Annotated in this window: 77 protein-coding genes and 4 pseudogenes; 51 read left to right on the top strand and 30 right to left on the bottom strand. The window is 71.7% G+C overall.

What is annotated here, in order from left to right:
• Positions 1 to 158 precede the first annotated feature (158 nt).
• Positions 159 to 785, top strand: a complete 627-nt coding sequence (locus tag ACIBJF_RS28970) for a TMEM175 family protein (protein ID WP_365328924.1) — start codon at positions 159 to 161, stop codon at positions 783 to 785.
• Here ACIBJF_RS28970 and ACIBJF_RS28965 read toward each other — a convergent pair.
• Together ACIBJF_RS28965 and ACIBJF_RS28960 are read right to left on the bottom strand one after the other, a co-directional pair.
• Positions 733 to 1,353: a 3'-5' exoribonuclease domain-containing protein gene (locus ACIBJF_RS28965; protein ID WP_399178058.1), complete on the bottom strand. Its 621-nt coding sequence runs from the start codon at positions 1,351 to 1,353 to the stop codon at positions 733 to 735. The two genes, ACIBJF_RS28970 and ACIBJF_RS28965, sit on opposite strands and share 53 nt — an antisense overlap.
• Before the next feature lie 80 nt (positions 1,354 to 1,433).
• The gene (locus tag ACIBJF_RS28960) at positions 1,434 to 2,249 is read right to left on the bottom strand and encodes a helix-turn-helix domain-containing protein (RefSeq protein WP_399178057.1); all 816 of its coding nucleotides are present in this window, start codon (positions 2,247 to 2,249) and stop codon (positions 1,434 to 1,436) included.
• Positions 2,250 to 2,345: 96 nt separating this feature from the next.
• Between ACIBJF_RS28960 and ACIBJF_RS28955 the strand changes: the two genes are divergently transcribed.
• On the top strand, positions 2,346 to 3,200 hold the full coding sequence (locus ACIBJF_RS28955) for an NAD(P)H-binding protein (RefSeq protein ID WP_399178055.1): 855 nt from the start codon (positions 2,346 to 2,348) through the stop codon (positions 3,198 to 3,200).
• 13 nt (positions 3,201 to 3,213) lie between these two features.
• On the opposite strand, the gene ACIBJF_RS28950 is transcribed toward ACIBJF_RS28955, so the two are convergent.
• Positions 3,214 to 4,653: an MFS transporter gene (locus tag ACIBJF_RS28950; RefSeq protein WP_399178053.1), complete on the bottom strand. Its 1,440-nt coding sequence runs from the start codon at positions 4,651 to 4,653 to the stop codon at positions 3,214 to 3,216.
• A 92-nt stretch (positions 4,654 to 4,745) separates the two neighbouring features.
• On the opposite strand from ACIBJF_RS28950, the gene ACIBJF_RS28945 reads away from it, so the two are divergent.
• Complete coding sequence (locus ACIBJF_RS28945) at positions 4,746 to 5,147, top strand: winged helix-turn-helix transcriptional regulator (RefSeq protein ID WP_399178051.1); 402 nt, start codon at positions 4,746 to 4,748, stop codon at positions 5,145 to 5,147.
• A gap of 11 nt (positions 5,148 to 5,158) precedes the next feature.
• Here ACIBJF_RS28945 and ACIBJF_RS28940 read toward each other — a convergent pair whose 3' ends face one another.
• The 7 genes from ACIBJF_RS28940 to ACIBJF_RS28910 form a co-directional block, all read right to left on the bottom strand.
• A complete protein-coding gene (locus ACIBJF_RS28940) occupies positions 5,159 to 5,581 on the bottom strand; it encodes an acyl-CoA thioesterase (protein WP_351806356.1) in 423 nt (140 codons plus the stop codon).
• Positions 5,582 to 5,633: 52 nt separating this feature from the next.
• On the bottom strand, positions 5,634 to 6,272 hold the full coding sequence (locus ACIBJF_RS28935; protein ID WP_399178049.1) for a hypothetical protein: 639 nt from the start codon (positions 6,270 to 6,272) through the stop codon (positions 5,634 to 5,636).
• Between the two features lie 119 nt (positions 6,273 to 6,391).
• Positions 6,392 to 6,991 (bottom strand): histidine phosphatase family protein, encoded by a 600-nt coding sequence (locus ACIBJF_RS28930; protein ID WP_399178048.1) that lies wholly within the window; start codon positions 6,989 to 6,991, stop codon positions 6,392 to 6,394.
• Between the two features lie 31 nt (positions 6,992 to 7,022).
• Complete coding sequence (locus tag ACIBJF_RS28925) at positions 7,023 to 8,195, bottom strand: serine hydrolase domain-containing protein (RefSeq protein WP_399178047.1); 1,173 nt, start codon at positions 8,193 to 8,195, stop codon at positions 7,023 to 7,025.
• A gap of 85 nt (positions 8,196 to 8,280) precedes the next feature.
• Positions 8,281 to 9,288, bottom strand: a complete 1,008-nt coding sequence (locus ACIBJF_RS28920; protein WP_399178045.1) for a trypsin-like serine peptidase — start codon at positions 9,286 to 9,288, stop codon at positions 8,281 to 8,283.
• Between the two features lie 75 nt (positions 9,289 to 9,363).
• Positions 9,364 to 9,570 carry a DUF397 domain-containing protein gene (locus ACIBJF_RS28915; protein WP_399178043.1) on the bottom strand — a complete coding sequence of 69 codons (207 nt, stop codon included), beginning with the start codon at positions 9,568 to 9,570 and terminating at the stop codon, positions 9,364 to 9,366.
• A complete protein-coding gene (locus tag ACIBJF_RS28910; RefSeq protein WP_399178067.1) occupies positions 9,567 to 10,394 on the bottom strand; it encodes a helix-turn-helix transcriptional regulator in 828 nt (275 codons plus the stop codon). Before ACIBJF_RS28910 ends, ACIBJF_RS28915 begins: the two co-directional genes overlap by 4 nt.
• Positions 10,395 to 10,552: 158 nt before the next feature.
• Between ACIBJF_RS28910 and ACIBJF_RS28905 the strand changes: the two genes are divergently transcribed.
• Entirely contained in the window at positions 10,553 to 11,029 is a 477-nt protein-coding gene (locus tag ACIBJF_RS28905; RefSeq protein WP_356308647.1) for an ATP-binding protein, read from the top strand.
• Positions 11,030 to 11,032: 3 nt separating this feature from the next.
• Here ACIBJF_RS28905 and ACIBJF_RS28900 read toward each other — a convergent pair whose 3' ends face one another.
• Positions 11,033 to 12,241, bottom strand: coding sequence for a pyridoxal phosphate-dependent aminotransferase (locus ACIBJF_RS28900; protein ID WP_399178042.1), 1,209 nt, complete (start codon positions 12,239 to 12,241; stop codon positions 11,033 to 11,035).
• An 81-nt stretch (positions 12,242 to 12,322) separates the two neighbouring features.
• Between ACIBJF_RS28900 and ACIBJF_RS28895 the strand changes: the two genes are divergently transcribed.
• Positions 12,323 to 12,949, top strand: coding sequence for a winged helix-turn-helix transcriptional regulator (locus tag ACIBJF_RS28895; RefSeq protein ID WP_399178041.1), 627 nt, complete (start codon positions 12,323 to 12,325; stop codon positions 12,947 to 12,949).
• 52 nt (positions 12,950 to 13,001) lie between these two features.
• Here the strand turns inward: ACIBJF_RS28895 and ACIBJF_RS28890 are convergent, their stop codons facing one another.
• From ACIBJF_RS28890 to ACIBJF_RS28880, 3 genes are read right to left on the bottom strand one after another with little or no spacing between them, the layout of a single operon-like run.
• Entirely contained in the window at positions 13,002 to 13,802 is an 801-nt protein-coding gene (locus ACIBJF_RS28890) for a hypothetical protein (RefSeq protein WP_399178039.1), read from the bottom strand.
• Positions 13,802 to 15,064, bottom strand: a complete 1,263-nt coding sequence (locus ACIBJF_RS28885) for a VWA domain-containing protein (protein ID WP_399178037.1) — start codon at positions 15,062 to 15,064, stop codon at positions 13,802 to 13,804. Before ACIBJF_RS28885 ends, ACIBJF_RS28890 begins: the two co-directional genes overlap by 1 nt.
• Before the next feature lie 9 nt (positions 15,065 to 15,073).
• The gene (locus ACIBJF_RS28880) at positions 15,074 to 16,588 is read right to left on the bottom strand and encodes an IucA/IucC family protein (protein ID WP_399178036.1); all 1,515 of its coding nucleotides are present in this window, start codon (positions 16,586 to 16,588) and stop codon (positions 15,074 to 15,076) included.
• An 85-nt stretch (positions 16,589 to 16,673) separates the two neighbouring features.
• Between ACIBJF_RS28880 and ACIBJF_RS28875 the strand changes: the two genes are divergently transcribed.
• Positions 16,674 to 18,188, top strand: a complete 1,515-nt coding sequence (locus ACIBJF_RS28875; protein ID WP_399178034.1) for an IucA/IucC family protein — start codon at positions 16,674 to 16,676, stop codon at positions 18,186 to 18,188.
• A 7-nt stretch (positions 18,189 to 18,195) separates the two neighbouring features.
• Here ACIBJF_RS28875 and ACIBJF_RS28870 read toward each other — a convergent pair whose 3' ends face one another.
• The 4 genes from ACIBJF_RS28870 to ACIBJF_RS28855 all read right to left on the bottom strand — a co-directional run bounded on the left by ACIBJF_RS28870 (position 18,196) and on the right by ACIBJF_RS28855 (position 24,858).
• On the bottom strand, positions 18,196 to 18,948 hold the full coding sequence (locus ACIBJF_RS28870) for a CAP domain-containing protein (RefSeq protein WP_399178032.1): 753 nt from the start codon (positions 18,946 to 18,948) through the stop codon (positions 18,196 to 18,198).
• Between the two features lie 382 nt (positions 18,949 to 19,330).
• Positions 19,331 to 21,154: a hypothetical protein gene (locus ACIBJF_RS28865; protein WP_399178030.1), complete on the bottom strand. Its 1,824-nt coding sequence runs from the start codon at positions 21,152 to 21,154 to the stop codon at positions 19,331 to 19,333.
• Positions 21,155 to 21,247: 93 nt separating this feature from the next.
• Positions 21,248 to 22,816, bottom strand: a complete 1,569-nt coding sequence (locus ACIBJF_RS28860; protein WP_399178028.1) for a DUF1906 domain-containing protein — start codon at positions 22,814 to 22,816, stop codon at positions 21,248 to 21,250.
• Positions 22,817 to 23,121: 305 nt separating this feature from the next.
• Positions 23,122 to 24,858, bottom strand: coding sequence for a family 43 glycosylhydrolase (locus ACIBJF_RS28855; protein ID WP_399178026.1), 1,737 nt, complete (start codon positions 24,856 to 24,858; stop codon positions 23,122 to 23,124).
• Positions 24,859 to 25,429: 571 nt separating this feature from the next.
• Between ACIBJF_RS28855 and ACIBJF_RS28850 the strand changes: the two genes are divergently transcribed.
• Both ACIBJF_RS28850 and ACIBJF_RS28845 read left to right on the top strand, forming a co-directional pair.
• Positions 25,430 to 26,344, top strand: coding sequence for a HipA family kinase (locus tag ACIBJF_RS28850; protein WP_399178024.1), 915 nt, complete (start codon positions 25,430 to 25,432; stop codon positions 26,342 to 26,344).
• Positions 26,345 to 26,354: 10 nt separating this feature from the next.
• Positions 26,355 to 26,630: an Rdx family protein gene (locus tag ACIBJF_RS28845; protein WP_351806325.1), complete on the top strand. Its 276-nt coding sequence runs from the start codon at positions 26,355 to 26,357 to the stop codon at positions 26,628 to 26,630.
• Between the two features lie 3 nt (positions 26,631 to 26,633).
• On the opposite strand, the gene aceB is transcribed toward ACIBJF_RS28845, so the two are convergent.
• Both aceB and ACIBJF_RS28835 read right to left on the bottom strand, forming a co-directional pair.
• On the bottom strand, positions 26,634 to 28,259 hold the full coding sequence (gene aceB / locus ACIBJF_RS28840) for a malate synthase A (RefSeq protein WP_399178022.1): 1,626 nt from the start codon (positions 28,257 to 28,259) through the stop codon (positions 26,634 to 26,636).
• A gap of 184 nt (positions 28,260 to 28,443) precedes the next feature.
• Entirely contained in the window at positions 28,444 to 29,046 is a 603-nt protein-coding gene (locus tag ACIBJF_RS28835) for an NTP transferase domain-containing protein (protein ID WP_399178021.1), read from the bottom strand.
• A gap of 129 nt (positions 29,047 to 29,175) precedes the next feature.
• Here ACIBJF_RS28835 and ACIBJF_RS28830 point away from each other — a divergent pair, with 129 nt between their 5' ends.
• Entirely contained in the window at positions 29,176 to 29,493 is a 318-nt protein-coding gene (locus ACIBJF_RS28830) for a DUF5955 family protein (protein WP_399178020.1), read from the top strand.
• Positions 29,494 to 29,576: 83 nt separating this feature from the next.
• Here the strand turns inward: ACIBJF_RS28830 and ACIBJF_RS28825 are convergent, their stop codons facing one another.
• Positions 29,577 to 30,371: an IclR family transcriptional regulator gene (locus tag ACIBJF_RS28825; protein ID WP_399178018.1), complete on the bottom strand. Its 795-nt coding sequence runs from the start codon at positions 30,369 to 30,371 to the stop codon at positions 29,577 to 29,579.
• Positions 30,372 to 30,642: 271 nt separating this feature from the next.
• Between ACIBJF_RS28825 and allB the strand changes: the two genes are divergently transcribed.
• The 9 genes from allB (at position 30,643) to ACIBJF_RS28780 (ending at position 40,306) form a co-directional block, all read left to right on the top strand.
• Positions 30,643 to 32,022 carry an allantoinase AllB gene (allB, locus tag ACIBJF_RS28820; protein ID WP_399178016.1) on the top strand — a complete coding sequence of 460 codons (1,380 nt, stop codon included), beginning with the start codon at positions 30,643 to 30,645 and terminating at the stop codon, positions 32,020 to 32,022.
• Between the two features lie 5 nt (positions 32,023 to 32,027).
• Positions 32,028 to 33,158, top strand: a complete 1,131-nt coding sequence (gene alc / locus ACIBJF_RS28815; RefSeq protein ID WP_399178015.1) for an allantoicase — start codon at positions 32,028 to 32,030, stop codon at positions 33,156 to 33,158.
• Between the two features lie 147 nt (positions 33,159 to 33,305).
• A complete protein-coding gene (locus tag ACIBJF_RS28810) occupies positions 33,306 to 34,124 on the top strand; it encodes an AIM24 family protein (protein ID WP_351806311.1) in 819 nt (272 codons plus the stop codon).
• 107 nt (positions 34,125 to 34,231) lie between these two features.
• The gene (locus ACIBJF_RS28805) at positions 34,232 to 34,858 is read left to right on the top strand and encodes a dihydrofolate reductase family protein (RefSeq protein ID WP_399178012.1); all 627 of its coding nucleotides are present in this window, start codon (positions 34,232 to 34,234) and stop codon (positions 34,856 to 34,858) included.
• Between the two features lie 89 nt (positions 34,859 to 34,947).
• The gene (locus tag ACIBJF_RS28800) at positions 34,948 to 35,859 is read left to right on the top strand and encodes a DMT family transporter (protein WP_399178010.1); all 912 of its coding nucleotides are present in this window, start codon (positions 34,948 to 34,950) and stop codon (positions 35,857 to 35,859) included.
• An 85-nt stretch (positions 35,860 to 35,944) separates the two neighbouring features.
• Positions 35,945 to 36,340, top strand: coding sequence for a ribonuclease domain-containing protein (locus ACIBJF_RS28795; protein WP_356308602.1), 396 nt, complete (start codon positions 35,945 to 35,947; stop codon positions 36,338 to 36,340).
• Between the two features lie 266 nt (positions 36,341 to 36,606).
• Positions 36,607 to 37,851, top strand: coding sequence for a sensor histidine kinase (locus tag ACIBJF_RS28790; RefSeq protein ID WP_399178066.1), 1,245 nt, complete (start codon positions 36,607 to 36,609; stop codon positions 37,849 to 37,851).
• Positions 37,852 to 38,373: 522 nt separating this feature from the next.
• Positions 38,374 to 39,045, top strand: a complete 672-nt coding sequence (locus tag ACIBJF_RS28785; RefSeq protein WP_356308599.1) for a response regulator transcription factor — start codon at positions 38,374 to 38,376, stop codon at positions 39,043 to 39,045.
• A 79-nt stretch (positions 39,046 to 39,124) separates the two neighbouring features.
• A complete protein-coding gene (locus tag ACIBJF_RS28780) occupies positions 39,125 to 40,306 on the top strand; it encodes a cytochrome P450 (protein ID WP_399178008.1) in 1,182 nt (393 codons plus the stop codon).
• A gap of 65 nt (positions 40,307 to 40,371) precedes the next feature.
• Here ACIBJF_RS28780 and ACIBJF_RS28775 read toward each other — a convergent pair whose 3' ends face one another.
• Positions 40,372 to 41,376, bottom strand: a complete 1,005-nt coding sequence (locus tag ACIBJF_RS28775) for a Gfo/Idh/MocA family oxidoreductase (RefSeq protein WP_399178007.1) — start codon at positions 41,374 to 41,376, stop codon at positions 40,372 to 40,374.
• 129 nt (positions 41,377 to 41,505) lie between these two features.
• Here ACIBJF_RS28775 and ACIBJF_RS28770 point away from each other — a divergent pair, with 129 nt between their 5' ends.
• From ACIBJF_RS28770 to ACIBJF_RS28735, 8 genes are all read left to right on the top strand, one after another.
• Positions 41,506 to 42,243 carry a GntR family transcriptional regulator gene (locus ACIBJF_RS28770; protein WP_399178064.1) on the top strand — a complete coding sequence of 246 codons (738 nt, stop codon included), beginning with the start codon at positions 41,506 to 41,508 and terminating at the stop codon, positions 42,241 to 42,243.
• 184 nt (positions 42,244 to 42,427) lie between these two features.
• Complete coding sequence (locus ACIBJF_RS28765; protein ID WP_399178006.1) at positions 42,428 to 43,432, top strand: sugar ABC transporter substrate-binding protein; 1,005 nt, start codon at positions 42,428 to 42,430, stop codon at positions 43,430 to 43,432.
• Positions 43,429 to 44,484, top strand: a complete 1,056-nt coding sequence (locus ACIBJF_RS28760) for an ABC transporter permease (RefSeq protein WP_399178004.1) — start codon at positions 43,429 to 43,431, stop codon at positions 44,482 to 44,484. The genes ACIBJF_RS28765 and ACIBJF_RS28760 overlap by 4 nt, the downstream gene beginning before the upstream one ends.
• Positions 44,481 to 45,251: an ATP-binding cassette domain-containing protein gene (locus ACIBJF_RS28755; RefSeq protein ID WP_351806296.1), complete on the top strand. Its 771-nt coding sequence runs from the start codon at positions 44,481 to 44,483 to the stop codon at positions 45,249 to 45,251. Before ACIBJF_RS28760 ends, ACIBJF_RS28755 begins: the two co-directional genes overlap by 4 nt.
• Before the next feature lie 106 nt (positions 45,252 to 45,357).
• Positions 45,358 to 46,503, top strand: a complete 1,146-nt coding sequence (locus tag ACIBJF_RS28750) for an ROK family glucokinase (protein ID WP_399178002.1) — start codon at positions 45,358 to 45,360, stop codon at positions 46,501 to 46,503.
• A complete protein-coding gene (locus ACIBJF_RS28745) occupies positions 46,500 to 47,081 on the top strand; it encodes a sugar kinase (protein WP_399178000.1) in 582 nt (193 codons plus the stop codon). Before ACIBJF_RS28750 ends, ACIBJF_RS28745 begins: the two co-directional genes overlap by 4 nt.
• Before the next feature lie 96 nt (positions 47,082 to 47,177).
• Positions 47,178 to 50,018 (top strand): DEAD/DEAH box helicase, encoded by a 2,841-nt coding sequence (locus ACIBJF_RS28740; protein ID WP_399177998.1) that lies wholly within the window; start codon positions 47,178 to 47,180, stop codon positions 50,016 to 50,018.
• A 242-nt stretch (positions 50,019 to 50,260) separates the two neighbouring features.
• Complete coding sequence (locus ACIBJF_RS28735) at positions 50,261 to 52,528, top strand: SWIM zinc finger family protein (RefSeq protein WP_399178062.1); 2,268 nt, start codon at positions 50,261 to 50,263, stop codon at positions 52,526 to 52,528.
• Between the two features lie 79 nt (positions 52,529 to 52,607).
• On the opposite strand, the gene ACIBJF_RS28730 is transcribed toward ACIBJF_RS28735, so the two are convergent.
• On the bottom strand, positions 52,608 to 53,126 hold the full coding sequence (locus ACIBJF_RS28730; RefSeq protein WP_399177996.1) for a transglycosylase SLT domain-containing protein: 519 nt from the start codon (positions 53,124 to 53,126) through the stop codon (positions 52,608 to 52,610).
• A 416-nt stretch (positions 53,127 to 53,542) separates the two neighbouring features.
• Here ACIBJF_RS28730 and ACIBJF_RS28725 point away from each other — a divergent pair, with 416 nt between their 5' ends.
• The 3 genes and pseudogenes from ACIBJF_RS28725 to ACIBJF_RS28715 form a co-directional block, all read left to right on the top strand.
• A complete protein-coding gene (locus ACIBJF_RS28725; protein ID WP_399178061.1) occupies positions 53,543 to 54,181 on the top strand; it encodes a hypothetical protein in 639 nt (212 codons plus the stop codon).
• A gap of 580 nt (positions 54,182 to 54,761) precedes the next feature.
• On the top strand, positions 54,762 to 57,326 hold the full coding sequence (locus ACIBJF_RS28720) for an MFS transporter (RefSeq protein WP_399177994.1): 2,565 nt from the start codon (positions 54,762 to 54,764) through the stop codon (positions 57,324 to 57,326).
• Between the two features lie 119 nt (positions 57,327 to 57,445).
• Positions 57,446 to 57,544: pseudogene (locus tag ACIBJF_RS28715) on the top strand (3-oxoadipate enol-lactone hydrolase); the annotation flags it as partial.
• A 732-nt stretch (positions 57,545 to 58,276) separates the two neighbouring features.
• Here ACIBJF_RS28715 and ACIBJF_RS28710 read toward each other — a convergent pair.
• Positions 58,277 to 58,585, bottom strand: a complete 309-nt coding sequence (locus ACIBJF_RS28710; protein WP_399177992.1) for a hypothetical protein — start codon at positions 58,583 to 58,585, stop codon at positions 58,277 to 58,279.
• 141 nt (positions 58,586 to 58,726) lie between these two features.
• Positions 58,727 to 59,314: a hypothetical protein gene (locus ACIBJF_RS28705; protein WP_399177990.1), complete on the bottom strand. Its 588-nt coding sequence runs from the start codon at positions 59,312 to 59,314 to the stop codon at positions 58,727 to 58,729.
• Between the two features lie 1,065 nt (positions 59,315 to 60,379).
• Here ACIBJF_RS28705 and ACIBJF_RS28700 point away from each other — a divergent pair.
• Together ACIBJF_RS28700 and ACIBJF_RS28695 are read left to right on the top strand one after the other, a co-directional pair.
• Positions 60,380 to 60,862 (top strand): annotated as a pseudogene (locus ACIBJF_RS28700) (hypothetical protein); the annotation flags it as partial.
• A 104-nt stretch (positions 60,863 to 60,966) separates the two neighbouring features.
• A complete protein-coding gene (locus ACIBJF_RS28695; protein WP_399177988.1) occupies positions 60,967 to 61,623 on the top strand; it encodes a vitamin K epoxide reductase family protein in 657 nt (218 codons plus the stop codon).
• 495 nt (positions 61,624 to 62,118) lie between these two features.
• On the opposite strand, the pseudogene ACIBJF_RS28690 reads toward ACIBJF_RS28695, so the two are convergent.
• Positions 62,119 to 62,247: pseudogene (locus ACIBJF_RS28690) on the bottom strand (pyridoxamine 5'-phosphate oxidase family protein); the annotation flags it as partial.
• Positions 62,248 to 62,645: 398 nt separating this feature from the next.
• Between ACIBJF_RS28690 and ACIBJF_RS28685 the strand changes: the two are divergent.
• The 3 genes and pseudogenes from ACIBJF_RS28685 (at position 62,646) to ACIBJF_RS28675 (ending at position 64,028) form a co-directional block, all read left to right on the top strand.
• Positions 62,646 to 63,209: an FAD dependent dehydrogenase gene (locus ACIBJF_RS28685; protein WP_399177986.1), complete on the top strand. Its 564-nt coding sequence runs from the start codon at positions 62,646 to 62,648 to the stop codon at positions 63,207 to 63,209.
• 67 nt (positions 63,210 to 63,276) lie between these two features.
• Positions 63,277 to 63,654: pseudogene (locus ACIBJF_RS28680) on the top strand (SseB family protein); the annotation flags it as partial.
• Between the two features lie 149 nt (positions 63,655 to 63,803).
• A complete protein-coding gene (locus tag ACIBJF_RS28675; RefSeq protein WP_399178068.1) occupies positions 63,804 to 64,028 on the top strand; it encodes a hypothetical protein in 225 nt (74 codons plus the stop codon).
• Positions 64,029 to 64,060: 32 nt separating this feature from the next.
• Here ACIBJF_RS28675 and ACIBJF_RS28670 read toward each other — a convergent pair whose 3' ends face one another.
• Complete coding sequence (locus ACIBJF_RS28670; RefSeq protein WP_399177984.1) at positions 64,061 to 65,011, bottom strand: acyl-ACP desaturase; 951 nt, start codon at positions 65,009 to 65,011, stop codon at positions 64,061 to 64,063.
• A gap of 1,533 nt (positions 65,012 to 66,544) precedes the next feature.
• Between ACIBJF_RS28670 and ACIBJF_RS28665 the strand changes: the two genes are divergently transcribed.
• From ACIBJF_RS28665 to ACIBJF_RS28605, 13 genes are all read left to right on the top strand, one after another.
• The gene (locus tag ACIBJF_RS28665) at positions 66,545 to 66,886 is read left to right on the top strand and encodes an ArsR/SmtB family transcription factor (RefSeq protein ID WP_399177983.1); all 342 of its coding nucleotides are present in this window, start codon (positions 66,545 to 66,547) and stop codon (positions 66,884 to 66,886) included.
• Positions 66,883 to 68,616, top strand: coding sequence for a SulP family inorganic anion transporter (locus ACIBJF_RS28660; protein ID WP_399177981.1), 1,734 nt, complete (start codon positions 66,883 to 66,885; stop codon positions 68,614 to 68,616). Before ACIBJF_RS28665 ends, ACIBJF_RS28660 begins: the two co-directional genes overlap by 4 nt.
• Positions 68,613 to 69,026 (top strand): pyridoxamine 5'-phosphate oxidase family protein, encoded by a 414-nt coding sequence (locus ACIBJF_RS28655; RefSeq protein ID WP_399177979.1) that lies wholly within the window; start codon positions 68,613 to 68,615, stop codon positions 69,024 to 69,026. Before ACIBJF_RS28660 ends, ACIBJF_RS28655 begins: the two co-directional genes overlap by 4 nt.
• On the top strand, positions 69,023 to 69,448 hold the full coding sequence (locus tag ACIBJF_RS28650; protein WP_399177977.1) for an ATP-binding protein: 426 nt from the start codon (positions 69,023 to 69,025) through the stop codon (positions 69,446 to 69,448). Before ACIBJF_RS28655 ends, ACIBJF_RS28650 begins: the two co-directional genes overlap by 4 nt.
• 50 nt (positions 69,449 to 69,498) lie before the next feature.
• A complete protein-coding gene (locus ACIBJF_RS28645) occupies positions 69,499 to 69,894 on the top strand; it encodes an anti-sigma factor antagonist (protein WP_399177975.1) in 396 nt (131 codons plus the stop codon).
• Between the two features lie 49 nt (positions 69,895 to 69,943).
• On the top strand, positions 69,944 to 70,297 hold the full coding sequence (locus ACIBJF_RS28640) for a zinc ribbon domain-containing protein YjdM (RefSeq protein WP_399177973.1): 354 nt from the start codon (positions 69,944 to 69,946) through the stop codon (positions 70,295 to 70,297).
• A 432-nt stretch (positions 70,298 to 70,729) separates the two neighbouring features.
• Positions 70,730 to 71,080: an ArsR/SmtB family transcription factor gene (locus ACIBJF_RS28635; RefSeq protein WP_399177971.1), complete on the top strand. Its 351-nt coding sequence runs from the start codon at positions 70,730 to 70,732 to the stop codon at positions 71,078 to 71,080.
• A gap of 183 nt (positions 71,081 to 71,263) precedes the next feature.
• Positions 71,264 to 71,746, top strand: coding sequence for an NADH-quinone oxidoreductase subunit B family protein (locus ACIBJF_RS28630; RefSeq protein ID WP_399177970.1), 483 nt, complete (start codon positions 71,264 to 71,266; stop codon positions 71,744 to 71,746).
• Entirely contained in the window at positions 71,743 to 73,812 is a 2,070-nt protein-coding gene (locus ACIBJF_RS28625; protein ID WP_399177968.1) for a proton-conducting transporter membrane subunit, read from the top strand. Before ACIBJF_RS28630 ends, ACIBJF_RS28625 begins: the two co-directional genes overlap by 4 nt.
• Positions 73,812 to 74,768, top strand: coding sequence for a respiratory chain complex I subunit 1 family protein (locus ACIBJF_RS28620; RefSeq protein ID WP_399177967.1), 957 nt, complete (start codon positions 73,812 to 73,814; stop codon positions 74,766 to 74,768). Before ACIBJF_RS28625 ends, ACIBJF_RS28620 begins: the two co-directional genes overlap by 1 nt.
• Complete coding sequence (locus ACIBJF_RS28615; protein ID WP_399177965.1) at positions 74,765 to 75,457, top strand: hypothetical protein; 693 nt, start codon at positions 74,765 to 74,767, stop codon at positions 75,455 to 75,457. Before ACIBJF_RS28620 ends, ACIBJF_RS28615 begins: the two co-directional genes overlap by 4 nt.
• Entirely contained in the window at positions 75,457 to 77,094 is a 1,638-nt protein-coding gene (locus ACIBJF_RS28610; protein WP_399177963.1) for a proton-conducting transporter membrane subunit, read from the top strand. The genes ACIBJF_RS28615 and ACIBJF_RS28610 overlap by 1 nt, the downstream gene beginning before the upstream one ends.
• Before the next feature lie 4 nt (positions 77,095 to 77,098).
• Positions 77,099 to 78,580, top strand: a complete 1,482-nt coding sequence (locus ACIBJF_RS28605; RefSeq protein ID WP_399177962.1) for an NADH-quinone oxidoreductase subunit C — start codon at positions 77,099 to 77,101, stop codon at positions 78,578 to 78,580.
• 1,324 nt (positions 78,581 to 79,904) lie between these two features.
• Here the strand turns inward: ACIBJF_RS28605 and ACIBJF_RS28600 are convergent.
• From ACIBJF_RS28600 to ACIBJF_RS28590, 3 genes are read right to left on the bottom strand one after another with little or no spacing between them, the layout of a single operon-like run.
• A complete protein-coding gene (locus ACIBJF_RS28600) occupies positions 79,905 to 80,186 on the bottom strand; it encodes a hypothetical protein (protein ID WP_399177960.1) in 282 nt (93 codons plus the stop codon).
• A complete protein-coding gene (locus tag ACIBJF_RS28595) occupies positions 80,183 to 80,590 on the bottom strand; it encodes a hypothetical protein (RefSeq protein WP_399177958.1) in 408 nt (135 codons plus the stop codon). Before ACIBJF_RS28595 ends, ACIBJF_RS28600 begins: the two co-directional genes overlap by 4 nt.
• Before the next feature lie 30 nt (positions 80,591 to 80,620).
• Entirely contained in the window at positions 80,621 to 81,286 is a 666-nt protein-coding gene (locus ACIBJF_RS28590) for a TetR/AcrR family transcriptional regulator (protein WP_399177956.1), read from the bottom strand.
• A gap of 152 nt (positions 81,287 to 81,438) precedes the next feature.
• Between ACIBJF_RS28590 and ACIBJF_RS28585 the strand changes: the two genes are divergently transcribed.
• From ACIBJF_RS28585 to ACIBJF_RS28570, 4 genes are all read left to right on the top strand, one after another.
• Positions 81,439 to 82,392 (top strand): fumarylacetoacetate hydrolase family protein, encoded by a 954-nt coding sequence (locus ACIBJF_RS28585; protein WP_399177954.1) that lies wholly within the window; start codon positions 81,439 to 81,441, stop codon positions 82,390 to 82,392.
• A gap of 94 nt (positions 82,393 to 82,486) precedes the next feature.
• Positions 82,487 to 84,424, top strand: a complete 1,938-nt coding sequence (locus ACIBJF_RS28580; protein ID WP_399177953.1) for an acyl-CoA synthetase — start codon at positions 82,487 to 82,489, stop codon at positions 84,422 to 84,424.
• Positions 84,421 to 84,771: a DoxX family protein gene (locus ACIBJF_RS28575; RefSeq protein ID WP_399177952.1), complete on the top strand. Its 351-nt coding sequence runs from the start codon at positions 84,421 to 84,423 to the stop codon at positions 84,769 to 84,771. Before ACIBJF_RS28580 ends, ACIBJF_RS28575 begins: the two co-directional genes overlap by 4 nt.
• A 443-nt stretch (positions 84,772 to 85,214) precedes the next feature.
• Positions 85,215 to 86,166: FAD-dependent monooxygenase (locus ACIBJF_RS28570; RefSeq protein WP_399177950.1), on the top strand; the 952-nt coding region annotated here is incomplete at its 3' end.

The following is an 86,166-nucleotide window of genomic DNA, read 5'->3' as shown; positions in this document are numbered from 1 at the left end:
AGGGGCCTTACGTCTGCCCGGAGTTGGGAGTACACCACGAGACTCCCGGAGGCGATCACCCTCAGCGACCGTCGGTTACCGGGAAAGGCTCACTGAACTCCCCAGCGGGGCACGGCGATCGCCGTGCCCCGCACGGGTGTGTGCGGCAGTCTTGGGCCATGAACGAGTCCGGCCGGGTCGAGGCCTTCAGCGACGGCGTGTTCGCCATCGCCATCACCCTGCTCATCCTGGAGATCAAGGTCCCCAAGGCGGGGGAACACGGCGGCCTGTGGCACGCGCTGGGCGCGCAGTGGCCCTCGTACGCCGCCTATGTGGTCAGCTTCCTGGTCATCGGCATCATGTGGGTCAACCATCATCAGGTGTTCAGCTACGTCGCCCGGGTCGACCGCACGCTGATGTTCCTCAACCTTCTGCTGCTGATGGTGGTGGCCGCGGTGCCGTGGCCGACGGCCATGCTCGCGGAGTATCTGCGCGAGGACGCCGCCTCACACGCGGCGGCCGCCGTGTACAGCCTGGTCATGGTCGCCATGGCCCTCGCCTTCCAGGCCCTGTGGTGGCACCTCACCCGCACCGGCCACCTCTTCGACGCGCGCGTGGACACCACGGCGGCCCGGTCGACCCGGGCCCGGTTCGCGCTCGGCTCCCTCGGCTACCCGCTCACGGTGGGCCTGGCCTTCGTCTCGGCCCCGCTCACGCTGGCCGCGCACGGTCTGCTCGCCCTCTACTATGGCTTCAACCAGATCGCGGTACCGACGCGCCCGGACCCGGACCCGGCCACGCCATGAGGTTCGCCAACAGCTCCGCCTGCTCGATCGCGTCGTCCAGGGCGTGGTGGGTGTGCCGGCGCCGGGACAGCAGTTCCCGCGGCATCGTGCCCTTGGCCACCGCCCGCAGCGGCAGCCCGGCCTTGGTGGCGTACAGCGTCTTCATGTCCAGGCAGCCGGAGTGCCCGAAGGGACTCTCGCCGGTGAAACGGATCAGGTACCAGTACAGGAACGTCCAGTCGTACGACGCCGGATACCCGCACATCACCGGCTGCGCGCCCGCGCTCACCTCCCGTACCCAGGCACTGAACTCGGCGAGCGCGACGGCCGGTTCGGCGCCCTGAGCCGTCAACCGGTCCCGGTCCAGGCCGCTCACCGCCAGCGCCTCGGGGACGAACTCGCTGGAAATCGGCCGCAGTTCGCGGTAGAAGGTCCGCTCTTCCGGGTCCGCCGGGGTGAAGCCGTCGGCGTCCTGGGTGCCGGCCACGGCCGCGCCGACGCTCAGCATGGAGTACGGCCCCGGGATCGGCCCGTCGGCCTCGATGTCGACGGAGATGCAGCGGCTGGGCTTGACGCGTCGTGCGGACATGGTCCCGCAGCATGGCAGCCGCGGCCGCCGCCGCGCATCCCGTTTCCGGCGCGCGACGGCATGCGGGCGGCCGCGCGGATTCAGCCGCGCTGTCCCACCTGGCAGGGCGTGACCGCGGGCAGCCGGCCGGTGACGTACGACCTGGGCGGCACCCCCATCAGGGCACGGAAGTCGGACGTCATGTGCGACTGGTCGAAGTAGCCGGTCGCGGCGGCGAGTTCGGACCAGCGGGCGCTCCCGGCCCGGGTGACGACCGTACGGACGCGGTCGATACGGGCGTAGTGCTTGGGGGAGACCCCGACGCCCTCGGCGAACAGGTTCCGCAACTGACGCTCGCTGACGGCCAGTTCCCGGGCGACCTCCCGGACCTGCGCGGGCGCCCGGTCCAGCCGTACGGACAACGCCGCCACGCCCGCCCGCAGCAGTGCTGTACGGTCCGGATCCACGGCGTCGGACAGCAGCCCGGGCAGCACCTCGGTGAGGTGCGGCAGCGCCTCCCGGGGCTCCAGCCGGCGCATCTCGCGCGCCAGCCGCCGCCCCGCCCCGCCCGGCAGTTCCTCCAGCCTCGCGACCCGGCCGACCAGCCCGGCGGCCGGAACACCCAGCAGGGGCCGGGCCGTACCCGGTGCGAGGCGCAGCTCCACACAGGAGATGCGGCTCTTCCCCTCGTGGTAGGAGGCCCGCACCCGCGGCCCGACGGCCAGCACGTCACGCCGCCCGTCCGCCGTCACCCGCAGCACCACCTTGGTCACCGCGTCGGGCAGATGGACGAACGCCTCCTCGGGTGGCTCGGCGAAGGACACGGTCCGCACCCCGGCGAGCCACGGGCGCAGCACCTCGGGCGTGCTGCGGACCTGCCAGGCGGCGGTGTCGGGCGCGGCGGTGGAGTTCGGCACCCCTCCACGGTAAGCGCCCGGCACCGCCGTCCGGGCCGGCCGGTCGTGCCGGAATTTCCAAGAGACCGGCCCCGCCTGCGGACCACCGTGGACCCCATGATTCTGGTGACGGGTGCCACGGGCACCATCGGGAGTGACGTCGTACGACAGCTGGCCGCGCGCGGTGAGAAGGTGCGCGCCCTGACCCGCGACCCGGCGAAGGCGCGGGTCCCCGCCGGGGTGGAAGTGGTGCGCGGGGACTTCCACGAGCCGGCGTCCCTCGGGGCCGCGCTGGAGGGTGTGACGGCCGCCTTCCTGCTGCGTCCGCCCGGCCCCGACGAGGGCCGGGACGCGGCGCTGGTCGCGGCGGCCGGCGCGGCGGGCGTACGACGGCTGGTCAAGCTCTCCGCCATCGGCACCGGCGACCCGGCGGTCGGCCCCTCCGGGCTCTGGCACCTGGACGGCGAGCGTGCCGTGCGCGACAGCGGCGCCGAGTGGACCGTGCTGCGGCCGTCGTCGTTCGCCTCCAACACGCTGAGCTGGGCGGAGCCGCTCCGGGCGGGCGAGCCGGTGCCCAACATGACCGGGGACGGGGCGTCGGGCGTGATCGATCCGCGCGATGTGGCAGAGGTCGCCGTCCGCGCGCTCGTCGACGCCGGGCACGCGGGACGGACGTACACCCTGACCGGGCCCGAGGCCATCACCGTCCCCGGCCAGACCGCCGTGCTCGCCGACGTCCTGGGCCGTCCGGTCCCGGTCCGGAACCTGTCTCCGGACCAGACCCGTGAATTCCTGCGCACCGCCTGGGGCTTCGACGAGGAGCGGGCGGACGGCATCCTGACCGGCGTCGCGTTCGTCCGTGACGGCGGCAACGCGGTGGTCACCGAGGACGTGCCCGAGGTGCTGGGCCGCCCTGCCCGCAGCTTCCGGGAGTGGGCCGAGGACCACAAGGAGGCCTTCGGCGCGGACTGAGGCACGCCCGGTGTCACCGGCCCCGCGGCCGCAGCACCGCTCCCGCCAGGACCAGCGCGGCCACCGCGATCCCGGTCGCCACCCGGAACGCCAGCCGGTAGCCCTCCGCCGTGGCCGGGATCAGCTCCGCGCCCCGGCCGAGCAGACCGCCGGTGCGGCTCGCCGCCAGCGTGCTCAGCACCGCCAGGCCCAGCGAACCGCCCACCACCTGCGTGGTGTTGAACAGCCCGGACGCCAGACCCGCGTCCTCCTCAAGCGCCCCGGCCATGGCGAGCCCGGTCAGCGCCGGCATGGCCGCCGCGAACCCGGCGGAGAGCAGCAGCAGCGGCGGCAGCACGTCCACGGCGTAGGAGGCGCCGATCGGTGCGCGGCTCAGCAGGGCCATACCGGCGACGATCAGCGCCAGGCCGGCCAGCAGCACCCGGTACGCGCCGTACCGGGCGACCGTGCGCGCGGACAGGCCCAGCATCAGCAGACCGATCGCGACCGGCGCCGGAAGGAACGCGGTGCCGGTCGCCAACGCGCCGTAGCCCAGCACCCTCTGCAGATACAGCGCGCCGATGAACTGGAAGCCGTACATCGTGGCGATCATCAGCATCTGCACCGTGTTGGCGCCGGTCAGCAGCCGGGAGCGGAACAGGCGGGGCCGCAGCAGCGGGCGGGCCGCCCGGACCTGGCGCAGGGTGAACGCCGCGAACAGCACGAGCGCGAGGACCGCGAGCAGCGCGGTGCCGGCCGGGGTACGGCCACCGGCGCCGACGATGACGTACACCGTGAGCATCAGCCCGGCCGCGACCAGCGCGGCTCCCGGATAGTCGGCGCCCCTGCCGAGCCCGGCGCCGCGCTCCGGCGCGAGCACCCGCGCCGCCGCCAGCCAGGCGACCACCCCGATGGGGAGGTTGATCAGGAAGATCCAGTGCCAGTCCAGGGCTTGCGTCAGCGCGCCGCCCAGGAAGGTGCCGAGCGCCCCGCCCGCCGCGCCGACCGCGCTGAACGCCGCGATGGCGCGGGCCTGTTCCCGCGGCTCCGGGAAGAGCGCGACCAGCATGCCGAGGACCACCGCCGAGGCCATCGCCCCGCCGGCGCCCTGCAGCGCCCGCGCCGCGATCAGCAGCCCCTGACCCGTGGCCACCCCGGCCAGCACCGAGGCCGCGGTGAAGACGGCCAGTCCGGTGGTGAACATCCGCTTGCGGCCCACCAGGTCGCCGAGTCGGCCCATTAGCAGCAGCAGTCCGCCGAACGCGATCAGATACGCGTTCACGACCCAGGCGAGCCCCGGACCGCTGAAGCCGAGGTCGCTCTGGATGGCGGGCATCGCCACCGTGACGATGTTGCCGTCGAGGATCGTCATCAGCGTGCCGGCGCACAGCACGGCGAGAGACGTCCAGCGGGAGTACGGTCGTGGGGACGTCACCGGCGTCGGTGACGGGCTGTTCTCGATGACGGCAGACATGGCCACCCCGTTCCTCAAGCTCACCTTGGTGCACGACTTGTAACGGGGACCATCGTGAGTGACCATGGAGGCCGGCGTAAGGAGGCAGTCCGATGTCCCGAAGGAACACCGGTGTTACCGTCCAGGCAGTGAACGCGCAGGCCTGCCCGGTCCGCGAAGTTCTTGACAGGGTGGCCGGGAAGTGGAGCGTGCAGATCCTCGTCGCCGCCTCGCACGGGCCCATCCGCTTCACCGAACTGGAGCGCGGCATCGAGGGCATCAGCCGCCGGATGCTCACCCTCACCCTGCGCAATCTGGAACGCGACGGCCTGGTGACCCGCACGGTGCATCCGACCGTGCCGCCCAAGGTGGAGTACGAACTCACGCCGGTCGCTCACGAGTTGAACGACACCCTGCAGCGGCTGACCGACTGGGCCGAGCGGAACCGGATGTACATCGCCGGGGCCCGGGCGGCCTACGACGCCGAGCACCGGCCCGAGCTGCTCGACGCCTAGGCCCGCGAGGCCTACAGGCCGAACAGGGCGAGGTCCGTCGTCAGCTCCTTGAACACCTCCCGCGGGTCGGCGACCAGCTTGCGCTCCTTGAGATCCAGTAGGCCGCCCACCGCGCTGACCTCGGCCGCCAGGGTGCCGTCGGTCTTGCGTATCTCCTGCGCGATCCGGAAGGTCTTGCCGCCGCCCCACTCGAACGCACAGGTCACGTCGACCTCGTCGCCGGCAAGCAGTTCGCGCCGGAAACGGAGCGTCGTCTCCAGCGCCACCGGGCCCACACCCCGGCCCACCAGCCGGGCCTGGCTGATGCCGGCCGCCTGGAGCAGCGACCAGCGGGCGTGCTCCGCGTAGTTGAGGTACACGGACTGGTTGAGGTGTCCCTGGGTGTCGGTCTCGTAGCCGCGGACGGTCACACGGACGGAAAACGGTTCGGCCACTGCTTGCCCTTCTCGCATGCGGATATCCGGTCGGTCGATCTTGGCACGGCGCTCACACCCGGCGCGGCGAGGCCAGCAGATAGCGCTCTCTCGTGCGCGGTTCGGTGTACTCGCCGGGCTGCCAGCCCGCGCGCTCCAGCGTGGCCGCGCAGGCCGCCAGGCTGTCCGTGTCCGCCGCGTACACGGCGACCGCCTCCGGCTGCGGGGTCGCCCGCACCCGGTAGCCGTCGGCGCTCCCGCTCGCCGGACGGTGCCCGGCCGCTTCCAGGGCCAGCGCCGCCGCCCGCACCAGATGCGTGCGCTCCCAGCCGCACGGCCGGTCCACCGCGGCGTCGGGGTTGGTCATCCGGCGCAGCTCCAGCAGCCCCTGCCAGGCGCTGTGCACCTCGCGCAGCCGCGCCGGGGTGTCCGCGGGCGGCTCCTCCTCGCCGCCGACCCGCGCGGCGAACACCCCCGTGCCCGCCGCGGGTTTTGACGGCTCCGCCTCGGACACCGCTTGCCGGGGCTCCGCCTCCCGTATGCGATGCCCCGCCGGGGTCAGGAAGTGCTCGTGCGGCGGCCGCGGGTGCCGGAAGGCCAGCCCCCTCTTCACCAGCGCCGCCAGCTGCGCCTCCGTACCGCGCAGCCGCCCGGTCACCGGATCGGCGGCCTCGATCACCCGCCGCTGCGCGGCGGTCGGCGGTCGGCTCACGGCGCGCTCCTTCCGGTCCCCTGCCCCTCCGGGCCCGCCCGTCGGACGGCCCATTCGCAGAGTACGACCCGGGTCTGACAACGCGGCCGCCGCCCGTGTCCGGGCCCCGAGCCCGGGGCCTACTCCGGTGGCCGGATGTTCCACCCCGCCACCACCGGCCGCTCGTGCTCCGTGCCCAGCCGGCACAGGGTTCCCGTCGCCAGCTGGAACAGGGCCCCGTGCCGGGGCGGGAGGCCGAGGCGGCGGGCGGTGAGGACGCGGAGCAAGTGGCCGTGGGCGATCAGCACGACGACGCCCTCGGTGGCGGCGAGGGCGGCGTCGACCTTGCCCAGCATCCGGTCGGCGCGCTCGCCGACCTGCTCCGGGGTCTCGCCCGGATGCTCCGGCGGCCCCGGCGCGACCCCGTCCGTGAACAGGAACCAGCCCGGCCGGCTGCGCTGGATCTCCGCGGTGGTGACGCCCTCGTACCCGCCGTAGTCCCATTCGTGCAGGTCGGCGTCGACCCGGGCGTCCGGGATGCCGATGAGCTCGGCGGTCTCCCGGGCCCGCTGCAGGGGGCTGACGAACGCGGCCCCGATCCGGTGCGAGCGGATCAGCGGCACCAGCCGCCGCGCCTCCTCCCGCCCGTGCTCGGTGAGGGGTACGTCGGTCCAGCCGGTGTGCCGTCCGGACCGCGACCACTCGGTCTCACCGTGCCGGACGAGAAAGAGGTCACCCACGTCAGCGCCTTCCCGCCTTCCCACTCGCCTGTCAGCACCGTGTCACAGGGCGGCGGCCGCCCGCAGGACGGACTCGGCCAGACGGCCGTTCTCCAGGGCGGCCCCCACCCCGGTGGGGAAGGCGAACCGGCGCCGGGTGTAGGCGTACGCGATGCCGTTCGCCGGGTCGGCGAAGCCCAGCGAGCCGGTCGCGCCGCTGTGCCCGAAGGTGCCCGCGCCGAGGAACGGGTAGAGCGCCGGGGTGTACTCGAAGCCGCGCGCGAAGTGGTTCTCGCTGCCGGTGACCAGGTCCGGCCCGCCCGGGGTGCGCAGCGATCCGGAACAGGGCCGCGGTCGCGGGCGTGAGCAGCGGCGGCCGGCCGTCCACGGTGCTGATGGCGGCCGCGAACATCCCGGCGACCCCGCGTGCGTTGCCCACCCCGCCCGAGGACGCCGGTCCGAGCGCCTTCACCCGGGGGTGATTGCCGAAGGCCACCAGGTCGGTCGGCTCCGGCCCGTGCGCGTTGAAGGCGATGCCCCGGATGCTGTCCGGCGCCGGCACCCGCTCCTTCAGCAGCGCGGCCTCCTCCGGGGTCGGCACCAGCGGCTGCACGTCCACCCAGCGTGGCTCCACCTCGGCCGGCATGCCCAGGTAGTAGTCCAGCCCGTACGGCGCCCGGATCCGCTCCTCGTACAGTTCCTGGATGGAGCGGCCGGTCACCCGGCGCACCACCTCGCCGGTGAGGGCGCCGATGACGAAGGCGTGGTAGCCCCAGGCGGTACCCGGCTCCCACAGCGGCCTGCGCCCCGCCAGCCGGGCCGCGGTGATTCGGTCGTCGGCCAACTCCTCGATGGTGAAGGGTTGTTCGGCGTCGCTGACGAGTCCGGCCTGGTGCTCCAGCAGCTCGCCCAGCGTCAGCCGGTCCTTGCCGTGGACACCGAACTCCGGCCAGTACGCGGCGACTTCACGGTCCAGGTCGAGCACCCCGTCCTGCACCAGCAGGGCGACGACGAGGTGCGCGGCGCCCTTGGCGATGGAGTACAGGGTCGTCAGCGTCTCCCCGTCGATGCCGTCGCCGCCCCACAGGTCCACCACGCGCCGCCCGTGGCGGTACACCACGAGCTGCGCGCCCGGATCGTCCCGCTCCCCGGCGAGCACCGCCGCGAACTCCTCGCGTACGTCCTCGAATCCTTCCGCGACCGTTCCGCGCACGTCGATCGGCATGCGTCGTTCCCCCTGTCCGCTGATGGCCAACGGAGATCCTCAACGGACGGGCGCCGCCGGGCATTCCCCGCTCCCGAACCACCCGTCAGCGCACGCCCGGTGTGCGGCGCGGCGGCGCATCCGAGAGCGGGTCCTGGTTCGCCACCGCGTCGGCGAGGAGGTGTGCGGCGTCGTCGCCGAACGCCGGGGCGTAGCTGATGTAGTCGACGTTCGCGTCGTTGCCGCCGCCGTTGTAGCCGCCGAGGTCGCCGATGACGTGGCCGGTGCGCGCGTCGTCCTTGTAGTCGGTGATCCACGGGCTGCCGGACACGCCGCCGTAGTAGCCGCCGCAGGTCATCGACATCTGCCGGTAGCCGGGGAGTTGCCTGGTGGGCACGGTGCACTTGACGGCGCGGCCGGCGCTGTTGTGGGGGTAGGAGGGGTAGCCGACGACGGTCACGTTCCTGTGCGTGTAGCCGTTCGCGCGGGTGAAGGTCAGTCCGCCGCCGACCGCGTCCTGGAGGCTCCGGCCGCGCTGGTCGGCCGAGACCCGGGCGAACGCGGTGTCCAGGTCCGACGCGCGCTTCTTGGTGGTCGTGGACCCCCTGTCGGGTACGTAGCGGGGGTCGATGAAGATCCGCTGTACGTGGAAGACGCCGTACGGCTGCCGGTCGGGCCCGGCCCCCTTCACGAACTTGGGGACGAAGACGTAGTCGCCCTTCATGTTCAGCGCGCAGTGGGCCGCCGTGAGGACGATGTCGCGCGCCGGGGTGTCGATCACACTGCCGGTGCAGTGCCAGGTGGTGCCGCCGGGCCCGTTTGACCCGAAGAAGGTTCCGATCAGCCGGCTCCCGCCGAACATCGTGCCCTGCGGCCGGCCGGCCGCAGCGACGGGCCGCCCCGGCCCGCCCGGCGCCACCCGCGCCGCGTCCAGCGGCCGGGCGTCCGCCATGCGCTGCGCGGTCCAGAACCGCGCGGCCTGCCGGGCCTCCCGCCCGGCGGCCGGTCCCGGCGGCGAGGGCGCCGCCTGCGCGGCCGGCGCCGCGAGCCCGGCCGCCGCCCCGCACACCATGGCCATGGCCACGGCCGTCCCACGTATTCGGTACGCCGACAACACTGTTCCCCCCTGATCACGCGGGGGTGATCTTCGCACAGACGTCGGCGGAGGGGCCAGGAGATCAGGGTGTTGTCAGTGTCCGGCGGCGTAGGAGACGAAGGAGGCCCATTGCCGTGGGCCGACGGTGAGTTGGGGGCCGTGGTGGTGCTTCGAGTCCCGTATGTGGATGGTGCCGGGGGCGAAGGCGACCTCCACGCACTCCGGGCCGTCATTCGTGCTGTAGCTGCTCTTGAACCACTCCAGCGCGGAACCGTTCTCCGTCGAGGGGTTGGTCATCATGTTTCTCCCAGCACTTTCTCGATGAAGGCCTGCGACTCACGGGGTGCGAGGGCCTGGGCCCGGATGATGCCATAGCGGATCTCGTGGATCTGGACCTCCTTGGGATGGGAGATCAGCCGACTGGTGAGCTGGACCTCGTTGTGCCCCACGGTGTCCCCTTCCTTGAGCCGGAGCAGCTGAAGTGACCCCGCGAGGCCCGCGTGGTCGTCGCGATCGGTGGGCATCACCTGGATCTCCACGTTCCGTCGCCGACCGACCTCCAACAGATGTTCGAGCTGCTTCCGCATCACCATTCTGCCTCCGAGCGGACGGCGCAGGGTCACCTCTTCCTGGACGAAACTGAAGACGGGGGTGGGCTGCCGGTCGAAGATCTCCTGCCGCGCCAGGCGTGCGGCGACAAGCTGCTCAACCTCCTCCTCACTGAAAGGCGGACGCCGCATCCCGTACAACGCCCTGGCGTACTCAGGCGTCTGTAACAGGCCATGAACGACCGAGTTGGCGTAGGCGCACAGCTCGACCGCCTCCGCCTCCAACTTCGCCAGATCCCGCACCTTCTTCGGATACCGGGCCTCCTCCACGTCCTTCTTCAACCCGGCGATCACCCCGTGCGCGTCGAGCACCTGATCCGCCGCGTCGAGGAACTGCCCCTTCGGCGCCCGCCGCCCCCGCTCCACCGAGGACACCTGCTCCTCGCTGTACCCGATGGCCGCCCCCAACTCGGCCTGGGTGAGGCCCTTCCGCTCGCGGTACATCTTGATGACCTTGCCGACGGTCCGCAGGACGGCCGCCGACTCCTCGTCCTCGGCGTGCCCCGTCACATCCACCACCCCGACACCTCCACATGCCGCCCGTGCCCAACTCCTCACCGGCCCGCCGCGTCACGCGTCACCGCCCGGACAACCCCGGACAGCCACCGGACAGTGACGCTGCGTACCGCCGTGATCGCTGTTCAGCGTAGAGACAGGCGACCACGCTGAGTGACATGAACGCCGATATCGCCCACTCGACGGCATCCCACGCCGAGGCGGCGGAACCCGCCGCGGCCGCCCGCCACTTCACCGTCCGGCTCTCGGCCACACCGAGAGGCGCTCGCCTCGCCCGCCGGCTGACGGCCGGGCAACTGGACGCCTGGGGCTGGCCGTACGGCGCGGAGGCCAACGAGACCGCCGTGCTCCTCGTGGCCGAACTCGCCGCGAACGCCGTGCGTCACGGGCGGGTGAGGGGACGTGACTTCCGCCTGAAGCTCAGCCTCTTCCCTGACGGCCCGGCACTCCGCATCGAGGTCACGGATTCCCGCATCGACCGTCACCCGCCCACTCCGGGCACACTCCCGCCGGCCTCTTTCGAGGCGGAGTCCGGCCGGGGGCTCCTGCTCGTCGAGGCCCTGGCCGGTCACTGGGGAACGACGTGCGGGAACCCCTATACGAAGACCGTCTGGTGCGAGGTCGTGATGGGGTGACGACTACTGCCGGTACCCGCCGAGGAACCGCCCGATCCGGCCGATCGCCGCCTCCAGGTCCTCCGCGTGCGGCAGGGTGAGGATGCGGAAGTGGTCGGGGGAGGGCCAGTTGAAGCCGGTGCCCTGGACCACCTGGATCTTCTCGCGAAGGAGCAGGTCGAGGACGAACTTCTCGTCGTCGTGGATCTTGTGCACAGCGGGGTCGATGCGCGGGAACGCGTACAGCGCGCCCTTGGGCTTCACGCAGGACACGCCGGGGATCTCGTTCAGCTTCTCCCAGGCGATGTTGCGCTGCTCGTACAACCGGCCGCCGGGCAGGGTCAGTTCGCGGATCGACTGGCGGCCGCCGAGCGCGGCCTGGATGGCGTACTGGGCGGGCGCGTTGGCGCACAGACGCATGGAGGCCAGCATGGTCAGGCCCTCCAGGTAGTCCTTCGCGTGCTGCTTGGGGCCCGTCACCACCAGCCAGCCGGAGCGGAAGCCCGCCACCCGGTACGTCTTCGACAGGCCGCAGAAGGTGAGGACGACCAGGTCGGGGGCGAGGGCGGCGGCCGAGTGGTGGACCGCGTCGTCGTACAGGATCTGGTCGTAGATCTCGTCCGCGAACACCATCAGGCCGTGCCGGCGGGCGAGGTCGAGGATGCCCTCGACGACCTCCTTCGGATACACCGCGCCCGTCGGGTTGTTGGGGTTGATGATGACCACGGCCTTCGTGCGGTCCGTGATCTTCGACGCCATGTCGACCAGGTCCGGGTTCCAGTCGGCCTGTTCGTCGCACAGGTAGTGCACCGCCTTGCCGCCGGCGAGGGTGGTCGCGGCGGTCCAGAGCGGGAAGTCCGGTGCGGGGACGAGGATTTCGTCGCCGTCCTCGACCAGGGCCTGTACGGCCATGGAGACCAGCTCCGAGACGCCGTTGCCGAGGAACACGTCGTCGACCCCGACCTCCAGTCCCAGGGTCTGGTAGCGCTGGGCGACCGCGCGGCGGGCGGAGAGGATGCCGCGGGAGTCGGTGTAGCCGTGCGCCTGCGGCAGCATCCGGATCATGTCCTGGAGGATCTCCTCCGGCGCCTCGAAGCCGAAGGCGGCGGGGTTGCCGGTGTTCAGGCGCAGCACGCTGTGCCCCGCCTCCTCCAGCGCGTTGGCGTGCTCGATCACCGGGCCGCGGATCTCGTAACAGACCTCGCTGAGCTTGTTCGACTGCCGGAACTCCATGCGCCCCTCCGGAAACTGGTGTTACTTGGTTTTACCAAGTAGGCGCTTGGAAAGTCCAACATCTTGTCTAGACTGCGTCGCATGTCACCACGCCGAAGCTACGACCAGTACTGCTCCGCAGCCCGCGCCCTCGATCTCGTCGGCGACCGCTGGACCCTGCTGATCGTCCGGGAGCTGCTGGCCGGCCCCCGCCGCTACACGGACCTGCACGCGGACCTGCCCGGCGTGAGCACGGACGTACTCGCCTCACGGCTGAAGGACATGGAACGCGACGGCCTCGCCACCCGCCGGAAGCTCCCTCCGCCCGGCGCGGCCTTCGTGTACGAACTCACCGGGCGCGGTCGTGCGTTGCTCCCGGTGCTCCAGGCACTCGGGCGGTGGGGCGAGGCCGAGCTGGGGGAGCGGCGGCCGACCGACGCGGTCCGCGCCCACTGGTTCGCCCTGCCGCTGCTGCGGGCGCTGGAGGGCGAGGGGCTGGTCGAGGTCCGGCTGGAGGAAGGCGACTTCCATGTGCGGGTCGGCGCGGAGGAGGGCCCGGTGTACGGCGACGGACCCGCGCCCGGCGAGGCCGACGCCTGCCTGACGATGGACGCCGCGACCTGCGAGGCCGTGGCCAGGGGCGAGACGGGCCTGGTGGACGCGGTACGGGACGGACGGGTGACGGTGACCGGCGCCGGCATGCTCGCCAAGGCGCTGAAGGAGGCGTAGGAACGGGAAAAGCAGAAGGCCCGCCGGGAGGCGGGCCTTCGAGCGCCTTGGCTCACACGTTCGGCGGCACCCGGGACGGCCGTCCCGAACCCCGCGTCAGCGCATACCCGCCGATCCCGGCGAGAGCCGCGAGCAGGCCCCCGATCGCGGTCCACACCCACCGGTCGGACCACCAGCCGGAGGACCAGCCGTCGTCGGAGCCGAAGCTGGACAGCACCGCGCTCTTCGAACCGTCCCCGTCGGCCTCCGACTTGACGGCGATGCCGGGCACCAGCGGCTTGCCCAGCGAGCCGTCCGCCGCCGCCGCGCCGCCGATGTCCTTGGAGTCGGCACGGACCTCGACGCCGACCGGCTTGCCCAGGTCGGCCGAACCGAGGTCCACGACCGTCAGCCGGATGTAGTACGTGCCCGGCAGCGGGTCGTTGGCCCAGGGCTCCGACCAGCCGCGCACGGTCCGCAGGACACAGGCCAGTTCGACGGAGGACGCGCCCTGCCCGGCGGTACGGCTCGCCGCGCCGTACTGGCAGGCCTGCCGGCGCCGCAGCCCGTCGTACACGTCGATCTGCCAGGTCTGCGCCCCGTGCGTGGCGGGCAGCTTCACCGTCGCCTCGACGGCGGGCCGCTGCCCGGTGTCCGCGGGGAACGACCAGTACAGGTAGTCACCCGTCGAACCGGACGCCGTGGCCCGCTGCCCCTGCTCGATCTCCGTCGCCGTACGGAACGACGTGCCCGCATGGGTGGGTGCCGTGCCGTCGGCGGAGGCACCGGGAGACGGGGAGGAGTCTGCCGCGGCCGGTCCGGCGGCCATCCCGAGTGCCAGCAGCGCTGCACCCAGCACACGTGTGATCCGCATCAGTTCGTCCTCCAGACCGCGACCCGCCAGCGCGACAGCCAGCCCCACAGCAGACCGGCGACGAAGCCGGCCAGCACCAGGGCGCCCAGCAGCCACCAGCCGCGCCCGAGACCGAAGGAGGCCACGTCGTGGTGCCCCGACGGCCCGTCCACCACATCGACCGTCAGCTCCAGCGGCAGACCCGGCGTGGTCTTCACGCCCGTCGCCGCCGAGAAGGAGCTGGTGACCTGAAGGCACACCGTCTCCGCCGTCGCCGTGTCGTCGTCGCTCTCCGGCTTCGGGTAGCGCAGACCCGTCGAGATGACGTCCGTACGGCCGTCACCGGCGGCCTCGCCGCGCACGATCTCCCGTCCGTGCACGGTCACCGCCCGCAGCAGCACCCCGTAGTCCGGGTTCACGGCGCGGTCGTCGGCCACGCTCACCGAGGCGCGCAGCTCCTTGCCCGGGTCGACGTCGACCTTGTACCAGCGCTGCTGCCCGAACTCCTCGCGGTCCGTGTACAGCCCGGACTTCAGCGTCGGCGCCTGCGCGCACTGCGCGGCACCCTCCGTGGCCACCGGCGTCACCACCGGGTCCGCCGCCCGGTCGACCAACTGGCCCACCCGGTCCGACAGTTCCTCCTTGTGCCGCACGTCCGTGTAGGTGCCGCCGGTGGCGTCCGCGATGCAGCTGAGCTGGTCGCGGGTCTTGGCGTCCGGCACCAGGCCGAGCGTGTCGATGGTCAGGCCGATGCCCTTGGCGGCTATCTCGCGGGCCACCTGGCACGGGTCGAGCGGTTGGCAGGTGTCCTCGCCGTCGCTGATCAGGACGATACGGCGGGTGCCGGTACCGCCGTTCAGGTCGTCCGCCGCCTTCAGCAGCGCGGGGCCGATCGGCGTCCAGCCGGTGGGCTGCAGCGTGGCCACCGCCGTCTTCGCGTCGGTCCGGTTCAGCGGGCCGACCGGGTAGAGCTGCGCGGTGTCCTTGCAGCCCTCCTTGCGGTCGTTGCCCCGGTAGTTGGCGCCCAGCGTGCGGATGCCGAGCCGGACCTCCTGCGGGGTCGCGTCCAGCACCTCGTTGAACGCCTGCTTCGCCGCGGCCATCCGCGAGCCGCCGTCGATGTCCCGCGCCCGCATCGAACCGCTGACGTCCAGCACCAGTTCGACCTTGGGAGCGGCCTGTTCCGTCTCATCGGCGACGGCCCCGCCAGGGAACGCGAGCCCGGCCGCCAGGGCGGCGAGCAGAGCACAGACGCCCGCCGCCAGCCGTTGTCTTGTGATCATCGCCGGATCTTATTGATCAGACGGGTCGTGCTCCAAAACGAGGGGGTTGGGCAGGGCGGTCCACTGGTCGCCCGGGGTCCGCGGGGACAGCCGCATCAGGGTCAACGCCTTCGCCGGCACCGGCCCTTCACGCAGGGCGCGCAGGTCGGGAGTGTCCGGCAGGTCCGGTACGGCGGACGCCAGCGCCGTGCCCAGCGCAGGGCCCGAACCGGCCGTACCGGCCAGGGCGCCCGCCACCAGCGAGCCGAACAGCTTGCGGCGCAGGGCCGTTTCGTCGTCGGTGACCAGCCGGCCGGCGAGCGGTGGCGGGGTGATGCCGTGCCGCATCAGGCGGGCCGGGCTGATCCGGATGTCGGCCAGGTCGCGGTAGACCAGCCGCAGCGGGGTGCCGTCCGCCGACAGGATCACCAGCAGGTTCTGGCCGTGCGCCTCCAGGGCCACGCCGAGGTCGAGCAGGCGCAGTCCCACGGTCAGCGCCAGCCGCGCGAACGCGGCCAGCCAGGCGGGGGAGCCGGGCAGGTCGGTCGTGGCGAGCGCGGCCACGGGGACGACCCGCTCGCCCAGACCGGCGTACACCTCGGGCGACTCCCGCAGCAGCGCGGCCAGGTCGGGAGAGTGGGCCGAGACCGCGGCCGGCGTGCGGGTGACGTGCAGCAGTCCCCCGGTGCGGGCCGCCAGCTCCTCGCCGAGGGCGGACAGGGGCGCTGCGGCCTGGACCGAGTAGGGGGAGATGTCCCGCACGGACGACGTCAGCCGGGCGCTGAGCGCGGTCTTCACATGCGGGCCGTCCGGCAGCGCGAGGGTGCGCAGGGAGAGCAGCGGGCGGGCCGGGCGCCAGGGGGTGTACGGCCGCTTCAGCACATGCTCCGCCTGCCACGGGTGCACCGGCAGCAGCAGCCGCTCGCCGTCCCTCAGCTCCCGCGGCCAGTCGCCGGTCACCAGGCACCCGTCCGCGGGCACCGGCACCGTCCCCAGCTCCACCACCGGCCGGTGCTCCGGGCCGTACGCCAGCTGGTCCGCCACCGAGAAACCGGGCCGGGAACGGCAGCCCGGGTGGTACGGATGCCCGTCGGTCACCCGCTGCTCCCACTCCCAGTCCCGGTCCGGCCACTCCTTCGGGTGATCCGCGTCGGCCCGCGACAGCGCCAACGAGGCGACGCTGTCGGCCAGTTCGGCCGCGAACGCGGCGCCGTGCGGCACCCCGAGGGCGGTCATCAGCCCGGCCGGATCCACCTGGCGCTCCCGGTCCAGGCGGACCCCGGTGACGTACGCCCTCGTGGCGTACGGGTCCGCGTGCGGCCCGTACAGCGTCCGGCCGTCGGCGAGCCGCAGCGCCAGGCTGTGCGCACCGTGCACCCGGCCCGTGACCCATGGCAGCGGCTCATGGGCCAGCGCCCGCCACAGCCGGGTCAGCACCGCGGCGCGGGCCCCCGGCAGCTCCGCCGTGAACCGGGGCAGCAGGCCGGGCCGGACAGCGGCCAGCTCCTCGGCGACCTGGGCCTCGGTGGTGGGGGGACGGTGCACGGTCGGCTCCTCGGGTACACGCGGCACGGAGGACGATTGTCGGCGACGACAGACATACTGATCGCGACCACCCCGGACGAAACGAATGGATCGCGTGGACTCCTCTCCCTTCTCCGGAGCACCCCCCACCGGTTCCGTCGGCCCCCTGGCCGACGCCTACGCGGCCGCGCCCCTGCTCAACTGCCTGCTGCGCGAGGTGGCCGAGCCGCTCGGCCACCTTGGTGACCCGCGGGTCCACCGGCTGCCCAGCGGGCGGCTGCTGCGCGTGCGGACCGGCCGGCGCCCCGCCGACCCCGAGGTGCGCGCGGCCGGGGCCTGGCACCGCGTCGGCCACTCCGAGCTGGTCAAACTGGTCGCCGAGGAGCTGCGCCGGCACACAGGGCTGGCGGGCGGCGACCTGCCCGCCGAGATGGTCGACAGCCGGGACGCGGTCGCGGCCCTGCTCACCGCCCGCGCCCGGGCCACGGCGCCCGCGGACCCGTATCTGCGCTCCGAGCAGTCCCTGATCACCGGCCACCCGTACCACCCGGCGCCCAAGGCGCGCGGCGGCGGCCCGGTCGCCTCCTGGCTGCCCTACGCCCCCGAGGCGCACGCCCGCTTCCCGCTGGTGCTGCTCGGCGTCCGCGAGGACCAGGTGGCCGAGGAGGGCGACACCAGCGCCCTGGACGCGCTCGGCCCGGTCCCGCCCGGCTACCGGCTGCTGCCGGCCCACCCCTGGCAGCTGGACCTGATGGGCCGCGAGCTGGCGGAGGCCTTCGCCGACGGGCGCCTGCTGCGCCTTGGCACGACCGCCTTCGACACCTGGCCGACGGCGGCGATCCGCACGGTGTACGAGCCCCGGCGCGACCTGTTCCTGAAGTTCAGCCTGGACGTCCGCATCACCAACGACATCCGCCGCCTGTGGCGCCACGACCTGCGCAAACTGCGCCGCACGGACGCGGCGGTCCAGCACGCCTTCGCGGCGATGGGCCCGCCCGCGGCCTGGCTGAGCGACCGCGGCTACCGTACGGCCGTCTTCGCCTTCGAGGAGCTGGCCGTCCTGGTCCGGGACGGCCTGCGCGGCCATCTGCTGCCGGGTGCCACCCCGCTGCTCGCCGCCGGCCTCGCCGAGGGCTTCGACGGCAGCCCGCTGGCCACGGCGGCCGACCCGTTGGCCTGGTGGGAGGCCTATCTGCGCCAGGTCGTGCCGCCCGCCCTCACGGCCTTCGACGACCACGGGGTCGTCCTGGAGGCCCATCTGCAGAACGCCCTCGTCGCCGTGGACGCGGCCGGCACGCCCGTCCAGGTGCTGTACCGGGACGCCGAGGGAGCCAAGCTGCTGCCGGACGTGACCCGGGCGGCGGGCTGGGAGCGGCTGGTGTACTGCCTGGTCGTCAACCACCTCACCGAGATCGCCGCCGCCCTCGCCGAACACCATGCCGGGCTCGACCCCTGGCCCGCCGCCCGCCGCGAACTCGCCCGGCACGACCTGCCCGAGATCCCCGCCCTGCTCACCTCGCCCACGCTGCCCGGCAAGACCAACCTGCTGCTGCGCTGGACCGGAGCGGACGGCGCGGACGCCCGCTACCTGCCGCTGCCGAACCCGCTGGCGGGCGGCTGACCCGGGCTCACCGGGCGGTGCCGAAGTCCTGGGTCCAGTAGCTGCCCGGCTGGGCGAGACCGACGCCGATCTCCTTGTACGAGCAGTTGAGGATGTTGGCCCGGTGTCCGGGGCTGTTCATCCAGCCCGTCATGACCTGCTCCGGGGTGGCGTACCCGTAGGCGACGTTCTCGCCGTAGGCGCTCCAGGTGTAGCCCGCCCGCGTGATGCGGTCACCGGGGGACGATCCGTCGGATCCGGTGTGCGACATGTTCTGGTGGGCCGCCATGTCGGCGCTGTGGGCCTGCGCCGCCTTCGTCAGCTTCGCGTTGACGGTCAGGGGATGGCACCCCACCTTGGCGCGCTCGGCGTTCACGAGCTGCACCACGCGCGCGGTGGCCCCGGACGCGGTGGCCGTGGGTGTGGGCGTGGGCGTGGGCTTCGCGGTGCTGGGAGCGGTGGTCGTCCGGGGCGTGGGGGCCGTGGTGGGCTTCGCGCTCGCGCTGGTGCTCGGGTGAGCGGTGGGCCGGGGCGTGGGCGACGCGGTGGCCCGCGGGGTGCCGGTGTGGTGGTGGACGTTGCGGTGGTGATGGTGGTGGTGCCGGTGACCGTGGTGCTCCGGCTGCCGGGGTGTGCTCGTCGCGGCGACGCCCGCCCGGTCCTGGTCGCCGTGCGGCCAGTCGGAGCAGGCCAGGGCGACGGACGGCACGCCCACGACTCCCATGGCGACGGTGGCGACGACTATGCGCCGGTAGTGCTGCGTCTTGCGGTGCTTGGCCATTCCCTCAACCTCGCTCGGTGATCGCCGGGCGCTCATTTTCAGGAGGGCTTCACAAGGAGCGCAAAGGCCGCTTCTACTACTGCGGGTCGTAGGGGCCGATGCCTCTTGTCAGGCGACCGCGGAGATGCCGAGTTCGCGTCCGCGACGTTTGCAGATGCCTGGCGTCGCGTCAGGAGAGGTCCGATGGCGGTGTATACGGTCACGCGCCGAGCAGGCGCGGTGCCGTGGCCCGCGGGGCGGTTCCTGGCGGCGGCAAGCCGGACAAATCCCATTTGTCATCGGGGGCGCGCCTACTATGCAGGACGCCTAGTGGCCGAGTCCGCTGTGATGGATGTCACGCTGCCGGGCCTCCGGCGGGGGTGTCCCGCCGGAGGTGCGGTGGTCAGCAGTCGGGGATGACGGTGCCGTTGTTGTCCTTGGCCTCGTCGTTGCCCCAGCGGGTGAGGTAGTAGGCGGAGACGTACTGGCCGGCCGGTCCGGTGTCGGGGTCGGTCTTCAGCCACCAGTGGTTGTAGGTGGTGGCGTTGCCGATCTGGCGGCCCCACTCCTTGCAGTAGACGTAGTTGGTGCCCGCGTTCAGGGTGCCGGTCTGGGTGGTGCTGGTCGGCGAGCCGTAGACCGGTGCGGTGGGGGAGGTGTCGACCCAGTACTTCACGGGAGCCCCGGACGCACCGCCGCTGTAGTAGGCCTCCAGTTCGCCGATGGACGTGAAGGTCTTCGTGCCGCCGGGCACGCCGATGATCCGCACACCGTCGCCGGAGGTCGGCGTGAAGTCGAACTGGTAGGTGTGGTTCTGCCCGGCGGAGGAGTCGTACGGGTACGACGGCGACGTGCGGAGTCCGGCGACGTCCGTCCAGGTGCCGTTGTCGCGGACCTGGACGCGCAGGTTCTGCGCGAACCAGCCGCCGTCGGAGAACATGCTGCCGGTGGTGTAGACGACCCGGTCCGGCGTGTAGCTGCGCGGCCAGGTGTAGCCCCACCAGCTCGCCGTCTTGTTCTCGTCGTTCCAGTCGTCGTCGGACTGGGTGCGGTTGCCGTCGTTGTAGAACTGGACGTTGCCGTAGTGCGTGGCGCGCTCGATGCCCACCGTGTCGGGCTCACGGGCGAGGTTGCGGGCCGGGTCCGCGGTGTTGGACGGGGTGGACGGCACCCGCGGTTCGAGATGCATCTGGCGCAGCGAGAAGGTGTAGGCCCAGTTGTCGTTCGCCGGGTAGCCGCCGCCGCAGGGGCAGACGTTGGACTGCAGCCACACCGACTTGCCGTCGGCGCTGATGTACTTCGAGGGGATGGTGGTGGCGTAGCCGCCGTGCTTGGTGTGGGTCCAGGGGTAGCCGCCGAAGTCCTTGGTCTCGAAGTGCTTCCACGGACCCCACGGGGTCGGTGACTCGTAGAACTCGAAGGTGTACTCGGTCCACGAGGTGTAGAGGTAGCGGTTCAGCGGCTTGTCGTAGACGATGCCGCCCTGGCTGATGGTGGCCAGGTTGTGCGCCCGGCCGGCCGTGTAGACGTTCTGGTAGATGTGCCGGTCGTCGTGCAGGACCGGGGTGCGCTGGTCGATGTCGGAGGACCAGGTGGGGTTGCCGGCGGAGTCGAAGCCGTTGACGAACTGCCAGGCGGAGCGGTCGAGCACCGACGCCCGGGGCACCCGGGCGAGGTAGACGTCCTCCGGGTCGGGCACCCGGTCGTTGAACGAGTCCCGCCAGTTGTGGTCCAGGCCGTAGGCGTAGACATAGCCGTCGGGCGCGTCGTTGAAGTCGGTGGCCAGGTCCTGCACGGCGAGGTACATGGTGCCGTCCACGCAGGCCATGCCGGTGGGCTTGCGGGTGTGGTCGGCCGTCCACACCTGGCCGACGTTGTCGCCCTGGGCCAGGCTGGTGCCCTGGAGGTTTCCGGGGGTGCCGGAGATGCGGGCGACCCCGATGTCGCTGTAGGGGGCGTTGAAGCCGACGCCGTCACCGTAGGCGCCGTACACGTTGTCGTCGTCCGACCAGCAGTTGGGCCACAGGTCGCCGTGGTTGGCGTTGTCCCCGACGGCCGGTGCGCCGACGGCGGCTCCCGAGTCGATCTGCACGGTGGAGAAGAAGTCGCTCTCCGGGGCCGAGGCGAGAGCGGTGGCGGCGGGCGCCGCGCTCGCCGTTCCGGGGGCGAGGACCTGGAGCAGGGCGGTGGCGATGCCGGCGGCAGTGCGCCAGGGTCTGGCGGTCATGCGCATGAAGCGGCTCCAGAGGAGAGTGCTGAAATCGATTTCCAACAGGGTTGAGCGGGCCTCCGGCGGGGTGTCCCGCCGGAGGCGCGGTGGTCAGCAGTCGGGGATGACGGTGCCGTTGTTGTCCTTGGCCTCGTCGTTGCCCCAGCGGGTGAGGTAGTAGGCGGAGACGTACTGGTTCGCCGGTCCGGTGTCGGGGTCGGTCTTCAGCCACCAGTGGTTGTAGGTGGTGGCGTCACCGATCTGACGGCCCCACACCTTGCAGTAGACGTAGTTGGTGCCCGCGTTGAGGGTGCCGGTCTGGGTGGTGCTGGTCTCCGACGCGTACACGGGGGCGTTGGCGAAGGTGTCCACCCAGTACTTGGCGGGCGGCGGGGGAACGCTGCCTCCGCCGTCGACGTCGAGGTAGTCGCCGTGGATGTTGACGGTGACGCCGCCCCAGGTCTCGTTGGTGCCGCCGAAGTACTGGTGGATGCGCTGGTGGTCGGCCCAGTCGGCGGCGGGCACGTAGGTGCCGGAATTGGTGTCGGCGGCGCTGTTCCACCAGGCGAACCAGATGTGGTCCGGCATGGTGTAGGCGCCGGTGGCGTACTGCGCGGCGAGGTCGCGCATGCCGGAACCGGCGCTGGAGTAGACACCGGAGCGGTAGCCGCGCGCGTGCAGTTCGTCGGTCCACGCGGAGAGGTAGTTCAGGACCCCGGTGCTGCAGGAGGAGTTGGTGTTGTCGTACCCCTCCATGTCGTTGTAGAGGACGCTGTCAGCCGGGATGCCGAGCGACTGCGCCTGGGAGACGGCGTCGTCGGCTTCCGCGCTGCCCTGGCTGCGGGCGGTGGCCGGGTCGGTGGAGACCCGGTGGCCGAAGGAGGTGCAGGGTGCCTGCGAGCCGACGTAGGTCGGGATCAGGTGCCAGCCGTTGCCGGTCACGGTGCTGACCCAGGACGAGGTCAGACTGGCCTGGGCGCAGGCGCGGCTGTTGCCGCCGATGTAGACGCCCACGGCCCGGTAGGGGGACGCCCCCCAGGCGTTCATCGTGGCGGTGCTGGGGGCGGCACATGTGTCGAAGCCCTTGCCGGTGTAGGCGCCGGGCTGTGCGGCGACGTCCAGGGCGGCGGAGGCGGTCGCTTTCGGGGTACGGCTCGCGATGGGCCGGGCCTGGCCGTCGAGCCGGCCGGTGCGCAGGATCCGCTCGGCCGGGGCCTTGCCGGTGCCGTACGTGGCGGTGGCGATGACCCCGGCGGAGGGCACGGCCAGCCGGATCTCGCCGGTTTCGGCCGCGGAGGTGCGCCGGGGCGCGTAGGTCGCGGTCCCCTTCGCCGCGACAAGCGTGTCGCGGTCGATGGTCGCGGTGCCGGTGCCGTCCAGGGGCTCGACGAGCAGGGCCTCGGTGCGTCCCACGACGTGGGTGGGGCAGTGCTCCTGGCCCGCGGGGTGGCCGAGGTAGACGGCGTGCCGGTCGAAGCGCACACAGGTGTCCGGCTTGTCGGCGAGATCGATGACCGGCCAGTCGGCCGGGACCCGGAGGTGGTAGCCGTGGTAGGCCACCTCCTGGGTGGCGGCGGTCGCGGCCTGCGCGCTGGGCGCGGTCAGCGCCGCGGACGCCGCGGTGAGCAGCATGGCTATGGCAGTGCCGGCCGCGCGTCCGGCGCGGCTAGGTCTGGTCATGTGCATGACCCCTCTCTGCTTACATGATCATGACAAGAGACACTTGATGGATGAGGTATGTCAGTTGGGGACTCAGGCCCCGGAAATCCTTGCCGCCACGGGAGCACGGCCACGTTCGCGCGAGGGTGTGCCTGTGTCAGGTTCCTTGCGGAAAGCATGTGTTCGCCGTACCGGGCCACACCCTAGCGTCTGTGATATCGATTTCAAGAGCTGAGTGCCGGCAACGCCGAGATTCGGCCTGGGCGCGAGCACCCCGCCCTTGACGGAGGTCCGGCGCGGCCTCCATCAAGGGTCTGCGGCACGTCTCAGAAGGTGTTGCCGACCGTGACGTTGCGGTAGTCGGCCGCGGTGTCCTCGGTGACCAGACCGGGCTGCCCGTTGAGCAGCACCGGGAAGGACGCCCCGCTGAAGGTCCGCTGCTGGGCCTGGGCGCCGTCGAGGAAGAACGTGTAGCCGGCGCCCGCCTTCACCACCTTCAGCGTGTGGTACTGGGCCGGATCGAACCCGGCCGGCAGAGCGGAGTTCTGCCAGGCCTGCTCGGCGCCCTGCACCACGGCGTGGGTGGCGAGCACCCCGTTCTTGCGGTCGATGAAGACCTCGACGTGGTTGTTCTTGTCGGCGTACGAGGCGTAGATGCCGTACTTGGGGTACTGCGAGGTGGTGCCGGTGGCGCTCCAGCGCACGTCGGCCGAGACCGTGTAGTTCTCGTAGTTCGGGTTGGAGGCGTAGAAGAGCTGGGCCCACGGGACGCCGTTCAGCGAGGTCACGCTCGCGGTGCGGGTGTCCGTGACGGTCCAGGTGCCGGCCTTGCGGCCGCTGGTGCCGTCGCCCTCGGCCGCGTCGCCGAACGCGTCGCCCCAGCCCGAGGCGTACGGGTCGCCCCAGCCCGAGGCGTACGGGTCGGCGGAAAGCACCGAACCGGGCTCCCCGGAGGGCACGTCCAGCGGCACCCCGTCGTCGACCGGGTATCCCAGCAGGGGCTTGCCGTCGCGGGCGTCCCAGTACAGCCGCTGGGCGCGAAGCTCGCGTCCGGAGTCGCACAGGTTGGTGTTGGAGTGCACCAGGAACCAGTCCTCGTTGCCGTCCGGCGAGGTGATGGGCTGGAACGAGGCGGATCCGATGACGTTGCCGTGGTACTTGAAGATCGGCCCGGTCTTGGCCCACGACGAGGGGCTGAGCAGGTTGCCGTCGCTGTTGGTCAGCAGCCCGACCGCGTAGCTGCGGGTGGAGCAGCCGCTGGCGGAGAAGGTGATGTAGGTCTTGCCCCCGTGCTGGAAGGCCTCGGGTCCCTCGTTGACGGGGAAGTGCCCGACCGTGCCGCTGTTCGGGCCGTCCGGAAGACCCACGGTCTCCCACGCCCCGGTCGGCGCGGAGAGCTGCACCCGGTTGCCGCTGATGTGGAGCGGGTCGCTCATCGACGCGAGATAGATGTTCTGCTGGCCGCCGGCCGAGGTGGGCCACCCGGACCAGGCGATGTACAGCCTGCCGTCGCTGCCGCCGAACACGGTCGGGTCGATGGCCCACAGGTCGCTCGACTCGTGGAGCTGGCCGTGCGGATAACCGGTGTTGGCCTCGGTGTACGGGCCTGCCGGGTCGCCGCCGACCGCCTGCAGGACGAACAGGCGGTGAGAGGCGCCGTTGCCCGCCGCGGCGGTGTAGTAGATGTAGAAATGGCCCTGCACGTAATGGATTTCAGGCGCCCAGACCTCGTACGAGTTCGACTGCCCGGCGGGGATGTGGAACACGTCGTACTTCTCGGCCGTCGCGAAGCCGGTGATGGTGGCCGACTTCCATACGCACAGGTAGTCGGCGTCGCAGCCGTCCGTGCTGGTCATGTAGTAGTAACCGCCGTACTGGACGACGTACGGGTCGCTGACGTGCTGTCGGATGGGATTGGTGAAGGTCGCGGCGCCGACCGCCGCCGTGCGCACCGACTCCCGGTCGGCCTGGGCGGCGGTGGGCAGGAGTGCGAGGACGAGGGTGACCAGTGCCGCGAGGGTGCGCAGGAGCGGTCTCCGGCGCTTTCCGAGCAGGTCCACCATGGTGGGCTCCGTATGGGGGGAATGAAGCCGCCGACGGGCAGCGCCGGATCGGCGGCGGGACAGAGGGCGTGCCAGGTGAGGCGGCGATCGGACGGTCGCCGCCCGGCTGAACGGCTCGGCACCCAGCGGTTATCAGGAGCATGACATTCGGATGCGCGCAGTCGACGGGTCGGTGCGGTGTGTCTCTGAAATCGATTTCGGCGCTAGTGTAGGAACGGGGTGAGTGGCCGTCAATGGGCTGGAGCCCCGCGGGACCGTCGCGGGTCGGCCGGTGACCGAGGCCGAATTGCGGGATCTCGTCGCCGAGTTCCACGAGCCCGCGTACGAGAGCTGCGAGCTCTTCTGCGTCCCGCCTGCCAAGGGCGGCTTCCAGGTGCTGCGGCAAACCCGCGCCTCGATCATGCTGGAGGCAGGGACGGTCCTGCCCGGTTGTCACACTTGGTCACTATGCTCATTTCTTGCCGGAGGCCGGAAGCAGGGCGGCGGGCCTGATCGGGGAGACTTCCCCGGACTGAACCGCGTCGGAGCCGGCCGTGGAATGTGAGACGAACGACCGTGGGGGCCTTGGAAAATGCTGAGAGAGGTCACCGCAACCCGCTACATCACCCCCCTGCGCTCCGGCGGCTCCGTGCCCGGGGTCGTGGAGGCCGACGACGACGGCACGTACGTCGTCAAATTCACCGCTTCGGCGCAGGGACACAAGGCGCTGGTCGCCGAGGTGATCGTCGGAGAGCTCGCCCGAGCGCTCGGCCTGCGCTTCCCTGAGCTGGTGCTCGTCCACTTCGACCCCGCGATCGCCGCCGGCGAGCCGCACCAGGAGGTGCGGGAGCTGCACGGCGCGAGCGCGGGCGTGAACCTCGGCATGGACCATCTGCCGGGCGCCCGGGACTTCACCCCGGAGATCGCGAAGGTCTTCCCCGTGGACCCGCTGGAGGCGGGCCGGATCGTCTGGCTGGACGCGCTGACCGTCAACGTCGACCGTACGGTGCACAGCTCCAACCTGATGGTCTGGCCCACGCTCGGCACCGTACCGCCCCGCCTGTGGCTCATCGACCACGGCGCCGCCCTGGTCTTCCACCACCGCTGGGACACCACGACACCGGGCAAGAAGTACGACTTCCGCCATCACGCCCTCGGCCACTACGGCCCCGACGTCCGCGCCGCCGACGCCGAACTCGCCCCGAAGGTGACCGAGGACCTGCTGCGCGGGATCGTCGCCGAGGTGCCGGACGCGTGGCTCGCCGAGGACGCCGGCTTCGCGAGCCCGGACGACGTCCGCGCCGCCTACGTCGACTACCTCATGGCCCGCGTGCGCCTGTCGCACGAGTGGCTGCCCACCGACTTCCCGAGCCGCGAGCAGCTCGCGGCCGAGGAGGCGGCCCGCGCGGTGAAGACCCGGGCGGGCCGCCCGGACTGGCTCAAGCGCGTCCCCGACCTGCACGGCAAGCCGGCGGCGGAACAGGACTGGTCGGCGCACCTGGGATGAGGCACATCGGATGAGTCATCGCGTACAGATCGAGTACTGCACACAGTGCCGCTGGCTGCCCCGTGCGGCCTGGCTGGCGCAGGAACTGCTCACCACCTTCGAGGCGGAGCTGACCGAGCTGGCGCTCAGGCCCGGCACCGGGGGCGTCTTCGTGGTCCGGGTGGACGGCGAGGTGGTGTGGGACCGCAAGGAGCAGGGCTTCCCGGAGCCCACCGCGGTCAAGCGCCTCGTACGCGACCGAGTGGCCCCGGGAAAGCCCCTGGGCCACTCGGAGGGATCCTCGTGAGCGTCAGCCCTTGAGCTGCTCGTACGCCGGCAGGGTGAGGAAGTCGGCGTAGTTCTCGTCCAGGGAGACCTTCAGCAGCAGGTCGTGGGCCTCCTGCCAGTGGCCGGCGGCGAAGGCCTGCTCGCCGATCTCCTGGCGGATGCCGGACAGTTCCTCGGCGGCGACCTTGCGGGCCAGCTCGGGCGTGGCCCTGTCGCCGTTCTCGAACTCGACGCCCGCGTTGATCCACTGCCAGATCTGGGAGCGGGAGATCTCAGCGGTGGCCGCGTCCTCCATCAGGTTGAAGATGGCGACCGCGCCGAGCCCGCGCAGCCAGGCCTCGATGTACCGGATGCCGACCTGGACGGCGTTGACGAGGCCCTGGTACGTCGGCTTCGCCTCCAGCGAGTCGATCGCGATCAGGTCGGCCGCCTCGACGTGGACGTCCTCGCGCAGCCGGTCCTTCTGGTTCGGCTTGTCGCCGAGGACCCGGTCGAAGGACTCCATGGCGATCGGGACCAGGTCGGGGTGGGCGACCCAGGAGCCGTCGAAACCGTCGTTCGCCTCGCGGTCCTTGTCGGCGCGGACCTTCTCGAAGGCCACCTTGTTGACCTCGGCGTCGCGGCGGGACGGGATGAACGCGGCCATGCCGCCGATCGCGTGCGCCCCACGCTTGTGACAGGTGCGGACGAGAAGTTCGGTGTAGGCCCGCATGAACGGGGCGGTCATCGTGACCGCGTTGCGGTCCGGCAGGACGAACTTCTGGCCGCCGTCGCGGAAGTTCTTCACGATGGAGAACAGGTAGTCCCAGCGTCCCGCGTTCAACCCCGAGGCGTGGTCGCGGAGCTCGTAGAGGATCTCCTCCATCTCGTACGCGGCCGTGATCGTCTCGATCAGGACGGTGGCGCGGATGGTGCCCTGCGGGATGCCGACGTAGTCCTGGGCGAAGACGAACACGTCGTTCCACAGGCGGGCTTCGAGGTGCGACTCGGTCTTCGGCAGGTAGAAGTACGGTCCCTTGCCGAGGTCCAGCAGCCGCTGGGCGTTGTGGAAGAAGTACAGGCCGAAGTCGACGAAGGCGCCCGGGACCGGCGTGCCGTCGGCGTCGACCAGGTGACGCTCGTTCAGGTGCCAGCCGCGCGGGCGCATGACGACCGTCGCCAGCTCCTCGTTCGGGCGCAGGGCGTAGGACTTGCCCGACCCCGGGTCGGTGAAGTCGATGTTCCGGGTGTAGGCGTCGATCAGGTTGACCTGGCCGACGACGACGTTCGCCCAGGTGGGCGCGGAGGCGTCCTCGAAGTCGGCGAGCCAGACCTTCGCGCCCGAATTGAGCGCGTTGATGGTCATCTTGCGGTCGGTGGGGCCGGTGATCTCGACGCGCCGGTCGTTCAGCGCGGCCGGGGCCGGGGCGACCTTCCAGGAGTCGTCCGCGCGGATCGCGGCCGTCTCGGGCAGGAAGTCGAGCGTGGAGGTGCGGGCGATCTCGGCGCGGCGCTCGGCCCGGCGGGCGAGGAGTTCGTCACGGCGCGGGGTGAACCGCCGGTGCAGCTCCGCCACGAAGGCGAGCGCCGCGTCCGTGAGGACCTCTTCCTGCCGGGGCAGGGGCTCGGCGTCGACGATGGCCAGCGGGGACGGCGCTGGTGCGGACATGAGCTGTCACTTCCTTCAGCGGTGGCACCGGGTGCCTAGTGGCACGAACAGGGCAATCGGCGCCAACTGTGCGGGCAGGCGCTCCTGATCAGTGGATAGTAGTTTCCTCATCGTGGAACTTCAATGGTTTGTTGATGTCGAGATTCTCCGGGTCGAGGCAAGGTGGCGCCCAGTGCCACCCTCTTCACTCAAGGTGGCGCAGGTCCGCCTCGGTGTCGATGTCGTACGGCTCGGCCACGTCCGCGCACTCCACGAGCCGGATCCGCCCGGCGTTCTCCTTCAGGTACTCCCGTGCCCCGCGATCCCCGGTGGCGGTCGCCGCGATGCCCGGCCAGTGGGCCGCGCCGAAGAGCACCGGATGCCCGCGCGTGCCGTCGTAGGCGGCCGAGACCAGCGATTTCTCGTCCTCGAAGGCGCCGAGCACCCGGGCCACGGCCGCCGGCCCGATGCCCGGCTGGTCGACGAGGCTCACCAGGGCCGCGCGCACCCCCGTACCGGTCAGCGCGGCCAGTCCGGCCCGCAGCGAGGAACCCATGCCCTCGGCCCAGTCGGGGTTGTCCACGAGCACGCATCCGCTCAGATCGGCCCGCCGGCGGACCTCGTCCGCCCGCGCTCCCAGCACGACGTGGATCCGGCCGCACCCGGCCGCGCGCAGCACCCCGACCGCGTGCTCGACCAGGAGGCGCCCCCGGTGCTCCAGCAGCGCCTTGGGCCGCCCGCCGAGCCGTCTGCCCCCGCCTGCGGCGAGCAGCAGCCCGGCGACGTCCTCGTGTCGGTTCTCCGTCATGCGTCCTGCATACCCGACGGGGAAGCCGGCGGCCGGTTTCCTTGGGCTGAATTTCGGTCCGCGCGGTGGCGCTCCCGGACGCGGTGGCGTTTACTGACCCGCGCACGAGGGCGTGTCAGGGGGAGGGCTGTGTTGCAGAGCTTGGGGCAGAGGCCAGTGACCGGCAGCGACGAGGATCCGAGAGTGGCGGAACTGCGGACCGCGGTGTCCCGGCTGCGCCGCGAACTCGCCGCGCTCCCCTCCGAGTTCCCCGACCGCGCCATAGCCGAGGACGAACTGGCGACGCTGGCGGCGATGGCCTCCGGCGGCTCACCGGAGATCCCGCGCCTGCGCAGTTCCCTGTTACTGATAGCCGGTGCCATCGGCTCGGTGAGCGCCCTGGCCAGGGGGCTCGGCGAGGTGCGGCAGGCGGTGGATCTGTTCGGGGAGCCGACGCAGAGGGGCTGACCGCAACCCCCTGGGGGTACGGGGGACCGCGTGAACGACCGCGCAGCACCCGCGCCCGCCGACGATCAACGCCCCCAGGGCTGTCAGGCGCCCGAACTCGCCAAAGCCTGGGACAACTCGAGGGCGACCTGCTGCAGCACCGGCACGATCTTCTCGGTCGCCTCTTCGGTGACCCGCCCCGCCGGCCCGGAGATGGAGATCGCGGCCGCCGTCGGAGACTCGGGCACGGACACCGCCAGGCATCGCACCCCTATCTCCTGCTCGTTGTCGTCGACGGCGTACCCCAGCCGCCGTACGTCCTCCAGCGCGGCGAGGAACCCCTCGGGTGTGGTGATGGTCTTCTCGGTGGCCGCGGGCATCCCGGTACGCGCCAGCAGCGCCCGTACCTCGTCATCGGGAACGCCCGCCAGCAGCGCCTTGCCCACGCCGGTGGAGTGCGGAAGGACCCGTCGGCCCACCTCGGTGAACATCCGCATCGAGTGCTTCGACGGCACCTGGGCCACGTACACGATCTCGTCGCCGTCCAGCAGCGCCATGTTCGCGGTCTCGCCGGTCTCCTCGACCAGCCGCGCGAGATACGGCCGCGCCCATGTGCCGAGCAGCCGGGACGCCGACTCGCCGAGCCGGATCAGCCGGGGGCCGAGTGCGTAGCGCCGGTTCGGCTGCTGGCGGACGTATCCGCAGGCGACCAGGGTGCGCATCAGCCGGTGGATGGTCGGCAGCGGCAGCCCGCTGGTCGCGGACAGCTCGCTCAGACCGACCTCGCCGCCCGCGTCCGCCATCCGCTCGAGCAGGTCGAAGGCGCGCTCCAGGGACTGGACCCCGCCCGCGGCGGAGGGCTTGGCGGAGTCGGTGGTGCTGGCGCTGGACGTCGGCACGGCGCGTTCCTTTCGGATGGCAGGAGGTGAGAAGCCTACCCGGCAGCCGGTTGACTCCCTGCTTGTGCGTAGCTACGTTCTGCTTGCTGGAATTGTAATTCCGCCTTGTGGAAACGTCCAGAGTGGGCGCGGGCCGGCCGCTGTCCAGAAGTGTGCCCCTTGACGGCGGAGAAGTGGGAGTGAAGACTCCTTCAACAGAACGTTGAAATCCGTTACGTGAATGTACATCCCGTTCCCGGGGCGTAAAACGGCGGTACAGAGAGGGGTCCGGGTGTCCGACGCTGAACTGGTCCTGCGCTCGACGCGCGTCATCACTCCGGAGGGGACGCGGGCCGCCACGGTCACCGTGTCCGCCGGGAGGATCACGGCCGTCCTGCCGTACGACGCGGAGGTCCCGGCCGGCGCGCGGCTGGAGGACTTCGGCGACCATGTGCTGCTGCCCGGCCTGGTCGACACCCACGTGCACGTCAACGACCCGGGCCGCACCGAGTGGGAGGGCTTCTGGACGGCCACCCGCGCAGCGGCGGCCGGCGGCATCACCACGCTGGTCGACATGCCGCTCAACTCCCTCCCGCCGACCACGACCGTCGACAACCTGCGGGTGAAGCGGGAGGTGGCCGCCGACAAGGCGCACATCGACGTCGGCTTCTGGGGCGGCGCCCTGCCCGACAACGTCAAGGACCTGCGCCCGCTGCACGACGCCGGCGTCTTCGGCTTCAAGGCGTTCCTGTCCCCGTCCGGTGTGGACGAGTTCCCGCATCTCGACCAGGACCAGCTGGCCCAGTCCCTGGCGGAGATCGCCGGCTTCGACGGCCTGCTGATCGTGCACGCCGAGGACCCGCACCACCTCGCCGCCGCACCCCAGCACGGCGGCCCCCGGTACGCCGACTTCCTCGCCTCCCGTCCGCGCGACGCCGAGGACACGGCCATCGCCAACCTCGTCGCGCAGGCCCGCCGCCTCCACGCGCGCGTGCACGTGCTGCACCTGTCCTCCAGCGACGCGCTGCCGCTGATCCGCGCCGCCCGTGCCGAGGGCGTCCGGATCACCGTGGAGACCTGCCCGCACTACCTCACCCTCACCGCCGAGGAAGTCCCGGACGGCGCCAGCGAGTTCAAGTGCTGCCCGCCCATCCGCGAGGCCGCCAACCAGGACCTGCTGTGGGAGGCGCTGGCCGACGGCACCATCGACTGTGTGGTCACCGACCACTCGCCCTCCACCGCCGACCTGAAGACCGACGACTTCGCCACCGCCTGGGGCGGCATCTCCGGCCTCCAGCTCAGCCTGTCCGCCGTGTGGACCGAGGCACGCGCGCGTGGCTACGGCCTTCAGGACGTGGTGCGCTGGATGTCCACCCGGACCGCGTCCCTCGTGGGCCTCGGGCAGAAGGGCGCCATCGAGGCCGGTCGCGACGCCGACTTCGCGGTCCTCGCCCCCGACGAGACCTTCACCGTCGACCCGGCCGGTCTCCAGCACCGCAACCGGGTCACCGCGTACGCCGGCAAGACCCTGTACGGCGTCGTGAAGTCCACCTGGCTGCGCGGCGAACGCATCGTCGCCGACGGCGAGTTCACCGAGCCGAAGGGCACGCTGCTCGCCCGCCCCCCGGTAAGCCACCCTCCGCACCGGCCGACTCCCGAAAGGAACCCCTGATCATCGTGACGTCGCTGCATCAATCTTCTTCGGCTCGCTTCACCGGCGACGCGAACCCCTACGGAGGCGGCGACCCGTACGCGGACTACCGCACCGCCGACTTCCCCTTCACCCAGTACGCCGACCTCGCCGACCGGCAGCTCGGCGCCGGTGTCATCGCCGCCAACGACGAGTTCTTCGCCCAGCGGGAGAACCTGCTGGTGCCCGAGCCGGCCGAGTTCGACCCCGAGCACTTCGGGCACAAGGGCAAGGTCATGGACGGCTGGGAGACCCGCCGCCGGCGCGGCGCCTCTGCCGAGCACCCCTGGCCGACCGCCGAGGACCACGACTGGGCGCTGGTCCGCCTCGGCGCGCCCGGGGTGATCCGCGGGATCGTCGTCGACACCGCCCACTTCCGTGGCAACTACCCGCAGGCGGTCTCGATCGAGGGCGCGTCCGTACCCGGCTCGCCGTCCCCGGAGGAGCTGCTGGGCGAGGACGTGAAGTGGACGACGATCGTCCCGCGCACCGCCGTCGGCGGCCACGCGGCCAACGGCTTCGAGGTCACCGCCGAGCAGCGCTTCACCCACCTGCGGGTCAACCAGCACCCCGACGGCGGCATCGCGCGCCTGCGCGTGTACGGCGAGGTCGTCCCGGACCCCGAGTGGCTCGCGGTCCTCGGCACCTTCGACGTGGTCGCCCTGGAGAACGGCGGCCGGGTCGAGGACGCCTCCAACCTCTTCTACTCCCCGGCGACCAACACCATCCAGCCGGGCCGCTCCCGCAAGATGGACGACGGCTGGGAGACCCGCCGCCGCCGCGACCAGGGCAACGACTGGATCCGCTACCGGCTGGCCGCCCAGTCCCGGATCCGCGCCATCGAGATCGACACGGCCTACCTCAAGGGCAACAGCGCGGGCTGGGCGTCGGTGTCGGTGAAGGACGGCGAGCACGGTGAGTGGACGGAGATCCTCCCGCGCACCCGCCTGCAGCCCGACACCAATCACCGGTTCGTGCTCCCGGCCCCGGCCGTCGGCACGCACGCGCGGATCGACATCTTCCCCGACGGCGGCATCTCCCGCCTGCGCCTGTTCGGCTCCCTGACCGAGCAGGGCGCGGCCGGCCTCGCCGCCCGGCACCAGGAACTGGGCGGCTGACCCCCGGCCGGCCCGCCTGGCCGACCCACCCCGTACCCGCGTGGGGCGCCCCGGCCCGGACAGCACCGGGGCGTCCCGCGCGTCACTCGCAGGGGCCCGTTTCCGGATGGCTGGAACTTACGGGTCCGTCTCCCGCGTTCTCCCCGCGTGACCCTTCAGCAAGAGATCGTCGGCAACGCCATGCAGATGGCGGTCGTCAACCTTCAGCCCGGCCAGACCGTGTACTGCGAGGCCGGAAAGTTCCTGTTCAAGACGACGAACGTGACCATGGAGACGCGGCTGTCCGGTCCGTCCGGAAACGGCGGACAGCAGGCGCAGGGAGGCGGGAGCGGCGGCATGGGCGGCCTGCTCCGCCAGGCCATGGGCACCGCCATGCAGGTGGGCCAGCGCATGCTCGCGGGCGAGTCGCTGGCGTTCCAGTACTTCACCTCCCAGGGCGGCCAGGGCACGGTCGGCTTCGCCGGTGTGCTCCCGGGCGAGATGCGGGCCCTGGAACTCGACGGCACACGCGCGTGGTTCGCCGAGAAGGACGCCTTCGTGGCCGCCGAGTCCACCGTCGACTTCGGCATCGCCTTCGCCGGCGGCCGCACCGGCATGAGCGGCGGCGAGGGCTTCATCCTGGAGAAGTTCACCGGGTACGGCACGGTGATCATCGCCGGCGCGGGCAACTTCATCGACCTCAACCCGGCGGACTTCGGCGGCCGCATAGAGGTGGACACCGGCTGTGTGGTCGCCTTCGAGGAGGGCATCCAGTACGGCGTCCAGCGCGTCGGCGGCCTCAACCGCCAGGGGATCATGAACGCCGTGTTCGGCGGCGAGGGCCTGTCCCTGGCCACCCTGGAGGGCAACGGCCGGGTGATCCTGCAGTCCCTCACCATCGAGAGCCTGGCCAACGCCCTGAAGAAGGCCCAGGGCGGCGACAAGCAGGGCCCGACCGGCGGACTGTTCTCGACGCACGCCGGCTGAGCCGGGATTTCTCCGGTGCGCGCGGCTCGAACCGATGAGTTGCGGGTGCGTGCGGGGTCTGAGCTGTTGACCGCAAAGACCCCGCACCCGGAAAGAAGGCACCCGCCATGGGCAAGCTCGTCTCCACCATCTTCGTCACCCTCGACGGCGTCTACCAGGCACCCGGAGGTCCCCAGGAGGACACCCGGGGCGGCTTCGAGCACGGCGGCTGGAGCTTCACGTACGGCGACGACGACTTCGGCCGGTTCGTCACCGAGGTCTTCGACCGCGCGGACGCATTCCTGCTCGGCCGCCGTACGTACGACATCTTCGCGGGGTACTGGCCGAAGGTGACCGACCCCGGCAACCCGATCGCCGCCAAGCTGAACGCCCTGCCGAAGTACGTCCCCTCGTCCACCCTCACCGACCCCGCGTGGTCCGGCACCACCGTGATCAGCGGCGACCTCGCCAAGGAGATCACCGCCCTCAAGGAGCGCACCGACGGCGAGCTCCAGGTGCACGGCAGCGGCGCCCTGCTCCGCTCCCTGATCGATCTCCAGCTCCTCGACACCCTGCACCTGCTGACCTTCCCGGTGGTGCTCGGCTCCGGCCTTCGTCTGTTCACCGAGGGCGCCGTACCGACCGCGTTCACGCACACCGCCGGACGTGTCACCGCCGCCGGTGTCTCCCTCCAGTCGTACGACCTGGCCGGCAGGCCGCGGTACGGCTCGTACGAGCTTCCGGAAAACGCCTAGCCGAAGATCGTCACCGCCGGTACGGTGATCGCCCCGCGCGAGCCGCCGACGTCTCCGCACCCCTTTCGGAGACCGGGAGAGCCGCCCCCATGTCGTCGATCGCCGTACCGGGTCCCGCCGCCCTGCCCCGCCGCACCTGGCACACCGATCTGCCCGTCCTGCTCGTCGCGGTCTGCTGGGGTGCCAGCTATCTCGCAGCCAAGGACGTCACCACCGCCCGAACGGTCCTCGCCGTGCTGGTGCTGCGGTTCGCGCTCGCCGTCCCCGTGCTGGCCGTCGCCGGCCGCCGGGCCCTGCGGGGGCTCGGCGGCGCCCAGTGGCGCGGCGCGGGCCTCCTCGGCCTGATCCTCAGCGGGATCTTCCTGCTGGAGACGTACGGCGTGGTCCACACCTCGGCGACCAACGCCGGTCTGATCATCAGCCTCACCATGGTCTTCACCCCCCTCGCCGAGGCCGCCGTCACCCGCACCCGGCCCACCCCGGCCTTCCTCGGCGCGGCACTGCTGTCGGTGCTCGGTGTCGTCCTGCTCACCCAGGGCGCCGGCTTCACCCGGCCGAGCACCGGAGACCTGCTGATGCTGCTCGCCGCGCTGGCCCGCACGCTGCACGTCCTCGCCATGTCCCGGCTCAGGGCCGTACAGGGCGCCGACGCCCTGCCGCTGACCACGGTCCAACTCGGCGCGTCGGTCGCCGTCTTCGCCTTGCTGTCGGCCGTCTCGGGCGGTCCGGCGCCGTGGGCGGTCGCGGCCGGGTTCGGCGCCCGGGACTGGGCGGGGCTGCTGTTCCTGTCCGCGCTGTGCACGGTGTTCGCCTTCTTCGTGCAGATGTGGGCGGTCCGCCGTACGTCCCCGTCCCGGGTCGGTCTACTGCTCGGCACCGAGCCGCTGTGGGCCGCCGCGGCGGGGATCGCCCTGGGCGGGGAACGGCTCGGCGCGCTCGCTCTCGCGGGCGGTGCGCTGGTGCTGGTGGGCACCGCGTGGGGGCGCAGGGCGGCAGGTTAACTTCCCGAAAACTCATCGGACTTGAAGGGAAATTCTTCAATCTTGTCGTTGACATGCCAACGTCTACGCGCGTCATCATGAGGGCATGAGATTCCCCCCACGCGCCACTCGCATCGGCGCCGCAGCCGCGCTCCTGTCCGCCCTCCTCGTGGGCGGCACCGTCTCCGCCACCACGGCGGACGCCGCAGCCTCGTCGGTCGGCAGCATCTGCTACAGCGACCTGCCGTCGCAGGCCTACGACACCCTGGACCTGATCGACCAGGGCGGCCCGTACCCGTACTCGCAGGACGGCACCGTCTTCTCCAACCGTGAGGGCGTCCTGCCCAGCGAGTCCTACGGCTACTACCACGAGTACACGGTGATCACCCCCGGCTCCTCCACCCGCGGCGCCCGGCGCATCGTCACCGGCGAGGCGTACCAGGAGGACTACTACACCTCCGACCACTACGCCACGTTCGACCTGATCGACTTCGGCTGCTGAGCCGGACGACGACAGAACCCGAGGAACAGCGCGACGGATCCGACGCACCAGCCCCCGCCCCGCGGTCCACCCCCACCCATTCGCCGCGGGGCGGGTCGGCGAGTGAAGTCGGCCAGGAGGGGACGGCATGGGAGCGTCCGCAGGCCCCTGCCCACCAAAGTCCATGAGTCCGCGACTTTGGTAGCCGATCCCGTCCACGATGCGCTCGGCGCCTCGCGGCCTGCGTAGATTTGTCGACCGTGACAGAGAACGGGCTGGACCCCACCATGGCGCGCGGGGCGGGGCTGCGCCGGTGGATGCTGCCCTCGGCCGTGCTGCACGGGCTCGACCCGGACTCCGCCCCGGCCGGGCGGCGGCCCCGGCGCACCGCACGGGACTGGGTCGTGGATTCCTGCTGCTTCCTGCTCGCGGTGCTGCTCTTCCTGGCGACCGCCACCGTCCTGCTCCGGCGCGCGCCCCAGACCCTCGCCGTGGCCGACGTGCTGCTCGGCGCCCTGTCCTGCGGCGCCGTCTGGCTGCGCCGACGCCGGCCGGTCGGCCTCGCCGCCGCGATGGTCGTCGTCGGCTTCGTGTCCTCCACCGCGGGCGGCGCCGTCATGGTCGCCCTGTTCACCCTCGCCGTGCACCGGGCCTTCCGCTACGTCGCCTGGATCGGCGGCGCCGACCTCGCCCTCGTACCCGTCTACTACTGGCTGCGCCCGGACCCGGACCTGCCCTACCTGGGTTCCGTGGTGTTCGCCGTGCTGCTCGCGGTCTCCGTCATCGGCTGGGGCATGTTCGTGCGCTCCAAGCGGCTGCTGATGCTCAGCCTGCGGGAGCGGGCCCGCCGGGCGGAGACCGAGGCGCGGCTGCGCGCCGAGCAGGCGCAGCGGCTCGCCCGCGAGGCCATCGCCCGCGAGATGCACGACGTCCTCGCCCACCGGCTGACCCTGCTCAGCGTGCACGCGGGCGCGCTGGAGTTCCGGCCGGACGCGCCGCGCGAGGAGGTCGCCCGGGCCGCCGGAGTGATCCGGGAGAGCGCGCACGAGGCGCTCCAGGACCTGCGGGAGATCATCGGCGTGCTGCGAGCCGGCGAGGCCGACGACGCCGCCGGTGAGCGGCGCCGGCCGACGCTGGCCGCGCTGGACGCCCTCGTCTCCGAGTGCCGCGAGGCCGGCATGAAGGTCACCCTGGAGCACCGCGTCGCCGATCCGGCCGCCGTTCCCGCCTCCGTCGGCCGCACCGCCTACCGTATCGCCCAGGAGGCCCTGACCAACGCCCGCAAACACGCCCCCGGCGCCGAGGTCGCCCTGCTCCTCACCGGCGCCCCCGGCGAAGGCCTCACCGTCACGGTCACCAACCCGCCGCCCACCACCGAGCCCACACCCGTCCCCGGCTCCGGCCAGGGCCTGATCGGCCTCACCGAACGCGCGACCCTGACCGGCGGCCGGCTGGAGCACGGCGACACGGCCGACGGCGGCTTCGAGGTACGGGCCTGGCTGCCCTGGGGAGAGCCGGGACCGACGGCGTGACGGCGCCCTTCGTACGCCGGTCCGCCGGAGCCCGGGGCACCACCGGCGCGACGACCAGCCCTCGACCGGGTGACGACCATCCTGAGCGCCCCACCGGAACCCCCTGGCCGATGCGGTGAACGCGCCCTGGCCAGGCGGCACTTGTGGCCGACATCGGCAACACGGCCGACGGCGGCTTCGAGGTACGGGCCTGGCTGCCCTGGGGAGAGCCGGGACCGACGGCATGACGGCGCCCTTCGTACGCCGGTCCGCCGAGCCCGGGGCACCACCGGCGCGACGACCCGCCCTCGACCGGGTGACGGCCATCCTGAGCGCCCCGTCGGAACCAGGTCGCCAATGGAACGCGCCCTGGCCAGGAGGCATTTGGGGCCGACATCCGCCCTCGGCCGACTCATGCGGACCGCCGGACACGCACCCGACACGGCGTGATCCCATACGCCGAGGCGATGCCGGTCACGCGGCCCGACCCCGGGTGCCCAGGCGTGGCGCCATCGCCCCCGCAACCGTGATTACGTAAGGCCCATGACGCCGATCAGACTGCTCCTCGTGGACGACGACCCGCTCGTACGGGCCGGACTGGCCCTGATGATCGGCGGGGCCGAGGACATCGAGATCGTCGGGGAGGCCGCGGACGGCGCCCAGGCCGAGGAACTCGTCGCGCGCACCCGGCCGGACGTCGTCCTCATGGACATCCGGATGCCGTCGGTGGACGGGCTCACCGCGACCGAGCGGCTGCGCGCACGGTCCGACGCCCCGCAGGTCGTGGTGCTCACCACCTTCCACGCCGACGAGCAGGTGCTGCACGCCCTGCGCGCGGGCGCCGCCGGATTCGTGCTGAAGGACACCCCGCCCGCCGAGATCGTCCACGCCGTGCGCCGGGTCGCGGCCGGCGACCCCGTGCTGTCGCCCGCCGTCACCCGGCAGTTGATGCGGCATGCGGCCGGCAGTGCCGCCGACGCGCGCCAGGCACGCGCGCGTGAACGGCTCACCGTTCTCAACGACCGCGAACGCGAGGTCGCCGTCGCCGTCGGCCGCGGCCTGGCCAACGCGGCGATCGCCACCGAGCTGTTCATGAGCGTGGCCACCGTCAAGACCCACGTCTCCCGCATCCTCGCCAAACTCGGCCTCGACAACCGCGTCCAGATCGCCCTGCTGGCGTACGACGCCGGACTCCTCGAGGACGACGGGCACTAACCGGGTGTCCTGGACGTTCACGCGGTACGGGGTGCTGCTGTCCTGGCCTCGGGGGCCGCAAGGGGAGGACGGGAAGGACATGGAGCTGATCGACCTGGGGGAGTACGGCGACGAACTGCGCCGAAACCCGCACGCGGTGTACGCGCGCCTGCGCGAGCGCGGCCCGGTCCACCGCGTCCGGCCGCCGGGCTCCGACAAGAGCTACGAGAGCTGGCTCGTCGTCGGGTACGAGGAGGCCCGTGCCGCGCTCGCCGACCCGCGCCTTGCCAAGGACGGCAGCAGGATCGGCGTGACCTTCCTCGACGAGGACCTGATCGGCCGGCACCTGCTGGCCACCGACCCGCCGCAGCACACCCGCCTGCGCGGCCTGGTCGCCCGGGCCTTCACCATGCGCCGCGTCGAGCGACTGCGCCCACGCGTCCAGCAGATCACCGACGACCTGCTCGACGAGATGCTCCCGGCCGGCCGCGCCGACCTCATCGGCTCCCTCGCCTACCCGCTGCCCATCACCGTCATCTGCGAACTGCTCGGCGTCCCGGAGATGGACCGCGACGAGTTCCGGAAACTGTCGACGGAGGTGGTCGCCCCGACCAGCTCCCAGAGCGAGTACGACGCCGTGGTCCGCCTGGCCGAGTACCTGACGGAGCTGATCGAGGACAAGCGGTGCGCCGGCCCTGCCGACGACCTGCTCAGCGACCTGATCCGCACCACCGCCGAGGACGGCGACCGGCTCTCGGCGCAAGAGCTGCGCGGCATGGCCTACCTGCTGCTGATCGCCGGCCACGAGACCACGGTCAACCTCATCGGCAACGGCGTCCTCGCGCTGCTCACCCACCCCGGCCAACTCGCCGCCCTCCGCGCCGACATGGGCCTGCTGGACGGCGCGATCGAGGAGATGCTGCGCTACGAGGGCCCGGTGGAGACCGCCACTTTCCGGTACGCCACCGAGCCCCTGGAGATCGCCGGCACCCGGATCGGGCGGGGCGAGCATGTGATGATCGGCCTCACCGCGGCCCAGCGCGACGGCGCCCGCTACGCCGGACCGGACCGCTTCGACATCCGCCGCGACCCCCGCGGCCACCTCGCCTTCGGCCACGGCATCCACTACTGCCTGGGCGCGCCCCTGGCCCGCCTGGAGGGCCGTACGGCCATCGGCACCCTGCTGCGCCGCGCCCCGGCCCTCACGCTCGACGGCCCACCCGGCGAATGGCTTCCGGGCCTTTTGATGAGAGGCGTCCGCACCCTGCCGGTGCGCTGGTAGCTCTCCGGCCGCCCGCTCAGAGCCGCCCTTCGGCAGCCGTGCCGGGACCCGTGCCGCGAAGCCCCCTACCGGTCCGGGATCTCCGCCAGGGCCACCGGGCGCCGCTGCCGCCGGGAGACCTCGCAGGCCTCGGCCACCCGCAGGGCCTGCAGGGCCTCGTGACCGTCGCACGGGTTGGCGCGCTCGCCGAGCACCACCTGCACGAAGGCGTTCAGCTCGGCCTCGTACGCGGGGCCGAACCGCTCCAGGAAGCCCGGCCACGGCTTGTCCGCGGGCGGCGGCCCGGTCGGCTCGGTCGAGGCGAGCGGCGTGCGGTCGTCCAGGCCGACCACGACCGTGTCCGCCTCCCCGGCGAGCTCCATGCGCACGTCGTACCCGGCCCCGTTCAGCCGGGTCGCGGTGGCCGTGGCGAGCGTGCCGTCGTCCAGCGTGAGCAGCGCCGCGCCCGTGTCGATGTCGCCTGCCTCGCGGAACATCGCGGGCCCGGCGTCGGACCCGGTGGCGTAGACGTCGGTCACCTCACGGCCCGTCACCCACCGCAGCACGTCGAAGTCGTGGATCAGCGTGTCCCGGAACAGCCCGCCCGACAGCGGCAGCCAGTCGGGCGGGGGAGGTGACTGGTCGCAGGTCATCGCGCGCACGGTGTGCAGCCGGCCGAGGCGTCCGGAGCGGACGGCCTCGCGGGCACCGGCGTATCCCACGTCGAAGCGCCGCTGGAACCCCATCTGCAGGACCGTGCCCGCCCTCTCCACCTCGGCCAGTGCCTGCAGCGTGCCCGGCAGGTCGAGCGCGATCGGCTTCTCGCAGAAGACCGGCAGGCCCGAGCGGGCTGCCCGACCGATCAGTTCGGCGTGGGCCGACGTCGCCGTGGTGATCACCACCGCGTCCACGCCCCACGTGAAGATCTCGTCCACACCCGGCGCCGCCGTCTCACCCAGCTGGTGTGCCAGTCCCTGCGCCCGTGCCGGATCCGCGTCCGTCAGGATCAGTGATCCGACCTCGCGGTGGCGGCTGAGCGTTCTCGAGTGGAGGGTGCCGATGCGGCCCGTCCCGATGACCCCGATGCGCATGGAAACAAAGTGAGGGCGCACCCCGTACGCTGTCAATGCGCATGTCCGGACAACCGGACTACACAACTTCCCGTCAACCGACCACGGGGCTACGCTCGGGCCGTGTCGAAACCAGATGTGGACCCCACCGTGTCGCTCGACCTCCATGTGGACCGTAGCTCCCCGGTGCCGTTGTACTTCCAGCTCTCCCAGCAGCTGGAGGCCGCCATCGAGCACGGCAGCCTCACGCCGGGCAGCCTGCTGGGCAACGAGATCGAGCTGGCCGCGCGGCTCGGACTGTCCCGGCCGACCGTCCGCCAGGCCATCCAATCCCTCGTCGACAAGGGGCTCCTCGTGCGCCGCCGCGGCGTCGGCACGCAGGTGGTGCACAGCCAGGTCAAGCGCCCGCTGGAGCTGAGCAGCCTCTACGACGACCTGGAGGCGGCCGGTCAGCGCCCCGCGACCAAGGTGCTGGTCAACACCGTCGTGCCGGCCACCGCCGAGGTCGCCGCAGCGCTCGGCGTCCCCGAGGGCGGCGAGGTGCACCGCATCGAGCGGCTGCGCCTCGCGCACGGCGAGCCGATGGCGTACCTGATCAACCACCTCCCGCCCGGCCTGCTCGACCTGGACACCGACCAGCTGGAGGCCACCGGCCTGTACCGGCTGATGCGCTCGGCCGGGATCACTCTGCACAGCGCCCGCCAGTCCATCGGCGCCCGCGGTGCCACGGCGGCCGAGGCCGAGCGGCTCGGCGAGGACGAGGGCGCACCCCTGCTCACCATGCAGCGCACCACCTTCGACGACACCGGCCGCGCGGTCGAGTTCGGCGACCACACCTACCGCCCGACGCGCTACTCCTTCGAGTTCCAGCTGCTCGTCCGGCCCTGACCGCTGATCCCCGACGGCCGACCATCGATCCTGTTCGTCCCAATGTCCGGACAATCGGACCGGTAGATGATCCCCGGCTGCGTCATGAGTGTCACCTGTGTTCGATACTGGGGCGTTTGGGGCTGCTGAGCTGATCGCCGGCCCCTTCCGTACGTACAAACACAGCAAGAAGGGGCACTGCCTCGTGGCACGGTTCAGGACCTGGGCGGTCATCGCGCTGACAGGGGCACTTTCGCTGTCCCTCGCGGCGTGCAGCAGCACCGGAGGCAAGCGGGCCGAGGACGCCCGCAAGGCCGCCGCGGCCCAGGGGAGAGCGGCGGTGAACACACCGCGCTGGACCTTCGCGATGATCACCCACTCCGGAGACGGCGACACCTTCTGGGACATCGTGCAGAGCGGCGCCAAGCAGGCCGCCGTCAAGGACAACATCAACTTCCTGTACTCGCACGACGACGAGGCCCAGCAGCAGGCGCAGCTGGTGGACGCGGCGGTCGACAAGAAGGTCGACGGCATCATCGTCACCCTCGCCAAGCCCGACGCCATGAAGGCCGCCGTGGCCCGCGCCGAGAAGGCCGGCATCCCGGTCATCACGGTGAACTCCGGCTCCGAGGAGTCCAAGGCCTTCGGCGCCCTCACCCACATCGGCCAGGACGAGACCATCGCCGGCGAGGCCGTGGGCGAGGAGCTGAACAAGCGCGGGAAGAAGAAGGCCCTGTGCGTGCTGCACGAGCAGGGCAACGTCGGCCACGAGCAGCGCTGCGACGGCGTCGCCAAGACCTTCCACGGCACCCTGCGGAAGCTGTACGTCAACGGCACCGACATGCCTGACGTGCAGTCCGCCGTCGAGGCCAAGCTCCAGGCCGACGACTCCATCGACTCCGTCGTCACCCTCGGCGCGCCGTACGCCGACACCGCGGTGAAGGCGAAGGGCGACGCGGGCAGCACGGCCGAGATCGACACCTTCGACCTCAACGCCCAGGTCGCCGCCGAACTGAAGAACGGCACCCTCGGCTTCGCCGTGGACCAGCAGCCGTATCTCCAGGGCTACGAGGCGGTCGACCTGCTGTGGGCCTACAAGTACAACGGCGACGTCCTCGGCGGCGGCAAGCCGGTCCTGACCGGCCCGCAGATCGTCACCAGGGACCAGGCCGCCGCGCTGGCCGCGTACACCGAGCGGGGCACCCGATGAGCGCGACGACCAAGGAGACGGCCGACGAGCGAGCGATTGACGAAAGGAGTCTGCAGACCTCCGTCCTGCGGAAACTGCTCTCCCGCCCCGAGCTCGGCTCGACCGTCGGCGCGCTCGCCGTCTTCGTCTTCTTCGCCTGCGCCGCCGACGGGTTCCTGCGCGCCTCCAGCCTCAGCACGGTCCTGTACGCCTCCTCGACCATCGGCATCATGGCCGTACCGGTGGCGCTGCTGATGATCGGCGGCGAGTTCGACCTGTCGGCCGGTGTCCTGGTGACGTCCTCGGCGCTGATCTCCTCGATGTTCAGCTACCAGATGACGGCGAACACCTGGGTCGGCGTCGGCGTGTCCCTGCTGGTCACCCTCGCGATCGGCGCCTTCAACGGCTTCGTGCTCACCCGCACCGGGCTGCCCAGCTTCATCGTCACGCTGGGCACCTTCCTGATGCTGACCGGCATGAACCTCGGCTTCACCAAGCTGATCGACGGCACGGTGTCGACGAAGACCATCGGGGACATGGAGGGCTTCCCCGCCGCCCACGCGGTCTTCGCCTCGACGCTCACGATCGGCGGCGTCGACTTCAAGGTCACGATCCTGTGGTGGCTGGGCCTGGTCGCCCTCGCCTCCTGGATCCTGCTGCGCACCCGCACCGGCAACTGGATCTTCGCCGTCGGCGGCAACGAGGACGCGGCCCGCGCGGTCGGCGTCCCGGTGGCCAGGACCAAAATCGGCCTCTACATGGGCGTGGCGTTCGGCGCCTGGATCTCCGGCCAGCACCTGCTCTTCTCCTTCGACGCCGTCCAGTCCGGCGAGGGCGTCGGCAACGAGCTGATCTACATCATCGCGGCCGTGATCGGCGGCTGCCTGATCACCGGCGGCTACGGCAGCGCGATCGGCTCCGCCGTGGGCGCCCTCCTCTTCGGCATGACCAGCAAGGGCATCGTCTTCGCCGAGTGGAACCCCGACTGGTTCAAGTTCTTCCTCGGAGCGATGCTGCTCCTCGCGACCCTGCTCAACGCCTGGGTCAAGAAGCGCGCGGAGGTCAGCAAGTGACTCTGGTCGAGCTGGCCGACGTCAGCAAGCACTACGGCACCGTCCGCGCCCTCGAAGGCGTCTCGCTGGAGGTCCACCCCGGCGAGATCACCTGCGTCCTCGGCGACAACGGAGCCGGCAAGTCCACCCTCATCAAGATCGTCGCGGGTCTGCACCGGCACGACGGCGGCACCCTGAGCATCGAGGGCGAGGAGACGACCCTCTCCTCCCCGCGCGAGGCCCTGGACCGGGGCATCGCCACGGTCTACCAGGACCTGGCGGTGGTCCCCCTCATGCCGGTCTGGCGCAATTTCTTCCTCGGCTCCGAGCCCCGCAGGGGCAAAGGACCCTTCAAGCGCCTGGACACCGACCTCATGCGCCGTACGACCCGCGAGGCGCTGCTCCGCATGGGCATCGACCTGAGGGACGTCGACCAGCCCATCGGCACCCTCTCCGGCGGCGAACGCCAGTGCGTGGCGATCGCCCGCGCGGTCCACTTCGGCGCCAAGGTCCTGGTCCTGGACGAGCCGACGGCGGCACTGGGTGTGAAGCAGTCCGGTGTGGTCCTGAAATATGTGGCTGCGGCACGCGACGAGGGTCTGGGCGTTGTGCTGATCACCCACAACCCGCATCACGCGTACCTGGTGGGGGACAGGTTCGTGCTGTTGAGGCGCGGCACAATGGTGGGCAATTACACACGGGACGAGATCACCCTGGACGAGCTGACCCAGCAGATGGCGGGAGGGTCCGACCTGGACGCTCTGCGGCACGAACTGCGGCGGAGTTGAGGGGCGCACGACCAGCCACGGACCAGTCGCGCCCGGCACCGCTCGCGCGCTCCGTCCCCCTTCCCCGTACCGCACCCTTACCCACGGTGAGGCACAATCGAGCGCGATGAGCACCTACCGCGACCTCACCGCCCCCATCGGCTCCCGCCGAGCCCCGGTCCTGCGTACCGTCGGCACGCGGGAGCGCCGGTCCCACCTGACCGCACCCCGCGTGCCCACGGTCGGGATCGACATCGGCGGCACCAAGGTCATGGCGGGCGTCGTGGACGCGGACGGCAACATCCTGGAGAAGCTCCGCACGGAGACCCCGGACAAGTCCAAGAGCCCCAAGGTCGTCGAGGACACCATCGTCGAACTGGTCCTGGACCTGTCCGACCGGCACGACGTGCACGCGGTCGGCATCGGCGCGGCCGGCTGGGTCGACGCCGACCGCAACCGCGTCCTGTTCGCCCCGCACCTGTCCTGGCGCAACGAACCGCTGCGCGACCGCCTGAGCGGCCGCCTCTCCGTGCCGGTCCTCGTCGACAACGACGCCAACACCGCCGCCTGGGCGGAGTGGCGCTTCGGCGCGGGGCGTGGCGAGGACCACCTCGTCATGATCACCCTCGGCACCGGCATCGGCGGCGCCATCCTGGAGGACGGCCAGGTCAAGCGCGGCAAGTACGGTGTCGCCGGCGAGTTCGGCCATATGCAGGTCGTGCCCGGCGGCCACCGCTGCCCGTGCGGCAACCGCGGCTGCTGGGAGCAGTACAGCTCCGGCAACGCACTGGTCCGCGAGGCCAAGGAGCTGGCCGTCGCCGACTCCCCGGTGGCCTACGGGATCATCGAGCACGTCAAGGGCAACATCCACGAGATCACCGGCCCGATGATCACCGAGCTGGCCCGCGAGGGCGACGCCATGTGCATCGAGCTGCTCCAGGACATCGGCCAGTGGCTCGGCGTCGGCATCGCCAACCTCGCCGCCGCCCTCGACCCCTCCTGCTTCGTCATCGGCGGCGGGGTCTCGGCCGCCGACGACCTGCTCATCGGCCCCGCCCGGGACGCCTTCAAGCGCCACCTCACCGGCCGCGGCTACCGCCCCGAGGCCCGCATCACCCGCGCCCAGCTCGGCCCCGAGGCCGGCATGGTGGGTGCCGCCGACCTGGCCCGGCTGGTCGCCCGCCGGTTCCGCCGGGCCAAGCGCCGCCGGGTGGAGCGGTACGAGCGCTACGAGCGGTACGGCCAGGCCCGACGCGACCGGGACACCGTATGACCGCGTCGCTGCCCCGCCAGGCCGCCCCGCTGCACCCGCCGCGCCGCCCCGCCGAGGACGCCCGGCACAAGGCCAGGCGCCGCGCGCTCACCCTGCTGATCATCGGGCTGCTGATCGGCGTACCGGCCGGCTACCTGGTGATCTCCGCGAACCAGAGCCGCAACAGCGGCAAGGACAAGGAGGCGAAGTACTCGGCGACCGGCCTGACCCCGGGCTGGCCGTCGAAGGTGCAGCGCCGCCTCTACCAGGTGACGGTCCCGCACCCGGCCGACTACATCGCCTCCTACGAGACGAACAACTGGAAGACCAGCCGCCTCTACGTGCAGTTCCGCACCAACGCCGCCGGCCTGGACGGCTTCCTGCAGACCATGGGCGCACGCCGGGACGAGCTGAAGGAGGGCGACATCGCCATCGGCTCCCGCGACCAGAAGGTCAGCGGCTGGCACTTCACCGGCGCCGGCCCCTGGTGGGGACTCACCCACAAGCAGAAGAACCCGGCGCCGACGCAGGACGTGGTCGTGAACATGTCCGACCCGAAGTACCCGATGGTCTACGTCGTCTCCCGCACCGTCCCGTAGGCGCGGGCCCGGGCCGGTCCCGGGGCCGATTGTCAGACCCCGCCCGTAGAGTCGAAGACGTCTGATCCGGCACAGGGGCGGGAGGTGGCACGGCGTATGAGCGGCGGCACGGCGGCGATGGCCGAGCGCACGGGCGACTCCGGGCAGGCCGGGAACCCGGTCCCGGTGTGTCTCGCGTCCGTCTATCTGCCCGCGCCCCTCCCGCGCGAGGGCCGGATCGCCTTCTGGGACCCCGAGGGCGGGTCCGTCCCGGGCGACACCGCCGAGATCACGGTCGTACGGCGCCATGGTGCGGGGGTCCGCCGCCGGCAGGTGTCCGCGCTCACCCTGCCGCTCGCCGAGGCCCTGCCGGTGCTCGTCCGGGCCCGCCGCGACCCGGCCGCCCATCCGGCCACGGCCTGCTGGGGCGCCGCCGCGCTGCACGCGCTGCGGCTGGTCGCCCGCGGCCGGCTGCTGCCGGGCCTGACCCCGGCCGGCCATGACGCCTGGCGGGCCGGCCCGCTGGAGCCCGCCGACATCGCCCACCTGCGCGCGGTCGCCGCGGCCCTGCCCCCGGAGGGCCACGCCGTGCCGCTCCAGGACCCGGGCCCGCTCCGGCTGCCCGAGCCGGAGGCCCTGATCCGCTCCTTCCTGGACGCGGTCGCCGACACCCTGCCGCGCACCCCGGCCGCCCCCTACACCTCCGGCCGGCCCTTCGCCGCCCGGGAGGCCGTGGCGCTGCCCCGGGCCCATGAATGGGCGGCCGAGGTCGCCGCCGGCATGGACGCGGGCGTGCGGATCTCGCTGCGCCTGGACCTGTCCGCGTACGACGTCTTCGACGCCGGCGAGCACGAGGGCGCGCGCGCCGCGGGAGCGGCGATCGTGCAGGTGCACAGCCTCGCCGACCCCACCCTGGTGGCCGACGCGGCGTCCCTGTGGGCGGGGGAGGCCGACACGGCGTTCGGGCCCCGCTCGCGGGTGGACGCCGCCCTCGCCGTGCGGCGCGCGGCGCGCGTGTGGCCGCCCCTGGACCGGCTCGCCGAACAGGACGTGCCCGACGTCCTCGCTCTGTCCGAGGAGGAGCTGGGCGAGCTGCTCGGCGTCGGTGCCGCGCGGCTGGCCGCCGCCGGGGTCGCCGTGCACTGGCCCCGGGACCTCGCCCGCGACCTCACGGCCGCCGCGGTGGTCCGCCCGGCGCCCGGCTCGGCGACGGACGGCACCGGCTTCTTCGAGAGCGAGGAACTGCTCCGGTTCCGCTGGCAGTTGGCCCTCGGCGGAGATCCGCTCAGCGAGGCCGAGATGGACGCCCTCGCCGAGGCCCACCGCCCGGTCGTACGGCTGCGGGACCGCTGGGTGCTGGTCGACCCGGCCCTCGTCCGCAAGGCCCGCAAGCGCGAACTGGGCCTGCTCGACCCGGTCGACGCGCTGTCCGTCGCGCTCACCGGCACCGCCGAGGTCGACGGCGAGACCGTGGAGGCGGTGCCGGTCGGCGCGCTGGCCGCCCTGCGCGACCGGCTCACGGCGGGCCTGCGCCCCGCGGACCCGCCGGCCGGCCTCGCCGCCGCCCTCCGCGACTACCAGCTGCGCGGTCTGGCCTGGCTGGACCTGATGACCTCCCTCGGCCTCGGCGGCTGCCTCGCCGACGACATGGGCCTCGGCAAGACCGTCACCCTCATCGCCCTGCACCTGAAGCGCGCCCGCACCGAGCCGACCCTGGTCGTGTGCCCCGCGTCCCTCCTGGGCAACTGGCAGCGGGAGATCACCCGTTTCGCGCCCGGCGTCCCCGTCCGCCGCTTCCACGGCCCGGAGCGCACCCTGGACGGCGTCGACGGCGGTTTCGTCCTCACCACGTACGGCACCATGCGCTCCACCGCGGCCCGCCTGGCCGAACGGCCCTGGGGCATGGTCGTCGCCGACGAGGCCCAGCACGTGAAGAACCCCTTCTCGGCCACCGCCAAGGCCCTGCGCACCATCCCGGCCCCCGCGCGCGTGGCGCTGACCGGCACCCCGGTGGAGAACAACCTCTCCGAGCTGTGGGCCCTGCTCGACTGGACCACCCCCGGACTTCTCGGCCCGCTGAAGTCCTTCCGCGCCCGGCACGCGCGAGCGGTGGAGACGGGCGAGGACCAGGAGGCGGTCGAGCGCCTGGCCCGCCTGGTACGGCCGTTCCTGCTGCGCCGCAAGAAGTCCGACCCCGGCATCGTCCCCGAGCTGCCCCCCAAGACCGAGACGGACCACCCGGTGCCGCTCACCCGCGAGCAGGCCGCGCTGTACGAGGCGGTGGTGCGCGAGTCCATGCTGGCCATCGAGACCGCCGAGGGCATCGCCCGCCGGGGCCTGGTCCTGAAGCTGCTCAGCGCGCTGAAGCAGATCTGCGACCACCCGGCGCTGTACCTGAAGGAAGACCCGCACGCCGACCGGCTCCTGGCCCGCTCCGGCAAACTCGCCCTGCTGGACGAGCTGTTGGACACCCTCCTCGCCGAGGACGGCTCGGCGCTCGTCTTCACCCAGTACGTCGGCATGGCCCGCCTCATCACCGCGCACCTGTCCGCCCGTGCGATCCCGGTGGACCTGCTGCACGGCGGCACCCCGGTTCCGGAGCGCGAGCGCATGGTGGACCGCTTCCAGAGCGGCGAGACACCGGTCCTGGTGCTCTCCCTGAAGGCCGCCGGCACCGGCCTGAACCTCACCCGCGCGGGCCATGTCATCCATTTCGACCGCTGGTGGAACCCGGCGGTCGAGGAACAGGCCACCGACCGCGCGTACCGCATCGGCCAGACCCAGCCGGTCCAGGTCCACCGCCTGGTCACCGAGGGCACGGTCGAGGACCGCATCGCCGAGATGCTCACCGCCAAGCGCGCCCTGGCCGACGCCATCCTGGGCTCCGGCGAGGCGGCCCTCACCGAACTGACCGACCGCGAGCTGTCCGACCTCGTCTCGCTGCGGAGGCCGTCGTGACGAACGGCGAACAGCGCCCCGGCGACGCCGCCCGCCGGGCCCTGCGGGAGGCACGGCAGCGGGCGGAGACCGAGCGGGCCGGGGGCGCACGGATCGGAGCCGAACAGGCCGGGTACGGGCGGGCGGAGGCGGCGCGGGAGGAGACCACGGACGAGCAGGCGGCGTCCAGGCGCGCGGTCGCCGGGCCGGGCACCGCGGAGCGGAGGCCCGCGGACGTCGCCCGGGCAGCTCTCCGGTCGGCCATGCCGTCCGTGCCCGCCCGGTCGGACACACCCGGCACACCGGACGAGACCGGCGAGTCCACCGCATCCGCCGAGAGCAGGACCACAGGCGCTCGCGCACAGTCCGCCGACGGAGGTGCGCTCGGTGCCGTCGGACGATCCGCGGACGAAGGCGGGCCCGGTGCAACGGCGCGGTCCGCGGGTGCGGGTGGCCGGGACGCGTCCGGGGCTGCCGGTGCGGGGGAGCGAGGCGTGTCCGGGGCCGGCCGTGCGGGGGACCGTGACGTGTCCGTGGGCACCCGTGCGAGTGATCGGGAGCTGCCCGGCTTCGCGCGTGCGGGAGAGGGAGACGTGCCCGGGGGCGCCCGTGCGGATGACCGTGATGTGTCTCGGGCCGCCCATGGGCGGGAGCGAGGCGTGTCCGGGGCCGGCCGTGCGGGGGACCGTGACGTGCCGGGAGGCGCCCGTGTGAGTGATCGGGAGCTGCCCGGCTCCGCGCGTGCGGGAGAGGGAGACGTGTCCGGGGGCGCCCGTGCGGAACGGCCGGTGGTGCGGCCCGCCGACGTGGCCAGGGAGGCGCTCCGGTCCGCCCGCCGGGAGGCGCTGCGCGCCGAGGCCGAGGCCGGCGAGGCCGCCGCGCGCGGCAAGCGGTCGACTGAGCCACGTACCCGACGCGGGCCGCGCGCGACCGGTGGCCCCGCAGCCACGGCGCCGCACCCCGCGACCGCCCCTGGACCGGACTCCCGAGGCGCCCGCATCAAGGCTGCCCAGGAGATGCGGAGCTACCTGGCCAACGCCTTCCGGATGCCGACGTGGTCCGACACCCCCGAGGACGAGACCCCGGGCACGGACACCAGCGGCAGCGCCGACAGCGCCGACATCACCGACACCTCCCAGCCGCGCCCCGTCACCACCCCCGCCGAGCCGGACCCGACGCGGGACGAGCCAGCAAACCCGGCCACCCCCGCCGAACCGCACCCCACGCCCCCCGCGCCGGTGTCCCCCCACGTGCCCGCCACCATGGCCACCCCCCACCGCGACTCCGAACTGCGCCGCACCTTCCCGGAGTTCGCGCCCCGCGAGGCCACCGACGAGGGCGCGCTGTTCGCCGGGACCTGGTGGGGCAACGCCTGGGTGGCCGCGCTGGAACAGGGCGCGCTGGACCCCAAGAGGCTGGCGCGGGGCCGCTGTTACGCCGACCAGGGGCACGTCGACGCGATCACCGTGACCCCGGGGCTGGTGCTGGCGTACGTCCGGGGGAGCCGGCCCCGCCCCTACCGGGTACAGGTGCGGGTCCGCACGCTGGAGGACGCGGACTGGGCGCGGTTCCTGGACGCGGCCGCCGACCGGCCGGGGCACATCGCCGCGCTGCTCGACAAGGAACTGCCCCAGTCCCTCGCCGACTGCGGTGTGCCCCTGCTGCCCGGCCCCGGCGACCTCGTGCCGCGCTGCAGCTGCCCCGACTCCGGGCACCCCTGCAAGCACGCGGCCGCGCTCTGCTACCAGACGGCACGGCTGCTCGACGCCGACCCGTTCGTGCTGCTCCTGCTGCGCGGCCGGGGCGAGCGGAGCCTGCTCGACGCGCTGTCCCGGCGCAGCGCCGCCCGCGCGGCCCGCGCCGCCCAGGAGCGGCAGCCGCAGTCCCTGCCGGGTGTACGCGCCGCCGACGCCCTCGCGCCGCGCGAGCTCCCGCCGCTGCCCCCGCCGTTGCCGGCGCCCCCGCACCCCGACCAGCCCCCGGTCTATCCGGCGGCGCCCGGCGGCCCGGACCCCTTCGCGCTGGACCAGCTCGCGACCGACGCCGCCGCCCGCGCCCACGCGCTGCTCGGCACCGGACGGGACCCGGTGGGCGAGCTGACCCTGTGGCAGGACGCGGTGCGCCTGGCCGCCGCCCGCCCCGGCTCCGGCCTCACGGCCGCCACCCGCACCCTCTACGCCACGCTCGCCGCGGCCGTCGGCCGCCCCCCGGCCGACCTCGCGCGGGCCGTCGCGGCCTGGCGCCAGGGCGGGGCCGCCGGGCTGGCCGTCCTGGAGGAGGAGTGGGACCCGCCGGCCGGCCGCTTCGACCGGGCCCGCCCGCTGCTGCTGGCCGCCGACCTCCCGGCGTTCCGCCCCTGGCGCAACCGCCTCACCCATCCGCGCGGCCACGTCCAGCTGCGGCTGGGCCGCGACGGCCTGTGGTACGCGTACGAGTCGGAGCCGGGCCGGGACGACTGGTGGCCCCGCGGCACGCCCGACCTGGACCCGGTGGGCGCGCTGACCGGCCTCGGCACACCGGACGACGGCTGACCGCCGCGACGCGGCAAGGCCGGTGCCGGCAGCGGTGGTCGCTGCCGGCACCGGCCTTCGGGTGCCGGGGTGCGTCGGCTCAGTACGCGGAGTTGACGTTGTCGATGGAGCCGTAGCGGTGGGCGGCGTAGTTGGCGGCCGCGGTGATGTTGGCCACCGGGTCGGTGACGCTCTTGGCGGTGCCGGCGACGTGGTAGGCGTTGAAGGTGGGGTCGATCACCTGCAGCAGGCCCTTGGAGGGGGTGCCCTGCTTGGCGTTGACGTCCCAGTTGTTCTGGGCGTTGGGGTTGCCGCCGGACTCGCGCATGATGTTGCGCTTCAGGCCCTCGTAGCTGCCCGGGATGCCCTTGGCCTTCATGATGGCCAGGGACTGCTTGATCCAGCCGTCGAGGCTGCCCGCGGTACCGGTCTTGCCCTGGGAGGTGGTGCTGCCGTCGTTCGAGGACGCGTTGACCACGGTGGAGGCCGACACCTGCGTCGCTTCGGCGGCCTGGGCGTTCGCGGGCATCAGAGTCAGGGCGACGGCCGCCGCGCCGGTGGTGGTGATGCCGGTGAGGGCGAGGGTGCGCAGGCGAGCGATGCGGGTGCGGGTGGTCATGGTCATACGGAAGGAACTCTCCACGGAAGGACGTAGTCGGTGCCGGCCGCTGTTGGTCGCGGTGGCCTGGGGCGGTGCCCCGGGTCGCCTCGGGAGTGGCGGATCCGGCGGTGTCCCGCTCGGTCCGTCCGGTGGCTCCCGGCGATGACAGCAATGTTTAGCGGCGAGCTGAGCGCGGCGCAAAAATGTGACGTACTACCCAACCACGTAGCAATGTCCGAAATCAGCTATTAAATGGAGACTTTTATGCAGGTGGGTTGAGTGTGGGGTCTACGGCCCTGCCTAGGATGTGATCTGGCTCCTATGGGTGGCATCACACGCAGAGCCCCTCTGGCGGGGGTCCGGAGTCGACTCGCGAGGGGTAGATCGGGGTCTCACGATGGAAGACCCAGACCATCGACCCCTTGGACGGCACCATGTCCGTGACCCGCCCCAAAGGCTCCGCGAGGGCCCGGCACCGGATCATCCTGGGAAGCGCGCTCGGCGGACTTCTCCTCGCCGGCGGGCTCGTCGGCTGCGGCAACGGCAACGGCCAGAGCGCCGGGTCCTCGCCCACGGCCGGCACTCCCCGTACGCCGAACGTCTCATCGTTCTCCGGTACGCCGCCGTCGGCTCTGGCGTCCTCGGCCTCCTCGGCGATCAGCTCCGCCCGGGCGTCCGCCTCCGCGGCGGCGTCCTCCGCCTCGGCCCGCGCCTCCGAGTTCGAGGCCTCGGTGGACGCCGAGACCCAGCGCAGGAGCGCGGCGGCGGAAAAGGAACTGAAGAACGTCAAGGGCCGGGGCAACGCGCTCTCCGAGGTCTCCATGACGGGCATCCCGAGGTCGCAGTCCGGCGGCGTACACGCAGTCCTGGTCACCGTCACCAACAAGACCGACAGCACGGCCTCCTACGCCATACAGGTCGACTTCAAGGACGCGTCCGGCAAAGTGGTCGAGACGCGGTACGTCGGCGCGGAGCACCTGGAACCCGGGAAGAAGGACCAGTCCATCGCCTTCAGCCGCCAGCCGAAAGAGGCGAAGCTGACGGCTGACCTCGCCAAGGCCCAGCGCTACTGACGCCGACCCGCACGTCCGGCCGCCCGGCTGGGCACGGTCGAACGGGCCGGCTGCCGGCGCCTGCCGACGTGGAGGGGGCCGGAGGTGTGCTGCCCTCGGCTCATGGTGGCGTGCTCGTGTGCGTGGCCGGCCGGTCCGTTGTCGCCGACGGCTGTCGCGGGAGCGGCCGTGCGCCCGGCGGTGCGGCGTGAGGGCGTCTCGGTGTCGCGCCGGTGGCTGTGCGGGTGGAGCGGGCGGGCTGCCGGCGCCCGTCGGCGTGGACGGGGGCCGGGGGTGTGCGAGGAGTTCCAGGTCATCGATGGTGTGCTGCCCTGGCCCACGGTGGCGTGCCCCTGTACGTGGCCGGCCGGCCGGTCCGTCGTCGCCCTCGTGCGTGCGGCCGGTGAGGAGACACTCCGGTGCGGGTGTGACACGGCCTGCCCGGGTCGGCATCTACACTCAGTTGGTAGCCGCAAGCAACGGAACGTGAGTGGTGCTCGTCCGTTGCCGCACCGCGAAGGCGACCTGGTCGACCGCACGTACACAAGCCTCGGAGCCGGGCTGGGTCCGGGTGGCGAGGCGAGGCAGGAGATCCGCACGCATGACCACGTCCGCATCCCCGGCTCGTGGGGGTACCGAAGCGATACCGGCATCGGCACCGGCCGGCAGGCTGACGCACCGTCAGATCATGACGATCCTCGGCGGCCTGATGCTGGGGATGTTCCTCGCGGCACTCGACCAGACCATCGTCAGCACCTCGATCCGCACGATCGCCGACGATCTGCACGGACTCAGCGCCCAGGCGTGGGTCACCACCGCGTACCTGATCACCTCCACCATCAGCACGCCGCTGTACGGCAAGCTGTCCGACCTCTACGGCCGCAAGCCCTTCTTCCTGGCGGCCATCACGATCTTCATCGCCGGCTCGGCGGCCTGCTCCTTCGCCACCTCGATGACGGAGCTGTCCGCCTTCCGGGCCTTCCAGGGCATCGGCGCGGGCGGTCTGATGTCACTGGCGCTGGCGATCATCGGTGACATCGTGCCGCCCCGCGAGCGGGCCCGGTACCAGGGCTACATGCTCGCCATGTTCGGCTCCTCCAGCGTGCTCGGCCCGCTGATCGGCGGTTTCCTCGCGGGCCGCGGCAGCATCCTGGGCATCGCAGGCTGGCGCTGGGTGTTCCTGGTCAACGTGCCGGTCGGCATCATCGCGCTGTTCGTCGTCGCCAAGGTGCTGAACCTCCCGCACACCCGGCGCGAGCACCGCATCGACTGGTGGGGCGCGCTCACCATCGCCATCGGTGTGGTGCCGCTGCTGCTCGTGGCCGAGCAGGGCCAGGACTGGGGCTGGACCTCCACGAAGGCCTGCGTCTGCTACGCGGTCGGCGCGGTCGGCCTGCTGGTGTGGGTCCTCGTCGAACGGGCGATGGGCGAGGAGGCCCTGATCCCGATGCGGCTGTTCCGCAGCCCGGTGTTCAGCAAGATGAGCCTGCTGTCCGTGCTCATCGGCATGGGCATGTTCGGCGGGATGATGATGGTCCCGCTGTACCTGCAGATCGTGAAGGGCGTCAGCCCCACCAAGTCCGGTCTGCTGATGCTGCCGCTGATGGTCGGCATGATCGCCGGGACCATCGTCGTCGGACGCATCATCCAGAAGACCGGCAAGTACAAGATCTTCCCGGTCATCGGCACCCTGCTGATCATCGCCGCCATGCTGCTGTTCCACTACCGGGTGCAGTGGGACACCGCACTGCCGGAGACCATGGCCTACATGGCGCTGTTCGGCATCGGCCTCAGCGGATGCATGCAGATCCTGACGCTGGCCGTGCAGAACGCCGTGGAGCCCAAGGACATGGGCGTGGCGACCGCCTCGGCCACCTTCTTCCGGCAGATGGGCGGCACCGCCGGCACCGCGGTCTTCCTGTCCGTGCTGTTCAGCACCGTCGGCGACAAGATCAGCTCGGCCTTCCGCACGGCGTACGGGACGCCCGCGTTCCAGGCCGCGCTGCACGACCCGGCCGTAGGGGCCAACCCCGCGAACAAGCCGGTCCTGGAGATGTTCCAGCACCCGCAGGCGGGCGGCGGAAGCGGCTCGGGCGTGCTCGACGACTCCTCGTTCATCCAGCGGCTCGACCCGCGCCTGGCCCAGCCGTTCAAGGTCGGCTTCACCGACTCGATGCAGCTGGTGTTCCTCATCGCGGCGGCGGTGCTGGTCCTTGGCTTCCTGGTCGCGGTGTGGACCAAGGAGGTGCCGCTGCGCAAGGTCTCCGGACTGGAGGCACGGGCCGCCGAGGAGAACGCCGGCTCCGCACCGGAGGCGACCGCGACCATGACCGCCGAGCTGGCCGCGACCACGGCCACCGAGCCCGCTGATCGGTTCGCACCCGCTCCCGGCGCTTCGCCGTACGGCGTCCACGGCCGGGTGCTGGACGGCACGGGCGCGCCGGTGCCGCAGGCCGTGATCACCTTGATCGACGTGAACGGACGGCAGCTCGGCCGCGTCGTCAGCGGCGCGGACGGGGCCTACGCGCTGTCCGTCGCCGGACCCGGCACCTATGTGCTGATCGGCGCCGCCGGCGCCCGGCAACCGCAGGCCGTCACGGTGCTGGTCGGCGAGGAGCCGGTCGAGTGCGACCTCGCGCTCAGCGGCACCGTCGCCCTGACCGGGACGGTCCGGGACGCCGTCGACGGGCAGCCGCTGCCCGGAGCGCTGCTGGTCGCGACCGACGTGCGCGGCGAGGTCGTGTCCTCCGGCACCTCGGCCGCCGACGGCTCCTTCGAGCTCGCCGACCTGGTCCCCGGCGGCTACACGCTCGTGGTGAACGCGCCCGGACACCGCCCGGCCGCCCTCCCGGTCGACGTCACCCCGGGAGCCGCGGACGTCTGCGAGATCGGCCTGGAACCCGGCGCCCGGCTCCACGGTGTCGTCGGCACCGCGACCGGCCGGCCGCTCGGCGACGCCAAGGTCACCCTGCTGGACTCGGCCGGGAACGTGGTCGGCACCATGATCACCGGCTCCGACGGCGCCTACGGGTTCACCGACCTCGACGGCGGCGAGTACACCGTCATCGCCGGCGGCTACGCCCCGGTCGCCGCCGCGGTGCGGCTGGACGGCAGCGGCGTCACCGGCTTCGACGTCGAGCTGTCCCACCAGGAGGAGTCCCGGTAGCGGCACCGTGCCGGATCGCATGTGAACGATCTTCGCGGAGCCCTCACAACAGCGGACGACTCGCGTCGGGCTGTGACCCGGGCACGTGCGAAATGGTGAGATGTGAGAGCGTGCAGGACGTGAGTGAGACACCGACGCATACCCTGCAGTACCGCTTTGACGGGAGAGAAGACGCCCCAGTTCTGATCCTGGGTCCCTCACTCGGCACGACCTGGCACAGGTAGGCGGAACCGTCTTCTGGCGTCCACGTGGTCCGAAACGATAGTGGTTGCGTCGGGTGGGGTCCCTGTGATCCTGGTGCGTCGATTGTGTTGGTGACAGGGAAGTGACACCTGACGGTCACTGAGGCCCCCGCCGGGCAGGCCCCCGGGGTTTCTGCGCGCGGCAGTTGGCGGCCCCCGGCAACCACCGCGATCGGGCGCATCACCGACCCGGACGACACCTGGGACGAGCAGCGGCTGCAGCTCGTTCTTCTCCAGGCGGACGATGTCGATGTTGGAGCGTGCAAGCCCAGCGAGGCTGCTGCCTTAACTCTGGACGGCGGCCTCGCGGTAGGTCTGAGAGGCGCACTTCAGGTGCCCGGACGGCACCGCTCAGGGCACTACGAGCCTTCGAACCTGCCATGGCGAAGAGGATGCGGGGCTGACTTCGCCATGTGACCTTGTCGATCCCCGCAGAGATGACCGCCCCACTGGTTGCCACATCGGTGAAGGTCACATTCCACCTGTGGTCCTGTAGACGCTGCTGTTCGCGGCGGAGCGCGTCATGCAGTGTCCGCATGCCAGGGTCGAGGACCCAGGTCCCGTCCCGGTAGTGCTCGAACCCGATGCGCGACCACGCGCGTCCAAGGCGAGCGCGAGCCGCAGCGAGGGCCGTCTCGTCCGCTTTCTCCCGGGATCCCGGCGGAGGCACGGGTGCGTCGTCGTCCAGGGGTCCGGGGAACAGGGCGATCACCCCAGCTCCGTGGCTGAGGTAGTCCAGGGCCAGCCCGGTGAGGTAGATGCCGAGCCCCTGTCCACGAAAGCGCCGGTCCATCCTGAGCGGTCAACGATCGTGGTCTTGCCCGGAAGAGCGAGGTCCTCGTGCAAGTCGTCTCGAAGGTCCCCCAGCTCGGGGTCGTACAGGGCGGTCCCGATCTCGCAGAGATCGACGCTGGCGGCGTCGAGGCTCTCGACGATGTTCGGCGAGCGCCAGTGGTCGACGACGTACAGCTCGATCGTCCCGAAGCAGGGGCCGGGGCCTTCGTCCTTGAAGTGCATGCCGATGTCCCAGCGCTGGACGCTGTCGTCGTGCCACGGTCCGAGCCAGTGCTCGCTTGAGTAGCTGAGGATGATGTCGTCGATGGTCCGCCTGGTGCTCGGCCAGCGGAGCCTGGGCGGGTGGTGGGATGGGGACGCCGTTCACGACTCCTCGCTCTCAGGGCGAGGGTGCGGGATCAGCGGCCGGGTGCTCTCGTGCTCGGTGACGAGCAGCCCGGTCGTGCAGGCCGGGAGCACCTGGGGGGTGGGGAGGATGATCTGGGCGTTGTCGCCGACGGTCGCTGCGCAGACCTTCAGGGCGGCGTTGACGAGGCGCTCGCCTTCGGGGCCGCCGCCGAGGCCGTCGAAGGGGGCGTCGAGCCACTGGGTGGCGGGCAGGCGGACGAGCGGCATGGTACGGGCGGCTTCGAGGCACATGAGGTGGTAGGCCGTGTGGGCCAGGCTCACCAGGCCCGCGGACCGGGCGAGTTGCTTCATCGACTGGTTATTGATCTTGGGGGCGAAGGTCTTCGGTTCGATCACAGCAGTGCGGATTTTGTCGGGCGCCATCGGGATCACCAAGTCGGCGAAGATCTGCGACAGGCACTTCGCAGTCTGCCGACGGTGTTCCTGGGAATCTTCCTCTGCGGCCGCCCACTCTCTTGCCGCCTCGTCCGCCCGCTTCGCCAAGGAGTCGGCGAGCTTTTCGAGTTTGCCGATCCGGACCAGCTCCTTGCGCCGGTCTTTCACTTCGGCCAGCCGGGCGTGGGCCTCGGCTTCGGCGGCGGCCGCCTGGGCCAGAGCCTTCTCACGCGGAGTGACCTCCTTCGCCCGGTACGCCTCGGCCCGGCTAGCCAGCCGCTCGGACTCTGGCTGGGGCGCTCGGGGCGGGAGTGCGGCGGCGGTTTGCTTGATCCCTACTGGGCTGGTGGGGGTGTAGTTGGATGCGTTGATGGCCCAGGCGGGTCGGTCGATGTCTTCACCTGCCCAGATCGTCCAGGTGATGAGGCTGGCATTGGGGTCCTGGGCGGCGAAGGCATCAAGCGTGAGGCCGGCGTTTCCGTTCGCGTGTGCCGCCGGGACGCTGTCTCCCTGTGCGGTGCGAGCGTCACCGGAGTGCTCCCGGCGGCCGTTGGAAAATGAAAGTTACATCCGCGGAGCAACACTGCCGGTAGCTTCCATTGGACACCGACCGGCTGACACACAAGAAGGAGCCGTGACAGCCGATCAGTCACGGGGCAGCGGTGTACCAGGAGGCCAGAACCACGTGCCCGGCCCATTCCGATGAGGTATGGCAGCGGTTCGCGCAGGACAGCGAGCGGGCCATTCGGCGCTCGGCACCCCCTACGGAGCCGTCCGCGAGGGAACGCACGGCCAGGGTGGGGCAGACGCTGGAGACTGCGGTCGGCGAACTGTGGTGGCCCGACGAGCCCAGCGCCGGTTGGCGTGCCATGGATGACCGCGCACGACGTCGCCGCGTCGGCCAATGCCACATTTTCAACGTCGCTGGGATGCCATCGAGGGCGTGTCCTTCGTGTGCGGCGGTGTCTGTCCGCCGCAGGGGCCGAGGGCCGAGGCCGCTGGCAGGTCTGACGGCATCCATGGAAAGCGTCTCGAACGCGTGGAGCCAGGGCCGTTCGGCCCTTGTTGACCATTGGGCGTACTGGCTTCACTGATCCGGCGGTCCCGCCTGTGGTGTTTTGCCTTGCCTGTGGGCTCGGCGTAGCGGTCCCGCTCACGGGCGAGGCCCGGGCGGGGCCGCGTAGCACGAGGACGGATGGGAGAACGCTGTATGGCGGGGAGGCGAGCGCGGAGATGATCGCGGCGGTCGGGCACGCCGACCTGACTCCGGACACGCTGGAGCTGGTGGAGGTCGAGCTGCAGGCGGCGCTGGAGCGGCTCCCCGAGCGGGACTCGGCACTGGCGCGGGCAGGTGCCGGTGTGCCGGTGGCATTCGGGCGGGCCGTGCGTGCGGCGGGTCGGGAGCTGGTCGTGGTGACTCCCACGCAGGGGATGGTGCCCGCGCTGCTGCCGGTGCGGGACCGGGGGGCGGTCGGGGAGCTGGTGTCTCTCGCCCAGTGGGTGCACCTGCTGGCGTACGACCCTGCCGACCGGGACGCGTGCGTCGGCGCGGACGAGCGGATGATCGCCGGATGCCGGCAGTTGCTGGCCGTGTGGGACGGCTCGCCCTCCAACGGCCGTGACGCCACGGCTCACCTGGTGGCGTACGCCCGGGCCCACGGCGTTGCGGTGGAGGTCGTCTGGCCGGAGGGAGCCACCCGCGAGGCGATACCCGCGGGGCCGGTGCTTGACGCCGGTCGCCGCTCACGCGGCAACAGCCATCTCTCGACCACCATGGGCCTGGTGCCCACTCGGACCACAGGCAAGGCGGACCAACCTCGATGACCAGCACCACCGCCACCGCACACCGCCTCACCAGGAAAGACGGACGACGAGGAGAGATCACACCGGAGGGCGCCACCGGCGCCTCGCGTGCCTTCGCCTGGCTGCTGATCGTGTCCGGCGCGCTCGGCATCCTCGCCTCCTTCGTGATCACCCTCGACAAGTTCCAGCTCCTGCAGGACCCGCACTTCTCGCCCTCGTGCAACCTCAGCCCGGTGCTGTCCTGCACGAACGTCATGCGCAGCACCCAGGCGTCCGTGTTCGGATTCCCCAACCCGATGCTGGGCCTGCTCACCTACCCGGTGGTCGTCGCCCTCGGGTTTGCGCTGCTGGCCGGCGCCCGCTTCCGGCGCTGGTTCTGGCTCGGACTGAACGCGGGCACGTTGTTCGGCGCCGGCTTCTGCATGTGGCTGATGACCCAGGCGCTGTACGAGATCGGTGCCCTGTGCCTGTGGTGCTGCCTGGCCTGGGCGGCCACCATCGCGATGTTCTGGTACATCACCGCGCACAACCTGCGGCACGGGATCATCCGCGCCCCTCGCGGTGTGGTGGCCGGGGCGCTGGAATTCCACTGGGTGGTGCCGGTCACCTGGTACCTGGCCATCGTGATGCTGATCGCCACGCGCTGGTGGTACTACTGGCAGACACTGCTCTGAGCGTGTCCGTCCCCCAGCAGGCCGCTTCCAACGCGCAGCGCGGACACAGAGGTTCACACGCTCGCCGCAGAGGCACGCCACCCCGTCCTTCTCCTGCCGGGTGGTGTTGCTGGCGTTGGGAACGTCAGCGTAGCCCTCGTACCAGGTGTGACTCGATTGACCCTCACGAGGCGTAGCCCGAGCTTCCGTATGCGCCGGACTGCGCCGACGAGGTGATGGGGCTCTGCCGTCACCGGTGCGCGGGAGTGCGCAGGGCCAGGACGGCCAGGGCGTCATGGCCATCGCTGGGTTGGTGGTCGGGATGTTCGACCAGGCCATCGGTGAAAAGGACCACCGTGGAGTTTGCGCCGAGTGGGTGGGTGTGGTCGGGGCGGAACTGGTCGGTGCGACGCCCAGGGGAGACCGGGGCCGGAGTGCAGGTACTGCGTGCGGCCGTCGGGTGTGGTGCAGCAGCGCCGCATCGTGGGGCGTACGGATGATGACCTCGCCGTCGTCCACGACGTGGTTGACGGGGCCGATGGCAGGAAGTGCCCGGTGGGCGAAGACGATCCGGGCCAGGGGCACACTGGCCAGCTGTCGCAGCGCCTCCGCCTCGCTCACGGGGTGGCGGCCGCTTTTGGTCATCCTGCGGACGGATTCGTCGTTCACCGAGTTCCTCACCGTATGTGCCAGTTGGGACGGGCGCCGCCCACGGGCACGGGACGGGTACCGGGAGCACCTGCGGTCCGGCGACTCAGTAGAAGCCGGCTGGATGCCGGTGAGCAGACGGGTCGCATTCCAGGCCGTTCGGCCCTGGTCCGGTCGCGCCACACGAAGAAACGATCCTACGGAACACAGAACACCCAATGAGAGCAGGTGGGCCGTCGTGCTGCTGCGTTTCCCCGTGTCGCCGTCCGAGGCACTAGGAGTGCGTCGACGCCGGGGCGGTCCCGGTCGGTGGGGCCACGATGCTGTGAGCCGACTGGCAGCGGCATGGCTTCCCGGGCCTGGCGGTATCGCTGCGCGATCTGCCAGAGGCGAACGTGCTGGGGCCGGACCGTGTCGGCGCGGCCGTCACCCTGGACCGGGTCGGCGCCGAGGTGCCGCACGCTCTGTGGCAGGCCGCCGCGGCGGTCGGCAACCCGATGGTGCGCCGGACGGCCACGGTGGGAGGCAACCTCGCCGGTTCGGGGCCGCGCTGTCTGCTGTCGGCCCTGCGGGTGCTGGAGGCCCGCGCGGTGGTCCTGGACCGGCAGGACATGGTGGGGGCTGACCTTGACCAGAGCCTGGCCGAGGGGCGCCTCATGCTCGGTCTGCGCTGGACAGAGCCCTTGGCCAGCGGTTACCGCAAGCTGGAGGCGCGGGCGGGAGGTCCACCGCCGATCGTCGCGACCGCCCTGCACGCCCCGCCGGGAGGCACCGCCTACGCGCGCGTCGCCGTCCGGGTCGGTCACGAGGTGCTGGCCGGGTGGGCGGAGGCCGACGGCGGGACGGGGGCAGTGCTGCGAGAGTTGCGGGAGACCGCTTTGGCCGGCCTTCCGCAGGATGTGCAGGACGTTCTGGCGGATCAGGTGACTGGCGTACTCGCGGGCGCGGCTGCCCGCTGAAGAAGGCGAAGGGAGCGAGGGCCGAACGGCCCTGCCCAGCGATGCTTCGCCCGGTTAGGTTCGCGGGGTGCAACGCAAGAACATCCCCGATCCGGGCTTCGCGGGGGATGACGGATCGGCCGATCCGCGCCTGGCCGAAGCCCTGGCCGCATGGTCCGCGAACCCCACCGGGGCGGCGGAGACCCACCTGCTCGCCCTGCTCGCGGACGCCCGTCTGCTGGTGCCGGTCATCGCCGTGCTTGGCGAGAGTGACGCGGGCCCGGACGGCCTGAAGCGCGAGAAGTCCAGCGACATGGCCGTGGCCACGCTGGAGCTGCCCGACGGCCGCCGCGGCCTGCCCGCCTTTACCAGCCTTCAGGCCCTGTACCGGTGGCGGGCGGACGCACGGCCGGCCCCGGTCCCGGCCTGCAAGGCCGTCGAGGCGGCCTGGTCCTCACGGGCCGAGACTCTGCTGATCGACCTGTCAGGGCCCGTGTTCTACGAGCTGTCCGGTGCCGCCCTGCGCGCCGTCGCGGAGCGCAGGGCCCACCTGCCGCCGCAGGGGGATCCCGAGGTCGCCGCCGCACTGCGTGCGGTGCTGGCCCGCCATCGGCGGTGGCGCGTGCGTATCTGCTGCCCGCGGGCGACGACGCGGACGTCCGGCTCGTCGCCGTCCCCGCCTCGGCTGTCACGGAGGAGGGGCTCGCCGGGGCGGTACACGAACTGGCCGCCGAACTCGCCGCGGACCGCCTGCTGCGGATCCGCCTCGACCGCGGCCTCGACATCGCGGTTGTGCCCGGGTACGCGAGCGAGTCGCCGCCCCTGTACTCCCGGGACTGAGAGGCCTCAACCAGGCGCCCGCGCCGCGTGGTTCAGCCCTTCGTCGCGGCGCGGCGGGCGAGGATCGCTGCCCGCCGTTCGTCGAACCGGGCGGCCTGGGCGTCCAACTCGGCCAGGTGCATGCCAAGTTCCTCCTGTGCGTTGAGGCCGTCCGGGCCCAGACCGCCGCGTTCCATCACCTTCAGATGGCGCAGCACCGGAAGCAGGACGTCGTCGTGGTGGACGCGGAGGTTGTAGACGCCGCCGAGCGCGATCTCGACCGCGGCACGCTCGAAGCCGGGCATGCCGTGGCCGGGCATGCGGAAAGCGGTCACCACCTCATTGATCGCCTGCATGGCCTGGTCCGGGGCCAGTTCGAGGGCGGCGGCCAGCAGGTTGCGGTAGAAGATCATGTGCAGGTTCTCGTCGTTGGCGACTTGCGCCAGCATCCGGTCGCAGACCGGGTCGCCGGAGGAGCGGCCGGTGTTGCGGTGGGAGACCCGGGTGGCCAGTTCCTGGAAGGCGACGTAGGCCACGGTGTGCAGCGGGGAGTGCCGGTTGTCGGAGACGAAGCCGCCGCACATGTGGGTCATCCGCGCCTGTTCCAGTGCCACCGGGTCGACCGCGCGGGAGGCGAGCAGGTAGTCGCGCAGCACCATCGAGTGGCGGGCCTCCTCGGCCGTCCACTGGTGCACCCAGGTGCCCCACGCGCCGTCCCGGCCGAACAGGGTGGCGATCTCGTGGTGGTAGCTGGGCAGGTTGTCCTCCGTCAGCAGGTTGACCACGAGCGACACCCGGCCCACCTCGGTCAGCGGGGACTGCTCCTCCGACCACGGCTGCCCGCCCAGCGGCCCGACGAAGTTCCGCCCCCGGCTCCAGGGCACGTAGTCGTGCGGCATCCACTCACGGAAGACCCGCAGGTGGCGGTTGAGCTCCCGCTCGACCACCTCCTCCAGGTCCTCCAGCAGCTCGGCATCGGATCGCTTCGGGCGGGTGGTACTCACAGGTTTCCAACCTTCGGGCGCGTCGTCCAAACCTACGGTTCCGTAGGTGACGCCACCGTAGGTTGGCCTGCCCGTACGCGTCTGGGGCCGAAAGACCCTTTCCCGGCCTGGCCACCGGCTCGCGAGTCCCGGACAGCCCCAGTGCCGTCCTTACGAGGCCTGAGCAGCGGGGTCGTCAGCAGTGGCGACTCCCTCTCGTCCAGCCCTCCCCTTCGAGGCCGTCCGTGTCGCGGTGCCCATCTTCTTTGGCGCCGCCCTCGCACAAGACCACCATCGAGCCACCCGGGCCGACCCTGCGGTGGAGCCCCTTGGGTCCGCGTACGCGGCTGCACTGCGCGGTGTGACCGTGTGGGCTGGCCGCCGCGGTCACCGGCGGCTGCTCCACTGGTCCTCGAAGAGGTCCAGGTCGGATCTGATACGCCGTCAGTGAGCCCGTTCTGGGCCGTCGCAGTGGGCGGGGTGGGCCACGGCCGATCCCCACGCGGCACCGACCGCTCGCGGTACGTCGTGGCCGTTCTCGTCAGTACCGGACTGGCCGCCGCCACGGTCACTGCGGCAGCCAGGGCGGCCGCGGGCCCTGAGGACACCGCCGCCTGGCTCGCGGCTGCCGCCGCTCCCGCCGCCGTCCTCGGATTGTTTCTCGCCATCGGGGTAACGCATACGCGCATGGCCCGCCGTCGCACCCGGACAGACCATGCGCGCGCCCACCAGAATCGGGGGAGTGTCGGCTCCCCGTGAGCGGACGCAGGTGGGAGCCGGTCGTCAGGGCACGGTTGCTTCGCGTCCGCTCACGGGTAAGGCCAACCTTACTTAGGTGAGGGGTGCGATGCGTATGGACACGGAGACGAATCCCGCAGGCAGCACGGCATCCGAGGAACCGTCTCTCGCCGAGCCTTCCCCCACCGAGAGGGCCCGCTCGATCTTCGCCACTGCCTGGTCCTTGAGCCTGGAGGTAGCCGGCTGCCGTCTCGAACCGGTCGCCCTCCGCGCCGCCGACGGGTGCGGCCTTCTGCTCCACGACCTGCCTGAGAGAGACGCGTCAGCCGGGGCGGCTATCGCACTCGTGGCAGCGTGGGGTGACGGTCTCGGCGCAGTCGCGGATCTCACCGACATTGTGCCCACTCCCGTACGCGATCGGATCCGCGCCCGCCTCACACTGCACGGCACGCTCAGCATGGCCAAGGGATCCGGGCTGATCCTCCGCCTTGAGCATGCCCGCGCCCACACGATTACCGGCTTGCCTTCGCCGCTGCCGCGCTCCGTCCCAGGCAGGCGGGAGACCAGATCCAGGTGCTGCGCGCCCACGCAGCCACCCGCCCTCGACACCGGCTGACCTGTCGGCCATGGCGTCGACCGCTCCTGGACGACGGTCTGTGGGCACCTCATAGGCGCCGAAAATGACATCAAACGGATAGCCGAATTGCGAAATTTTGCAATTGGTTAGATGCTGTGTTCGCTGTGCTCGCAGGTAGCCGCGGGCACAGCCTCTGTCTGTCTCACCCTGGTGAGGCTCTGCGAGGAAGCTGAGGCGTCGTGTCGGTTCCGCTGTACCAGGCGAAGGCCGAGTTCTTCCGGATGCTGGGGCACCCCGTACGGATCCGGGTGCTGGAGCTGTTGCAGGACGGACCGATGCCGGTGCGCCAGCTGCTGGCCGCCATCGAGGTGGAGCCCTCCAGTCTGTCGCAGCAGCTGGCGGTGCTGCGCCGCTCGGGGATCGTCACGTCCACCCGCGAGGGCTCGACCGTCGTCTACCAGCTGGCCGGCGGCGATGTCGCCGATCTGATGAAGGCTGCACGCCGGATCCTCACCGAGATGCTCGCCGGTCAGGGTGAGCTGCTGGCCGAGCTGCGGGAAGCCGAGGTCGCCGCACGATGACCTCGGTGATCAGCCGGGCCCTGTCCCGGTTCACTGCACTTCTGCCCCACCGCGCCGATCTCCTGCAGGTGCGCCGCGATCCCCGGCGGGACCTGATCGCCGGACTCACCGTCGCCATCGTGGCACTGCCACTCGCCCTCGGCTTCGGCGTCTCCTCCGGGCTGGGTGCCGAGGCGGGGCTGGCGACCGCGGTGGTCGCGGGCGCGCTGGCCGCCGTGTTCGGCGGGTCGAATCTTCAGGTGTCCGGGCCGACTGGCGCCATGACCGTCGTCCTGGTGCCGATCGTCGCCCAGTACGGGCCCACCGCCGTGCTCACGGTCGGTCTGATGGCCGGCATTATGCTCGTGGGCCTCGCCGTGCTCAGGGCCGGGCGGTACATGCAGTACGTTCCGGCACCGGTGATCGAGGGCTTCACGCTCGGCATCGCCGCGGTGATCGGCCTCCAGCAGGTGCCGAACGCGCTAGGCGTGCCCAAGCCCGCGGGTGACAAGGTACTCGTGGTCACCTGGCACGCCGTCGAGGAGTTCGTGAAGTCCCCGAACTGGACCGCCGTCGCTCTCGCGGTCGCCGTGGTCGTGTTCATGCTGGCCGGGGCCCGGTGGCGGCCGGCCGTGCCGTTCTCCATCGTCGCAGTGATCGCCGCCACCACCGTCGCTCAGGTCGCCCACCTTGATGTGAAGCCGATCGGCGAGCTGCCCGCCGGGCTACCCGCGCCCTCCCTCTCCTTCCTCGACCTCGGCTCGCTCGGCTCGCTGCTCGCTCCGGCCGTGGCAGTGGCCGCGCTGGCCGCGCTGGAGTCCCTGATGTCCGCGGCCGCCGCTGACGCGATGACGGTGGGGCAGCGGCACGACCCGGACCGGGAACTGCTCGGCCAGGGCCTGGCCAACATCGCCGCCCCGCTGTTCGGCGGCGTCCCGGCCACCGGAGCCATAGCGCGCACCGCCGTCAACGTCCGCACCGGGGCTGGCTCCCGGCTGGCCGCCCTCACCCACGCTGCCGTCCTCGCGGTGATCGTCTTCGCCGCGGCACCCCTCGTCTCGAAGATCCCGCTCGCGGCGCTGGCAGGCGTGCTGCTGGCCACCGCGATCCGCATGGTCGAGGTCGGCTCGCTGAAGGCGATGGCGAAGGCGACGCGGTCCGACGCCGTGATACTCGTCCTCACCGCGGTCGCCACCCTCGCCCTCGACCTCGTCTACGCCGTCATCATCGGCCTGGTCGTCGCCGGTGCCCTCGCGCTGCGGGCGGTGGCCAAGCAGGCCCGCTTCGACCAGGTGGCCCTCGACCACGGCGACCACAGTGCCGAGGAGCACGCGCTGCTGGCCGAGCACATCGTCGCCTACCGCATCGACGGGCCGCTGTTCTTCGCCGCTGCGCACCGCTTCCTGCTGGAGCTGACCGAGGTGGCCGACGTCCGCGTGGTCGTCCTGCGCATGTCGCGAGTGTCCACGATGGACGCTACCGGCGCCCTCGTGCTCAAGGACGCGGTGGAGAAGCTGCGGCGCCGTGGCATCGTCGTCCTGGCCTCCGGTATACGGCCTGGTCAGCGTCAGGTCCTCGACTCCGTCGGCGCCCTCGGTTTGCTGCGGCACGAGGGTCGGGAGTACGCCACCACGCCCGAGGCGATCAGCGCCGCCCGCGATCACCTGGAGCTGACCGGGGTGCTGCCCGCCATCCCCGCCCAGCAGACGAACCCGAAGAACACGCACATCAGCGAGGAGCCAGTCGGATGAGCACGCCCTCCAGCAACCTGCGCATGGTGGAGCTCTCCGGCGCGGAGGCGCTCTGGCTTCTGGAGGGGGCGGAGCTGGGGCGGCTGGTGTTCGTGCAGCGTGAGGCGACCGTCGTACGGCCCGCCCGGCACGTGTGGGAGTACGGCCGGCTGATCGTGCGCACCCCGGTCCAGTCGGCCGCCCTTCCGCTGAGCGCGACGTACCACGCCGACGACATCCAGACCGCGGCCGGCACCGGCTGGATGGTGACCGCGACGGGGTCGGCCGAGGTGATCACCGACCCCGACGAGGCCGCCCACTACCGGCGCACGCTGCCCGGCTGGACGCATGGCCCGCACGACACCGTGGCCCGCATCCACCCGCAGACGGTCACCGCATTCCGCCTCATCCGGGGAGCGGAGAAACGGTGACCACACAACTGGCGGCGCTGCCGCACCGCCACGTACTCACCCTGCCGACGGTGCCGGGGGCGGTCCGCGTGGCCCGCGAGACCGCCGAGCAGACCCTGGTGGCATGGGGCATCGGCCTGCGGCACCCCGCCGTGGATCCGGCGCTGCTGATCCTGAGCGAGCTGGTCACCAACAGTGTGCGGCACGCCGCCGTGCTCTCTCCGCAGCTCACCGTGTTCTACGCGGCGGGCCGGGACTGCCTGGCCTTGGCCGTACACGACCGCCACCCCTACCAGCCCCCGTTGTACGGCGCGCTCACCGACGCCCGGACTGGTGGGCTGGCCACCGTCATGGAGCTCACGCTCGGCCTGGGCGGTACCGGGGTTGTCCGGGGCGACGCCGATGGCAAGGGCAAGAGCATCTGGATCACTCTGCCCCTGTGACCGGACCACAGCCCGTCCACGCCACGCCAACGCACCAAGGAAGTCCCCGCATGACCATCGACTGGCGCTACACCATCGAGCAGGACCTCGGCATCCTCTCCGTCGCCGGCTATCTCGGCCCCGAGGCGGTACATCGCTTTGGTGGCGCGATCGGCTGGGTGGTCGCCCGCGGCACCGGACCGGTGATCCTCAACCTGACCGGGCTGCGCGGCTGGTCTGCCGAAGGCCAGATGGCCATCACCGAGGCTGCCCACCGCCTCGCCGAGGGCGGCCGGAGCCTGGAACTGGCCGCCATCCCCGCCGACGGCTCTCTGGTCCCCGCCGGCGACTGCCCGGACATCCCCGTCCACTGCGACCTGACCGCCGCTCTCACCGCCCACGGCCGAGGTTCGTCTACCCCCGGCGAGGGGCAGCAGGAGTGGCGTACTGACGGCTGGCCTGCCTGACCCCCACCTGACCTACATATCGGCTCACCGAGAGAAAGACAATGGACCCATGAGTGACAATCTTCCCCCCTGCCCCGAATGCTCCGGCACGTTCACCTACGAGATGGGTGTCCTTCTTGTCTGCCCGGAATGCGGCCACGAGTGGTCACCGTCCGACGAACTGGCCGACGGGAACGCGGCCAAGGTGATCAAGGACGCGGTGGGCAACGTGCTCGCCGACGGCGACACCGTCACCGTGGTGAAGTCCCTCAAGGTCAAGGGCAGCCCGACCGGCATCAAGGCGGGGACCAAGGTGCGCAACATCCGGCTCGTCGCCGACGGCGTGGACGGTCACGACATCGACTGCAAGATCGACGGCTTCGGCGCCATGCAGCTGAAGTCCAGCGTGGTCAAGAAGGTCTGAACCGACGCCCCGCTCGGGACCCACGGCACACCGGTCAGTCGCGGTCGGTGTGGTGAGCCGGCTGACCGGAACGACCGCCGAAGGTCAGCCTGAGCATGCTGACAGCGCCGCAGCGCGGGCAGTTTCCGTCCGGTCCGACGGCGGCGGGGCGGCACTTGAGACGGCAGGCGAGGCACTTGAGCCAGACGACTCCGCTGCCACGCAATGGGGTGATCCTCATACAAGCCTCCCTCGCCAGAACCACGGACTTGCTAATATTAGCAATTACTGAGGTCATCACCGCTGAATACGGGCGGCCTGGCTCCTCGGCGCGGCTTCGGTTCCGGTGGTGCCGCACGCGAGGATGGGCCGCATGTTCTTGACGAGTGGGTGGATGCGATGCCGAGTGGACCGGCCGGTCAGGCCGTGTCGTGCTGGGGGGAGGGCGGTACGGTGAGTGCGCCGCTGTACCAGCTCAAGGCCGAGTTCTTCAAAACGCTCGGCCACCCGGCCCGTATCCGTGTCCTGGAGCTGCTGAGCGAGCGTGAGCGCGCGGTCGCGGAGATGCTGCCTGAGGTGGGCATCGAGCCGGCGCACCTGTCCCAGCAGCTGGCCGTGCTGCGTCGCGCCAACTTGGTACGGACCCGCAAGGAAGGGTCGAACGTGTACTACTCCCTGGCCACCCCCGAGGTTGCGGACCTGCTGCGGGTGGCACGCTCGATCCTGTCCGGCGTGCTGGCAGGGCAGGCGGAACTGCTCGCCGACTTGCGTGCAGCACAGCAGGAGCCGAAACCGCCGTCGTAACGACGGCCCCTGACCGGTGGCCGTCTCCTGCGAGCTGGACAGCACTCGCGGATACCAGGAGGCGGCCGCCCTCTCTCCCGCCATGCGGAACCGTCTCGGCCCAGTCCGGGGCGCAAAGTCTCCAGCCGCTGGTCGCCTGGTCGGCCACCTGCGGAAGTCCTCACCACCAGTCGGGAGAGGTTCATGGGCCTGTTGCGCAAGATCCGGGCCACCGGACGGGTGGCCGAGCCCGCGCCGCCCCGCCCAGAGAGTGAAGTACCCCCGGCTGCTCGGCAGTTGGGTGGTTCGGTGCAGGTGCGGTGCGTGGACGCGGGCTCCTGCAACGGCTGCGAGATCGAGATCGCTGCCGCGTTCAATCCGGTGTACGACGCCGAGCGGTACGGGGCGCGGCTGGTGGCCTCACCGCGGCACGCGGACGTGGCGCTGGTGACCGGCCCGGTGACCCGGAACATGGCGGAGCCGCTGCGCCGCACGGTCGCCGCGATGGGCGAGCCCCGGCTGGTGGTCGCGGTCGGGGACTGCGCGATCAGCTGCGGGGAGTTCGCGGGCGGATACGGCGTCGAGGGCGCGGTCGCCGATGTCGTACCGGTGGATCTGGCGGTGCCGGGCTGCCCGCCGGAGCCGGAGGAGATCGTGGCGGCGCTGCGGAGAGTGACCGGACGATGAACGTGATTCCGGCCGCCCTCGCGACGGCCACCGCAGTGACCGGTATCGGGGCGCTGGCCGGACTGGTGCTGCCGTATCGGGCGCGTGTTCCGGTGGTCGGGGTGCTGGTGGCCGGTGTGGGTGCGGCGGGTGCCGCGGCGGGTGTGGCTGCACTGGGCGGAAGCCGGTGGACAGCCGTCTACTCCGGGCTGGTGCCGCTGGCCGGGGCGCATGCGGCGGTGGATGCGCTGGCAGGGCTGTTCATGGCCGTGGCGGGGGCCGTCGTCGTCGCGGTCGCGGTGTACGGCATCGGGTACGCAGCCGGACACGGCGCGCACGGGCTCGGCTCGCGCACAGCCCAGGCGGTACTGCCGGTGTTCGCGCTCAGCCTGGTTCTCGTCCCGGTGGCGGCGTCGGTGTCCACGTTCCTTCTGCTGTGGGAGCTGATGGCGCTCGGCTCGCTGCTGCTGGTCCTCGCCGAGCACCGAGGGGGGCACCTCCCGCTCGAGCGAAGCCGAGAGCGGGGGAGGTCATCGGTCCGGCAGGCCGGGGTTTGGTACGCGGTGATGACCCACCTCGGCCTGGTCCTGCTGCTGGCCGGGTTCGCGCTGTTCGCCGGGCAGGCGGGCGGGGAGACCTTCGCCGCGCTGCGGGCGGGCGCACACGACATCTCGCCGGCCGTCCGCGGGCTCGTCTTCGTCCTCGTGGCACTGGCGTTCACGTCGAAGGCGGGCGCGGTGCCGCTGCACGCCTGGCTGCCACGGGCGCATCCCGAAGCCCCCAGTCCTGTCTCGGCGTTGATGAGTGCCGCCATGGTCAACCTCGGCATCTACGGTGTCGTCCGCACGGGGCTCGACCTGCTCGGCGGCGGTCCGGCGTGGTGGTGGCTGGCGCTGATGGCCGTCGGCGGCGCCAGCGCCGTGTACGGCATCCTGCAGGCGGCGATGGCCTCCGATCTGAAGCGGCTGCTGGCGTACTCGACCAGTGAGAACATGGGCCTGGTCCTCATCGGCGTCGGCGCGTCCGGGCTGTTCGCCGCCTATGGCAATCCGCCACTGGCCGCACTGGCGCTGGCGGCGGCGCTGCTGCACATCGTCAACCACGCTGCTTTCAAGGCCCTGTTGTTCTGCACGGCCGGATCCGTCCTGCGGGCCACTGGCCTGCGCGATCTGGACCGGCTGGGCGGGCTGCGCGCCCGGATGCCTGCCACCGCAGGGTTGTTCGCGTTGGCCGCGCTCGGCGCGGTGGCGCTGCCGCCGGGCAACGGCTTCATCAGTGAATGGCTGCTGCTGCAATCCCTCATCCACGGGCTGAAGGTGCCCGGCGTCGCGGTCGCCATCGTCCTGCCGCTGTCGGTGGCGCTGATCGCGCTGTCGGCCGGGATCGCCGCCTCGGTGTTCGTGAAGGCGCTCGGGGTCGGCTTCTTCGCCAGGCCCCGCGACGAACGTGCCGCCTCCGCGCGGGAGGCCCCACCGCTCATGCTCGCCGGGATGGGCCTGCTCGCCATCGGGATCGTGGCGCTCGCGGTGGTGCCGGGGCTGCTGGGCGACGGCCTTGACCGGGCCGTCGGCTCGGTCGGGCTGCCGGGCAGCGGGGCTCTGACGGGCGGCGGGCTGAAGGTGCGGCTCGCCGACATCTCCGCGCAACTGTCCCCGCTGTGGGTGGTGGCCGCCCTCACCGCTGCGATTCTGCTCGCGGTCGGACTGCCCCGCCTCTACGGCCGTCGCAGGCGCCGCGTGAACGCGCGACTGTGGGACTGCGGGGGAGGAGCGCCTACGCCCGGCATGGCCTACACGGCGACCTCGTTCGCCGAACCGCTCCAGCGGGTCTTCGATGACATCCTCGCCCCGGAGCAGGACGTGAATGTGACCCCGGTGCGGGAGTCGGCGTACCTGGTGGAGCGGGTGCGCTTCCAGCACCGGGTGCCCGACCGGATCGAGCACCGGCTGTACGAGCCGGTGCTACGGGTGCTGGCCAGGACGGGGCAGAAGACCCGGCGGCTGGCGGGCGGAAGTGTGCACCTGTATCTCGGCTACGGCTTCGCCGGACTGGTCGTCCTGCTGGTGGCACTGGCGGTGGGCTGGTGATGAACGCAATCGGGTACGTGGCCGTCGTCGGCCAGGTCGTGGTCGTCGTGGCCGGCGCGCCGCTGCTGACCGGGTGGATGCGGCAGGTGCGGGCCCGGCTGGAGGGCCGTGCCGGGGCCGGGATGCTCCAGCCCTGGCGGGACACCCGCAAACTGCTGCGCAAGGAGCCCATCACGCCGGTAGGGACCGGTCCCGCCTTCCGGGCGGCCCCTGCGGTGCTGGTCGCGACCACAGTGGTGGCCGCCGCGCTGGTGCCGCTGCTGTCCACCGACACCCCGGTGAGCGGGCACGCGGACCTCATCGTGGTGGTCGCGCTGATCGCGCTCGGCACCCTCGCACTCGCCCTGGCCGGACTCGACACCGGCACCGCCTTCGGCGGGATGGGCGCTTCCCGGGAGATGACGGTCGCCGCGCTCGTGGAGCCGACCATTCTGCTGTCGGTGTTCGCCCTGTCGATACCGGCCGGCACGACCAACATCCCGGCGATCGTCTCCGGCGCCGCCCACACGCCGGCGCGCCTCGCCTCCCCGGCCGGGCTGCTGGCCATCGCCGCGCTCGCGGTGGCGGTGCTCGCGGAGACCGGGCGGATCCCGGTGGACAACCCCTCCACCCACCTCGAACTGACGATGATCCACGAGGCGATGGTCCTGGAGTACGCGGGACCGGATCTGGCGCTGGTCGAACTCGGCGCCCAGATGCGGCTCACTCTGCTGCTCGGCCTGCTGTCCTCACTGTTCGTGCCCTGGGGCATCGCCACCAGCGCCTCCTGGGCGGCCCTGGCCGTGGCGTTGACGGCGCTTGTGGCGAAGCTCGTGTTGCTGGGCGCCGTACTGGCCGCGGCCGAGGTGTTCTGGGCGAAGGTGCGGCTGTTCCGGGTGCCGGAACTGCTCGCCGGATCCTTCCTGCTGGCGCTGCTCGCGGTGACCTCCTCCTACTTCCTGAACGGAGCGTCATGAGCGGCGACCTGTACACCCAGCTCCTCGACCTGGCCTGTGGAGCCTTCCTGCTGGCCGCCGTGGTCGTGCTGTGGCGGCGTGAGCTGGCCTCGATCGTCCGCGTCTTCGCCCTGCAGGGTGTCGCCCTCGCCGCGCTCGCCGTCCTGCTCGGCGCGCACGAGGAACGGTGGGACCTGATCGCCGTGGGCCTCGGCATCGGGGCCCTCAGAGCAGGCGTCCTGCCGTATCTGATGCGCCGCGCCCTGGCCGCGCTCATCCAGGACCGGCGACGCTACGGCGACCGGGGGGCGGAGACACGGGAGACGCAGCCCCTGGTCAACGTCGCCGCGTCCTTGCTGACCGCCGCACTGCTGACGCTGCTGGCCTACGCGGTGGCCCGTCCGCTGACCGAGTTGAACCCGACGCCGGCGACCCGTGCCCTGCCGGTCGGCCTCGCCGTCGTTCTGATCGGCTTCTTCGTCCTGGTGACGCGCAGGCGGGCGCTGGCCCAGGTGGTCGGCTTCCTGCTGCTGGACAACGGCATCACCGCCACCGCCTTCCTCGCCACCTCCGGCGTGCCGCTCATCGTCGAACTCGGCGTCTCCTTCGACGTACTGCTGGCGGTGCTGGTGCTGCAGATCCTCACCACCCGGATGCGCGAGGCGTTCGGCACCACGGACATCGACGACCTGCGGGAGCTGCACGACTGATGAGCCCTACTGCTTCCGCGTTGCTCCTGACGGCCCCCGTCGCCGTGCCGTTGGCCGTGGCCGGCACCTACACACTGGCCGCACTGCGCACCCGCTCAACCGCCGCGACGTTGGCCGCGGCACTCACCGAGGCCCGGCGGCGGGGGTCCGCGCAGGGCTCCGTACTGGTGGTAGAGGCGCCCGAGCCCAGTCTGGTGCCCCAGTGGCATATGGGGGACTGGGTCTCGCTCGTCTCCCCCGCCGTGATCCTCACGTGCGGCAGCCTGCTCGCGGCGGATGTGGTCGACCACGGACCTCGTCGGGCGTACTCGGGCCTGTTGCGTGCGGATGCGCTGACCGCGTGGATGCTGCTGGTGGTCGGCGTCGTCGCACTGACCGCCTGCGCCTCCGCCCCCGCGTATCTGAGAGGTGAGCGGATCGCAGGGCGGGCGAGTGAGCGGGCCGTGATGGGGGTCCCCCCGCTCGAGCGAAGTCGGGAGTGGGGGAGCTACCACGTCCTGGTGCAGGCGTTCCTTGCCGCGATGTGCCTGGCCGTTGTCACCGCGAACCTCGGCGTGCTGTGGGTCGCCGTCGAGGCCACCACCATCGTCACCGCCTTCCTCGTCGGCCACCGCCACACCCGCACTTCCGTCGAGGCCGCCTGGAAGTACGTGGTCATCTGCTCGGCCGGGATCGCGCTCGCCTTCCTCGGCACCGTGCTGATCTACTACGCGGCCCGGCAGACCGGCATCGCCGAGGCATGGGCGCTGGACTGGCCCACCCTCGTCGCCCGTGCCGACCGGCTCGATCCGGCGGTCACCCGGCTCGGGATCACCCTGGTCGTGCTGGGCTTCGGCGCCAAGGCCGGTCTGATCCCCCTGCACGCCTGGCTGCCCGATGCCCACAGCCAGGCGCCCGCACCGGTCTCCGCCCTGATGTCCGGGGTGCTGCTCTCCGTGGCCTTCTCGGCGATCCTGCGCTACCGGGTCATCGCGGACGCGGCCCTCGGCGCCGGATTCACTCGTGTTCTGCTGGCCGGAATCGCGCTGCTCACCCTGGCGCTCGCGGCAGGGCTGCTGCTGGCCCAGCGCGACTACAAGCGGATGCTGGCCTACTCCAGCATGGAACACATGAGTCTGATCGCCCTGGCCGCAGCGATCGGCAGTCCCCTCGCCCTGTCCGCCGCTCTGCTGCACATCGCCGGGCATGGGCTGGCCAAGTCCGCCGCCTTCTGCGCCTCCGGCCGCATCCTCCAACTGACCGGCACCACGAAGATCGGCAGGGTGCGGGGACTGCTTGCCCGGGATCCGGCACTCGCCGGAACGTTCGGATTCGCGGTGGTGGCACTGATGGCGTTCCCGCCGTTCAGCCTGTTCGCCTCCGAACTGGGCATCGCCCGGGCGGGTTTCCTCGCCGGCAGCGGTCTGGGCTGGGTCACGGCGGCGGCCCTACTGCTCGTGCTCGTCGCCTTTGCCGCGCTCGCGGCACGCACCGCCCGCATGCTGCTCGGCCCGGCACCAGCACCGCCCGCCAGGCCCGAACCCGCCGCTGTCTGGCCGCTCGCCGTGGGTCTGGCCGCCTGCGCCGCCCTGGGCGTTTGCCTCGGCCCGCTCACCGACCTGCTGCACGCCGCCGCCCTGGCGATCGGAGGCCACTGACCCGGTGCGCACCACGCATGAGATCGGCGTCGCCGAACTGCCGATCCGAGCAGAGGAGTTGCTGACCGGCGGACACCGGCTCGCGCTGGTCGCCGCCCACCTCGACGAGGCCGGGCCGCGCGTGGTGTACCTCTTCGTCGCCGGCCCGCCCGACACCCGCACCGAACTGCACGTCCGCCTCGCCCCCGACCGTCCCGAGATCCCGACGCTCGCCCACCTTTCCTTCCCGGCGGGCCGGTTCGAACGCGAGATGCGCGACCTTTTCGGCATCGTTCCGCTCGACCATCCCCTGCCTCGCCGTCTGGTCCGGCATTTCCACTGGCCGCGCGGCTGGTATCCGATGCACCCCGACGCCGGCCCGCCACCCTCCTTCGGTGAACAGGAGGGCCCGTACCCCTTCCTGGAGGTCGAAGGCGACGGCGTGTACGAGATCCCGGTCGGGCCTGTGCACGCAGGCCTCATCGAGCCCGGTCACTTCCGCTTCTCGGTCGTCGGGGAAACCATTCTCAAGCTCAAGGCCCGCCTCTGGTTCGTCCACAAGGGCGTGGAAAAGCTGTTCCAGGGCCGGACGATCGGCGCCGGCCTGCCGCTGGCCGAACGCATCAGCGGCGACACGGCCGTCGGGCACGCCCTGGCGTACTGCCTGGCCGTCGAAGAGGCCACCGGCTCCCAGGTCCCGGCCGAGGCCCGGCGCGCCCGCGCTCTTCTTCTGGAGCTGGAGCGGATCCACAACCACGTGGCCGACCTCGGCATGCTCTGCAACGACGTCGGACACGGCATCCTCAACGCCCACGCCCAGCGCGTCCGCGAGCAACTCCTGCGCCTCAACAAGGAAGTCACCGGACACCGGCTGCTGCGCGGCGGCGTCGTCCCCGGTGGTGCGGCCCTGCGCGCGCTGCCGGATCCGGCCCGGATGAAGGCGATCCGCGAGGACATCGGGGAGGTCGCCGACCTCGCGCTCGGCCACTCCACCGTCCGCGACCGCTTCACGGGAACGGCCATCCTGCACACCGCCGCGGCCCGGGAGATCGGCTGCCTCGGCTACGTCGCCCGCGCCAGTGGCATCGCCGACGACGCCCGCGTGACGCACCCCTTCACCGGCTACGGTGCGCAGCTCGACGTCCCCGTCCACGACAGCGGCGACGTCCTGGCCCGCTTCCTCGTCCGCGCCGAGGAAATCGAGACCTCTTTCGCCCTGATCGAGGAGTTCGCCGACGGGCTGGCCGTCCCCAGGGCGATGGTCGCGGCCCAGCCACCACCCGGCGCGGGCCCCAGCACCGGCGTGGGCCTGGTCGAGGGGTGGCGCGGCACCATCGCCACGCGCGTCGAACTCGCCCCCGACGGCACCCTGGGCCGGGTCAAGCCGGTCGACCCGTCGTTCTTCAACTGGCCCGCCCTGCCGGTCGCCCTGGCGGACACGATCGTCCCGGATTTCCCGCTGACGAACAAGAGCTTCAACCTCTCCTACGCGGGCAATGACCTGTAGCGTTTCTCGCCCCTCGTTCACAGGTCGCCCCTCTCGGTATGTCCGTCCATGCCAAGCTGGATGTGCCACGGGTGGCAGGAGTGCTGACGTCAACGCACGAGGCCGGAGAGCGGTCGTGCTCCTCGTGACGATGGGGGACGTTTGTCTCGGTACTGATCGGCTTGTACGCGCCGACGGGTTATGGCTGACGGGTTATGGCTGAGCCGCGACGCGGCCGACCGGTGGGCGGTCGCCATCGCTTTCGCCGTCGCGGCCTCCGGGGCGGTGACAAGGCGCTGGCGCCGTGGGCTGCCCACGTCCCGTCCGGGGCCGCGTCCCCGGACGGGGATCCCCCCGGCCCTCTGCCGGTGCCGTCCGGCGGACGTCGGCCGCGTACCCGGGACCGGGTCACGACCGCCGTGGTCTCGGCGGCCGTGACGGCAGCGGCGAGCGGGATCGTCTACGGGGCACTGGCGCCGAAAGCCGGACGCGGCGCCACAGGGTTGGCCGTGGTCAGCTCGCCGGCTTCGACAGCGACGCAGACGGCTCGTCCGCCCGGTTCCACGCAGGCTCCGCCGTCGGGCGGCGACTCGTCACCCGCGTCGCGGCCTCGGACGGCTACACCCTGGTCTACGGACACCGGACGCTGTCCCTGAAGAACCACAACTACTACCTCGACCTGCGCACAGGTACGGTCAGCGATGCGGAGACCGCCTGGAGCGTCAGCACGGACGCCGGAGACGACGGCGACGGAACCTTCGAACTCCAGCCGCTCACCGACGCCCACTCATCCCCGGCAAGACCGTGCCGAGCGCCGGACAGTGCGCCGTCAAGGCCACTCACCCCCCGGCCAACGGGTGGCTGCACTTCCGCCAGGCCCCACCGGGCAGCACCTTCTGCCTGCGCGATACGACGAGTGGCGACATCGCTGTGTTCACTGGCATCGACGTCGACCACGGCAACTACGCGACCACGGACGACATCACCTACTACCGGCACCGGAATCGACTGGGCCGAGCAGACTCTCCCGCCCGCAACCTCGCCCCGCCCTCAACAGCGGTCATAGCGACACCGAGGGCGCCCGGATCGTCCTCGGCCGGCCGTGCCGGCGAGAACGCGGCGGTGCAGCCGCAACTGCAACTGCTCGGCAGGGTTTCGCCGAAGACGCCGAGATGCTGCGAAGCACGAGCGTCACGGCTCCGCCCTTGGCCAGGGTAATCGCCCGGATTCAGCAACGGGGCAGCCGCTGGCGCTTTCAGCCAGGGAACTCCGCCACGGCATTGCCGAGGCCGCGCTCGAGGCCACCAGGCGTCTGGAGGCCCCGGTTCGCGAGGTATCCGGGCGCTCACGGCTTTCGGGCAGTGCGACCAGGCCGAGGAACGTGGCCGAGTCGGAGCGGACGTTCGCCGGGTGCGGCAGCGTAGGTCATGGATCGCGCGCTTCGCGGACTTGACCCCGCGGGCGGAAAGCCGGTGATGCGCTCAGCCAGGCGCTCGACGATGCCGTCCAGTTCGGCGTCGGACAGGGCGCGGTTGTTCCAGTCGTAGCGCTCTGCGAGATCGGCGTCGAAGTCGGCGGCGCCGGTGATGGCCTCGATGGCATGTGTCCCACCCAGCCGCCGGGTCAATGCTGGACGAAGTCAGTAACGGCTCGTGACGGCGTCGCCATCGTCATTCGAAGAATTCCGCTGTCTCCTGCCGCCTGGAGCGAAGCCGTCCCCTTGCTCTTCCAGCAGTTTGAGGAGCGCGGCATCCACTCTTTTTGATCTTCCTTTGTCAGCTCGATCGGTGCGTTGTTGTACACGGTGTAGCGATCCGGATCGATGATGTTGGCGGCCCGCAGGGTGAACGTCAGCAGGCGGCGCCACCCCTTGCGGTGGCCGACCCTCGCTTGCAACTGGACCTTGTAGTCACGGGCTTCCGGCATGAACCCGGAAAACGGTGCCTCGAACTCGATGAAGAGTTGTTGCGCAGGCGGCGTGTCTCTGTGCGGGTGCGACGTGCGGTACACCGCGTTACGGGCGCTGGTCACATCCGCACGCGTCGCCGATCTTCACCATTGTCATGTCCGGGGCAGCAATGGTAGGGGCCGAGTGGCGATCTCCTGGGCTTCGGCGCGTGCCATGCCGAACATGCGCAGCAGGCGGAAGGCCAGCTGGTCCGAAACATGCGCGGCATCGAGGTCCGGGCGGGTCTCCAGTAGGTGGAGCACTCCGAGCAGGGCGCCGCCGACCATGGCCACAGAAGTGCGCGGGTCGTCGATGTCCAGCCGTCCATTGTCGGCGGCGGCCCTCAGATCCCGCATCGCCTGAGGTGCCAAGCCGCTGTCGGAGGTCAGATAGGTCATGCCCGTACGGAAGAGGATCCGGGCGATCTGTGTGTGAGTGCGCTGCAGCCGGCCGGTCAGGCGGACGCTGGTGGCGAAGACCTCCGCCGGGTCCTTCAGGTCTCCCACGACGGATTCCAGGAGTGCGCCGTGTTCCTCCAGGGTGAGGGCGACGGCCGCGTCGAACAGCTCGTCCTTGCTGGTGAAGTGGTTGTAGAAGGAGCCGAAGCCGACGTCCGCCGCCTCGGTGATCTCCTGGATGCTCACGTCGGCCCGCCCCTGATCGGCGAGAAACCGCTGCGCGGCGGCGATCAGTGCGGCACGGGTGCGCGCCTTGCGTCGGTCCACGCGGTTGGGTGTGTGGCTGGGTGTGTTGGCCCTGCCCTGTCGATCAATACTCATCTCTTCACCATGCTCAGCGCAGCTTTGATTGTTTCATCACGACTGACTGCTGTTGACGGGGTAGTCATCTGGACTGATTCTCTCATCACTGCTGACTGGAGCTGCTCGCGGGAGCGTTCCGGTCGGTGCCTGTCCAGGACTCAGGAGAGCCGATGAGTATCCAGGTCGTCCGCACCAAAGACGGCTGGTGGGTGGAGAGCGGCACAGGACGGCTGCACCGCGTCGACACCGACGCGGACACCACCGCCGGCCTGCTCGCCGACCGTTCCGCCGTGCAGCAGGCGGCTGCCCGCGCCACGGGTGACCCCGACGCCGGGATTTCGGTTGGAGAGGCCGAGCTGCTGTCGCCTGTCTCCACGCCCTGCCGGGTCGTGGCGCAGATGGTCAACTACCGTTCCCACGCGTTGGACTCCGGATTCGACCCGGACACCGTTCCGCCCGCGTTCTTCCGCAAGGCGTCCGGGTCCGTCAGCGGACCCTACCAGGACATCGAACGTCCACAGCACGTGCGTTTCCTGGACTACGAGGTGGAGCTCGGGCTGGTGATCGGTGCCGATCTGCCGGTCGGTACCGAGGTCACCGACTCCACCCTGCCGGCGTTCGTCGCCGCGCTGGTCGTCGCCGACGACGTCAGCGCCCGCGATCTGCAACTGCCCAAGACCCAGTTCTACGAGTCCAAGTCGTACCGCACCTTCACCCCGCTGGGCCCCCGCCTACTTTTGGTCGACGCGGACGACCTGGCCCGCCTGCCGGACCTGCGGCTCACGCTGAAGGTCAACGGGGCCACCCGGCAGGACCGCACCACCACGGACATGATCGTCCGTCCCGCGCGGGCGCTCAGCCTGCTGGCCCGCTTCCAGACCCTGAAGCCCGGTGACGTGCTGCTCACCGGAACGCCCGGCGGCACCGCCCTCAAGTCCCCGGGCAAGCTCCTGGCCACGCTGGCCGCCCTTCTGCCCCCGCACAAGCGCTGGCAGAAGTTCTTCGCCCGCCAGGAGAGAAATCCCGACTACCTGAAGGACGGAGACGTCGTCACGGCCCGCATCGCGACCGACGACGGCGCCCTCGATCTCGGCGAGCAGCGCACGGTGGTGCGCGCCCGCTGACGACTCCCGGGACCCCCGCCCGGGACCGGCCTCCCGGCATCCCCGAACCGGGCCGGCCACTCACCCCCATCCCTCACCCTGCAAAGGCGCACCGGTGACACTCACACCCACCGACCTGCTGTGGCCCGCCCACGACAATCCCGCGGACCTGCCCGCCGTCGAGGCCGTCCCGCTGCACGAGCGCGGCCTGCCCGCCACCACCTACGACACCCTGCTGCGCGCCGCCCGGCTGTGGCCCGACCGGCCGGCCCTGACGGTGCTGCCCGACGCCGCGCGCTTCCTGCGCCCCGCCACCACGACCTTCGCGCAGCTGCGTGACCAGGTGCATCGCACCACCAACCTGCTGCGCTCTCTCGGCGTCACCCGCCGGGACGCCGTGGGCCTGCTCGCGCCGAACACCGCGGAGCTGCCCGGCGCGCTGCTGGCCGCGCAGGCAGCGGGCATCGCCGCCCCGGTGAACCCGGGCCTGGCGTCCGAGCACGTCGAGCAGTTGCTGCGGCGCGGCGGTGCGCGGGTGCTCATCGCCGCCGGTCCGCAGCTGGATGCACAGGTGTGGGCCACGGCCCGGCAGGTCGCCGCGGCCTTGCGGCTGGACGCACTGCTGGCGCTGGCCCCCACCCTGGCCGACGGCCCCGCCCCCGCTCTGGACCCCATCGAGGGCGTACGCGTCGGCTACCTCACGGAGCTTGCCGCGACCCATCCCGCCGACCGGCTGGTGGACATCGAGCCCCCGACCGCCGACGACCTGGCCGCCTACTTCCACACCGGCGGCACCACCGGCACTCCTAAGCTCGCCGCGCACACGCACGCCAACGAGGTCGTCGACGCCTGGATGGTGGCCGCGAGTATTCCTTTCGACGAGGACTCGGTGATGTTCGCGGCGCTGCCGCTGTTCCACGTCAACGCCCTGATCGTCACCCTGCTCGGCCCACTGCTGCGCGGCCGGGGAGTGGTGTGGGCCGGGCCGCTGGGCTACCGCGATCCCGAGCTGTACGGGGTGTTCTGGAAGCTGGTGGAGCGCTACCGCATCGCCGCCATGTCCGGCGTGCCCACCGTGTACTCCGTCCTCGCCCATGTCCCCGTCGACGCGGACATCTCCAGCATGCGGTTCGCCGCCGTCGGCGCCTCGCCGCTGCCGGCCGCCGTACGGGAGTCCTTCGAGGAACACACTGGGATCCCGCTGTGCGAGGGCTACGGGCTGACCGAGGCGACCTGCGCCTCCGCCCTCGGCCTGCCCGGTCACACCCGGCCCGGCAGCGTCGGCCGACGCCTTCCCTACCAGCAGGTCAAGACGGTGCGGATCGATCCGGACACCGGCGAGTGGCACGATTTGCCGCCGGGCGCCACCGGGGTGCTCGCCGTCAGCGGCCCGGTCGTCTTCGCCGGCTACGTCGCTGAGCACACCACCCAGGGGCCTCGCCTGGAGACCGCGGGGAAGATCCGCGACGGCTGGCTGGACACGGGCGACCTGGCCCGTATCGACGCCGACGGATTCATCCATCTCGTCGGCCGTGCCAAGGACCTGATCATCCGCGGCGGCCACAACATCGATCCCGCCGCGATCGAGGACGCCCTCCTCACCCACCCCCAGGTCACCGCCGCCGCGGCGGTCGGCCGTCCCGACCCGCACGCCGGCGAAGTGCCCGTCGCCTACGTCACCCTCGCCCCCGGCGCCCGCGTGGACCCCGAGGAACTGCTCACCTGGGCCACCGAACGGGTCCCCGAGCGCGCCGCCGCCCCGCGTGAGGTGCTCGTGATCGACGCCATCCCGCTGACCGCCGTCGGCAAGCCCTACAAGCTCGGCCTGCGTCTGGACGCCACCCGCCGCGCGGTCCACGCCGAACTGGCCGCCCAGGGCGCGGACTGCGACCCGGAACGCATCCTGTGCCGGCCGCACGACGGCGGTGTCCGCGTCACGGTGCCCGCCGTTGCCGACGAGCCGGTACGGAGCAGGGTCACCGCGGCCCTCGACCGGTACGTCCTGCACTGGCAGTACGCCCCCAGCAAGCCACTTGAGAGAGAAACCCCATGAGCACCACCGCCATCATTCTCGCCGTCCTCCTCGCCGGGATCTTCCTTCTGCTCGGGTCGGCCAAGCTCGCGGCAGTACCCGCGATGCGCCAGGCCGCGGCCCACGTCGGCATGACCACCACCCACTACCGCCTCCTGGGTGCTCTGGAGGTGGCGGCAGCGGCCGGTCTGCTGCTCGGCCTGCGGATCACTGCGCTCGGTGCTGCCGCATCTATCGGCCTGCTCCTGCTCATGGCCGGAGCCGTCGTCGTCCACCTGCGCAGCGGCGATCCGGCGGCCCGCTGCCTGCCGGCCGTCATCGCGGGCGCCTTGGCCGGAGCCCATCTCGTCGCGCTGGTCGGCGGCTAGCATCACCGCCGCCTGGGCTCCGAGGAGCATCACGATGAGCCGCATCGACGTCCGCCAGCATCTGCCGCCCTGCGCCTCCACGCGGTGGCTGGCCTAGCACAGCGTTCACACCCAGCCCGCCTCCGCAGGCCGCCTTTCGCGCGGCTCGGACGGCACCCACCGCATCTCACCGCCTTGGCCGCCGAGGCCGGGTGCGGTCTCCGAATCGACACCACTGTTTCCGGCGTCCCTTCCGTGCCGTCCGGGCTGCCCGACGCCCGCCCGCAGCGAGCGGGCGCCTCTCGGAAGACCAGCCTTTCGCATCCGTGCGCCGCCGCCCGCTCAATCCGCGGACACCCCGCCTCGATCAATCGACCGGGGAAGCGCCCTTGGCGCTCTTCCCCCGCCGCTCCTGAGCCGTCCCCACCCCATGGCCCCGAGCCGTGACACCCCATGGAGTACCCATGAACGACATCGACGTCCCCGTCCTCATCGTCGGCGGAGGCGGTGCGGGGCTCACCGCCTCCATGCTGCTCAGCCGCATGGGCATCGAGTCCCTGCTGGTCACCGCCTGGCCCAGCACCTCCGTCCTGCCCAAGGCCCACGTCCTGAACCAGCGCGCGATGGAGGTCATGCGCGACGCCGGCGTGGCCGACACCATCTACGCCGCCTCGACCCCTGCCGAACAGATGTCCCACAGCGCCTGGTACGTCGGCCTGGCCGGCGAGGGCGAGGAGTACGGCCGCCGCGTCGCCAAGATGGAGGCCTGGGGAGCCGGCGGCCGCTCACCCGAGTGGCTCGCGGCCAGCCCCGAGCGGCAGGCCAACCTGCCCCAGATCCGCCTGGAGCCGGTCCTGCGCGCCGGCGCCGAGGAACTCGCGCCCGGCCGGGTCCGCTTCCACCACGAACTGACCGAACTCGCCCAGGACGACGAGGGCGTCACCGCCACCGTCACCGACCGCGGCACCGGCGAGACCTACCGGGTGCGGGCCCGCTACCTGCTGGGCTGCGACGGCGGCCGCACCGTCGGCCCCGCCGTGGGCATCGTCCAGGAGGGCGTGCGCAACCTCGCCCGCGTGGTCTCCTTCCACATCTCCGCCGACCTGTCCCAGGTGGCGACCGACCCCGACGTGCTGATCCGCTGGCTGTGGCTGCCCGACCTCGGCATCCCGGGCGTGCTCGTGCCCATGGGCCCCGACCACTGGGGCCCGGAGTCCGAGGAGTGGGTCTTCCACATCAACTACGGGTCCGAGGACGGCCGCGCGCTGGACGACGAGTCCGTACTGTCCGACCTGCGCACGGCGCTGGGGCTGACCGAGGACCAGGTGACGGTCCACATGATCTCCCGCTGGTCCCTGGAGGGCGTGGTGGCCGACCGCTACCGCGCCGGCCGCATCCTGATCGCCGGCGATGCCG

The sequence above is a fragment of the Streptomyces sp. NPDC050743 genome (assembly GCF_044456925.1).
Taxonomy (GTDB): domain Bacteria; phylum Actinomycetota; class Actinomycetes; order Streptomycetales; family Streptomycetaceae; genus Streptomyces.
Note: the sequence above shows the minus strand (reverse complement) of the source record. Positions and strands in the feature narration are given on the sequence as shown.

Bases quoted from the DNA above. Each gene is read 5' to 3' on its own strand.
- ACIBJF_RS28895 (WP_399178041.1), top strand. From the start codon at position 12,323: ATGTCACCACGCCGAAGCTACGACCAGTACTGCTCCGCAGCCCGCGCC.
- ACIBJF_RS28780 (WP_399178008.1), top strand. From the start codon at position 39,125: ATGGAGCTGATCGACCTGGGGGAGTACGGCGACGAACTGCGCCGAAAC.
- ACIBJF_RS28905 (WP_356308647.1), top strand. From the start codon at position 10,553: ATGAACGCCGATATCGCCCACTCGACGGCATCCCACGCCGAGGCGGCG.
- ACIBJF_RS28720 (WP_399177994.1), top strand. From the start codon at position 54,762: ATGACCACGTCCGCATCCCCGGCTCGTGGGGGTACCGAAGCGATACCG.
- ACIBJF_RS28630 (WP_399177970.1), top strand. From the start codon at position 71,264: ATGGGCCTGTTGCGCAAGATCCGGGCCACCGGACGGGTGGCCGAGCCC.
- ACIBJF_RS28620 (WP_399177967.1), top strand. From the start codon at position 73,812: ATGAACGCAATCGGGTACGTGGCCGTCGTCGGCCAGGTCGTGGTCGTC.
- ACIBJF_RS28835 (WP_399178021.1), bottom strand. From the start codon at position 29,046: ATGACGGAGAACCGACACGAGGACGTCGCCGGGCTGCTGCTCGCCGCA.
- ACIBJF_RS28625 (WP_399177968.1), top strand. From the start codon at position 71,743: ATGAACGTGATTCCGGCCGCCCTCGCGACGGCCACCGCAGTGACCGGT.
- ACIBJF_RS28585 (WP_399177954.1), top strand. From the start codon at position 81,439: ATGAGTATCCAGGTCGTCCGCACCAAAGACGGCTGGTGGGTGGAGAGC.
- ACIBJF_RS28945 (WP_399178051.1), top strand. From the start codon at position 4,746: ATGTCCCGAAGGAACACCGGTGTTACCGTCCAGGCAGTGAACGCGCAG.
- ACIBJF_RS28800 (WP_399178010.1), top strand. From the start codon at position 34,948: ATGTCGTCGATCGCCGTACCGGGTCCCGCCGCCCTGCCCCGCCGCACC.
- ACIBJF_RS28640 (WP_399177973.1), top strand. From the start codon at position 69,944: ATGAGTGACAATCTTCCCCCCTGCCCCGAATGCTCCGGCACGTTCACC.
- ACIBJF_RS28645 (WP_399177975.1), top strand. From the start codon at position 69,499: ATGACCATCGACTGGCGCTACACCATCGAGCAGGACCTCGGCATCCTC.
- ACIBJF_RS28740 (WP_399177998.1), top strand. From the start codon at position 47,178: ATGAGCGGCGGCACGGCGGCGATGGCCGAGCGCACGGGCGACTCCGGG.
- ACIBJF_RS28785 (WP_356308599.1), top strand. From the start codon at position 38,374: ATGACGCCGATCAGACTGCTCCTCGTGGACGACGACCCGCTCGTACGG.
- ACIBJF_RS28735 (WP_399178062.1), top strand. From the start codon at position 50,261: ATGCCGTCCGTGCCCGCCCGGTCGGACACACCCGGCACACCGGACGAG.
- ACIBJF_RS28925 (WP_399178047.1), bottom strand. From the start codon at position 8,195: ATGCCGATCGACGTGCGCGGAACGGTCGCGGAAGGATTCGAGGACGTA.
- ACIBJF_RS28760 (WP_399178004.1), top strand. From the start codon at position 43,429: ATGAGCGCGACGACCAAGGAGACGGCCGACGAGCGAGCGATTGACGAA.
- ACIBJF_RS28860 (WP_399178028.1), bottom strand. From the start codon at position 22,816: ATGACCAGACCTAGCCGCGCCGGACGCGCGGCCGGCACTGCCATAGCC.
- ACIBJF_RS28775 (WP_399178007.1), bottom strand. From the start codon at position 41,376: ATGCGCATCGGGGTCATCGGGACGGGCCGCATCGGCACCCTCCACTCG.
- ACIBJF_RS28965 (WP_399178058.1), bottom strand. From the start codon at position 1,353: ATGTCCGCACGACGCGTCAAGCCCAGCCGCTGCATCTCCGTCGACATC.
- ACIBJF_RS28725 (WP_399178061.1), top strand. From the start codon at position 53,543: ATGTCCGTGACCCGCCCCAAAGGCTCCGCGAGGGCCCGGCACCGGATC.
- ACIBJF_RS28710 (WP_399177992.1), bottom strand. From the start codon at position 58,585: ATGCACTTCAAGGACGAAGGCCCCGGCCCCTGCTTCGGGACGATCGAG.
- ACIBJF_RS28730 (WP_399177996.1), bottom strand. From the start codon at position 53,126: ATGACCACCCGCACCCGCATCGCTCGCCTGCGCACCCTCGCCCTCACC.
- ACIBJF_RS28855 (WP_399178026.1), bottom strand. From the start codon at position 24,858: ATGGTGGACCTGCTCGGAAAGCGCCGGAGACCGCTCCTGCGCACCCTC.
- ACIBJF_RS28615 (WP_399177965.1), top strand. From the start codon at position 74,765: ATGAGCGGCGACCTGTACACCCAGCTCCTCGACCTGGCCTGTGGAGCC.
- ACIBJF_RS28850 (WP_399178024.1), top strand. From the start codon at position 25,430: ATGCTGAGAGAGGTCACCGCAACCCGCTACATCACCCCCCTGCGCTCC.
- ACIBJF_RS28875 (WP_399178034.1), top strand. From the start codon at position 16,674: ATGGATCGCGTGGACTCCTCTCCCTTCTCCGGAGCACCCCCCACCGGT.
- ACIBJF_RS28660 (WP_399177981.1), top strand. From the start codon at position 66,883: ATGACCTCGGTGATCAGCCGGGCCCTGTCCCGGTTCACTGCACTTCTG.
- ACIBJF_RS28950 (WP_399178053.1), bottom strand. From the start codon at position 4,653: ATGTCTGCCGTCATCGAGAACAGCCCGTCACCGACGCCGGTGACGTCC.
- ACIBJF_RS28745 (WP_399178000.1), top strand. From the start codon at position 46,500: ATGACCGCGTCGCTGCCCCGCCAGGCCGCCCCGCTGCACCCGCCGCGC.
- ACIBJF_RS28865 (WP_399178030.1), bottom strand. From the start codon at position 21,154: ATGACCGCCAGACCCTGGCGCACTGCCGCCGGCATCGCCACCGCCCTG.
- ACIBJF_RS28750 (WP_399178002.1), top strand. From the start codon at position 45,358: ATGAGCACCTACCGCGACCTCACCGCCCCCATCGGCTCCCGCCGAGCC.
- ACIBJF_RS28805 (WP_399178012.1), top strand. From the start codon at position 34,232: ATGGGCAAGCTCGTCTCCACCATCTTCGTCACCCTCGACGGCGTCTAC.
- ACIBJF_RS28610 (WP_399177963.1), top strand. From the start codon at position 75,457: ATGAGCCCTACTGCTTCCGCGTTGCTCCTGACGGCCCCCGTCGCCGTG.
- ACIBJF_RS28590 (WP_399177956.1), bottom strand. From the start codon at position 81,286: ATGAGTATTGATCGACAGGGCAGGGCCAACACACCCAGCCACACACCC.
- ACIBJF_RS28790 (WP_399178066.1), top strand. From the start codon at position 36,607: ATGGCGCGCGGGGCGGGGCTGCGCCGGTGGATGCTGCCCTCGGCCGTG.
- ACIBJF_RS28955 (WP_399178055.1), top strand. From the start codon at position 2,346: ATGATTCTGGTGACGGGTGCCACGGGCACCATCGGGAGTGACGTCGTA.
- ACIBJF_RS28845 (WP_351806325.1), top strand. From the start codon at position 26,355: ATGAGTCATCGCGTACAGATCGAGTACTGCACACAGTGCCGCTGGCTG.
- ACIBJF_RS28890 (WP_399178039.1), bottom strand. From the start codon at position 13,802: ATGCGGATCACACGTGTGCTGGGTGCAGCGCTGCTGGCACTCGGGATG.
- ACIBJF_RS28795 (WP_356308602.1), top strand. From the start codon at position 35,945: ATGAGATTCCCCCCACGCGCCACTCGCATCGGCGCCGCAGCCGCGCTC.
- ACIBJF_RS28900 (WP_399178042.1), bottom strand. From the start codon at position 12,241: ATGGAGTTCCGGCAGTCGAACAAGCTCAGCGAGGTCTGTTACGAGATC.
- ACIBJF_RS28695 (WP_399177988.1), top strand. From the start codon at position 60,967: ATGACCAGCACCACCGCCACCGCACACCGCCTCACCAGGAAAGACGGA.
- ACIBJF_RS28655 (WP_399177979.1), top strand. From the start codon at position 68,613: ATGAGCACGCCCTCCAGCAACCTGCGCATGGTGGAGCTCTCCGGCGCG.
- ACIBJF_RS28885 (WP_399178037.1), bottom strand. From the start codon at position 15,064: ATGATCACAAGACAACGGCTGGCGGCGGGCGTCTGTGCTCTGCTCGCC.
- aceB (WP_399178022.1), bottom strand. From the start codon at position 28,259: ATGTCCGCACCAGCGCCGTCCCCGCTGGCCATCGTCGACGCCGAGCCC.
- ACIBJF_RS28970 (WP_365328924.1), top strand. From the start codon at position 159: ATGAACGAGTCCGGCCGGGTCGAGGCCTTCAGCGACGGCGTGTTCGCC.
- ACIBJF_RS28575 (WP_399177952.1), top strand. From the start codon at position 84,421: ATGAGCACCACCGCCATCATTCTCGCCGTCCTCCTCGCCGGGATCTTC.
- ACIBJF_RS28870 (WP_399178032.1), bottom strand. From the start codon at position 18,948: ATGGCCAAGCACCGCAAGACGCAGCACTACCGGCGCATAGTCGTCGCC.
- ACIBJF_RS28915 (WP_399178043.1), bottom strand. From the start codon at position 9,570: ATGATGACCAACCCCTCGACGGAGAACGGTTCCGCGCTGGAGTGGTTC.